Origin of the sequence: Oceanobacillus sp. FSL W7-1293, assembly GCF_037969815.1 — a bacterium.
GTDB classification, from domain to species: Bacteria; Bacillota; Bacilli; order Bacillales; family Amphibacillaceae; genus Oceanobacillus; species Oceanobacillus oncorhynchi.
In genome coordinates this window covers 4,660,098-4,775,440 of the sequence record NZ_CP150212.1, presented here as the reverse complement: position 1 = coordinate 4,775,440, position 115,343 = coordinate 4,660,098, and the positions used below count along the sequence as shown (strand labels likewise).

Sequence of the window (115,343 nt, the reverse complement as noted above, 5' to 3'; positions counted from 1 at the left end):
TATCCTCATATAATGGATATTTTAAGCGAGTTAAGAAATCAGATTTACTCTCGGTTTTCTTTCTAGGATTGATTGGTGTTTTTATAAACCAATGGTCTTTTTTTGTTGGATTACAAACAGCTGATCCAACAACATCTGCATTAATTTTGGCAACTACCCCTATTCTAACTGGCGTATTAGCTGCGATTTTTTTAAAAGAAAAATTAACAATTCGGATGTTGATGGGGTCTATTGTGGCAATCGTCGGTATTTATTTTGTGGTAACAAAAGGGGATTTATCTTCCGTACATATCGATAGTGGTCTATTATGGATTGTTTTAACGATGATAACATTCGCCATTATGATTATTATGACGAGGCATCTTTCAGATAGGATAGACCCTTTTACTCTTACCTTACATTCAACTATTGTTGGGTTGATTGTGTCGATTCCTTTTGCATTATTTCTAGATACACCTATACAAATAAGCTCTAAGATGTCAGATTGGTCTTTACTGATTGTAACGGCCGTTGTTATACACGGTCTAGCTAATTTGATATGGAATAAAAACATTAGTCATGTTGATGCTTCAAAGGCTTCCATATTATCCAATTTAGAACCTTTTGTAGCGATGATCATGGGATTGATCGTATTATCCAAACCAATAACTAACATAGAAGTTTTCGGGGCTCTATTTATAGTGGGGGGAGTCATACTCTCTACATATCAACGAAAAAAGCTAAATAACCGATTGAATTAACAAGACCTATATCATAAAAAACATTCATCCTGAATTATTCATAGTAATTTAGGAATTAACCCAAATCCCAGTACTCTAAGCTCCCTTGGCCGATTTCATCTACACTAAATAAATGAAAAAGGAATCCATTTCTGATAATGTTAAAATGCTAGTAATAACCACCAGAAAGGATTCTTTATATCGCTACTTTAACGCAAAAACGCTAAAGGTATGATAATTTTTTTCATTTTGTATTTCTTTCTAAAAGTATCCTATACCTTTATTCGGCACCAATTCCATTAACTAGTTTCCTTCAATCCATTCCGAAGTCAGTACAAATTCGTACCTTTATATGCACGTTCTCTTTCAAGCACTCGCGCCAACCTATAAAAAATAGGACAAAGGAGCTTCTCTCCCTCGTCCTATAAGTTTTCCTGCCAACACTTATTTCGTATAATTATCAAAATACCCCTGAATAAAAACAATCGGCGTCCCTTTATCCCCACTGCCTGAAGTTAAATCAGACAGCGACCCGATAAGGTCTGTCAGTCTCCGGGGAGTAGTTCCCTGCGCTTCCATTGCTCCGACTAAATCATCTTGTTTCTCATTAATGTGTTTAGAGATAGCCTCTTTTAGCTCTTCCCCTTTTAAGTCAGCGAACTGGTTGTCAGCCAGGTACTTTAATTTAATCTCATTTGGTGTTCCTTCTAATCCAGTTGTGTAAGCAGGGGAAACAACCGGGTCTGCCAGTTCCCATATCTTTCCTACAGGATCTTTGAATGCGCCATCCCCATAAATCATAACCTCAACCGTTTTACCTGTCTTTTCTTTCAGGATTTCTTGAATGTTGTCAACAACAGGCTGGCAATTGTGAGGGAATAACTTTACGCTATCCTCTGTTGCTTTATTTGAGCCCAGTAAGCCGTAAGCTTCGTTAAAGCCGCTTCCGTCAATGGATTCAGAAAGAATATTATCAAGGCTATAAATTTTTTCCCCGCCGTTCGCCTTTAAAATTCGCTTCGTTCTTTCCCGTGAATGAATATCACAGCAAAGTACACTCTTTGTGTATTCCAAAATTGTCTTTGGATCATTTGAAAAGATGACTTCGCACTCGATTCCATATTCTTCAACCAGGGATTTGTAATAATCGATATAATCTACGCCTGTGAAGGTATGTTTATTGTAGCCAAAATGCTCCCGAAATTGCTTTTCAGTTAGAACATCTGTCCAAGGGTTTATCCCTTTTTCATCCAGTGTATCTAAATCCACTAAATGGTTGCCTACTTCATCGGAAGGATAGCTCAGCATTAACACGATTTTCTTCGCGCCTTTTGCGATTCCGGTGAGACAAGTAGAAAATCGGTTACGGCTAAGGATCGGGAAAATCACACCGATGGTATCCTCTCCAAATTTAGTTTGAACATCGTTGGCAATATGGTCAATCGTAGCGTAGTTGCCTTGTGCACGTGCCACAACGGATTCCGTAACGGTGACAACATCTTTATCCTGAATGGTAAAGCCTTCCACTTCTGCTGCTTTTAATACGCTATCCGCAACAATCTCCTCAATGTTATCTCCCGTATTGATGATGGGGCAACGCAGTCCTCTGGCGATAGTTCCTACAACTCTTTTCACAATCATTCGCTCCTTCTTGGTAATGTTGCTATATTCTATAAAATATTCATTTGTTAAAAAGTATTTTACTAATACACTAACAATCTAAACAGTCTCCTCTTGTAATATACGGCTTTTCGTGATATAAGTAAAGTCAATATATCTAATATGGGGTATAAGGATGGGTTATATGACAGGTAAATTGGATTTATATTATCTTTTTTATACGGTTGGTAAAAATAAAAGCTTTTCGAAAGCGGCTAAAGAGCTGTATATGTCCCAGCCGGCAATAAGCCAATCAATGGCACAATTAGAAAAGGAATTAGATACAAGGCTGTTTAATCGGCTGTCTAAAGGTGTAACGCTAACGGATGAAGGAAATTTATTGTTTGAATATGTCAGTTCAGCACTTCAATTTATACAAGCTGGGGAAGAAAAGCTTTTAGAATTTAAAAATTTAATCATTGGGGAGTTTAAAATAGGGGTCAGCGATACCATTTCACGATTTTTTCTGCTTCCCTATTTAGAGACATTTCATAATCGGTATCCAAATCTCAAATTCAAAATAGTCAATGGAACCACGTGGGAAATCATAGCTGCCTTAAAAGCAGGAGAAGTGAACATCGCTATCTGTAATCTCCCCATTGACGACAAATCCTTAGAAGTAAAGCCTTTATTAGAAATTCAGGATACCTTTGTATATGGTGAAAAATATCGTGAAGTATTATCTAAGCCAATAAAACCAGAAGAATTGGTTCATTTTCCGCTTATTTTATTGGACAATTCCAATTCCCGGAGATATGTCGAAGAATTTTTTCTTACAAAAGGAATTAAAATTCAGCCGGAATTTGAGTTAGGCTCCCATGAACTGCTGTTAGAATTTGCTAAGATTAATCTTGGTGTTGCCTGTGTCACAAAAGAATTCTCTGAACAGTTTTTGAGAGAAGGCCTGCTTGATGAAGTGGTTTTAACGGAACCTATACCTAAAAGAAGTATAGGCATATGTTATTTAAAAAATGTTCCTTTAAATCGAGCTGCGGAAAGGTTTGTGGACATTATGGAAGAAAATAAGAGGAATTTCTAATAGCAATAAGTGTACCATTCGTTTAGTTCATATGAGAAAATGTATGCAGCACAAAATAAGGTGATTTTTAATATTTGATAGCATATGAAACAACCGTAACCATAGGAGGTAAGTAAATGAGTGATCATTTTATTGTAATGGCAAAAAGGGGCAGGATGGTCATGCTGACTATTTTTTCGCTCGTGTTTGTTGCGCTGGGCATAATCATTTTATTAGTCCCGTTTAATGAACCAATGTTACCCATGGTGATAGGGATTCTTACCATTTTAGTATTCGGGCTTTGTTTCCTGTATTATGTTAAAGCACTTGTCAAAAGGGAACCAGCCGTCATGATTACAAATGAAGGAATCATCGATAATTCCAGTTACATTCGAGCGGGGCTCGTCAAATGGGAGGAAATTGAAGCAATTGATTTTTTAAACTTTTCAGGTCAGGTATTTCTTGGTATTTTTACATATGATTCTGAATTGATTATCAACCGGTCAAGCGGAATAAAGAGAGTATTTAATCGATTAAACAAAGGGCTGTTGCCATCTCAAGTGAACATTCCTTTTAAGAATTTGGATTGCTCTGCGGAGGAGCTAATGAATGCTATTGGCGAACGTTGGGATACAGCGTTGAAGGAAGAAAGCAAAAAAGAATGAAGCCAAAAAGCTGTCAGCAGAAATGATTAGAAAATACATGAAAAGAAGAGGAATGGCACATCAAAACTCAATGTGCCATTCCTCTTCTTTCTTTTAGGCTGATTAAGTCCCGGCTCTCTACATATGTTACGATTTCCGAGCTTTTAATTTTACATTCCGTTTCTCCTCCGATTTATCAATCAGGACTGCTGCGGCGGCATCGCCGGTAATGTTCATGGTCGTATAAGCCATATCCAGTAATCGATAGATAGCTGCGATAGGGCCCATCAATTCAATCGGCAGATTAAGAAGCGTCAGGAAGGATGCCCCGAGCACAATTCCACCGCCTGGGATACCGGGCGCCGCCATATTTAAAATTGTTGCAATCATGACGAGATAAATAATTTGGCCGACACCGAGCGGGATATCGTAAAAGTCAGATACAAAGACAGCAAGAAGGCTAAACGAGACTGCTCCGCCGGCCATATTAATGGTCGTCCCCAATGGTACAACAAAGTTCGTAATGGATTCAGAAACTTTAAAATCATTTCTGGTTACCCGCATGGTTGTCGGCATCGTTACAGCAGAGCTTGTGGTGGATAGCGATACCAGCCACACTTTATAAATGCCCTTAATAAAATCAATCGGATTGAATTTACTATATAACCAGACCGGAATCAACATCACCAGGATAAATACGATAATACATGCGAAATATGCTGTGAAAATATATAATCCAAGTGCAGAGAAAATGCCGGCACCATATTCAGCAATTGCGTAGGCCATCAGAAAAATAATTCCAATCGGTGTGAGTTCCATGATGAAATCAAGAATTTTAAAGATGACTTTGGACAAGCTGTTGATAAACGTTTTGACTGGATCCGCCTCTTTCCCAACGATAACAATGGCTACCGAGAAAATAACGGTGAATAAAATGGTTGCGAAAATATCACCTTCCGAAATCGCCTGGAATAGATTGCTTGGTACGATATTCATAAAGAAATCTGCCACACTTGGTTCGGTAATTTCCCCATCATATCCTCCGCCGGCATCTATATTAATTCGCTGACCAGGACGAATCAGGTAGGAAATGACTAAGCTGATGGCTGCGGTGGTGATAAACATGCCAACAAAGACAACAATACTTTTAAAGCCAATTCGGCCGAGATCACTGGAGCTGCCAATATTAATAATCCCAGTGGAGACTGCTACAAAAATAATGGGAATAATCATCATCTGGATTAAATTTAAGTAAATATCGCCGACAAATTTTGCTTGAATAGAGAATTCGGGTAAAAGGATACCGAATAGGATTCCGAGCCCGAACCCAATCGCAATTCGGGTGAATAAGTGTTTTTTAGCGGTTAACAAGTTTTTCATGCTGTAAGGCTCCTTTGTATGCTGGGATTTTACCTTTACGGTAATTGCCTAAAATATTTATATAGGTGCAGCTATCTTCTAACTCCTTTAATGCCATATGGAGTGCCTTATGATCAGCACCGTTATCGATATCGATAAAGAATCCATATGCGAACGGTTCAGATTGAACGGGACGGGGCATCAAGTAGAGTACATGAATCGCATGCTTTTTAAAAATGTGTAACATATCGCTTAGTGAGCCGGTGCTGTGATTGGCTTCGACATACATTGATGTTTTATCCTGTATTTGATTCACTAGCTCCTTTTTCTTTTTAAAAAATAAGAAACGCGTCGTATTGAATGGATTGTCATTAATATTTTCTTGAATCACGTTCATGCCGTACAATGCTGCAGCATGGCTGCCTGCGATGCTGGCGATGGTATGATCCGCTGCATGTTTCATCATTTCCACTGCACCAGCTGTATCCATATAGTCGAGGACCTCGATATGCGGGTACTGACTTAAATAGGTATCGCATTGTTTGAGTGCTTCCGGATGTGAATACACTTTTGTGATTTCCGACAGCTCTATGGGATGCTTTGTAATAAGTGCATGATCAATTTTTACATAGATTTCATCCGTAGCGGTGACATCTACATACTTCAATAAATCAATCGTTCTAGTAATTGGACCGCTTGTTGCGTTTTCTACTGGCAGCGCAATATAGTCAACCTCCTCATAGAGCAATGCATCCACTAATAATGGAAAAGTAAGATACCCCTTCGTCTGATAATTATTTCCTTCACTAAACTTTTGGCATGCAATCGTACTGTAGCTTCCTTCCACGCCTTGATAACCAATTAACAATCTATTCACTCCTCTATTGATGATAAAAAAAGACCATTTATGCTTCTGCCGCTGGAATAGGAGAAACGTAAATGGTCTACAAAATATAAAAAACCAGCCACTTCGATTTCTCCTGTGACTGGTTAAACATGTTTACATGCTAATCAGCCATCTTAGATATAGGTCGTCTATATCCGTGATGGCATATAGACGCTATCTAAAATAGCTAAAAAAGAAACGATTTAATTGTTGGGATGGATGCTTTAACATAGGAATCACTCGAATCTTTTAATTGTTAAATAGATTCTAACGATTTGTTGGTGTGTTGTCAATACGAACAGTCAGGAATTTTGGCTGAAGGATAGGGAGTCATTGCATAGGCGTTCTGCAAAGAGCAAAAAACCAATGATATTTCTCTGCAGCTAGGGTTATAATCTAATTATAGTGACTTAATCTAAAGCGTGCATGAGAATGTAAGTAAATTGTATATCGAAAACAAGGAATGGGATATGCTGCTCCTCGATCTGATGCTCCCGGGAATGGCAGGGGAATAAATCCTTACAAAGGAAGGTCAAGCCGTTGAACGAAGCAAGGCTTGTTTGCTCTTGTTATAAAAACTTGATAAACTATTAATGGCATGATTGCCAGTTTTTATTCAGAGGAGAGCCTTTCCATGATTATTCAATTCATTCGTTATCGATAGTAAAAGGTATAGACTGCATGCAAACCCAGTTCATTTTTTTTAAAATAAAACGAGGGTTTATTTGTCTATGCCTTTTTCATTTATCTATAAAACGAATGAATGAGGTGTCTGCTTTGTCTAAAATGACAAAAAAAGTAAAAAGCGCAACATATGTAAGCAAATTTGAATCCATTTTCAAATGTCCTATTTGTGAAGCATCTATGAAAGTATTTGAATTAAAAAGTTTCATTTGCTCCAACAATCATACGTTTGATTTCACGAAACAAGGATATATTAACTTAACGACACACCCAATGAAAACGAAGTACAGCAAAGAGCTTTTTGAGGCACGAAGGAAGCTTATTGCAGAGGATAAGTTCTTTGAACCGCTTATTCAAGCAATTGCGGAAATGATAGGAAGGCAAGCTGATAAAGAGAAAGAACCATTATTCATACTTGATACAGGATGCGGTGAAGGCTCCCATCTAGCTAATGTATGCGATAAAGTGAGTTCGGCCTTTGGGAAAACCGTAACAGCAGTAGGGATTGATATTTCTAAAGAAGGTGTATTAGCAGCTTCGAAGAACTACACTAATCAGATTTGGACGGTAGCAGATCTTGCCAATATGCCGTTTAAGGATAAACAGTTTGATGTGCTTCTTAATATCTTATCACCCTCCAATTATGCAGAATTTAATAGACTATTGAGAGCGAATGGGTTAGTGATTAAAGTTGTTCCACGAAGCGGCTATCTAAAAGAAATAAGAGAGGTTTTATTTGATAAAACCGTAAAGCAGGATTACTCTAATTCAGAGACGGTTGACCGTTTTAACGAAAACTTCCGCATCATGGATAGTTTCAGGGTGCATTATACCAGGAAACTGAATCAGCCGTCCATTCAATCGTTGATGCAAATGTCTCCTTTAACGTGGTCAGCCAAGGAGGAACGAATAAAAGCATTTACAGAAAGAGAAATAGCTGAAATAACCGTGGATTTAGAAATATTAATCGGCAGGAAAACAAATTAAATCACATAATATATTGGCTGCGTCAGCTAAATAGACGAGGGATTTTTGGTCTCTCGTCTAATTTTTATATTTTAGTTTGAGCATTTCTAATCTCTGTACAAAAAGGGAAAACCAGAGCCAGGTAACAGATCCGATATACCTCGCAAAATAGGTTATTTTAAATGACGAAACGCCATTTGAATAAAAAAATGTTATATTAGATATATAAACTTTCCAGAAAAAATAATAAATCGAACCTTACATATGTGTTTAAACTCGTTTATGAAAGAGGACTTTTTTGAAAGTAAAGGCCGCGTTTATTCGTTGATTAGATGGAAGAGGTGATGAACGTTGAAAAAACCTAAAAAGAATGTGCGTGTTACGTTACAAGAGGTTGCAGATCATGCTGGCGTATCGACGACGACCGCTTCTTTAGTCGTTAGAAATAACCCGAGAATATCAGAAGCTACCCGAAATAAAGTATTAGCATCTATGGAAGAATTGGGATACGTTTATGACAGAGTAGCTGCCAATATGCGATCTCAGAATTCCAATATCATTGGGGTCATCGTTACGGATATCGCAAATAAATTTATTTCAGAATTTTTGATAGGTGTACAAAATACGCTGGAGGGCTTCGGTTATACGGTATTGCTTGGTACAACCTTTGATTCCGTTGAAAAACAACAAAAATTAATATCGACGATGGTAGAGCACAGAGTAGATGGGCTGATTCTTAACCCTGCCTCGAGAAGTGTTGGTAAAACAGCAAAACAGTTAAATAATTTGAAAATACCTTTGGTGCTTGCTAATCGGGAATTAACCAATGTGCATGCAGATTATGTAGGTATTGATTATCCAGAAGGAACGTATAAAGCAATAAGCCATTTAATCAGCAAAGGACATGAAAAAATAGCTTTTTTAGGCGGGGTAAAAAATTCTTCCACATGGACAGAAAGAATGGAAGGCTACCGGATGGCGCATGAAAATGCTAACCTGACGCTTGATGAATCACTTGTCATTGACAGTGAACCAACCGATAAAGGTGGCGAAGAAGCAGCTTTAAAGATGCTGGATTTACCGGAGATTCCTACTGCTATTTTTTGTTTTAGTGATTTAATCGCTTTTGGCGTGATGAAGGTGTTAACTCAAAAAGGGATCGTGATTGGACGTGACATCGATATTGTAGGATTTGATAATATTCCTGAAGCAGAAATATATCATCCGCCATTAACGACAGTTTCTTCCTATCCTAAATCTATTGGCAATCAAGCGGCAAAGCTTCTACATAGTAAAGTAAAACGTGAGAGTGAGGAAATGCATCGCGTGATACTTAAGCCGCAGCTCGTTATCAGAGAAACATCTAAATAATCGATAAATAAAGAGAGGACTTTCCTGTTCGTATAGGAAGGTCCTCTCTCTTTTTGAGAAGGAAAATAGAGAGTATTTGAAGTGAAGCAAGTGAAAGACGTCACAATGTTGACACAAAAAAATTGCAGGAGTATAGTGGATTTCGTTGTTTCAGTATATCGTTATACCAAAAAACACCTAAATTTATTATTATATTAGGTTTATTTTATTTTACTTATTAGTATATCGATATACTAACGAGTTTAAAAATTATCGTACCAACTATATAGGAGGGTGAGAGGAACTTTCTATAAGAGAGCACATTGCAAAGGAGAAACGTCATGAAACATCCATACTTAAATATGGGAGTAGGGATTTATCTAAGTTATTTGCTTTTGGGAATGGTCAATATCGTATTGGCATCAAATATGAGCTTTTTATCGGAACGTTTGGATGTTTTCCGGACAGACATCAGCTTGCTGATCTCTGTTGTCGGGATTGGCCACTTGCTTAGTATCAATATTGCAGGTAAGCTGTCGGATCGCTACGGAAGAAAGCCATTACTCATATCGGCTGCCATACTTTATGCTGTATTCCTTATAGGGGTGCCGACAACCACTCATTTCGCATTGGCTATGTTTTTCGCTTTGTTTGCAGGTATAAGTAACTCATTACTAGACGCTGCTTCCTATCCAGCGCTTAATGAAGGGTTTAAAGAGGCAGCGGGCACAGCAACGGTTTTGATCAAAGCATTTATGTCCATAGGAGCTGCACTTCTTCCTGTATTCATCGCATTTTTGATATCCCAAGACATGTTTTTCGGATATGCATTCTTCCTGCCGGCGATAGTATTTATTGGCCTGGGATTTTACTTCATCCCCGTCCGGTTTCCGGCTGTTAATGGGGAGAAGCGTAAGGAAGAGATGGCCAAGGAGAACGTCGAAAAGCAAGCTTCCAATCCGCATAGCTGGAAGGAAGGCACAGCTATCGTATTGATTGGATTTTTTTCCGTTTCCATGACCATTGTCATTCAGACCTGGCTGCCTACGTTTGGCCAAGAAATGATTCAGTTGAATGAAAATAATGCAGTAAGGTTGCTCAGCTTTTACAGTGTTGGCGGGCTTATTTCTGTTTTACTGCTTGCCTGGTTATTGAAAAGAATCATCAAGCCGATCACAGCAATGATGTTCGCACCGAGTGTTGCTGCCATCTTTGTTTTTGCGCTGCTGTTTGCTCATGACTCCTCACTCGTACCGTTCATTGCGTTCTTTCTGGGGTTATCTACCTCCGGGATTTACCAGTTGGCAATGACGGTGATGATTCAAATGTTTCCAAATAACAAAGGAGTCAGTGTTTCCTATGTTAGTGCTGCTGCGAGTGTTGCCTTCATGGTTATCCCTTATATCACGGGATTGCTGACAAAGCATATCGGGATATCCTCGGTATTCTATCTAGAATTAGTCATAACCATTGTGAGTACAGCTTTAGCAGTCTATCTATCCAGAAAGATCAAGCTGTTCTCGAAAAGTTACCAAAGAGATATAAATAATAAATTTAAATATCTGCAAAAATTTTAGAGGTGAGAAAAAATGAAAAATCCATACATTAAAACGTCGTTTGGAATGTACTTGAATTACTTCATGTTAGGAATGATCAATATTATCATCGCTTCCAACATGGGTAACTTATCAGAAAGCTATAATCAGCCAGTCGAACGTATCAGTTTGCTGGTATCTGCCATTGGTATTGGGAAGCTGGTTGCCTTATTCTTTGCCGGCCGGCTCTCCGATAAGTTAGGGCGAAAGCCGATTATTATTACCGGGAGCTTTTTATACCTGCTATTCTTAATCGGAATACCATTGCTGTCAAGCTACCCAGTGGCTTTCGCCTTAGCAATAACCGCAGGGATTGCGAATTCCTTATTAGACTCAGGAACTTATCCGGCTCTAATCGAATCATTTCCAAAGCAATCAAGTTCAGCAACGGTCCTGGTTAAAGCAATGGTATCCATTGGCGCAACCCTATTACCAGTTATCCTGGCGTTTCTAGCGTCTCATGACCTTTCATGGGGCTGGTCATTCTACTTATTAGCAGCCTTATTCTTAATAAGTGGTATGTATTTAATTTTTATGCCATTCCCGGCATTCAATACAAATGAAAAGAATGAAAAAGCAAGCGAAGTCCAAGATAATCGTTTTAAAGAGAAACCAAAGTTTTGGGGAGAAGGACTGGCAATCATCCTTATCGGGTTTACGTCTACGGCCTTGTTTGTCGTTTGGCAGACATGGCTTCCGGAGCTGGGTACAGGTTTCATGGACTTAAGTGAAAATGTCGCTGTACAGCTGTTAAGTTATTTCAGTATAGGTGCATTGGTATCTGTTCTCCTGTTAGCTGTCGTATTGGACAAATTTATTAAGCCGATAACGATCATGATCATCTATCCGGCAGTTGCTTTTGTATCCATGCTAATGCTTTTCTTTGTTCATTCTTATCCGGTTGTTATCATATCTACATTTATCCTTGGACTATCAACTTCTGGTATTTTCCAATTGGCAATCAGTGTGATGACAGACTTCTTTGTAGAGAACAAAGGAACAACCACATCTTACGTAAATATAGCAGGAAGCGTCGCTTTCATACTCGTCCCAATCATCACAAGCTCTTTGGTTGGAGGAATTGGTATTTCCATGACATTAGTATTTGACATGGTCATCGCGGTATTAAGTATTTTACTTGCTGTATTTGTACTTTATCGAGGTAAGAAAGTACTCAATTAAGGGAATTAAATTAAATTTAAAGGAGATAGAAACATGATGAATAATGATAAAAACCTTGCAAAAATTAACGGTAAAACAAAACTTGTAGGATTGCTGGCTACCCCAATCGGGCACAGCATTTCGCCTGAAATGCATAATTTGGGATACACCATTGGCGGTTTGAATTATGCATACTTAGGTTTTGAAGTTGGTACAGAAAACCTTAAAACAGCAGTAGAAGGCATGAAAGCAATAGAAGCAGCAGGATTCAATGTATCCATGCCAAATAAAATGGAGGTCATCCAGTATCTAGATGAAGTGGATGACAGTGCGAAATATGCACATGCCAGCAATACCGTCGTAAACAGAGACGGCAAACTGATTGGGTATAATACAGATGGGTTAGGATATGTGAAAAACCTGGAAGAACATGGTGTGAAATTGGAAGGTCAAAAAGTCACCCTGGTCGGTTCCGGAGGTGTTGCAACACCAATAGCTATTCAATTAGTACAATCCGGTATCAAAGAAATTAGTATCTTTGCCAGAGACGACAAGTTCTTCCCGCAAGCAGAAGAAAATGTATCCTATATCAACAACGAGATGGCTCATTTCGGAGTTAAAGCAAACATTTTTCCTTTAGAGGATAAAGAAACTTTCCGTAAAGAAATAGCCGAAAGTGCTGTTCTGGCAAATGCTACAAGCTTAGGGATGAAACCACTGGATGAAATGAGTATTCTGGATGACCTTACAGATGTACTGCGTGAGGATTTAGTTGTAACGGATGTGGTCTATAACCCGCAAAAAACAAAATTGTTAGCACAAGCGGAAGAGGCTGGAGCTACAGCAATTAATGGTCTTGGAATGGTTCTATGGCAAGGCGCTTTGGCATATAAACTATTTACTGGGGAAGATATGGCGATTGAGGAAGTTAAAAAAGAATTGTTTGATGAAATTTTATAGTTGTAAGAGGGTTACTGGAAATAAAGAAAAAGCTGTCGAGGGGATCGGCAGCTTTTTGTTTGTTTTGGTGTTTTGATTTGAACCTGTATTCGAATACTTTTCTTGTTAGGAGGGTATTGTATGTTATAGTCGACAACCTTATCAATTTATTGCTTTCCGTTTTGGATTTGAGCCAGTATATATCAACGAAAGGGGAATCATACATTGAATAAAGAAGAACGTATTAAAGTGCTACAAGATATCATAAAAATAAAATCGGTAAACGACAATGAATCTGAAGTAGCGGATTATTTCGCAGAACTATTCCAAAAACATGGGATAGAATCTGAGAAAGTAAAATATAGTGAAGGACGCGAAAGCCTGGTAGCCACTTACAAAAAAGGTGATGGTAAAGTATTAGGGATTAGCGGCCATGAAGATGTGGTAGCGGCTGGTGATGAAAGTGAATGGAAATACCCGCCGTTTTCAGCTGAAATCGATGGGGATAAATTATACGGACGGGGTTCAACGGATATGAAATCTGGTTTGGCGGCTTTAGCAATCGCTATGATCGAAATCAAAGAAGAAAACACAGATATCAACGGTACATTGAAATTCATGGCAACGGTTGGCGAAGAAGTCGGTGAATTGGGAGCGGAACAATTAACGAAGGAAGGTTATGCAGATGATCTGGATGGGTTGATTATTAGCGAACCAACCGGCCCAGCATTGATTTACACGCATAAAGGCTCCATGAACTATACCATTGTTTCACGTGGGAAATCGGCACATAGTTCCATGCCTAAAGAAGGTATTAACTCTATCGCAAATATGAATGAATTTGTGACGCGTGCTAATGCAGAGATGCAAGAAGTTACTGACAAGTTTTTTTGAAGTTTGTTCTAATTATTTAAATAGATGTTATATTATTTACGATTTTCAGCTCCATAATCAGTGATTCAAAAATACTATAAGCAGTCAGATCACCCACAATATTCAAGATATTTTGGTTGTCTTTTAGTTTGTCTTTTAGTGTTGTAAGTTACTAGCTTTCTTTTATATCGAAAAGGTTTTTGAATATTTCTGTAATCATATTAACATCACTTGCGTTTTCCGCGTGTCTATATTTATCAGTTTCACTAAGTTCTTCCCAATAAGGAATTTCAGATGCATCAAGCCCCTTAAACTTTAGCAATTCTTCCGGTGTTAACTCCTGGATATTAATATCAATGTTTCTAATTTTAGCATCAAGATTAATTTCAAAAGGATTTGTAAAATTATTACTTACTAACCTTAAAATTAAATTAAATTTTGGAAATCATCTCATAAAACTTTATACAGGTTTCATTCTCTGTTAATGGATATAGAATTTCTTTATTTTCTTCAATAAAGATTAAATTGTACTTTGATAGGTTGGCGTGTGCTAAGAGATTTCGAAGTTTTCTAATACTATTGTTACGATCATTAAGAAAGCTATATTCTATTTGAGTAATGAACTCTTGATTTTTAAGTTCGTTCATTACAACTTTATTTCATATCTTCACAATAACTAAGTAAATTTCCATGATATCGTGAATGTTGCCATACGTAACCGATAACTTCTTGTTTTGAAAAATAAACTTGCTTCATCCCAGGTATTCTCTTTCCATAAAGTTCTTTTTTAACAATATTTTCTAATTTCGACTATGACTGTATAGCCTTTATGTTATTCCTTCATGATCTTCGGTAAGATTATCAGTTATATGAATACCTTCGTGCAATAAATATTTTCCATTATTATCAATTATAGACTATAGGAATTATTCTTTAAATTTATTCTATCTTTTTTCCAATTTGTTTTGAATAGAAAATATATTTTTAGTACAATTGAATTATATATTTTAAAAATTAATGCAATATTATTTTAAAAATCTTATATTATACATAAATTTGTTTCTTAGGGAAGAATCAATGTTGAGGATCAAGGGTTTAAAAGTATAGCTAAGTTTACGAGATTAAAATAACAAATTCAAATAAGAGGTGTATTTAATGGAAATAGCAGAATTAAAAAAAACGAGAATCATAGCTCAATTAGAAATGCTTTTTAATAAAGAAGTTGCTAAAGGGAAAGTTGATTGGAGCAATATTAAATATTTAAATACCACCACAAAAGAAGAATTACAAAATCGTCTGGATTTGCTTGTTGATATAGGAACACTTGAAGAGGGTACAACTGCAGATGAATATCTTGACGTTTACGAAGATTATAAATTACAAAATGAACAAAGAGCTGCGGCATGGGAGTCTAAAGAAATCAATGGAATTACAAATGATGACTTATCAATAAATGACTTAACAATACAAAGAAACAAAGGTTCTAATTGGTATAAATATAGGTTGCACTTAAAAAAAGATAAAGGATGGTCGGAAAAATCTGTTTTGAATTTGGAAAAATCGACAGATTGGATTTTGAAAAGACTTAATACGAAGAGGAATTCCTATGAAGATATAAGAAAAGGACTAGTAGTAGGTAACGTCCAATCTGGTAAAACAGCAAGCATGGCAGGACTTATGGCCGCAGCAAGTGATCATGGTTTTAATTTTTTTATTATCATAAGTGGAATGATAACTAACTTGAAAGCACAGACTGAAGAAAGGCTTCTTAGTGATTTAAATAGTAATAAAAATGTGGATGGGTCTCCGTGGGAAAGGGTTTCCAATATTTATAATATAAATAGAAGTCATGAACTGGCAACATTAAAATTAAATGACCATCTCAGACAAAACAAGTATTTTACAGTACTTCTGAAAAATAAAAATCATTTAGAAGGTCTTATAAAATGGCTTAAAAAAGATAAAGAAAAATTAAAAAAGATGAGTGTATTAATTATTGATGATGAATCTGACCAGGCTGGAATTAATACTAAATCAATGGACTTTTCATCAAATGAAGAATATGACAGGTCAGCTATAAACAAAAAGTTAATAGATATTGTTAATTTTGAACATGAAGGTAAAAGTTTTAAAGCTATGAATTATATAGCATATACAGCTACGCCATATGCAAATATTTTAAACGAAAATGAGAATAAAAGTTTATTTCCACATCATTTTATTCACAGTTTAAAACCTGCTGCAATTTATATTGGTCCGAAACATATATATGGTAATCCTGTAAATACTGAGGAGTATAAGAGTTTAGACGTACTTAATCTTATAGAACGTGACGAAATAGAACAAATTAAAGAAATAAATGATTTGGTCTCTTTGCCTGCTTCTTTAGAAAGTTCTTTATTATGGTTTATGTTAGGTTTATCAATGATAAGGAGAAATAGCTTAAAAAAACCAGTTTCTATGTTGATTCATACTTCTCAGAAGACGTCAGATCATGCTGAAATTAAAAGGCTTATAGAAGGATGGTTCAATAACGTTTCGAAAGAACATTTTATAAAAAAATGTGAATCTGTATTTCAGAAGGAAAAACATAAGGTATCTAAAGCTAATTTTTTCGAGATACTTCCGGAGTATGAAATCGGTATAAAAATTGATGTACCTAACATAAACTTTAAAGATTTAGAAGAAGAGTTGGAATATATTTACGAGAATGCTTTAGACAGCATCAAACTTTTTGACGAAGATAAAGAGTTTTCTAAAGGTATTCATTTATGCGTGGATAACAGTAAAAACAATCAAGTGATAGATAATGAAAGCTTACGTCTTTCATATCCCAATCAAAGGCAGCTGCAGGAAATGGATAAAGCTCCTGGATTTATAGTTATCGGAGGGGCTACTTTATCACGGGGGTTGACCTTAGAAGGGTTAATCTCAACTTATTTTATACGGACAACTAAAATTGCAGATACCTTAATGCAAATGGGAAGATGGTTCGGTTATAGAATTGGATACGAGCTGATACCAAGAATATGGATGTCTAGTGATAGTTTAGAAAGATTCAGGTTCTTAGTCGAAGTAGATGAAGAATTAAGAAAAGTTATTGACAATTACAATAGTTTGAATAAAACACCAAAAGAATACGGAATGGAGGTTACAAATTCTCCTGATTATAATTTTATGTCGATCACGGGAAGGAACAGAGCTCAAGCGGCGCAAGAAATCGAAATTGATTTTACTGGGTATAAACCGCAGGATATTAATTTTACGAATGATCGGGAAATGTTGAGAAGTAATCAAGAATTGACTGAATCTTTCTTTGTCGACCTAGGGTCGTCCCAAGATAATTATGCAAATAATAGTGTTTTTTGGGAGAACATCTCTATAGATAATATATTTAAGTATTTAAGAGAATTTCAATTTAATTCAAGGACTGCTGCGTTTAACAATATTGCAGCAATAGAAAAGTGGTGTAAAGAAATAGGTCTTAAATCTTGGAATGTAGCTGCAGCAGGCACACAAAAAAATGAAAGCAGCGACAAAACCTGGACAGTTGACGGTAAGTATTTATTAAAAGCAAACCGTTCTGTGAAAGGGGATACTATTAAGACAGAAGATGGTAAAGAAATTATATCAATTGGAGTATTAAGAAACCCCAATGATTTTATAGCTGATTTTGATACTAAACCAGAATTCAGTAACCTATCCATGGAAGAAATAAGAAAGGTTTCAAAAAACAAGAACAAGCCATTATTGATAGTATATAGGCTAAATAAAAATTATGAACCTGAAACAACCAGTAATAATAGACAAGCACTTAATTTCTCAGAAGATATAACGGCCCTTTCTATTATTATTCCAGGATCTGGGGGCAATAAACCGAGAGGAAAAAAACTATCTATTACGCCGCAGAATTTTGATGAAGATTTAGAAGGAGAAGAAGATTAGAATGGAGATAGAAATCTTACAAAATGACAGGATGGCTCAAGATGGACACTCTATCTTGAGGTCTTTACAAAATGATGAAATACATCCTTTAGATTTGCTTGTCCGTGAATTTACTCAAAATAGTTTAGACGCTGCTTTAAGCAAGGAAGATGGTATAAAGTTGCTGATTGATACTGGAACATTTAGCAAAAGAAGCTTTTTGGAAGAAATTAATGGATTTAATTCTATCTTTTCGGATGTTTTTAATGGTGATGATTACAAATATTTATCTTTGACTGATATGAAAACGGAAGGGCTTACTGGAGAATTAATTTTTGAAAATATAGATACAGACAAGTTGGGGAACTTGACCAAACTGGTTTATTTATTAGGAGCTAATCAAGAAAAACAAGGAGCAGGTGGATCCTGGGGGTTGGGAAAAACTGTATACTTTCGAATAGGTGTAGGCTTGGTTATCTATTATACACGAATAAAAATTGCTGAAGGACGATATGAAGAACGATTGGTAGCAAATATGGTGGAAGACCAAAAAAAAAATAAAAACTTTTTGTTAGCTAAAGGCAGAGGTATAGCTTTTTGGGGAGAAAAATATCATGAAAATAAAACAAAACCCGTAACTGATGCTAATTACATTAAAAACTTTTTAAATATATTTGAATTAGAACCATTCCATGGTGAAGAAACAGGAACAAGGGTTATTATACCTTTTATTGATAAAGAGAAACTTATGAAAAATTTAGAAGGTAAAACAAACCTAATCTTTGATGATGGAGAGTTTAGTATCGAATATTATCTGGAGAACGCGTTTAAACGTTGGTATTTCGCTAAGCTCGATAACCATTATTCTAATGTTGAAAATCCAATTCAGCTGTTTATAAATTCTAAAGGAATTGAAATTGAGTCATTTGAGAACATATATAAAGTATTGCAGGATTTATACAACGCTGGTCGAAAAAGTTTTGCACTTAAAGATGACAAAACGAAGGGACAGCTTACTAAACTGGATATAAACATTAGAAGAATTGATATTAAGCCTAGAAACAAAAGACTGAGGGCAGGTAATCTTGCGTATACTATAATCTCTAAACATTTCATTGACAAACAATTTTCTAAACCTTTTAGAGAACTGTTGGGTTTTTACAATGATAATGAAACAGAAGAACAAAATATAGAGTCTAAGAATCTATTATTTACTTTTTTAAGGAATCCGGGGATGGTAATAAGATATGAAGACTTTGGAGAGTGGACAAAGAATATAGAACTCCCCAATTCAAATGAAAGGTTAATTGCTATCTTTATTCCTAATAGTAATGTTGCTTTGGAAGATGCGAGAAACGAGTTGGGGGTAGAAACAATAGAAGACTATTTAAGAAAATGTGAACGAGCTGATCATAGTGAATGGATGGATATTACTTTGGCAAGTACTCAATTAAATATTATAAAAAGAATAAAAAATCAAGTGAACTCATATTTGAAGAAAGAAATAAATAGTCAGACATTTAAAGGTTCAATTGCTAATTCAACAATAGGAAGAGTTATAGGAAGCAGAATTTTGCCGCCAATGGTACCGGGAAAAGCACCTCAAAGAAAAGACTCAAGGGGAAATAGCAACTCTCGAATATCTAAAACTTCCGCAAAATTGACATTTAAGGTAACACAACTAATTCAAGATGGCAATGATTTAATAGCGATGTTTAAATTGATTCCGAATACTGACAAAGAAACAATCTATAAAATAGATTTTTCTCTTACTATAGAATCTGAAGAAGGATCAGTTGGCTACCAAGTATGGGAGAATGAATTTGAGACTGTATTTCCTTTTGAAATGATTGATATTAACATTAATGGAAACTTTGGAGGAGAAAATTTATTTTCAGAGAAGTTTCGGACCGTATACGGATATCGAATAAACAAAGCAGCTATTACTGGCGAAATAACAGGTGAAATAAAAATAAGATACAGGGACAGAAATTTCATACCTGCTATTGAATTTAAAGGAAACAAGGTGAGCTAGTCTATGAGTGGTATGCTTGTTAAATGGTTAGATGATGATCTCTTTAAACAAATAGGATATTCTTTTGGAGAAAAAGAATTTTATTATTATTCTGAGTCAGAAAAGATATATTTAGAAAATAGTCAAGAAGAATTTAATGATGAAATAAATAGACAAGAATTCTTATTTAATGGTGACCCGCAATGGAATCCTGAGTACCATAATTTTATGCTAAACTACACTTTTGTCTTGAATAATCCGGATTTTTTGTTTGGAGTAGAAGGATTAACAGATGAACAAAACATATTAGGAGTGGCAATTGTTTGGAAAAGTCGAGATTCCAGCTATACTGACGTAAAAAAAATAGGACGCTTTAAAAAAAATGCTGTACAGCAGCAATTTGATATCAATCTTAATTTTGAACCTTCTTCACTTCGAGGAACTATAGAATTTAATATTGTTATTTATCTGGATGCAGCAGTTAATCGAACAAATTTAGTTCAAATAAATGAAGAGGGAGCAATTTTAGGTAAACTAGAGAATTTTCTGGTTCATCTCGATGGAAATGGAGCAGATTTTCCAATGCAGGAATTTGAGGATAGACAAGGGCCACTTTGGAAGACTGATATTTATATTGAAGATCCTTTTCTGGATTTATTTAATGTTGATCATTTTTGTTTATATATTAATAAGGCTCATAAAAGATATAAAGAGCTTAGTATAGGAAACAAAGTGAACTTTAACAGGTTGTTGATTGAAATAATCAGTAGTTCATTTGAACAGCTGGTTTATGTTTTAAAGTTTGAATTGGATACTTTAGATGCAATTTTAAATAGAGAAAGTGATGTTGGAACAATAGCAAGCGTGATTCAGTATTATTTTGAAACATACGAATGGGACTCTTCTAATATTACTAATCTATCAGAGAGTATCAGAGAATCATTTGAAAGTAGGTTATAATTATGGTTGCTCCTCTAAAAAATATAACTAAAATTAATGCAAAACGATTATTTGAGAATTTAGATGGAAACAAATTAATTCATTATAAGACACAGTCAGATAAATCTGAAATTGCTGAGGATCTTACTGTGATTTATGAGAAGATACTTGAGGAAATAGGAAGTATAAAAAACAATTATTATAAGTTTGATTTGCTCCTTGCCCTTGATTTATATGAATTATTAATAGAAAAATACAATGTTAGAATTAGACAGGCTTCAAATATGCAAATGTGGTACGCACTTCAATTGATTGAAGTACCGCATATTGTTTATGCAAGATGGGGGTTAAATGAAAGTAGGTTTGTAAAAACACCACGCAGGGTATATTTCTGGACGTTGTGGTGGTACATTCATATTTCGTGGCAGGGGAGCAAAGAAAAGACATATAAAATACTTAAACAAAATAACACTGATACTTTAGTGCAGATGGTAGAACGTATCGGGAGAAATGGATATAGGATAGAATTATATAGGAAAATAATGTATTACCATGATCAATTCCGTCAAAGATCAGAAGGTAGGGACTTGATAAGGAGAGTAATGAAATTAAATACAATTAAGTGTAAAGTAATTGAGCCAGAACTATATCATGGAGGAATAGACCAGTATGCAGCAGATTTATTCAAATATTTCAAGTGAAATAAAACTTCCTGAAGTAATTGATTTATTTTCAGGATGTGGGGGATTGGCTCTTGGCTTCCAAATGGCTGGTTTTCAAATAAGCAAAGGATTAGAATTGGATAGAGATGCTGCTGAAGTTGCTTCTTTTAATTTGCACTGGAGGAAAGGGAATAGAGAAAGTCATATAAACGACGATATAACTTTACTAAATGCAAATAATTTTTATAAAGGCGTGGATAAAAGCAAGGGGTTAATGGTAGTCGGAGGACCTCCCTGTCAAGCATACTCTAAGATTGGAAGAGCAAAACTTAGGTCTTTAGGTGAGGACCGGTGGCAAGAGAACGATGTAAGGGGAAAACTGTATGAGAATTTTCTTGATTATGCTTTATATGCGGATGCAAACATAATAATAATGGAAAATGTCCCTGAAGCTGTGAATTATGATGGTGTTAATATTCCTGACAAAGTATGTGAAATACTTATTGAAAAAGGATATGATGCGATATGGACCATATTGAATTCAGCTGATTTTGGTGTACCGCAAACAAGAAAACGTTTATTTGTCATGGCCATAAAAAAAGATATTGGACATATTAAAAATATACCTGTACCAACCCACAGACCGATTAATGATGAGTGTGTAAAAAAAAATCTGCGTGATCGTCAGTTAAGGTCTAGACTAAGTAGCTCTAAATATTTTAAAAAACCGCTCATTCCGGAAAGCGGACTCCCTAAATGGGTAAATGTGAGCGACGCTTTAACAGACTTGCCAGATCTATTTTTGGATTACAAGCAAAAATATAAAAATTATAAGCCTATGATGCTGAAAGAGTATAAAACTTCCCCTCAAAATGAGTTTCAGAGATTGATGAGAATAGACAATAAAGTAGATAAAGTGACTGGCAATATGTTTAGAAATACAAAACGGGACTTTCCTATTTTCGCTAAGATGCTAGAAGGTGATAACTATCTTGATGCTCATAATATAGCAATATCAATTTTAACAAAAGAAATGAGAAAGTTAGGGATTACTAAAGAAAATACAGATGAGTACCATTTGCTAAAAGAAAAAATTGTTCCGCCTTATTCGACTGAAAAATTTATTGGAAAGTGGAAAAAATTATCTTTGAATAAACCGTCACATACATTAGTGGCTCATTTAAGTACTGATACATATAGTCACCTACATCCAATAGAGCCCCGGGGAATATCTGTAAGAGAAGCTGCCAGATTACAAAGCTTTCCCGATGATTTTTTGTTTAACTGCAGTATGGGGTCAGCTTTTAGACAAATAGGAAATGCTGTTCCTCCTTTATTGGCAAAAGCAATTGCTGAAGCAATGAAAAAAAACATACAGGAGGCTTGTTTGTGAATTATGTCAAATTGTTAAGAGACCAATACAATTTATCCAATCTTCATGCAGGACCATATTTTAATTTAGAAGCTATTAATAATTCCAGTTTTCTTATAAAAAGGAAATGAATTTATTAAATCTTACTACACGTTCACAAGACTATCTTAATCAGTTTATAATGGTTGCTTCTGACTTTGTAGACTTAAATAAACGTAAACTTTTAAATAAGGAACGATTGGAGAGACCGTTAGGTAATACAATTGTAGAAAAACCTTTTACAGTGTGTTGGCAGAATTGTTAGTTTTAAATTATCTACAAAAATCAAATATTGTGAGTAACCTAAAATGGGTTGGTTACAAAGGAAGTACCTACGATATAAGTACGCAAAATAAAGAGATTGAAGTAAAAGCATCTCTTAATAAATTTGATAATTCAATTACTATTTCTAATCAATATCAGCTGTATGCAGGCTTAACTCATGAGATATATGTTTTAAGATTTGAAACTTCTCATAATGAGATTGGTATAGCTATAGATGATATTGTGAAAGAACTGAAAATGAACGGGTACCCGGAAAAAGAAATAGAGAATAGGTTGGATACGATAAATCTTTCAAAGAATTCAGCTATCCGCAGGCAAAAATTTATTTTATTGAACTGTAAAAAATATGACCTTAAAGATGTAACACCATTAACTGTCGAAAAGGCAATGAATAATTTTCTTGAACTGGACTTAGTTAAAAAAATTACCGTTGAGATTGATTTGGCTAATATTAAGAATGAAGAAATAGAACTTTGTTAAATTTAGTTTTAAATTATTCATAAAAACGAATAAAAGAGTGTACCAAAATGATATAAATTTCGTTTAATATGTATAAAAAGATTAAAAGACTGATCTACTTGTGAAAAGTCACCATTATATATAACTTGCGAACATACATTTGTAGTGGTAAATTTAATATAAATGTATAATTTTTATTCTTACGTAGTAAGATTTTATAATATAATGGAGAGAAAATTAATTATGGATAATTTAAATACTGTAAGTCTTTTTTCGGGAGTAGGCGGATTGGATTTAGGTTTTATAAAACATGGTTTTGAAATTATATGGGCTAATGATAATGATAAAGATGCTGTGAAATCATATCAGGCTAATATTAGTAATGATATAATCTATGGTGATATTAATGATTATTTAGAAGAAATTCCTAACCATAATGTTTTGATAGCCGGATTTCCTTGTCAACCATTTAGTATGATGGGGAACAAACAAGGGTTTGTAGATGAACGAGGCACATTATTTTTTACAATTGAACGTATTTTGGCTAAACATCGTCCTAAAATTATTGTTCTGGAGAACGTTCGAAACCTGCAAACCCATGATAATGGAAAAACCATAAAGAGAATGTTAAATATTCTTGAGGAAAAATTAAATTATAAAGTTCACTATAAGGTTTTAAATACTGCAGATTTTGGGGTTCCCCAAACACGCCGTCGGGTTTTTATAATTGGGTTTTTAAAAGACGAATTTGGAGATAAAGCAAATAAATTTGATTTTCCTCAACCCTGCGAATTAAATAAAAACGTTTTTGACTTATTAGATGAAGAAGTTGATAAAAAGTATTTTCTTTCTGAGAAAATATTGCCAACAATAATGTCTCATGGTACAAAAGGTTATTATTCTAAGTCTGAAATTAATTTATCAATTGCTAAACCCTTAACTGCAACAATGCATAAAATGCACCGTGCTAATCAAGACAATTATTATGAAGACTATAAGAACCGTATTAAATTCAAAGATTCTATAGAACGGCCGATATCATCTATACGAAGATTAACTCCAAATGAATGCCGTAAACTCCAAGGATTTCCGGACAATTGGAGTTTTGTGGTTTCTGATACTCAGTTGTATAGACAATTTGGCAATGCTGTCTCAGTGAATGTTTCTGAGAGTATTGCTAAAAGTATAAAAGATTTTTTAGGAGATTATTATGAACCAGGAAACAGCAACTTTTAAAAGATTTTCAAATAATGTGTTTGACAGAAACCTTTTGTCAAATAAAGAATATAAAGAAATGATCGATAATTTTATTACAACAGTTTCTTTATTAACAAAAGAAGAGAACCGTATCACTTGTAATGAACCTCAAATTATAAACTGTATGATAGAATTTGGTATTATAGATTCTGAAGAGGGTTTCTTAGAGATAAAAAAGCAATTAAGCAAGGAAATGTTTGAGAAACTCCAGGATTCAATTAGTATTGTTATTAACGATAATCTGTTAGAATATGATGAAATTGCTAAGTATAACAAAGCTTATCGTGTAAAGATAATTGAACAGGAAGATCAAAATAAACCAACGTTAGTGGATTTATTTTGTGGAGCCGGCGGATTGAGTTTAGGGTTGACCCAGATTGGGTTTCGGGTCATATTTGCTAATGATATAGAAAAATCAGCTCTAAGGACATACTCTTTTAACCACCCTGAAATTGATGGTAAGCGAATTACTATGGGCGGGATAGAAGATATTGCTTATAATGTAAATGATTATATAAATGAATCAGTGGACCTTATAGCTGGCGGACCGCCGTGCCAAGGGTTCTCTAGCGCTAATCGCCAACGAATTATTGATGATCCGAGAAATATACTGTATAAGTACTATGTTGAATGTGTAAAAAGATTAAACCCTAAATTTTTTATAATGGAAAATGTTAAAGGGATGAAGAATGTAGCGGATCAAGTCGTTGAAGATTTTAATACTAACTTACAGATTGGTTATGAGATTGATTATGAAATTTTAAATGCTAAGTACCTTGGTATTCCACAAAACCGTGAACGGCTAATTTATATAGGAGTACGGGAAGACGTTAAAAGAAAGCATAATATATGTGCAAATAAAATATTTCAATTACTGAAAAGGAGTTATAAAGAAAAGTTAAATATAATGGATGCAATTAATTCTTTAAAACCTTTAGAAGCTTCAAGAGCAAAAAACTCTACTGAACTGGGTGACGAAATCTCAGGAAATAAAATATCAAGTGTGAATACAAAATTTGAAAATGAATACGTGTCAAAAATTAATATGGATAAAAAAATGAATTTAACTTTTAATCATAAGGCAAGATATAATAATGATAGAGACATAGAGATATACAGTAGAATGTTACCGGGTGATAAGTCAGACAGCCCAAGGATTGCAGATATTATGCCGTATAAAAGCCGCAGTCATATGTTTAAAGATAAATACTATAAATTGATTCCAAATATACCATGTAAAACGATTACAGCACATATGAAATTCGACTGTAATATGTATATTCACCCGTATCAGGCTCGAGGATTGACTCCAAGAGAAGCGGCACGTATTCAATCTTATCCGGATGACTATTTTTTTCTTGGAGTTTATACTAAAACCTACCAGCAAATTGGTAATAGTGTACCTCCTCTTATGGCACGAGCATTAGGAGAAGAAATAATAAAATATCTACAAACTGAGACAAAATAAAGAGCTTTGTGATTTAGGGCTCTTCTTAGTTTTAAGCAGGCATAACAGGAATATAATTATTTAGATATAGAAGTAATTATATAGAGGGAGGAAAAAATGTTTGAACAAGAATTACAAAAGATTAAAGCGGCGCTGAAAGATACTTCAGATATCGAATTAAATAATGAATATGATGCTCTGCTGGTAAAGCCGCTTGCATCCAGTAATTTATTGCATGAAAACCGAAACTTTTCAAAAACAAAGCAGTCTCATATAGCTTTAAGCGGTAAAGCTAGTCAAGATTTCTTTCCTTACGTGGACATATATCATTATACAGATACGGAATTGAATGACCAATCAATGAAATCTTTTTATGTATTGCAAGTACCGGTAAGCTTAAATAAAAAAAATATTGATTACGCTAATGATGGAAATATGGACTTTAATTTTAACTTGGACGGTTTTGAAGAGGCGAAGGGTTCTGTTAAATTAAGTCGTCCGGGAGCTTCTCCGCAAATAGAGCTTGGTAATACTTCAACATCAGATGATATATTCCGCCGATTTCGTAAACTATTTTATGAGAATGATGTGTTACTGATTTTAAAAGAAAAGAAAAAGGTTAATTATGAAGCATATATAATTAAGTCAGAAGACGCTGCAGAATTTGAATTAAGTGACACAACAGAATTTGCACCAAACAGAAGCCAGTCCACAATAGTAGACTTAAATGCTATTACTCCTGAGAGTGATGGAAACAATGAAAAAAGCAGTATAATAGGAAGTAATATAATTTATTATGGCGCGCCAGGTACAGGAAAATCTTACGGTGTAACAAAAGAAATAAAAAAATACTATCCAAGTTTTGAAAATGAATCTAATTTAGAATCACGTTTTATTTTTCGTACCACTTTACATCCAGAGTACACATATAGTGATTTTGTTGGGCAAGTTATGCCAAAGGTACAAGGAGATTCAATAAAATATGTTTTTACGCCTGGAGTTTTTACAAGAGCACTCTCTAGAGCTATAGAGATGGAAGGAACTGATCAGCCTGTTTTTCTTGTACTGGAAGAGTTATCTCGTGCTAATGTTGCTGCAGTATTTGGAGATTTGTTTCAGTTATTGGACAGGAAAAAAGGTGAGTCGGAGTATTCAATTTCTAATTCTTTAATAGCTAAAGAAGTTTACAATCTTAGCCAAGAAGAAGCTGATAGTGATGATGGCAATAAGAAAATCTATTTGCCTAATAATTTGTTTATTTACGGTACTGTTAATACAAATGATCAGAATGTATTTGCTATGGATACAGCATTTAAACGTCGTTTTGATTGGAAATACATTTCAACAAAACCTGTAAAATCAGAAGATGGGATCGAATTGAATAATCCGGTTATTTCAATAGGCGGTCAAAAAGAAATTAGATGGTGGGACTTCTATCAACGATTAAATGAGCATATTACAAGCGTAATGCAGTTGGGTGAAGATAAACAAATAGGGCAGTTTTTTATTAAATTTAATGAGAATAAGAAAGAAAATAATTCAAAAGTTCAAAACAAACTTCTTCAATACTTATGGGATGATATTGAACAAGCTTCTTTTACGGAAGAGAAGCTTTTTGAAAATATTTTAAACTTCTCTGATTTATATGAAAAGTATGAGAATGATGAAGAGATTTTTCATTCAAAGTTCTTAAGTTCATTAAATTTGTATAGTAAAAGGGATATTGATGATGAATCGGATGATTTATCAAAATCTGTTCAAGATGTTGTTCCTAAGGAAGATTAAAATGAAGAGAATAGATAATCTTGTTTTTCAAATAGATGGAGAAGTAATTGACCCTAAAATAATAGAAAAGTTTAATTTAAGGGGCTTTTCCAGGAATTTACGTTTTTCTTATAAGCTAAATGCTGAAGTAATCAATTTTGTAGGATTTATTATTAAAAATAAAGAGATGTTAGTAGTGTTACCTAAACATTATGCTGGAAAAGGAGATTTATTGGATTATTCTGATGTAAAATTACTTTTTCAAATTTTATTAAAAGAGCAATCAAAAAATGTAAATAAATATATAGGATCTATTAAAGAATTTGAATCAAGTTTTCCTTTTAAGGCTTTCTACTCAATTTATAATTACTACCAGATGTATGGGCTTTATAAAGAAGATGAAAAGGTAATAAAACCCGGATATAATGGGAAAATTTCCTGGAAAGATACAATTAGACACTCAAATAATGTTATAAGTAATGGTAACTTGATTTATATTCCATTTTTTGTGCAAGAAACAAAAAATAGACAGGTATATCTTAGTGAATGTATGGCCTTTGCTATTAACTATACCCTTAGAACATATCCATATTTCGTAAAAGGAACTATTTTGAAAGGGCAATTTAGTAACTTTGATTTTTTGGGTAATCGTAAACATGTAATTGATAACCTAAAAAAAATATATTCTGATATGTTTAGTGACAAGAATAAACGATTAGTAAAAGATTTAATTGATTTTTACTCGAATCTTCCGCAAGGCGGCAATATCAAGATTGTGCATTATAACTTTGAGCTGGTTTGGGAATCAATGGTTGAAAAATATTTAAATGATTATTTTAATGATCTTGGAGAAAGTGGATTGCAATTTGAATATAAAAGATATGAAAACCAAACAAATCATTTTACCAAGAAAAAATTCAGAGTTGATGAGGCGCATCCAAATCATAGATTGGAACCCGATCATTATTTGTATACTAATAATATCCAATACATTTTTGATGCAAAATACTATTCCCATATTAATGAATTAAATTATAAACAAGTAGCTTATCATGCACTTCTTAAGAAAAAAGCAAAAAGAACATATAGTGCCTTATTATTACCCACGAGCGGGGAAAACCGATCAAGAATACATTTTGAATTAGCTAAAGAGTTTTATACAACCCCTGAAGGATCAATAGAAATCTTTGAGCATTATTTAAATATAAAAGAAGTTATGGAAAATTATTTGGATTGAAATAAAATTGTCAAATATAGTTTTAAAAACTTTATTTGACAATTTTATTTTGAATTAAGAATTCTTCTGCGCATAATTTATGAATGTTACTAAATCTCGTATAACTTTTTCTAAGTCATTTTTTATTTCATGTTCCCAAACTCTTTTTACGTGCCATTCTCTCTTTTCATAATGCTCGTTTACTTCTTTATCTCGTTCTTTGTTTCGTCGAAGTTTTTTCTCCCAAAATTCTGTGTTACTTTTTGGAATGTTGCCGTGTAAAGGACATTGATGCCAAAAACATGAGTCAATAAAGATTACTACTTTATATTTCTTTATTGAAATATCTGGTGAGCCAAATAAATCTTTAGAATTCTTTCTAAAGCGAAATCCTTTTTGCCACAACTCTTTTGAAACAATGGATTCTAATTTTGAAACAGATTTAATTGCTTTCATATTTTTTCTTCTTTGCTCTTTGGTCATCACATCGGTCATAATATTGTAACTCCTTTCATAATTTTTAATCATTGTGCCCCAACAAATTCAAGACACGGAAAACGAAATAATTCCCCCAATCTTATATAATGTTAGTTGACTACAAATCCACTATTGAAGGAAAGGATCAAAGGCTTCCTCTTACTTCTGATTTTTTCCAAACATTGGATGCTGGTTACGATTTCGAGCACAGATTCACCGCATGGGGGGAACAGTCTATCATTGCCTGTAATAAGCGAAATGAAGGTTAAGTTATCGGAGACGATAAACATTTTTCCCCAACCGGTTTACTAGAACATTCTTATCAATATGATAGCCTTGGTTCGAAATATGAAACATTAAAATATATTAGACCCTAAAGAATGCAGTGATTGTCTATCTGCGAACGAGGGTATCTGTAAAAAAGTGTATAAAGCTAAGGTATCATCGATTTAAGAAGGTATACTTTATCGGCACGAAGGTCAAAAGTATAGAAAAATATTTTAAACAACGGACAGTAGTAGAACGTGTCAATATTTATCTGAAAGAGTTTTATCAGCTAAACAATGTTCATTATCATACTGAGAAGCCTGCGAAAGTTCATTTAGGCGTGGTTGCTTTGGTTTATAATTGTTTCCAATTAATTGCGGATTACATTCAAGCTAAGCTTATTCAACAAAAAGCTTTATAATTTTTGTCTTCTTAGAAAATTAGGTTCATTTTGGTATTAAAATAGGAGATGTATTGATGAGAATTTTTGTATGTGAAGAACTAATTCATAATATTAAAGTAAATTTAAATGAAATAAAAAGTATTCAGGCCAATTTAGATCAAGTAAACTATAAGGCATATTATATTTATGCGTTTGCACTATTTGAAAGTTCAATATGTGAAGCTATAAGGCATATATTAGCATCATTCCCTGAAAAGATCCGTAAGAATCAGCAATTAAATAATTTTACAGAATTGGTTTATAATAATTTATACTCTCCTATTTCTATCTTAGCGGAAGTAATTAAAAAAGAGATAGAAAAAATTAATAAAGGTTCTGCTCAATCAATAGTTAATGAAGCAGAGAGAATATGTGATGTTAAATTAACATATGATAAAAATTATTTAAAAGAAATTTCTGATATTAGAAATAAAATAACTGATGAAAATACAACTTCCAAACAAGAGTATTTGTTTGGAAGTTCAAATTTTGTTGCAAAACAAAGATATAGTATGAAAAAACTTAAAGAACTGATCTCTTATTTAATAGTCATTTTAAAGCTTTTCTAATGCTATTAAAAAAAGTATGAAAAATATAGCAGGTATAGATTACTTAAAGAACTTTGGAACACTCTTTTGGAAACACCATTACTAAAATTTGAAGATTGTATTTTAATTAGAGAGAGTGCTGTATTCGAGAAAAAAACGTCAGTAGTTGGATTTAATTTTGAACATATTAAAAAAGTTTCAGCTTCTATTTCATCTAGTGAAAAGTTATATTTATCAATGCTGTTGCAACAGTATAATACAAGTATTAATAGCGATCTTTTTAATTCTAACGATATACCTATGTTGGTTTCAATTGCAAGTAATGAAAAAATACACTTATTTTTGCATGTAATGAGTATATGTGAGCGTCAAGTAGAAATGAACACTTTTTGCTAATTAAATTTGGACACTTTCTTCCATAAAAATGGAAGAACGGTGTTTCATTCGATAACTATCATCATCATGAAAATGAATAACTTCAGCCCGATGTAAAATTCTATCTAGGATAGCCGTTGTAATCCCTGGATCACCTAGTAATTCTCCCCATTCATTTGGTCCTTTATTAGAAGTTAATATAATTGAAGCCTTATCATAAAGGTCATTAATAAGATGGAAAAATAAATTCGCTTCACGTGTATCCATTGCCATAAACATTAAATCATCAATAATCACTAAATGAGAGGAACGAATTCGTTTCATTCTCGTTTGTGATTTTCTAGTAACTTCTTCTGTTTTTAATGTTTGAATCAGTTGCCCCATGGAAATAAAAGAGACTTTATATCCTTTTTGTATGGCTTCTATGCCCAGCCCTGTAGCTAAATGTGTTTTACCTACACCTGGCGGTCCTAAAACGATTAAATTATAGAGTTGATCTAGCCAGGTAAACTCCTTTAATTGATATACTTGTCTTTTGCTGAGTGATTGCTGCTCATCTAAATGAAACTCGTCCAACGTCTTATAGGAAGGGAATGCAGCCCATTTTAATCGTTTTTCGATTAATTTTTCATCCCTACGTTTTAATTCATATCCAGTCAATTGTTTCAAAAGTACTTGATATGTCCAATCTTCTGACTCTGCTTGTTGAATCAGAGATGGCAAATAATTTGCCGTCTCTGTGAGTCTCAACGATCGAAACTGTTGTTGTATTTCTTCGATTGAATGACTCATACCGTTGCTCCTTTCAATAACTCTATATAAGAATCCAATTCTCTTGTTTTTGGCTTGATTTGAAGCAGCGTATCATCCATACCATGCAATGTTTTGATAGCTTCTATTTGCGGAGGCCTTTGATGAGAATCCGTTTGTCTTTGGATAAACTCTACGACATCTCTAAACTCTGTTGCACTATATATTTTGCGTGTGACACATTCTTCTAAAGCTTGGTTCCTTCGTTCTCTTGTTACTGTTTTAGATACCTTTAAAATAAGAGATAATTGATCTCGTATATAACGAGGATATCTTTGGTGAATTTCCTGAAGGAAATCAGAAGCCATTTCCTTATCATCAAAGTACGTTGATACCGTTTCTATATAGGCAGCTATTCCTTTAGAACGGTCTCTGGTATGTTGAGAATCTTGAATCAATTTCCCTTTCTCTATACTTAATGTGTGTTTGGCAATGATTGCTCCATTCGATTCTTCACGTATTATTAATTCGTTTTGATCGCTTATTTCAATAAAAACTTCTTTATCTTTTTTATATGTACCAAGTGGTACCGAATACCGATTCGATTGATAGATAATAGTATTGTCCTTACGAACATTTCTTGTTATACTATTATCGATATTTGAAATTGAAATTTTTTTGTTGACTGGTCTTAAGTGTTGTTTTTCTAGGGCAAACACTTCGACTGGTCTTTTTTTTGTTGTATTATGCACTTTTCCGTTTCCCGTTCGAATCAGCCATGCTAAACAGGATTCATTCCATTTATCTATATGGTGAAATACGCGGTTCTTCGCAAAATTCTTCTTCACAAATCCTACGACATTTTCAATCTTCCCTTTACTTTCTGGATCAGCTTTTCTACATACAAAGAGCTTTAATTTTCTTTCTTCCCTGTATGCTTGAAATTCACTGGTAAGGATGAGATCACCTTCATTTTCACTTACTACGATAAGGGAATCTTGATCATAAGCTAACTCATATGGAATTCCTCCAAAATACTGAAAAGCATCTTCGTGAGCTTGAATCATATCTTTTGTTGTAAAAGGACGGGAGAGCCACGCAACGTATTTATAACGAGAGTGCGAAAGCACGAAACTAATAAAATATAATTTCCTCTCCTTTCCCTGGGATGTTTTCTGTATCGTCTGACCAAAATCTACTTGGGCTTGCTGCCCCATTGGTGGATCTGGAATAGCTTGATAGACACGCTTCATTTCTGTCTTTGGAATATGATATTTTTCCCGGAGTGCTTTGACATAACTACGAACGGTACTTTCTCCAACACATAGAGTTGGAAACCTTTCTTTTAACCAATCATGAACTTGAGCACTAGAAAGATCTGGATGTTCTGTTAGCCAAGTATGAATAAGTAATTCGTAGGCATCTAATTTCTTCTTTCTTGTCTGTGTGGAAGCTACCCACTCCGCCATTTCCTGAGGAGACTTTTCAAGGTATTTATATACTGTTGTTCTTGATATACCTAGTTTTCTAGCTATTCTCCGTATTTTAAATCCTTCTTGTTTTAGTTGATAGATTTCCATATACACTTTCCATGTTTCCACCTTTCTTACTCCTCCCATTTCTGTATCGTACAAACATGTATTATACAGTAAATGAAAGATTGCAATAGTTAGTTGGTACCTGACGGAACGGCGAGCATGTAACAGGCTGCCGCCCCTACGGGGCAACAGCCTGTTACATGCCTATCCCCCAAGAAAAGTGTTCATTCTTATCAAGCAATAATGGTCTACTTTAGTTTAGCAGTTACAGTATATATCCGCATCTATTTAACGGTATGAATATCGAGTGAGATTTCCAAATATGTAAATCGCTGCTAATACAAAGAGGTGAACCCCATGGAACTAAAACAACTACTCTATTTCAAAGAAATAGCAAACCAAAAAAGTATCACAAAAGCCGCCGAACAAATCCATATCTCTCAGCCGGCCCTAAGCAAGTCCATTAAATCCCTAGAAGAAGAGCTAGGAACCCCGCTAATCATCCGGACAAACAAAACAATGGACTTAACCGATGCAGGTAAAACGGTATTGGAATACACACAAAAAATAACCAATCTAGTGGATGAAATGAAATTAACAGTAAGTGATTTAACAAATTTATCGGTAGGAGAGCTGAATATCGGTCTTCCACCATTTATCGGGAGTCTATTTTTCCCGGAAGTAATGAAAAATTTTCATCGCAGTTATCCGAATATCAAATTAGATATCACGGAATATGGCGGTGCCAGGGTTGTAAAAAGTGTGGAGGAGGGAGAGTTTGAGCTTGGTGTGGCGGTGCTTCCTTTAGATGAGCGTATTTTTAATGTTTATCCGATTGTGAAAGAGAAAATGAAGCTGATTGTTCAAAAGGAGCATCCGCTGGCTTCTTATTCTAAAGTGAATGTAAAGGATTTAAGGGATGAAGAATTTATTTTTTATCATGAGGATTTTGCTTTAAATCAAATTATCCGGAATCATTTCTTTACGATAGCGGGCTTTGAACCAAAAATTTTATTTAAGAGCATGCAATGGGATTTGATGTCGGAGCTGGTGGCCGCTGATTTAGGAGTAACGATCTTACCCGAGTCTATCTGCAATCGTCTGTTTACGAAGGATATTCAGATTATTGACCTCGAACCGACGATTATGTGGAAGCTTGCGGTTATCACGAAGAAAGGGAAATATATTTCCAACGCAGGAAGGAAGTTTATTGATTTTATTCTAACGGATTCATTATAACTTTGATTCATGAAAATGATAATTAATATGTATTTTACGAATGGATAAGAGGGGCGTAATATAGATAGCAGATGTTTTATATTACGTATAGAAGAAGGGAAAGCCTGTGAAAGTCTTAAAGGTTATTTTACAAATTTGTTTTTTACATGTCTTTCTGCTCCTGGGAGCAGTGTTAAAATATTTCATTCCATTGCCCATTCCAGCCTCTATGTTTGGACTGTTCCTCTTGTTCGTGGCATTGTGCTGTGGTGTTATCAAGCTAGAGTGGGTCGATCAAGGCGCGAAATGGTTAATGGCAGAGCTGCTGCTGTTCTTTATTCCTTCTGCTGTGGGAATCATCAATTATGAAGAGATTTTCAGCATACAAGGGTTAGAGATTATTGGCTTGATTGTCATTAGTACAATGATTGTTATGGGTCTGACTGCTTGGACGGCAGAAAAAGTATCTGCTGCGAAAAAGGGGGAATCGCATTGATTATTGTGCTGTTTACGGTGATAACGTATTTGGCTTATATCTTTTCTAAAAGAATTTATAAAAAAATGAACTTTGCTCTTTTTCATCCGCTATTGTTAGCGCCGATCCTATTAATCGTGATTATTTCTATCATGCATGTGTCTGCCAATGATTATATGCAGGGGTCCAAATTCTTATCACATATGCTTGCACCGGCGACGGTGGCTTTTGCGGTGCCGATTTATAAGAACCTGCCGATTATAAAGAAATATATGAAAACCATTGTTATCAGTATTACCACCGGAACACTGATGGCCATGATTTCCACATTTTTGTTATCTAAACTAATTCATCTCAGTGATGATTTTATTGTGTCGATTCTTCCCCGGTCGATTACTACTCCGATTGCCATGGAGGTATCGAAAGAGATTGGCGGCTTGCCGACATTGACGACAGTTTTTGTGATCATCACAGGGATCGTGGGAGGAATCGTAGGTCCCAATGTACTGAAATGGCTGTCTATCAAAACACCAATCGCTAAAGGGTTAGCCTTAGGGATGGGAGCGCATGGTGTCGGTACGAATAAAGCCTTGGAATATGGAAAACAGGAATCTGTCTTTTCCTCCTTAGCAATGATTTTTGCAGCTCTCTTTACACTCGTTTGGGGTTCTTTGTTAACGTCCTTTATTTAAACCTTGAAAGACGGCTCGTCATCCAAACTATTTTTACTTCCCCCTCCAAACCATGTATAATAATTCGTATAAAGAGATGAGGGGGAAGATGAAATGGTCCAATCAATCAATACCAAAGTAGATTTAGTTATTGATGGAACCTCACATGTATTAGTTTCAGAATATGGCAAGATTATGATTGGCGATAAAGGGTTTGAATTCTACAATAAACGGGATGCCCGTAAGTATATTCAAATTCCTTGGGAGGAAATAGATTACGTGATTGCTTCCGTCATGTTCAAAGGGAAATGGATCCCGCGTTATGCTATTCAAACGAAGAAGAATGGAACATTTTCATTCTCATCGAAAGAGCCTAAAAGGGTGTTTCGGGCAATTCGTGAATATGTTGACCCTGATCGTATGGTTCGATCCCTAGGTGCTTTTGAAGTCATTAAACGCAATTTCAAGCGTAAGAAATCAAAAAGTTAATCGTTTTGAGTCCAGCGTGGATAGAGGTCTCTCGTTTTCCGGGGGGATATCGGGACAGGTTAACGAAGAAACAGTTACAGAAATGGCACAAGAAAAAATCCCTCTTGAAAGGGGAAAAACAGGGTGCTATAATAAGTGAAGAAGCTCAATAAAGTAATTGGAAAGCTTTTTATTTAGATAGATGGTTAAAACGCTTTCGAACATAATATAAATTAAATAAACACTGCAATTATATTTTACGTGTTACTGATTCGATCAGGCATGAGTGAAAGGTAGTTATTAAAACGAAGAGGAAGGGCATCCCTGTCTTTTTATCTTCATTTAACCTGCTTTTTTCTCATGTCTTTTTTTATTGGTGTTGAAAGCGTTTTACAAAGCTTGCAAATATACTGCTTTAAGAGCTTGCCATATCTATTGAATCCTTAACAATCATAAAAAGGAGGTTAAAAAGATGGTAGGAATTATCATTGCCAGCCATGGTGAATTTGCGACAGGTATCTTGCAGTCTGGAGCGATGATCTTTGGAGAGCAAGAGAACGTCAAGGCTGTTACGTTGATGCCGAGTGAAGGACCGGATGACGTAAGAGCAAAAATGGAAGAGGCCATTGCTTCTTTCGACAATCAGGATGAAGTATTATTCTTAGTCGATCTTTGGGGTGGAACTCCCTTTAATCAGGCAAGCAGCTTGATGGAAGGACATGAAGATACATGGGCTATCGTTGCTGGATTAAACTTAGCAATGGTGATTGAATCGTATGCATCGCGCTTTTCTATGAACACAGCGCATGAAATAGCGGCTCATATTATTGATACGGCGAAGGATGCAGTGAAGGTAAAGCCGGAGGAATTAGAGCCGGAAGAAGCTGCTGAATCTGCTTCTGCAGCTTCTGGAGCCAGTGCAGGAGCTCCCGGGTCATTTGACTACGTGTTAGCGCGAATTGACTCCCGTCTATTGCACGGACAGGTGGCAACGTCGTGGACAAGAAGTACATCGCCTACGCGTATCATCGTTGTATCGGACACGGTAGCAAAGGATGAATTGCGTAAAAAATTAATTCAACAGGCTGCTCCATCAGGTATCAAGGCACATACGGTTCCTATTCAGAAAATGGTGGAGCTCGCAAAGGATGATCAGCATTTTGGCGGACAGCGCGCACTGCTTCTTTTCGAAAATCCTCAGGATGTACTGAGAGCTATTGAAGGCGGTGTTCCGCTGGATACGATTAATGTCGGATCGATGTCCCATTCCACTGGGAAAGTGCAGCCCAATAAGGTACTTGCCTTTGACCAGAATGATATTGATACGTTCAAAAAGTTAAAGGAATTAGGCGTAGATTTTGATGTGCGAAAGGTTCCAGCTGATTCATATGGGAATATGGATGAGATTTTGAGAAGAGCGCAAGCAGAATTAGACAGACAGAAATAATCCTAAATTATTAAAGGAAAAGGAGGATTAATCATCATGGATTTAACTATGATTCAAATAATATTAATTATTATTATAGCATTTATAGCTGGTGTTGAAGGAATCCTGGATCAATTCCAGTTTCACCAGCCCATTGTTGCTTGTACGTTAATTGGCCTGGTTAGCGGAGAATTGACCGCTTGTCTTATCTTAGGCGGCTCCCTGCAGTTTATTGCTTTAGGCTGGGCAAATATTGGAGCGGCCGTAGCGCCGGATACAGCTTTGGCCTCTGTTGCCTCAGCCATTATTCTCGTTTTAGGCGGGCAGGGAGTCTCGGGCGTAGATTCTGCGATGGCGATTGCTATTCCATTAGCTGTTGCTGGTCTGTTATTAACAATCATCGTTCGGACGCTTGCCACAGGAATTGTCCATTTAATGGATGCGGCGGCCAAGGAAGGAAATATACGAAAAATAGAGATGTGGCATGTGATTGCTATCTGCATGCAGGGTTTACGTATTGCCATTCCGGCTGCGTTGGTAGTAGCTATTGGTGCAGGACCGGTTAGAGAGATGCTTCAAGCGATGCCTGACTGGTTAACTGAAGGCCTGGCAGTCGGCGGCGGTATGGTCGTAGCGGTTGGTTATGCCATGGTTATCAACATGATGGCAACCAAAGAAGTATGGCCATTTTTTGCCATTGGTTTCGTACTGGCTACGATTCCGGATATTACGCTTGTAGGTTTTGGCGGTATTGGTGTAGCACTTGCACTTATTTATATAGCACTTACGAAACAAGGGGGCTCCGGTGGCGGAGGTGGAAACACTGGTGATCCTTTAGGCGAAATTATTGATGACTATTAAAAAAAGGAGGACATGAAGATGGCACAAGAAGAACTCAAATTATCAAAAAGAAATCGTCTTTCTATTTGGTGGCGCTCCACTTTCCTTCAAGGTTCCTGGAACTATGAACGGATGCAGAATGGCGGCTGGGCATTTTCCATGATTCCCGCAATCAAAAGGTTATATCAGACAAAAGAAGACCGTGCTGCTGCACTGCAGCGTCATTTAGAATTCTTTAATACACACCCATATGTTGCTTCTCCAATTATTGGTGTAACGTTAGCGCTTGAAGAAGAACGCGCAAATGGTGCTCCGGTTGACAATAAAGCGATTCAAGGGGTTAAGGTCGGAATGATGGGGCCTTTAGCAGGTATCGGGGATCCAATTTTTTGGTTCACCCTCAGACCGATTCTCGGCTCATTGGCGGCTTCTCTTGCCGTGACTGGGAACATCCTTGGACCAATCATTTTCTTCGTAGCATGGAACTTGATCCGGATGGGATTCCTATGGTATACACAGGAGCTTGGTTACAAAGCAGGGGAAAAAATTACGGATGACCTATCCGGCGGATTGCTCCAGGATATTACGAAAGGCGCCTCTATTCTGGGTATGTTCATCCTCGGTGCACTGGTAAACCGTTGGGTAGATATAAGCTTTACCCCGACCGTTGCAGAAGTTCAGCTTGATGAAGGTGCCTATATTGAATGGGATAACTTGCCTGGAGGAGCGGAAGGAATTCAGTCCGCATTGATACAAAGGGAAGAGGGCAGGTCATTGACCCAAACAGATGTCACGACCCTGCAGGATAACTTAGACAGTTTGATTCCTGGTCTTGCCGGGCTGCTGCTGACTCTCCTTTGTATGTGGCTGCTCCGGAAGAAAGTTTCACCAATCACAATGATTCTTGGGTTGTTCGTAGTCGGTGTGGTATTCCATGCAATTAACCTGATGTAATAAATCTTTTTTAGATGATTTTTGGCGATTAGATGTGTTAATAAAAAGGTGCCTCCTGGTATGATAAAACTATCAATTGAAGGAGGTACTTTTTTATTTACATGCGCAACCAGAAGAAGACGTTAACGACGTATATATAAAGACAAATCTATTTTAGGAGGCCGCTATGCTTACTATTGGCTATATTGGAAACGGGAAAAGCACGAACAGGTATCATCTGCCGTTCGTAATGCAAAGAGAACATATCAAGGTGAAAACCATTTACCGGAGAACCCCTGCGAACGACAGCTGGGATAAACATGCAGGAGTGCATTATACTTCGGATTTAGAGGGATTATTACGTGATGAGGACATTCAGCTCATTGTGATTTGTACAAAACATGACAGCCATTACGAATACGCAAAACAAGTATTGAAGCATAATAAGCACTGTTTAGTCGAAAAGCCTTTCATGGAAACCTCGGAGCAGGCAAAAGAAATCTTTGCATTGGCAAAGGAAAAAGGATTGATTGTCCAGGCCTATCAAAACAGACGATTTGATAGTGATTTTTTAACTGTTCAAAAAGTGATCGAAGAAGGAAAGCTTGGGGACTTGCTGGAAGTGGAGATGCATTATGACTATTATCGTCCCGAGGTACCGGAGTCTGCCGAGACATTTGACCCTAATGCGTCATTTCTATATGGACATGGCTGCCATACCCTGGATCAGGTCATCAGCTATTTTGGAAAACCGGATAATATCTATTACGATGTGAAGCAATTATTAGGACAGGGAAGAATGAATGACTACTTTGATTTAGATTTATATTATGGCGGGTTAAAAGTATCGGTGAAATCCAGCTATTTCAGAGTGAAAGAAAGACCCAGCTTTGTGGTGCATGGTAAAAAAGGATGCTTTATCAAAGAAACAAAAGATCGTCAGGAAGAGCATTTAAAGTTATTTTATATGCCGGATAACGAGGACTTTGGCATCGATACACTGCGTCATTATGGCGTACTGACCTATGTGGATGAAGAAGGAACCGTCCATGAGGAAACAGTGAAATCGGTAGATGGCGATTATGGACGTGTATATGACGATTTATATGAAGCGGTTATCAATGGGCAAGATAAAACGATTACGGATGAGCAGACGGTGCTGCAGATGGAAATGTTGGAGACGGGGATTCAACATTTAAGGTAGCTGATGCTTTTGCATAAGTGCATAGAACTTGGATGAACAAGCTGTCTTGTTTATCCAAGTTTTTTTGGTGTGGAGAGCAAATAGCAGTATTTTGTCTATACTAACCCCCAATAGTAATTGTTCCTCCTTTTGATTTACTCCATTAGTATTACCCTCTCTTCTGAATCATGTCTAAAAGATACCTTTGCTTTGTGAATAATTTGTATCAAATTTCACTACATCACTTATATACTACACTATTTTTATAAAATAATAATGATGCTTCTCTTATCTGTATTAGTACGACAAACATGACTATCAAGGAAGTGAATATTCTCTCAGAACGGGTTGGCCAGCAGCAAAGATTAACTGAAGATAGATGGCGGCCATTAAAAGAAGAAAGATTGGAGGTAAGTATTTGAACGAAGGATAGGAAAAAATGTCGAAGCTTTTGAGTTAATAGGTTTTGTATAGTTATAATTTTTTGCACTGCTACAGGGAACCAAGTTTGTCTGTATGGCATAGATTTATAAATCTATAATGAAAGCAGGGATGGAAAAGGGTGATAAGCATGTTAACAAATAGACAAAAAGAAATTGCATCTATGTTGTTGAATTGTGAAAAGCCGTTACTTTATCGAGAATTAGCTGATAAGTGTTCTGTATCACTTAGAACCATTAAATCAGATATGAAGGAAGTAAAGTATTGGTTTAAAAAGCACCAAGTAGATTTACAGTCACAACCGGTTAAAGGCCTTTGGATTACCAATTTAAATGAAAAAGAGAAAATGAAAATCTATCACAAACTCTTATTAGAGACAGTAGATGAAGAAATTTGGGGAGAAGAGGGACGCATACGCCGTATTGTCCTATTGCTAAGTTTACATCCCAGCAAGTATATTACGGCGGAATTCTTAGCTGATCAGTTACTTGTAAGCAAGCAAACGATTTATAAGGATATGAAAAAAGTTGAAAAACACTTGGCTGAGAATAATATAACGTTAAAGGTATTTCCAAGAAAAGGATATACTATTGCAGGAGAAGAAGTAGATATACGGCAGCACGCGGAATATTTACTAACATACAAAATTGTCATTGAGGAATCGTATAGACCAGAAATATATTTGAAATTTAAAGAAGAACTCACTTCCTTTTCACCAGATATGAAAAAGGTGGTTCTACTAATAGATGAAATACTGATGAAATCTATTAAACAATCATTGGTTGAATACCATCCTGCCTCTGTTAAGATTTTCACCCTATTTACAAGGTTAGTGATTTCGGTTTGCCGAGTAACGAAAGAAAATGCTATTCAATTAGGAAGAAATAATGATGAGATAGATATGTCCATGTCAACATTCGCAATGTTCGTCTATGCTGTTGCAAATGATGTTTTTGAACATTTCAGTCTAGAGATAACAAATGATGAATTCATTTATATTTACAGAAATGCCTTATTAAATAATCACAACGAAGACCTGATCGAAATGACGAATAATATTATTCATTATGTGAGCAGAAGACTTTCCATTCCTTTTTATAACGATAGTACGTTACAAACAAACTTATTGTCTCATTTCTCTAATAAATTCACTGAAGAAAATGCCATTTTATTAGAGAATAATCCATTTATGGAAGATCTTAAAACAAAGCATGATTATCTTTATCATCCTGTTAAAAAAGCATGTGAAAAGTATATTGAATCACATAATTTTACGTCTGAAATGATTAGTTCATTTGTTACATTGCATTTTCTTGTATCGATGGAAACGACTTTTGAAAACAAGAAACCTTTAAAAGCACTCTATGTTTGTGCGAGCGGCAGAGGAGTGGCACGTGTTATAAAAAATCGTGTGGAAAAAGAAGTGCCGCGGATTAGAATCATTCAATATTGTGGCTTAGATGATTTAGACGAGATTATGGAAAAGGATACGTTTGACATCATCATTAGTGTATTTCCAATTGAAACCGCTATACCAACGATATGGGTAGACCCGGTACCGAGCGAAAGTAATATTAAAGAGTTAAAGAGCAAAGTAAGTGAATTAACTGGTGATAACCAAGTAATTGCACAGCAGATAATCAACAAAGACGAAAGCAATATCGATGATCCAGAAGAATACTCCAGAGCAGTTATATTAGAAGCGATGGAATTATATTTGGGAATTAAACAAGCTTTTAAAGGCAGAATCAAGCATAAAATGGAGGACGCTTTTCTAATGCATGTTTTTCTCATGGTTCATCGTATTAAATTCAGAATGGAATATGATCACCTTGTAAATACATCTTTTATAGAGACAGAAGATTATCGGAAAGTAGATGAAGTTTTTAAAAAACAAGGGCTGCAGGCCAATGCAGATGAGAAAAAAGCGATCTTATTCTATATTGAAAAGGAGGAAGCAAGCTGTGGGAAAGGTTACCATTATTAAAAATGGAATTGTATTTAACGCTGTTAATAAAGCGTTTACTAAAAAAGATATCTATGTGAAAGATGATGAAATAATAGCTGAAGAAGATATTGAGGAAACGGATTTGCTGACAGAATGGGATGCAAAGGGAAGCTATGTTGCCCCGGGGTTTATAGATATGCATGTACACGTATTTAAAAATTTTGCTCAAATTGGGATAAATGCTGACAAAATCGGTATTAATCAGGGTGTTACAACAGTTGTTGATGCAGGAAGTACAGGGTATAAAGATTATGCTCAATTTAAGGATAAAATTATCAATCAACATACGACAGAAATATTGTCGTTATTAAATGTATCCGCCACAGGCTTAGTAGAGGGATTGGATGAATTGTCTGCTCCTGAAAAATTAATGAGTGAACGTGTATGGGAAACGATAAAAGCTTCAGAACCGGCTATTGTTGGCTTAAAAGCCAGAATGAGTCAATCTGTTGTTGGAAATCAGGGTATTCGCCCTTTGGAACATGCCCGCAAATTAGCTGATCAGACGGATACGCCCATCATGGTGCATATTGGCTCACCTCCTCCGCCATTAAATGAAATTCTTCCTTTATTAAAAGATGGCGATATTGTAACGCATGCTTTTCATGGCAAAAAAGGCGGGATTCTTGATGAAGATGGAGCTTTAATACCTGAAGCACATGAGGCGCTAGAGCGGGGAGTTAAATTTGACGTTGGTCATGGAACATCAAGCTTTTCATATCAAACAATTAAACGATTTAAAGAGAATTATAGTTATCCATTTACGATCAGTACAGATGTTTATGAAAAAAATTTTGAACAGCCAGTTGGCAGTTTAATGGATACCATATCGAAATTATTAGCAGTAGGATATGACTTAGAAGATTTAATCGAATCCGTTACAATTCTTCCGGCTAAAACGCTGTCTTTAATGAATTATGGATCATTGGAACCTGGAAAGAAAGCAGATATTACGATGTTTCATATTGAGAAAAAGAATAGAGAATTAATCGATTCTCATGGTGAAGTGATGAAAGTAAATCAACGTTTAATTCCACAAACAACATGGAAAAACGGAAAGATTGTATATCAAAGGGGTTAAGAATGTGGAAAAAAAAGATTTAACTAACTATTTCATGAATAGTCAAGATCCAGATGTTTGTGAAAGTATTTACAATGATGCAGTGAACTATATAGATAGTAATGGATATGAAATAAAGGATGACCAAAGAGAAGCCTTGTTAAATCACATATCTGAAATGGTAAAAAGAAATCAAAGAAAAGAAGTAATGCAAGTGGAAGATAAAAAATTATTTGAGGAAGTTTCGCAAGAGTCCATCAAACAAGCCAGAGAATTAGTAAAACAATTAGAACATATTTCAGATGATGAAACGTATTTATTATCGATTCATTTTGAAGTAGTTAAATATAATTAATCAAAATAAGGAGTGAGTTAAATGGTAAAAGTAGTTATTGCAGATAGACTTGGAAAAGGACAAAACGTGGGAAAAGGTGTAGAGATTGCTGGAGGAGAAGCTATTGTAGTCCCGGGTATTGGAGCGGACATGAAGCTCGGCGATGAAATGAATAAAGTAGATGCGGACTTGGGAATTTCATTTTGCGGCAGTGGTGGAGCAGGAGCAATTACAGCACAAACGAAATATGGATATAAAGCAAGACACGGCATGCGTTCTATTGAAGAAGGAGTAACTGCCATTCGTGAAGGCTATAAAGTATTAGGGTTTGGGTTCATGGATGTAGAAGACTTAGGAAAACGTATCGTGGAAGAATACAAGAAAATACAAGGGGAATGAATCACATGATTGAAAACCAACATGTAACAATAACCGTTTCTGGCAAGGGAAGTACACAAGATGAGGCAGTTAGTCGTGCTTTAAGTAAAATTCAGAAACAGATATTTTCTGAGATCAATCAGCTTGTTATACGTGCGGAACCAGAAAACATAGAAGAAGTGGAGGCAACCATGGAAGAATATACAGAACGTTTTTTCTTCTTCTTTATGCCGCGTAAAAAATTGAATTGTCATGTGACGTTAAAAGTAGATGTAAACTTAAAAACAATCGATTCTGCCAAATTCAATTGGCAGAAAAAAGGTAGTCACCATCCATTAAGGAGGGGTATACGTGGGCGGAATCGTAGTTATTCTAATTAAATCATTAATTATTGGAGCAATCGTCGGTTTTGGCGTAGGGGCTGGAGCAGCAAGGATGTTCCATGCACCGAAGTCTCAATCAATGGGAGCATTCAGAACGATTGGCGAGATGAATGCCTGTGCAGGTGACCGTGCATCCCATTTCTCATTTGGATTGGGATTCTTCTTTAACGCTTGGGCATCAGCTGTTGGAGCTGGCGCACTTACGCAGGACGTGGATCACAGAATTATTCCCAATTGGTCTGTCGCTGTGCTTTTAAGAAAAGGAAAAACAATAGAAGAGACCATGCATAACCCTTTCAAAATGAGTATAGCAGGTGCGATTGTGGGTGCAATAGTTGTTGCTTTTTTAAGTACGACAACAGCATCTATTCCGGAGGGACTTAGAAATGTTGCGCTGGAAGTATTAGCTCCAGCTGCGGATTGGCTTATTAATATGGCTATGCCGGTTATATTTTGGTTAGCTGCATTAGATGCCGGTAAACGTTCTGGGTTTTGGGGAACGATATTTGGCGGACTAGCTCATATTATTATGGGTAATGCTGTTCCAGGTGTTGTACTAGGTATATTGGTAGGTAAGGGTGTGGATGATTCTGGATGGAATAACATCACGAAAATATTAATGACGGCTATTATTGTGCTGTTCATCTTAAGCGCCTTCTTTAGGGGAATTGATATAGAGCTGATAGAAAGTCTCAACCTTACTGTGCCAAATTGGTTACAAGGACTTCATAATTTAATAAACCCTTAGTGAGGAGGAAATAAAATGACTGATGGTCAACTAAGTGATGCGATGTATAAAAAGAGTTTTTGGTTTGCAGATTGGTCGTTCCCAATTTTTGTAGCACTTCTGTCATCTGGTATTTTTGCAGGTACGCATATGTATTATGTTTATAAAGTAGGTGCCTTTAATGAAGTAGCCATTGTAGCTTTATTAGAAGCAGGTATACAAGGCTCTGGCTATGGTGCAGCTGCGGCATTTGGAGCCAGCTTCTTATTTGCACGGATACTTGAAGGCGGTTTAGTAGGAGTACTTGATATAGGTGGTTCGATACTTACTGGGGTAGGTATCGGAATACCAGCATTGCTGTTAGGTGCAGGAATTGTTTTGCCATTAGAAAACTTTTTTGTTTCTTTAATAACGGGCTTATTAATAGGTGTGGTAATCGGCTATGTTGTTATTGGCATTAAAAAATTTACGGTCGGAAAGGCTAATTCTACATTTGGCAGTGATGTGATGATGGGTGCAGGTAACTCGTCTGGTAGATTTTTAGGACCGCTAATTATTATTTCTGCTGCAACAGCATCCATCCCTGTAGGTTTAGGTTCTTTACTTGGAGGAGCATTCTTTTATTTGTGGAATAAACCTGTTGCGGGCGGAGCAATCTTAGGTGCTATGGCGATAGGAGCATTTTTCCCAATTTAAAATGAATAGCAGCAAAGTATTCCGGTAAATGTTCTATTTTATCGAAACCCCAATCAGTGGGGGATGAAAAGAAAATCCCCACTGATTGAAGTTTCACTTTATAGAAACCATATTAGATATGTAATCATAACTGAAAGGTTGATTAATTATGGATAATTCACTACATGACAGATATGGGTTAAAGCGTGTCATAAATGCAAGTGGCAGAATGAGTATTCTTGGCGTCTCTGCACCATCTGATACAGTGATGGATGCAATGAAAACAGGCGGGCAAAATTATGTAGAAATTGCTGATTTAGTGGATAAGTCAGGTAAATATATTGCGGATATGCTAGATACGGAAGCTGCTCTTATTGTAAATTCAGCATCAAGTGGAATTGTTTTATCTGTCGCTGGATTGGTTACAAAAGGTAATAGAAGGTTGAGTGAAAAGATACATCAAGAAAAAATCACGAAAAATGAGATTATTATGTTGAAAGGGCATAATGTTCATTACGGTGCTCCAATTGAATCAATGATCTATCTTGGCGGCGGCCAGCTAGTGGAAGCAGGATATGCAAATGAAGGAAAACAAGAACATATCTCTGATGCCGTCTGCGAAAATACAGCGGCTATTTTGTATGTGAAATCTCATCATGCCGTACAAAAGAATATGATTTCTGTTGAAGAAGCTGCAGAGGTTGCTAAAGAAAAGAATATCCCGTTTATTGTTGACGCAGCAGCGGAAGAAGATTTGAAAAAATATGTGAAAATTACTGACCTGGCAATTTACAGCGGATCTAAAGCTATTGAAGGGCCAACAACGGGTATTGTGGCAGGGAAAAAAGATTATGTAGAGTGGGTCAAAACACAGCTTCATTATATTGGAAGAAGTATGAAGGTAGGAAAGGAATCTACATTTGGCTTACTGCAGGCGTTGGATGAGTATTTTGTGAAAACAGATAATAGTGAAGCTGAAAAGGCGAGTTTAGAAGTACTGCAATCATTAAATACAATGGAAGGTGTCACCGCAACGATCGTTCAGGACGAAGCAGGACGCTCTATCTTCAGAGCACGAATCACCATTGATGAAGCTGTTACAGCTATATCAGCCAAGGAAGTAACGAATCAACTAAAACATGGCGAAATTGCTATTTATACTCGTGATTATGGTGTGAGACAAGGATTCTTTGATATTGATCCACGACCGTTACAAGAAAATGATAGTCAAGTTATATATAGTAGAATCGTTGACATTCTAGGAGGAAAAGAAGTATGAAGAAGATAGATAAATTTTTTTATAAGGACCGTGTTACTTTGAACGTTCTGGCGAACAGTATTGAAAATGCAAAGGAAGTATATAAAGCTGGAGAGGGAAAGGTACTAATCGGCGTACTATCGAAGAATTATGATACGGTGGAAGAAGCAGTAACCGCAATGGAAAAATATGATGAAGCAATCCATGGGGCTGTATCCATTGGTTTAGGTGCAGGTGATAACAGACAGGCTGCAGTGGTTGAAAATATTGTGAAATCATATGAAGGAAGTCATATTAACCAAGTGTTCCCATCTGTCGGTGCAACCAGAGCTAATCTAGGAGAGAAAGAGAGCTGGATCAATGCTTTGGTATCTCCATCAGGAAAAGTTGGTTATGTAACTATTTCAACTGGCCCGTTAAGTTCCAATGTCGGAGAACAAGCTGTTGTTCCAATAGAATCAGCTATAGCGTTAGTGAAAGATATGGGAGGAAATGCACTAAAATTTTTCCCGATGAAGGGTCTTGCTCACCAAGAAGAGTTCCGTGCTGTTACTAAAGCTTGTGCAGAAGCCGACTTTGCTTTAGAACCAACTGGCGGCATTGACTTAAATAACTTTGAAGAGATTTTGACCATTGCTCTTGAAGCCGGAGTACCAAAAGTTATCCCTCATGTTTATTCTTCTATTATTGATAAAGAAACGGGTAAAACCAATATAGAAGATGTAAAAAAACTATTGGATGTTACGAAACAGCTAGTGAGTAAATATGCATAATGAATTGGCTCGTATCTCAATTAACTACGGATAGAGCTAAAATATTCACCAATTTGTTTGTTACTAAGTAAACATAATAATTGAAAAAATATATACTATAGCCTGGTGTCCTTTAATGGGTCCAGGCTATTTCATTCCTCTTAGTAACATTTCTTATTTAAAAATTAGAAGTCTAATCAGTTTCTTTTTTTATTCTCGAGAATTCCTTATGCAAGTATTTATAAGAGATTCATAAATATAATACGTGAGAAAGAAAGGTGGCATATCAAGGGTTATTGAATCGCAGCAACCAAAAAACAAAAAAGCCGCCTATAAAAATAGACGGCTAAATAACAAAAATCAACAGTAAAAACAGCACATGCTCCAGTGTACATATTTTTAGTTTTAAGAAACACGGGTATTCCCTCTTCGAAACCAAGCAATAATTGCTGCAATAATCAAAGCAAAACCTAAATAACCCATCGTAGAATATACCTTGCCGACAAGCGTTGTAAATCCGGCAAAGCTGGCTGCAAAACCAAGTAACCCAATCATCACAACAGCAGGCTTATAGGCTCTGCTATCAGGATCGATAAATCGCACCGTAAAGGAGTAGAACATACCAACTGCTGTGTTATACATCATGCCAAGCAAGGCAATTGCCATCAGAATACCGATAAATGGATGGATTTGTTCTGCTAAGGCAAGTGTTGGCATGTCCATTCCTGCCACAACATCTATTTTCATGAACATCCCGATATGAATAAGGATAATCAACCCGCCAAGCATGATCCCTCCTAAAATACCTCCCCAGCCTGCAACTTTTCGGTCTTTCACGCCTCCGCTCATGACGATTAGCAAAGCTGCTCCTGCTGCCAGATTATAAGATACATAGAGGAAGGCGCTTAACAGCCAGTTCGATGCTGCAGAAGCTTGTTCCTTGGCGATTGCATCGGCTTCGGCCAGAGATAAATCCGTAGTGAAAATGGAATAGATTAATATGATAAAGATAATCGTAATCAAGTAAGGTGTAATCGATGCGATAATCCCAATAATTTTTTGTGTATTTAATAGTAATGTCAGGATAGTTAAAGTTACCATAATGATGCTGCCTGTCATTGTATTGATGCCAAACATTTGCTCAAAGGTAGAGCCGGAGCCTGCAAACATAACGACGGCTACTCCGAAAAGGAAGAAGGTAATTAAAATATCCAATATCGCCCCGATATAACGTCCGCCGATATGATAGATTACCCCTTTATGGGAAGCTGCCTGCAAGTCTGTTCCCAGCTGGGCAAAGGTGAATCCTAGAAAGATAAAGAGGACGGTGGCGACAATCCCGCCAACTGTACCCCAAATACCAAAGCTAGTGAAGTATTGCATGACTTCTTGTCCTGAAGCGAACCCGGCTCCAACAATAAGACCAACAAAAGCACTTCCTATTTGAAAACTCTTTTTCATCTGATTATCTCCCTTATTTATAATCTTTCTTAACCACGGTATAAGCTTCTACAGCTTCCCGATCTACTTCATAACCGATTCCAGCTTTTGTTGGGACGGTGATATACCCATTTTCTGCAACAACCTCCGGGGCAATAATATCTTTTTCCCAATAGCGGCTGGATCCAGCGGTATCCCCCGGTAAAATAAAGTTTGGCAGTGTTGTTAAAGCAATATTGTGAGAACGGCCGATTCCTGATTCCAGCATACCGCCGCACCAGACTGGAATGTCATTTGCTGCGCAATAGTCATGGATTTTCTTCGCTTCGGTTAATCCGCCGACGCGGCCGATTTTGATATTAATAATTTTTGTACTTCCCAGCTCCACTGCTTTTCGTGCGTCCTCCAGTGAGTGGATGCTTTCGTCTAAGCAAATCGGTGTTTGGAGTTCCTTTTGCAATTTTGCATGATCGATAATATCGTCAGATGCCAAGGGCTGTTCAATCATGGTCAGGTCAAAGGCATCTAACTGTTTTAATAGTTCGGTATCCTCTAAACGGTAGGCGGAGTTAGCATCTGCCATAATTGCTGTGTCAGGGAATTTCTCGCGTAACGTATGCATCACATCAATGTCCCAGCCAGGCTTGATTTTTACTTTCATGCGTTTATAGCCTTCTTTGATATAGCCGTCTACTAAAGCGGTGAGGTCATCAATGGATTTTTGGATGCCGATACTGATGCCGACTTCAATCTTTTCTTTTCTGCCACCCAGCGCTTCAGCGAGGGATTGGTTGGTTTGTTGTGAATAGATATCCCAAATAGCTCCTTCGAGGGTAGACTTGGCCATGTTGTTTTTTCGGATAGCAGCAAAAATTTCATTAACTTCATCTGGATGCTTTAATTCTTTATTTAGGATAAGCGGGATTAAAAAATCCTCCAGCATATGCCAGTTGGTTTGCAGGGTTTCTTCGTTATACCATGGGGCATGGAATGCGACGGATTCTCCCCAGCCGACGGTTCCATCCGCATCCTTTGCTTCCAGTAATAAAAAATCTCGATTTGTAAATGTGCCAAAGCTGGTGGTGAAAGGAGCTTTTAGTTTCATTTGTAAATGACGAATAGTAATTTCTGTGATTTTCATAATTATTTTCCTCCAAGATCTAAAATATCTTTTTTTATAAAAATGTATTCCCCATAATTTTCATAGGGTTTTAGCCGCACAGCTGCGTAACCTGCTTCAAAGAGATTTTGGAACAGCTCTCGTGTCTGAAGCCTCCAGTCCATGGCGAGTTCTTGACTAGCTGCTTTCAGTCCTTGAAAATCCTTTGGTACACGAACGGAATAGGAATATTCAGTCAATTCAAGCGGTTCTTTCTCTTTCGTGAAAACGGGCAAACCTTCCTGATTAAAGGTTAGCGTGTTCAGAGCCGTTGCATTTTCTGTGTTTACGGATTGCTGCTCCACCACGTATGGACTTTTCAGGTACCAATGGATTTCAAAGCGGTCTGAAGGGAGCCCTTTATTAAAACCATCCTGCATATTGCCGTAACAATTCTCAATATAGGTGTTACACATGCCGTTTAGTTTTGTTAGATTAAGATAGGCGTTACGTGTCTCCAAAGGATCATATGTCCATTTCATCATGTCATAGCCTTTGCGCATGGCAATTTCCCGCTGTTTTTGTTTCAGCATTTTTCCAATGCCTTGAGAACGGTATGCTTGATCCATCCCAAGCATATGAGAGCATAAATAGCTTTTGCCGTTATCGAAGCCTGCAAACCCGTAGCTGAAGCCGACTAATTGATCGTCAGCATAAGCACCGACCATGATGCCGCCATTTTTGACTGCTGTAAGCGTCTGATGGGTGGGAATGGTAGCCATTCCCCAAATCCTCCCCTCCAGCTCCTGCATTTGTTCCATCTCGGCCATTGTTTTTAGTTCTTTACATTGAATCATTTTGTATCGCTTCTTTCTGTTTGTTGTAGTGCTAGGACAAGCGCCTGTGTGATAATTTCTGCTCCGGTTGGCAGGTGCTTTTGATTGAATGTCATTTCTGGATGGTGGAGCCCCGGTGTGACGCCGCATCCGAGACCAAGCATCGTTGTCTGCAGCTCAGGCTTGGAATACGTATAAAAATGAAAATCCTCTCCGCCTGGTGTGATCACGTCCGGCGCGCAATTTTCTTCTCCAGCTACATGGATAATAGCTTGCTCCAAAATGGATTTTGCTGTATCACTTACTTGAGCTGCGACGATATGGGCATCCACATTGTAATCAATGGAAACATTGTATAGTGTACTTACCGCGTCTACTGATTTTTCAAATCCTGCTGTCAGAGACTCCATGGTTTCATTGGTTTGAGCACGGGCATCGATGCTAAAGGAAGCATTGCCTGGAATAATATTTGTTGAAGCACCGCCTCCCTGTATTTGGGTCATTTTAATGGAAGCTGATTCAGCAGGGCTGATCCAAATACGTTTGAGTCCATCAATCAGCGCAGCTGCTGCTTCAATCGCATTCGCTCCCTGTTCTGGTCTTGCACCGTGCGCTTCAACGCCATGAATTTCTCCTGTGAAAAGCTTCGCTGCTCCATGATATAGTGCTGGTGCGTAGGTGCCGTCCTCTAATTCGATTAGTGGCCGGACATGTGCTCCAAATAGAAATTGGAGCGGATTCACAACACCTTGATCCACAAAAGCTTTTGCACCCTGTGCTTTTTCTTCTGCCGGCTGAAAAAGGATACGAACCGCTCCGGATAATGTTGGCTCCAGCTCTTTTAATAAAAGAACGACGCCGAGCGCTACAGTCATATGCCCATCATGGCCGCAGGAATGGTTTGCCTGGAATGCTCCATTAACCTTTTGCCATAGTGCATCTATATCCGTTCTGAATCCAACTGTGGGAGTTCCTTTTCCAATGTCTACATATAACCCAGTCATGTTAGGAAACGTTTGCGGATTCAATCCCTCGCTGCGCAGAAAATCCACAAGATATGCTGTGGTTTCTGTTTCATTCCAGCTTATTTCAGGATTCCTGTGCAAATGTTCAAAAATTGGCTGTAAACGTTCTGCTAATTGTTGATTTATCAATTTTCTCAACTCCATTTATCAGAAATAAAAGTATGATTAAAGTCATCATAATTGACGCGCTGCTTATCATAATAATCCGGGTCAAATGTCATCATTCCAGTTACTACTAAGTTAAGGAAGGAAATAAGTGATGGCATCAGATCAATGGTAGATTTCTCCGTTTGCTCCAATACAAAAGCATAGGAGCAATGTTTTTGAATCGGCGCCAGCTTAGAATCGGTTATGGCAAGCACTGTTATTCCACGCTGATGAAGCGCCTCCGCAATATGAATGGGTTCTTTAAAGTAACGGTGTAAAGAGATTGTGATGACGACATCATCTTCATCTATTTCCTGCATTGTCCGGATAAGCTCTGGCGTTTCCGTATGAATAATGGATACATTTGGTCGTAAAATATTTAAGGTGAAATGGAGCCACTGAGCAGGGAATTGCGATGCGCCAGCCCCGATAATATAGATGTTTTTTGTTTCATGTAATTGATGTGTTGCTTTATAAAATAATTCCTTATCTATTTGTTCAGCAATTCTGTCAATTTGAGCGATATCTTTTTGCATCGCCTTCTCAATGAGATGCTGATCATTAAACAGCTTCTTTTTTGCTGAGAAATAATTCCCAAGTGTGCTGACTGTATTTTGATTAAAAACAAATAAGGTAATCTTTTTTTGCAGTTCGGCATAGCCTTCGAGTCCAAGCGCATAGCAGAAGCGGATGACGGTTGTTTCACTTGTTTCAGCTTTCTTTCCAACTTCAGCTGCAGAATGTGTCCCGACAAAGGTTGGATTATTTAACACGAAGTTTGCTACCTTCTGTTGTTTCTTTGATAGAGCATTAAAATGAGCCTCGATTAACTCTTTAATTGGCTGGATATCTTCCAAAAAGAAGTCCCTCCTTCATTTTTAATGAAAAAGAAGTTTAAACTTTTTAAAACCATATCATAAATAAGAAAGGATAACAAGTAATTTTCAGAAAAAATAATATAAAGACATTATTATGACAGTATAGTTGCTTGGCATTGAAGATGAAGAAAAAAGTGCAATACTTATCTAATAGGGAGAGAAACTGGTCTTTTCATGATTTTTAATACATCGTTCATACTTTTAAAAAGATGCATTTACTAAGAAATAATTCATACGTATTAACATCGTAGATAAAATCATAGAAGCATCCTGATCATCTTTATTGATAAGTGGAGGGTTTAAACATTTCATTTTTCGGCTAAAAGTACATAGATATACAAAAGCGACAAAAAATAAATCGAGGTGAATCCAACTTGAGCCAAACGACAAGATATATCGGTCTAATAACTGCACCAGGTTATCCAAATGAGATAGGGGCAAGGTTGCAAGAAGAATTGCCATCGTTGCTGGGTTATTATGTAAAGGAAGAAATTGATTGGAAAATTGATTATATAGAAGACCCTTTAATTGGCGGTGGCGCGAAGTCAAAGGAAATATTAGAAGCTACCAAGAAAAAGAAAGAAGAAAAGGAATGGGATTATGCTGTTTGTTTAACTGACATTCCTTTATTTATAGAGAAGCGCATGATTGTTGCGGAGGCAAATGAAGATGAAAATATCGCACTGATCAGCATGCCCAGCTTCGGTTCTACTTTAATGATCAGACGTTTGCGGGAATCCATCATGCAGCTGGTCAACGAAATGTATTATGGGAGCTCAGATGAGGCAAGAGAGCGTTCTGCAGAGCGGATTGAATCAAAGCGCAGCAAGCACAAGGATGTGGATGTAGATGATTCCAAAAATCTGATGACGAACAGATTTCTTGGCTGGCTGACGCCGATTAAGCGTGAGGCACCAGATGATAATGAAGAGAAATATATGGATGTTCGTTTTACAGTGGGGCGCAGAGGGAGTATTACTATCCGCTTATTGGGAGGAATGGTGCGGGCAAACCGTCCATGGAATATGTTTCCCGCATTTTTGAAAATCCTGACTATTGCTTTTGCCACGGGTTCTTATGCGCTGGTTTTTCCGACATTATGGCTGTTAAGCGAGCATTATACGATTTTCAGGATGTGTTTGCTTACCGTATTTTCTGTCATAGCGATGACGCTCTGGATTATTTTGATTCACCGATTATGGGAGAGGAAGCGGGATCAGAGTAATGATTACACACGGAGGCTTTATAACGCAATAACTTTTTTAACGCTATTTATTACCGTTTGTATTTATTACGTCATGCTGTTCTGTTTATTCCTCGTCGGCGTATTTGTTTTTATACCAATGGGAATGCTGGAGGAACAGCTTACGAGTGACCCTGGCTTAATTAATTACTTCTATATTGCTTGGATTGCTGCCAGTGTATCCACCGTAATTGGTGCGCTTGGTACAGCGTTAGAGGATGAGGAGGTTGTGCTGAATGCGACGTATGGCTATCGTCAGCGGCAGCGCCATGAACAGCTGAAGAAGAAAAAAGAGAACGAAGAGGATGAGAATAAAGAGAAGGAATCCCTGTCGAAATGATATAAAAAAGAGACCGTTTTTTTCAAGCTGGTCTTTTATTTGATATGCCCTATTCATAACAGGAAAGAATTATTATTTTTCTCCTGTGTATGGATAGGTCTTTTGTTTTATCATCAAGCATTTTATGTGCATGCCTGTCTTTAAGAAAAACAGGCAGCTGTTGTAATTGCTTTCATATTTTGAAATAATAGTTTCGAACTGAGCTGGTTCATTACACTAGCTGGAAGAGAAAATCTTTAGAAGCTTATTATTAAAACCTGTATGTTCCACATTAAAAAATACGATGAGAATTAGAATCAAAAGGAGCGTGTATGTATGAAAGCTTTATTGTTGAAAGAAAAAGAGGATATGGCTATTCAAGAAATTGAAAAACCAGTGCTTCAGCCTGAAGAAGTATTGATTGAAGTGAAATATTGCGGAATCTGCGGGACAGATGTACATATTTTTCATGGGGAACCAGGTTCCGCTGAAGTCACACCTCCGATTGTTTTAGGGCATGAATTTTCCGGAGAAGTTGTTGAGATAGGTGCATCTGTCTCCGGCTTAAAAGTGGGAGACCATGTTGCTGTGGATCCAAATATTTATTGTGGTAAATGTACGTATTGCCGCCAAGGGAGGGTACAGCTATGCGAAGACCTCTCAGCGGTTGGAGTAACGCGAAATGGCGGGATGGAACAATTTTGTGCTGTTCCTGAGGCTGCTTGCCATCTTTTAGATAAAGAGCTGCCATTTGAAGTTGGTGCTTTGGCAGAGCCATTAAGCTGTGTACTTCATGGGTTTCATCAAATCAGCGAGATTCAGGCACATACGAAGGTATTGATTATTGGCGGAGGGTTCATTGGATCTTTATTTTTACAGACTGTTCAGCTAAAGAATCCTGCTAAAGTCGATGTCTGTGAAATTGATGTAACTAAACATGCACAGCTAAGCAATTTGGGAGCAGCCCATCTGTTTCAATCGACAGATCAGATAGAGGCAGAGTATGATCTCGTGATTGAATGTATTGGTAAAAAACAGACCATAGAGGCAGGTATCCGTAAAACTGGAAAAGGCGGAGAGGTGCTTCTTTTTGGAGTGCCGTCCCCAGAAACACTTGTGGAATTCCCTGCTTTTGATGTGTTCAGCAAAGAGTTAAAAATGGCCGGATCCTTTATCAATCCTTTTACAGTAGAAGAAGCTGTTTCCTTGTTAAATCAACAAAAAGTGCAGGTTACACCGCTGATTTCACATACGCTGCGTTTAGAGGAAGTACCAGATGTTTTGGAGAATTATGGGGATTATGGGATTACAAAGGCTATTGTAAAGCTGTAATCTATTTATTACTCAACTTTCGCATATTAAAAAGTAACTTCATTTCTATAGAAACAGGAGTTGATTGTTCCTTTAATAACCCCCTTGACAAAGATATAGAAGGCGAAGTGTAAAGCGCCGCTGTGGCGGAAAGCGGAGTGGGTGGCCGGAGCGGAGCTATGTACCATCACCAATTCCCAAAAGGCCGGATATTTCACCAAAATGCAAGCATGGTAATGAAGAACATGTTCATTTTGGAATAGCAAGATATATATGTTTATTCTTAGGTGTTAAAGTTGAATTACTTTAAAAAACGGATCTCTATTTATGACAAAGCCTTTCATTTACCTCTGAATTATTGAGGCAGATGAGAGGCTTTTCTTTGCGCTTTTTTAAATAAACGATTAGTCCTCTTGCTGCTCCATCTTCCACTCGCTAAATTTCCGGACAATAATATCAAAAACAATATGAAAGGGCAGGAAACTGGAGTTGTCTACCTTGTTATATAAATAAAACGGTGTGCTGTTTACATAGATATTAAACATGGCATTTTGTGCCAGGAAATTATTTCGCAATGTCGTTACGCTGATATATTTAATATTTCTTGTTTTGAACATATGGATGATTTCGTCCAGATTTTTCGATTCTCCAGATAAAGAAATAATAAATATAAGGTCCTCTTCCCCAAATTCATCAATGCCATCTGTTAAGTCTCGTTCACTTCGCAATATGAGAGACTTCTTATGGAGAGACCATAACTGTCTTTGTACGTTATTGGCTATATCCTGTTGAGCCGTCCCCGTACCATAAATATAGATAAAACTTGCTTCGTCAATCAACTCATTTAACTTGTGGAAATTTAACTGTTCCATATATTTCATGGTCTGTTGTATATCCTGGTTCAGCAATTCCATTAAATCCTGGGAAGTATCTTCAGTGTAAATATTTAATTTAATATAGGATTTCAAATCACTGTAACCATCTAGCCCAATCTTTCTAGCCAGCCGATGAATGGAAGAGATTGAGGTATGGGCATAATCTGCCAAGTCCTGAATTTTCATCGCTTTCATTTCATCAAGATGGTTGTGAATGGTATTAACGATATGTAGATCATTCTCATTCAAGTCTTCGTAGTATTCATTCACCAATTTATCCAGAATCATTTGATTCATCTCCCTGTAATGAAAATGTTTTCACTCTATGAAAATATAATCTAATGTTACTACGTTATTTCTGAATGCGTCAAACCTATTGGAATTTGAAAGCGCTCCCTATATATTGGAATTAGAGATTAAAACAAAGGAGTTTTTGTTTATGAATGCAATCAAGCGGTTTGGCAGTGCAATGATTGTTCCCGTTCTTTTATTTGCGTTCTTCGGTATTGTTGTTGGACTGGCAACGTTATTTAAAAATCCCGCTATTATGGGAGGCATCGCTGAAGAAGGAACAATGTGGTATAACATTTGGACTATTATTGAAAGTGGCGGGTGGACGATTTTTGATCACATGGAATTGGCTTTTGTGATTGGTTTGCCGATTTCACTTGCAAAGAAAGCGCAAGCACGTGCAACACTTGCGGCATTGATGGTTTATCTTGTTTTTAATAATTATATCAATGCGATTCTGACACTTTGGCCATCGACGTTTGGTGTTGATTTATCCCAGGGTGTTGAAAATTTAACAGGTGTGAAAGAGATTGCCGGCATTCCGACATTAGATACAAATATCATTGGAGCCATTGCCATATCTGGTATCGTGATTTGGATTCATAATCGTTTTTATGATAAGAAATTACCTGACATGCTGGGTATCTTCCAGGGGCTTGTATTCGTTACCATTATTGGATTTTTCGTTATGATTCCGTTTGCTTTCCTTATTGCATTGGTATGGCCATATGTTCAGCAGGGGATTGGTTCCTTACAGGGATTCATTACACAGGCAGGCTATATCGGTGTTTGGCTGTTTCATTTCCTGGAACGCGTTTTAATTCCAACAGGGCTGCATCACTTTATCTATACACCGTTTGAATATGGGCCGGCAGCTGTCAACGAAGGCTTAAAACCATATTGGATTTCTCACTTAAATGAGTTTTCTAATTCAACCGCAGCATTAAAGGATCTTTATCCATATGGATTCTTAATGCAAGGGAATATTAAGATGTTTGGCTGTCTGGGTATTGCGCTGGCAATGTACTATTCTACACCGAAAGAGAATCGTAAGAAGGTTCTTGCGCTCGTATTGCCAGCAACGTTAACAGCCGTATTTGCAGGAATTACTGAACCGCTTGAATTTACATTCCTGTTTATCGCACCATACCTATTTGTGATTCATGCGCTTCTTGGAGCGACCATGGTTACGATTATGAACATGTTTGGTGTGGTTGGAATGATGGGTTCCGGATTTATTGAGATAGCTGCGTTGAACTGGATTCCGCTCTCTTCTAATCATGGAGGGATTTATATAGTCCAAGCGATTATCGGGTTTATCTTTGTAGCACTGTACTTTGTCCTGTTCAGGTGGATTATTGTGAAGTTCGATATTGCCTTGCCAGGTCGGAAAACGGATGAGGAGGCTAAATTGTACACAAAACAGGATTATCAAAATGCTAAAAAAGATGAAGGTGGTGCAGATCAAGAAATTGCAGCTGCAACATATGATTCCGAATATGAAGAGAAGGCGGTCTATTATTTAGAAGGACTTGGCGGCAAAGAAAATATTAAGGATGTTACCAACTGTGCAACACGTCTGCGTGTCACAGTGAAGGACCCTGACTTGGTCAAAGGAAATGATTACTTTACCAAAAATCAGATGGCTCATGGAATAGCTCAAAGCGGCCAAAGTATACAGGTCATTGTAGGCCTGAGTGTACCGCAAGTGAGAGATTCCTTTGAAACAAAACTTTAAAAATATATCAGGAGGCGTTTTACAATGAAAAAATTTAACATTACGATTGCTGGAGGCGGAAGTACATTTACACCGGGGATTATTTTGATGCTGCTGGACTATCTGGAAGAATTCCCGATTGATACAATCAAACTTTATGATAATGATGGAGACAGACAAAAAACAATTGCAGATGCATGTGAGATTTTATTAAAAGAACGTGCACCGGAAGTGAGTTTGCTGGCTAGTACCAATCCAGAAGAAGCATTTACTAATGTTGATTTTGTAATGGCACATATCCGGGTCGGCAAATATGCGATGCGTGAACAGGATGAGAAGATTCCATTGAAGCATGGAGTGGTAGGACAGGAAACGTGTGGTCCTGGCGGAATTGCTTATGGGATGCGTTCGATTTCGGGAGTATTGGAACTGGTCGATTATATGGAAAAGTACTCCCCAGATGCCTGGATGCTGAACTACTCTAATCCGGCCGCCATTGTTGCTGAAGCGACACGCAAATTAAGACCGAATTCTAAGATTTTAAATATTTGCGATATGCCGATTGGGATTGAAGAATTAATTGCTAAAAGCTTAGGGTTATCCTCTCGTAAAGAGATGGAAGTAAACTATTATGGCCTGAATCACTTTGGCTGGTGGACAGATATTCGTGATAAAGAAGGAAACAGCTTGATGCCTCAGGTGACAGAGCATGTCAGCAAGTATGGATATACTATGGGCGGACAGGATATCCCTGGAGAAGAAGCAAGCTGGAACAGTACATTTAAAAAGGCGAAAGATGTACAAGCATTAGATGCAGCAACAGTACCTAACACGTATTTAAAATATTATTTATACCCTGATTATGAAGTAGCACATTCCGATAAAAACCATACACGCGCAAATGAAGTAATGGAAGGCCGGGAGAAATTTGTATTCGGTGAATGTCAGGCAATTATTGATAAAGGAAGTGCAAAGGATACGAAGCTTGAAACGGATGACCATGCTTCTTACATCGTTGATCTGGCAAAAGCAATTGCGTTTAATACAAAAGAGCGTATGCTGATGATTGTAGAAAATAATGGAGCCATCGTTAACTTTGATCCGACTGCAATGGTAGAGGTTCCTTGTATCGTTGGCAGCAATGGTCCAGAAAAACTGGTTGTCGGTGAAATTCCGAGATTCCAAAAAAGCCTGATGGAGCAGCAGGTAGGCGTAGAAAAATTAGTAGTAGAAGCGTTTGAAGAGGGCTCTTACCAAAAATTATGGCAGGCGATCACCTTATCTAAAACGGTACCAAGTGCCAAAGTAGCGAAAGATATTTTAGATGACTTGATTGAGGCGAATAAAGCGTTCTGGCCAGAGTTGAAATAGTTTCTATTAGATAAGCAATAGGAGTGGAGACGCTCCTATTGCTTATTTTATGTGGTATGCTCGGACTTTTAAATCTTTTCTCCTGTACGCATTTTCATCATTGAAAAGTTACGATACACCAAGAAGTTGCTGTCCGAACACATGTCTAGTTATGGTAAAATAAAAGGTATTATTAAATAAGGCAGAATATTCAATTCAAGCACAGTCAATATATCATATGGGGAGAGAAAAAGTAATGCAGAAAAAATGTATTATTCTAGGGCTTGCTATACTTATTTTGGGGCTGGTGGGATGCAGCAGCAATAATAATCCTACCAGCAAGGAGACGCAGGAAGCTGCAGCGGATGATTCACGTGAAACAGTGACGGAAAAAGAAGAAATATCAGATGACGCAGATCAAAAAGCAGAAGAACCAGAGAGAAATAAAGCTGATGTTAAAAGTCAAGAAGCTGACGAAGAATTAAAGGAAGACAGGCCAGATGAGAATGAGCAAGAAACCGACATAGAGACGGGAACGGATGAAGCTGAAATAACTGGTGAAGAGCAGGATGATGCAGCATTTCTGTCACCAGCATCGTCAGAATATGAAATCGAAAAGATAGAAAAAGCTGGAGAGTGGACTGAGATTTCTGCAGAATATCCAGTGTTTGGCATAAAAGAAGCAGATAAAGCGATTGAGATGGAAGCCATGAAGTATTTTGAAGAATTTGAGACGGAGTTTGAGGAAAATGAAAAAGAGCTTGCAGAAATTTCGTATGAAGGAGGAGAAAGTCTTTCTTTTGAAGAACCGACAGTAACAGACGAATATGTATCCCTTATGTTTATGCAGGTCATGGATTTTGGCGGACCGCATCCGTTCTTTTATCAGCATCCTTTTAACTATGACTTAAAGAATCATAAGGAATTAACTATTCAAGATTTCGTGAAGGATGAATCACAGCTGAGCAATCTTGGTGATTTAATATATAGTAAGCTGGAAAATGAGGGTCCGGAATTAGATATGCTGGAAGAAGCAACACAGCCGGAATGGGATAATTTTCAGCGTTTTGTACTAACGGAGGATTCAATTATCTTTCATTACGAGCACTATGAGCTTGGACCATATGCTTACGGGGTATTTGATGTAGAGGTAACGTTTGATGAGCTGAATGAACTTTGATGAAAAACTGGCATTCTATTTGTTGGGGAATGGAATGCCATATCGTTTTGGGGGAGAGCTGAATTTGTTTGGCTCTCTTTTTGTATATCTTTTAGGATAGCTCATTTTCAAAACAGACATACCTGTTATAACCCCAAGGCTTGTTGCATATATTCCACATTATAGAAGTCTTGACATACTAATCCATCATGCTATGATTCTCTTTAAAGAGGGATATTTAACCATGTGCTGCAAAGGGGGATTTATTAATTGGCAAAGAGAAAGAAAGCCTACGAAACATTATCTAAGAAAAAAAGATTCCGTAAAAAGAAAATATCAATTGGTATATTAGGATTTATTATTGTCCTGGGTCTTGCTGTTGCTTTGTTTGTAAACGGATACATAAACAAATCGCTGCCAACCACAGAGGGGACGATGGAGCTTTCCATCCTTGAGAATGAAGTCACGGTGATAACCGATGAAGACGGGGTTCCGCATATTCGAGCAGATAACGCCCGTGATTTGTATATTGCACAGGGCTATATTCAGGCAGATCGGCGAATGTTTCAAATGGAGCTCTCTCGAAGACAGGCATCCGGGACGTTGAGTGAAGTCGTTGGCGAGGATGCGGTCAATCAGGATAAGTATTTCCGAACGCTGGGATTAAGGAGAGCAGCGGAGGAATCGTATGAAGTGTATTCAGATGAGTCAATAGAAGTTCTGGAAGCCTTTGCCGAGGGGGTAAATGCGTATATGAAAGAAGCGAAGGCAAATAACAGTTTGCCGATTGAATTCACATTAATGGACTTTGAACCGGAAGAATGGACGCCGGTGGATTCGTTAACGATTGGAAAATTTATGGCGTTTGATCTTGGCGGACACTGGGAGCAGCAGGCTTTTAATTATTATTTGTTGAATAAATATGATGAAGAAAAGGCATATGAGTTATTTCCTGCTTATCCGGAAAACAGACCGACAATCATCCAAGAGGATGAGCTGGATATTGCGGCGAGCTTTGAGGATGCAGTTATTCCGCATCCGTTTAATGGCAGTAATAATTGGGTGGTCAGCGGAGATAAAACAGCATCTGGTATGCCGCTATTGGCAGATGACCCGCACCTTGGGCTTGCTACGCCGTCGATTTGGCTGCAGATGCATTTAGAATCTCATGACGGGTTGAATGTGGGCGGTGTTATTTTTGCCGGGGTGCCAGGGATTATTCTTGGTCATAATGACCAGATAGCCTGGGGCGTGACCAATACAGGACCAGATGTACAGCAGTTATATATTGAAAAGCGTAACCCTGATAACCCAAATGAATTTTTATACGAGGATGAATGGGAAGAAGCAGTAATGATTGAAGAACCAATTAAAGTAAAAGACGCAGAAACCATTGATTATGAAGTCACCAAAACACGTCATGGTCCAATTGTTTCGGAATTTGCGGAAGATACCGGAGCGGATACAGTGCTTTCTTTAAGATGGACGGCGTTGGATCCTAGTACCGAATTGGAAGCAATCATGGAAATGAATCGTGCTGCCGATTGGAAGGAATTTGAAGAGGGGCTGGAGAAGTTCCTTGTTCCCGCACAGAATTTTGTGTTTGCATCGAATGATGGCACAATCGCCTTTAAAGCAAATGGTAAAATTCCTATTTATGAAGACGGGAAAGATGCTTTACTGCCGCTGAATGGCTGGGAAGCGGAGAATGAGTGGCAGGACTTTATTCCATTCGATGAATTGCCTTCGGTTGTTAATCCGGAAAAAGGTTTTATTGCAACGGCTAATAATAAGGTTGCTCCAGATGATTATCCTTATCATATCAGTAATGTGTGGGCACAGCCTTATCGCTATGAGCGGATTGCGGAGGTGCTGGAATCAGGGAATGATTTTACCGTAGAAGAAATGCAGAATTTGCAAATGGACCAGACCGATTTAAGAGCCCGGGAATTTGTTCCTTTATTTCAAGACGTGCTAGCTGGTGAAGCATTAACAGAGCAAGAGCAGGATGCGTTACAATTATTGGTTAATTGGGATTTTGTTATGGATAAGGACGCACCGCAGCCACTTATCTTTGAACGTTGGATGCGGGAAATTCAAAATCGTATCTACCGTCAAGAAATACCAAGCACCATGCGAGGTTTATTTTCCATACAATCCCAAGCAACGGAAAATCTATTGCGCACAGCTTTTCATAGAGAGGATTCCATTTGGATAGAAGAAAATGGCGGATTGGAAGAGGTGTTGGCAAATTCTCTGAAAACAACTGTAGAAAAACTGACAGAAGAACATGGAGAAGATATGTCTGCCTGGGCATGGGGCGATTATCATCAAGTGCAATTTAACCATCCATTATCAGGCATCAGCCCATTTTTAGCGTTTTTCTTTAATCGTGAGGATGCTTTACCTGTTGGAGGAAGCGGCATGACGCCTATGGCTGCCAGCTATCATTCCGAAACAGGCGAGGTCGACCACGGTGCTTCCTGGCGGTTTGTAATAGATACGAACGATATGCATGCCGGATATCATATTGTCGGTCCAGGTCAGGATGGTCATTTTAAGAGTGAATGGTATCAGGATCAAATGAGTGACTGGGTGGAAGGAAATTATCATGAGACGAGGCTGGATGAAACTTCGGGACTGGAGCTGAGGTTGACTCCAGAGGAATGAAATAGGATGAGCGATTAGGATGAAAAATAATGACTCTCTCTGCTTGCTGTTTTTACGCGGAGGAGTCATTATTTTTTAGTTGATGGAAATCATCAAAAATAGATACATTTTTGGGTTTATCCTCCTTGTTCTGTGTATTTTTTGTGATTACAAAGGCTTTATTTATGAAAATAATGAAATAATTAACCTGTAATATAGTATAATTGTATTAGGTTAATCGATGCGAATTATAAAAGTACTCCCCTCATGCTTCTGCGAGGAGAAAGGAGAGAGGAATGGATATTTGGCCAATCCTTTTGCTTACAGCAGGATTAATGGCATTCATCATCTATTTATCAGTTGTAGTCAGCAGGTTATTTTTTATAAAAAAAGAGGCAATTACATCTGGCACAGCAAGTTTATTATTCATTAGCTTTGTTTTAGTAGCGAGCAGTTTTTATATGGTTTTGACAGAGAAAAACGGTATCCTTCCACTTAAGAATATGACGTCGTCTATAGCAGAGCAGCGGAATGATGAGGGGGAGAATATGCAGCCGCTGAATCAGAATAATAAAATGAAAACGGATTTATTAAATGCATGTCTACAGAGGGACGGTATAGATATGCTTTTTGAAGCATTTCCTTTTCAAGATCTGGATGTTTCTCTGCTGGAGGAGGAATGGGGACAACAGGAGGAAACGCTATTTACAGAAACGAATATCGTCGCCAGATTTTCTATAGGGGATGATGATGTTATGTTAATAGAGGATGCTGTTAAGGGAAGTTCTGAAAAAACGCTGATGGAGCAATTTGATTGGGAGAGTCTGGATAGGGATGTGCTGGATTCTTGTTTAGCTGAGATTGGAGAATTAGAATAGTAGTCAGGGGAAAAGCACCTATCAAATTGCATTTGGACGTTTCATGCTGATAGGTGCTTTCAGTTATTCCTTAGAAATAATCAACTCTGTCTTAACCTCGTCAAATCCCCTTATCACCTCTTCTCTCGCTTTCTGATCCGTCACAACATAATCAATCTCATCCAGTCCGGCAATATTTACGGTTACATTCCTTCCAAATTTTGAACTGTCCGCGGCAACATAGACTTCATGAGAAATATCAATAATCTTTTTACGGGCAAGTGCTTCTTCCACGTTGTAATCTGAAATTCCTTTTTCCATGGTAATGCCGCTTGCACAGATGAATGCCTTCTGTATGTTCAATTGGTGAAAGTTAAATAAATAATCATAGGTGACAACAGAGCGTTCATTCTTTCTGACCTTTCCCCCAATAACGATGAGCTCGACATTGCTGTTCATTAATTCAAGTATGACAGGGACAGAGTTTGTAATTACAGTCAGGTTTCGTTTCTCTTTAATATACCTTGCAATTTGATACGTCGTCGAACCGCTGTCCAAATAAATACAGTCTCCATCCTCGATATGTTCATCGCATGTTTTTGCAATTGCTGTCTTTTCCTCTAGATGGCTGATCATGCGTTCTTCCATAGAAACTTCACCAAACTTTGGTTCTGCCAATTTGACGCCGCCGTATATTTTTTTGATTTTTCCCTGTTCGGCAAGCGCACTGATATCTCTTCGCAATGTATCAATAGAAATTCCCATTTCTTCCCGAAGCTCAGGCATTTTCAGTACTTTTTTAACTGTTAACAAATCAATTATTTTCTTTTGTCTCTCAACTGGAAGCATTTTATCCTCCTCATGTAACGTTGTTATTAGTCTATTCTTTAAAGCTAGTTTACGGATAATTTGCAGGATAATCAATCGGTTTTTACAAAAAATTGAATGAAACATGCATAAGTATAAAAATATATAGTTATTATTTATGCACAAATTATGCTTAATTTATATATAATTTACATATTCTTAATAAAATAACAGATTTATCTTAATACTTATTTTATATGATGGGGGTAACTCAGAGGAGGTGGTCATGTTGTTAGAATTACAAAATATCAGCAAACAATTCGACCAGAAAGTTGTATTAGAAAATATCGACCTTACAATTAATAGCGGTGAAATTGTATCGCTGCTTGGACCGAGTGGAAGCGGAAAGACAACTTTATTAAATATTATCTTGGGGTTAACCAAGATTGATCAGGGAAAAGTTGTTTTTAATAACGAGGATCTAAGTCATGTAGCTATGAAAAATCGCGGTTTTAATATTGTCTTTCAAGATTATGCGTTATTTCCACATTTAAATGCTTATGAAAATATTGTATATGGATTACGCAATAAAAAAGAGGGTGCGTCAGCAGAGGAGGTCAGGGAATATATTGATTTCTTAGAGCTGAAGCCACATTTGAAAAAGAGAATTGGCGAGCTGTCAGGAGGACAGAAGCAGCGGGTTGCCTTGGCAAGAACGCTTGTAACGAAGCCGAAGCTGCTGCTTTTGGATGAGCCGTTAAGTGCGTTAGATGGTGTGATTAAGGAATCGATTAAAGAAAGGATTAAGTCGATTGCCAAGGAATTTAATCTGACAACAATTATTGTGACGCATGACCCGGAGGAAGCTTTAACAATCTCCGATAAGATTTTGATTATAAATCAGGGAAATATCTCACAGTTTGGAACACCATTTGAAATTATTAACCAGCCGAAAAATGATTTTGTAAAGGAGTTTATCCTGAGACAGCTTCAAATCAAACGGCAAAATATCTTTCATCTGTTTGGTGAAAAGTATGCGTAATGCAAAACCAGAAATACGGATTATCTTTATCATCATCCTATTACTCTTTTTTGCTTTTCTGTTCATTCCATTGATTGTTTTATTTCTTCGTTCATTTATGACGGAAGATGGAGGGATAGGGCTTTCAAATTATATAGCATCTTTGTCCAATGATGCCTTAATCCATGCAATCGGAAATAGTTTCAAGGTTTCCGGTGTTACAGCGATTATCACAACGACGCTGGCATTTGCTTTAGCATATGCAGTGAATTGTACAAAAATCTATCAGCCTTTAAAGGGTGCTGTCAAAATCGGTATTCTTATTCCCATGCTGATTCCTACGATTACTTACGGGTTTGCTATTATGTACACCTTTGGGAATCAGGGGTTACTGACAAAGCTTTTTGGTAGAAATCTATTTGAAATCTATGGCTTCAATGGATTGCTGATTGGATATGTCATCTATACATTGCCAGCGGCTTTTCTATTGATTCATAACTCGTTTAAGTATATCGATAAAAAGTTTATCATTGTGTCGAAGCTAATGGGCGACAGAACCTTAAGAAGTTTTTGGAACACCGTTACTCGTCCATTGCTAGGAGCCCTGGGAGGAGCGTTTGTTTTATCGTTTATTCTCAGTTTCACAGACTTTGGCATCCCGGCATCGTTAGGCGGTACCTACGATGTTGTTGCCACACAGCTTTATCAAGCGATGCTTGGATCGATTCCCGACTTTAGTGAAGGTGCTGTGATTGCTGTCCTGATGTTATTTCCGGCTGTGATTGGAATTTTTCTGTTGAACTATCTGGAGAGATTTAATTTTCATTATGATAAGTTCAGTGAAACAGAATTAACGCCAAGCAAATTTAGAGACAGCTTTTATGGCGTTATTTCTGTAATTATTTTGCTGGGGATGCTTTCTATATTTGCAGTCATGTTTATTGCACCGTTTGTGACGGCTTTCCCTTACGATTTAAGCTTTACATGGGATCATATCACTGGTGTTTTCCAGTCCAATGACCTTATATCAGTTTATAGAAATTCACTGATTGTTGCAGTTTTAACAGCAGTGTTGGGAACGGTTATCGCCTATGGGTCAGCGCTTCTTAATGCGCGTACCAAATTAAAAGGGAGGCAAACCGTCGATGTCTTTTCGATGATTACCAATACAGTGCCTGGTATGGTTCTTGGTTTATCCTATTTGCTGCTCTTTAATGGGAGCAGTTTAAAAGGAACCTTTCTGATTATTGTTTTATGTAATATCATGCATTACTTTACAACGCCCTATCTAATGGCGAAAAATGCCTTAACAAAAATGAATCCTGGCTGGGAGACCTCCGGAGAATTGCTGGGGGACAGCTGGGTCAAAACGGTATATCGCGTTATTCTGCCAAACTCCATATCTACCGTTTTAGAGATGTTCAGCTACTATTTTATGAATGCAATGGTTACAATCAGCGGTGTTATCTTTCTGGTATCCGCTCAGACAACGGTTGTCGCAAGTAAAATTAATGAACTGCAGCATTTTGCCCAGTTCAATGAAATATTCGTTTTATCGGTGCTTATTTTCTTAACCAATTTATTAGTTAGATCGGTATGTGAAGTTCTTCAAAAAAGAGCAGAAATTTATAAGAAGTGAGGGGAAAACATGTTGAACACCATGAAAAAATCGATCATCGGAACAGGAATGGCTTTAGCGTTTACCTTAGCGGGATGCGGTGCACAAGGAAGTGATGATGTTGTGATTTATACCAATGCAGATGAGGAAGCAACCGCAGCAATGGAAACAGCATTGGACGCTGCAGGCTATGAAGGAGAATATATTTTGCAATCGCAAGGTACATCTGAACTGGGAGGTAAGCTGCTGGCAGAAGGAGATCAAATAGAAGCAGATGTGGTTACCATGAGCTCTTATTTCCTGGACAGTGCCCAGGAACAGAATGAGATGTTTGCGGATTTAACCTTTGAAACAGAGGCATTAGAAGAGCACCCATCTTATTATACGCCGGTTTTAGGAAATACAGGTGCTATTTTTGTAAATACGGAAGTACTCAAACAGCATGGTTTGGAAGCTCCAGAGAGTATTGCCGATTTAGCAAAGCCTGAATATGAAGGTCTTGTATCGATTCCGAACATTGAGGACTCTTCTACAGCGTGGCTGATGGTACAGGCGGTAATCAGTGAATATGGAGAAGAGGAAGGAAAAGTAATTCTTCAGGATTTAATTGCGAATGTCGGGCCCCATCTGGAAAGCTCTGGTTCAGGTCCAATCAGCAAAGTACAGGCAGGGGAAGTTGCTGCCGGGTTCGGATTGAGGCATCAGGCAGTTGCAGCGAAGGAATCTGGAGCACCAATTGATTTTGTTGATCCGACAGAAGGGAATTTTTCACTGACTGAAGCAGCAGCAGTTGTAAATAAGGAAGATGATGAAAAATCACAAAAAGCAATGGAAATGGCAGAGGTCATCTCAACAGATGCAAGAGAAGAGCTGTTAACTTATTATCCGGTAGCACTTTATGAAGGAGAAACGGTTGATGAAACACATGAACCGGCGCAACCTAAAACATTTGACCAGCCATTAAATGTAGAACTATTGGAACAGCATCAAGCATTCTTTAACTCTGCCAAGTAGGCAATGAAATGAAGTTATTTAGGAAATCACAAGGGGTTACAGAATTAAAAACCTCCCTAATCTGTAAACAAGGAGCGATGTTTTTTTGGAACAATATAAATTATTAACGCCGGGTCCATTAACAACCACGAATACGGTGAAAGAGGAAATGCTCTTTGACCGTTGTACATGGGATCAGGATTACAAGGATATCACCCAGAAAATCCGGATGCAGCTGCTTCAGCTTGCGAAGGCTTCCCCAGAGGATTATACAACAGTACTGATGCAGGGAAGCGGAACGTTTACAGTGGAATCGGTAATGACAACAGCGATAAACAAGAAGGATAAAGCATTGATTATCACGAATGGTACGTATGGAGAAAGAATCGTGAAAATGGCGGATTATATCGGTTTACATTATAAGCATTACGATGTTGCTTACAATGCCTACCCCGATGAATTGGAGTTAAAGTACATTTTAGAGAATGATGCTGCGATTACGCACGTGGTGATGGTGCATTGTGAAACAACGACCGGCATATTGAATCCATTGGAAAGGGTCTCCAGACTTGCTAACGCTTATCAGAAAACACTGATTGTTGATGCGATGAGCAGCTTCGGAGGTATCGAGATGGATATTCCGGCGTTAGGAATAGATTTCTTGATCAGCAGCGCAAATAAATGTATTCAGGGAGTGCCTGGATTTGGATTTGTTATTGCGAAATTGGATAAATTACAGGCCTGTGAAGGGAATGCAGGCAGTCTGTCCTTAGATTTATATGATCAGTGGAAGGAAATGAATAAGGACGGAAAATGGCGTTATACCTCGCCAACCCATGTAGTAGCAGCATTTTCTAAAGCTATCGATGAATTAATGGCGGAGGGAGGAACACCGGCCAGGTTCCAGCGCTATCAGCGTAATAATCAGCTGCTGCGGGAGGGGTTAGAACAGCTTGGATTTAAAGCGTACATCCCAGATGAAAGACAGTCACCAATTATTACAACATTCCTATTTCCAAACGAAACATTTGAATTTGAAGATTTTTATCATTATGTGAAGGAAAGAGGCTTTGTACTTTATCCAGGCAAATTGACAGAAATAAATACATTCCGGGTAGGCAATATCGGAGAAGTCTATGAAGAGGATATAAAAAGATTATGCAATGTCATCCAACAATATATGGGAGCAGTGGTAAAATGAAAAAAGTAGAAGGCATTATATTTGATTGGGCAGGTACAACGATTGATTTTGGCTGCTTTGCACCGGTACATGCATTTGTAACAGTTTTTGAAAATGCGGGCATTGAAGTTACCGTAGAAGAAGCAAGAGAACCAATGGGATTAACAAAGATTGATCATATTCGGACGATGCTATCTATGCCGAGAATTACAGCATTATGGAACGAAAAGTACGGTCAGGAGTTCACAGAACAAGATGTAGAGAACTTATATCTTGGCTTTGAAGCTGCTCTCCTAGAAACATTAGCTACGTACACAGATCCAAAACCAGAGGTGCTGGAAACGATAGAACAATTAAGAAACCAAGGCCTGAAAATTGGCTCTACCTCCGGCTATACGCAAAAAATGATGGATATTGTTGCTCCAGAAGCAGAGAAAAAGGGATATCATCCAGATTTTTATATGACAGTAGACGGGACAAGCGGAATGGGAAGACCATATCCATATATGATTTTTCGGAATATGGAAGCTTTGAAATTAACAGCCGCTCGTCATGTCGTCAAAGTGGGGGACACGATTCCAGATATCGATGAGGCGTTAAATGCTGGTGTTTGGGTTGTTGCTGTTGTTATCGGAAGCTCGGAGATGGGGTTAAGTGAGGAAGAATTTGATGCGTTATCTGAAGCGGAGCAGGAGGAACGGATTGCTCAGGTAGAGAAGACTTTTGTAGAATGCGGGGCTGATTTTACGATACGGACTATGGGTGAGCTGCCTGAGGTTATTAGGGAGATTGATCGTCGGCTTGGGGAGTGAAAATGTTTTAGGTTTGTGATGAAAATAGGATTGTTAAGATAAAAAATAGCTGTGTCATCACTGTTTTGTGAAAATAGTGAGCACAGCTATTTTTAACTCTGCTGTGATTTATGCGCTCTATTTCTATTAAATATCAAATGTACGTGATTTCACGAAGCGCATTACATTTAAGATTGAAATTAGACTGGGTGGGACGATCAAACAGTTAAATCCCTTGTAGAGTTTAGTAAAATCACAAGCAAGATACATTTTAGAATCGTACTTATATGAAGAACTGCCAAACTTTACCCTTTCTAAGCTAAGTTATTCCTCATTCATCCCCGAATTAATATATCGATACCTAGATAAATTGAAGAAAGAAATTACACTTTTGTTTTCTTATAAAATTGATGAAATGATGATTGAAAACAGTAACTAGCTACAGAAAAACAAGGAAAGTGTAGCGTTTTTCTGAAGTGGCAGCTATTAATATTAACTCAACTTTCGCACCTAAGAATAAGCATATATATCTTGCTATTCCAGGGTGAACATGTTCTCCATTACCATGCTTGTATTTTGATGAAATATCCGGCCTTTTTGGAATGGGTGATGGTGCATAGCTCCGCTCCGGCCAACCACTCCGCTTTCCATGGGGACGGCTTCAGCTAACTTGAAAAGAAGACCGCTTTTCAAGTGGATCTTCAGCTCGCCCTGTTCCCATAGGAGTCTGCGTGGTTGGCCTGCGCTCTGATAGGATTCTACAGCGAATGAAAGAAATAAGATTTTAATGAGCTGGACGAAATAGCAGCTTTCGCCTGAACAACCAATCATGACAGCATGAATATGAACTACAGGGAATAGCTTTTATGCACAGAAAGTAATCTTGACGGAACATTTTACCACGCAGCCTGAAAAATATGTTCTATCGGATCAAACATCTATTTGATGAGTTGTTTTTTCACGTATAGAATATCTTACTAGCGGAGGCGGACCGTTTTGACTCCTGAGGGATCAGCACCATCTGAAGATCCACTTTTGCCAAGTGCTCTTCTTGGCAAAAGTTAGCTGAAGAGCGTGCCCCTAGGAAAGCAAAACGGTCCGCCGCAGCGGCGCTTTACACTTCACCTTCTATTCTCTGTTAAGGGAGTTATCAAAGGAACGATTAACTCCTGAATTGAAGTGACTTTTTAATGTGCAAAAGTTAAAATATTAATTTCAATTTATATAGATAAAATAAATTATTGTGAAAATAGTTTTGATGTATAGATGAGGCCATATTGCTACCAAAGTATAGCTCTGATGCTATAATTGAATAGATATATATGTTATTGAGAGAACTTAAAATCAACGTGTAGATATATTAATAAATGATCTAACAAAGTACTTTATACTCTATTAAAAAAGACTGTTTTATACATCTAAGGTTATCTTGGAATTTTGTATCACTGTATAGGAATAATAAATTCTCCTACTCTCGAAGCGAAAGGAGCAGAAACAATGAATAATGATGAATCCAATATTTTAATCTACCAAACCGAAGAAGGAAATACAAAAATAGATGTCAGATTAGAGAATGAAACGGTTTGGATGACGCAAAAGGCAATTGCTGAGCTGTATCAATCAACAAAACAAAATATAAGTCTCCACATAAAAAATATTTGAAGAAGGGGAATTAGATGAAAATGCAGTTGTCAAGTAAAACTTGACAACTGCAAATGACGGTAAAAATTATAAAGCAAAGCATTACAATCTCGAAATGATTATCGCCATCGGCTATCGTGTTCGCTCCCATCGGGGCACCCAGTTCCGTCAGTGGGCTACAGAACGTTTGAATGAATACCTTGTTAAAGGATTTACAATGGATGATAACCATTTGAAGAAGTAAATAACTCCAGTTTACATTTAAAAACAACTAAGAAACATTTTTATTATATATAGAGAATACGGCATGAAGTTAGTACAGCGGATGTTAACGCTGTTTGTGAAAGCAAAATACTTATTTAAATTGAATTATAGAAGAAGGTATAAGGCAATCATTAAATGACCCGCATAAACCCACAACAAAACACAGAAAGGACCTCTAACATGATAGAATGTATCGTTCAAAATGCAGCAGATGCAAAAGAAGCTGAAGAGCTTGGTGCCACAAGATTAGAGCTGGTTTCCGCGATTGAATTAGGCGGCTTGACCCCTTCTTATGGAACGGTCCACCACGTAATGAATAGCGTAGAAATACCTGTTCAAGTAATGATTAGACCGCATCCTTATGGATTTATGTATCGTGCAGAAGATAAATTGGCAATGAAAAAGGATATTTCTTTACTCTATGAGATGGGGTATAAGCGGATTGTAATTGGTGCGCTGACAGAACATAAAACAATAGATACTGTCTTTTTAGATGATTTATTCAGCGATTTCTCTGAATTGGATGTGACGTTTCATCGTGCTTTTGATGAAACTCGCAATCAAATAGAAGCTTACCGGACACTGGTACCTTATCGAAAAAATATTAAGCGAATCCTAACTTCTGGCGGTGCAGCGGATTGTACTGACGGAAAGGATATGCTGCTTGAACTGGTTCAATTGCAGAGCAAATTGCAAGGACCAAATATTTTGCCGGGAAGCGGTCTGAATGCAGAGAATATAGCTACTCTGCATGAAGTGATTCAAGCGAAGGAATATCATTTTGGCAGTGGTGTCAGGTATAATCAGTCATTTGAAGAAGGGATGGATCAAGGAAAGATAGCGAGGATCCGGAAAGCGTTAAGCAAGTAATCATCATCAAGCTTGGTTGAAGCTGCATGCATCATGAAATAAAAACGGTTAAGGCAGTTCATATCCTGTCTTAACCGTTTTTAAAATATCCAATAGAAGGCGATTAGATATCCATCTCCAAACCTAACTCATCTCTTTTATTTCTCACGCTTTCCAAACTCGGAATGGAGAGTTGTCCGCCAAGGGTTTCAACAGAAATCGATGCTGCCAGCGAAGCAATCCGTACCGTATCTTTTAGCGAAAAATGATTCTCTAAGCAATAAGCAAAAGCACCGTGGAATATATCCCCTGCTCCAGTAGTATCCACCGTGTCTGCACGAAATGCAGGAATGTAATAGATTGTATCTTCCTTTTTATACATAGCTCCGTCACTCCCCAGCGTTACCACGATAGTATTTGGGTTGATTTTCTCCAGTTTTGAAAAAGTGTCCCGCCAGGTCTCTTTATGATTCATATCAATCGCTATCCCAGAATATTGATAGGCGAAATCCTTCGAACAGACAAGATAATCAACAGCTTCAATAATATCTAAAAGCTCCGGTTTAAACGTTCCGGCATCCATTAACGTAATAGCTGTTGGGTATTTTTGAAATGCTTGAAGAGCGCATTCTTTTTCATATCCGTCCATAAGAACCACATTGGGTGAATGGTCTGGCCAATCAGGCTCGTAATTTTCTGGAGGCAAAGGCGTATTAAGGATGGTCCGATGTCCATTTTCTTGATTAACTATAATGGAGCTGATGCTGGTAGCCAGCTGATCATCTACTTTTAAAGAGGAGGCATCGACCCCAGCGCTTTCTAATTGTTCTAGAATTTTCTTTCCAAATAAGTCATTTCCAATACGACTGATAAGTGACGTTCTGCTTCCCCATAGGGCGCACAAATAAGCCGCGTTTGCAGCTGGTCCTCCCATACATTCTATTCGTTGCGGAATACGGTATTTTTGATTTTCAACAATTGGTGTGTCGACAGGAAAAGTTATATCATAAACAGCTTGGCCGATACATAGAATACTCATTTTTATTCCCTCCATTATATAAGACGGTATCTGATTGCAATTCATTTGGTATTTCATCTTACAACAAATAAAAAAACTAAAATCCTATTTATCTATATATTCTATCATCGTTCAGAAAATGTGTGATCAGAGAAACAAGGATTATCTTACTTTATTATGTAAACGTATTCTCAAGTGGTATAATAACTACATATCTTGCTCTGATAGATAGCATCTCTTTTTTGAGCGGCAAAGGAATGGAAACAGATTTTTACCTTGGAAAAGGCTAGGTTAAGGTAAAATGAATAGATTAACGATAGGGTGGAGGGTTTTTAATGAAAGAATGGAAAATAGCGCTTGTTCCGGGAGACGGAATAGGACCGGAAGTTGTAGCAGAGGGTGTAAAAGTGCTGCAGGCCATCGAGAAGCTGGATGATACACTTTCTTTTGAATTTGAACGTTTTCCTTGGGGTTGTGAGTATTACTTAGAACATCAGAAAATGATGGCGGATGATGGGATAGAGCAATTAGAAAATTTTGATGCGATTTATCTCGGAGCTGTAGGCTATCCTGGGGTTCCTGACCACATTTCACTTTGGGATCTATTATTGAAAATTCGCAAGGGCTTTGATCAATATGTGAATCTGCGTCCGGTGCGGTTATTAAATGAAGAGCTGACGCCGATTAAAAGTAAATCGGAGAAAGATATTGATTTCCTTGTTATCCGGGAAAATAGTGAAGGGGAATATGCCGGCGCCGGGGATTGGTTATTTAAAGGAAAAAAAGAAGAGGTTGTTTTGCAAACCGGTGTTTTTTCCCGGAAAGGGACAGAACGGATTATCCGATATGCCTTCGAGGAAGCGCGTAAGCAACAAAAATCACTGACAAGTATCAGTAAAGCGAATGCGCTGAATTATTCAATGGTTTTCTGGGATGAGGTATTTGAAGAAGTAGGGAAAGAATATCCAGATGTTAAAACAGAATCCTATTTAGTCGACGCGGCAAGTATGTTTTTTGTTATGCAGCCGGAACGTTTTGAAATTGTAGTAACCTCTAATCTGTTTGGAGATATTTTGACAGATATCGGCGCTGCAATTACTGGCGGAATGGGGCTAGCGACAGGGGCGAATGTGAACCCGGAAAGAGATTATCCTTCCATGTTTGAGCCGGTTCATGGCTCTGCACCTGATATCGCCGGGCGAGGGATTGCTAATCCAATTGCAGCCATTTGGTCGGTTGCGCAAATGCTAGAGCATTTTGGTGAGGAAGAATGGGGAAGTATCGTTGTTGATACGATAAAAGAAATAATTGATGAAAAGAAAGTACTCACACCGGATTTAGGAGGAAAGCATAGTACTTCAGAAGTTGGAGATTATTTTGTGGAGAAAATAGCGGGGAAGCTGCACCATAAGTAACTGGTTTAATAAAGGTAAATCGCTATCTGATTACGTATGAAGAAGTTGCTTAAGATGAGGTCTGCCTAGCTTCACATGAATGGACGATGGTGTGTTTATTTTGCAATAGAGTTAAAGAAATGGTTAAGCATAAATAAAAAGAAGCTCACGGAAAATTATTATTTCAGCTGTGAGCTTCTTTTTATTTATTTTAAACAGCACATGGAGCAGGCAGTTCGATTGGGACTATAAAGTCACAGAGAAGCTTTCTTTATCAATTAATTCATCCAGCGACCATACCCGCTGATATTCATCCTTATATTGAATATGTGATGCACGAATGTCCGTCGGAGTAGTGACGCCTGCCGCTGCGGAAATACGGAACAGGCTTTCACGAAGGGTGACCAGATAATTCAAAGCCCGATAAGCTTTTTCATCCACGACGAGAGCTTTCTGCAGCTTGGGATCAGTTGTTGCTACACCCACAGGACAACGATTTGTATGACAAATTTGTGCCATAATGCAGCCGACTGTAATCATAAATGCCCGAGCAATTTGGACAAGGTCTGCACCCATACCAAGAATGACAGCGATTCGATCTGCAGTAAAAAGTTTTCCTGAAGCAATCAGTGTAACATGGTCGCGAACCCCATATTTTTTTAACGTCTGATTAGCGATGGTGATTGCTGATTTTATAGGGAGCCCGACGCTGTCTGCAAGCTCTTGAAAGGTTGCTCCTGTTCCGCCTTCGGATCCATCTACAGTAATGAAATCCGGTCCAGCACCGGTTTCCTTCATATAACTGGCCATCTCTTCTAAATCGTGCGGGCTGCCAATGACTAGTTTAACGCCGACTGGAAGACCGGTATGATTCCGAATCTGCTCGATAAAAGAGAACATCGATGGGACGTCATCGAACTCGTTAAAACGGTTGGGACTATCGATTTCTTGATAAGGAGTGACATTTCGAATAGCAGCGATTTCTTCCGTTACTTTTTCTGCATCCACATGCCCGCCGCGTGTTTTTGCGCCTTGTGCAAGTTTTAATTCGAAGGCTTTAACCTGTGGGATTTCGCTTTTTTCTTTCAATAAATCCCAGTTAAAAGCACCTGATTTTGTACGAACGCCAAAAAGACCAGGTCCAATTTGGGCTATGATGTCAGTATCTCCCGCTAAATGGTAATCGGAGAGTCCTCCTTCTCCCGTGTTCATCCAGGAACCGCCAGCCATGCCAATCCCCTTGGACAGAGCGGTAATCGCATTCTCTCCCAACGCTCCGTAGCTCATTGCAGACATCCCGACCAGTCCTTTTACGCAGAAGGGCTGCCTGCAGGAAGGACCAATAACAACTGCATGTTTATCACTTAAGAGCCATGGCTGCATTTTTTGGTCCTTTAATTTTTCTTTCCGGCTTAGCAAATTATCTTCTTTCACTTCATAAACTTTGGAATCAATGAGCTTTGTATTATCTGCTTCCAGCTCTTCTTGCTGTTTGGGAAACATCGCATTTTTTACATAGAAGTCTGCTTTCTCAAAATCACGTCGAGAACCGAAACCAATCATATTTTTCTGATATTTAGCAGGAATCACCACATCCCGGTAATCATCACGGGAAAAAGGTTTCCCGGCAGTATCAGCATCAAATAAGTATTGTCTCAGCTCCGGACCAGCTTTTTCTGCGGTATATCTTATTTTACCAAGCAGCGGATAGTTACGTAGAATGGCATGTTGTGACTGCCGCCTGTCCTTCCAATATATGTAGCTGAACAATCCCAGCGGAATAACAATAATAGCTATCACCAGAATACTCAATGCTATCAAAATAAAAGTTAGTGCAGAAAATTCCATTTTCAGATATCTCCTTTCACATCGAAGTAGCAAACGGTGTATGTAAAACTTGATATGTGCCTATAAGATATACATACCCGTTTTGAGAAGGGTTACACTTTTGAAAAATCTTTTGTCTGATGAGGCTCGGAAGGGGGCGGAGGAAGATAAAGAAGGGATAAACAAAAAAGAGATGCTGGATTTTAAATCTAACATCTCTTCCGTTTAAATAAAAGGAAGTCTGCTAAAACAGCCTCCTATCCTATTTATTCAAGCTATCACACCGGTCCCCAATTAATCAAAACAGTAATCACAATAAAGATCGTACCAATAACATACCAAATCCCCACAAGCGGCAGGGCAAATTTTTAGCCACTTCGTCCAAGGAATACCGGCGATGGCTAAATTGGCCATTAAAACACCGGATAACGGTGTAATAATATTAGTAAAGCCATCTCCAAGCGTGTAGGCTTGAACAGCAACCTGACGCGGGATATCCATTAAATCGGCAAGTGGTGTCATGATTGGCATGACAATGGCAGCTTGTCCACTACCAGAAGTAACAACAAGGTTGAACAGCCCATTTCCGATAAACATAGCTATGGCACCCATGACACTGGAAAACGGTTCTAAAACAACAGCCATACTATGTACGACTGTATCCAGTACTTGTCCATTTTCCAAAACAACTACAATCGAACGAGCCATTCCGATAATTAAAGCACCGTATAATACTCTTTTCGCACCGTTTAAAAACTCTTCTACCATTTGGTTAGCGCCCATTTTTGAAATAAGAGCGGTAAGAATTGCTAAAGCAACGAAAATCCCTGCCATTTCATTGATGTCCCAATCTAATTGGAAAACACCATAAACATAAATAGCAATACCGGCTACCAGAACAAGTAATACAGTGAGCTGTGTAGATGTTAATTTTTCATCTACATCGTCCATGGATTTTTCTTCCAGCTTCGGGAAGGGATTATCACTCAGAATACTTTTTTGCGGGTCATTTTTAACGCGGTTGGCATACCAAATGATGTAAGCAATGGTTGCACCAACAATAATGACATAGAGAACTAATCTTAAAGATAGACCAGAAAATAATGGAATCTGTGCTATCTGCTGTGCAAACCCTGTTGTTTGCGGATCCAGGAATCCAACTGCAAATCCGGAGTAAGCTCCTAAGTAAATAATTGATACACCGACAATGGCGTCCATTCTCATAGCTCTAGCCAGGATAATTCCAATTGGAATAAAAGCAATGGAGGAGTTAGCGATAATTCCCAATCCTCCAAAAACAGAAAAGAGTGCAGCGACCATTAAAATTAAGAGCCATTCGCGGTTTTGTGTCCGTTTAATGGTTTTCATGATCATGCTGTCAATCGCACCTGTTTTTTCAATAACAGCGAAAGTTCCGCCAATTGTCAATACAAGAAAAATTAGTCCGGCACCGCCAATCAATCCTTCTTGAATCGAGCTAAATAAATCAATCAAGCTAACAGGCTGCTGGTCGATTTGACTATAGCTGTCTGGAACAATGACATCCATTCCATCTTCCGTTGTTTCTCGTTCGTAACTCCCGGCTGGAATGATATATGTAAGGATTGCGGCAAGCAATAGAATGACAAACAATATAACATATGCATCTGGAAGCTGAAATTTCTTTTTTTGCTTTGTTTTTACTTGCTGTGACATAGAAGAAGCCTTCTTTCTTTGAAAATCTTAAACTTGAAATTGATTATATAAGAGTTTATACTTCAAAGCAATATAAAATAATTAAGAATACTTTTAATAGAAGGCTGCTGCTTGCTTATCTTGTCAAAAATAGGGCCTGTCGGAAAGCAGTTGTATATGAATGGATGACCTTCGTGCGTAGAAAAAGAGCTTACTAGATGAAGGATGGAGAAGACAAATGGGAAAAAATATAGAAAAAAGTGTGTCAGAAGTTTTTCAACATTTACACACACATGCTGAAATCAGCTGGGAAGAAGTAGAGACTACGAAATATATTAAAGAAAAATTAGAAGAAGCCGGGTGTGAAACAATCACATTTCCAGACCATACGGGTGTCATCGGAAAGTTTGGCAGCTTTGACAAAGGTCTGCCGGTAATTGGTGTCCGTGCAGATATGGATGCGTTATGGCAGGAAGTGAACGGTGAATTCCAGCCAAACCATTCCTGCGGTCATGATGCGCATATGTCGATGGTATTGGGCGTCCTATGGACATTGCAGCAGATGCCTGACATTAAAGGTAAGGTTGCGATTAAATTTATTTATCAGCCCGCAGAAGAAGAAGGCAGCGGTGCACTGAAAATGGTGGAAGAAAAAGTGGTAGAAGACGTCGATTATTTATTCGGTGTTCACCTCAGACCAAAACAAGAAGTTGATGCAGGGCAGGCTGCTCCTGTGATTGTGCACGGTGCAACGAAAACATATGAAGCGGTCATTAAAGGGGAGGATGCGCATGGGGCACGTCCGCATCTGAACGATAATGCGATTGAAATTGGCATGCAAATCGTCAATATGCTGGGTCAAATCCATATGGATCCAAGAGTTCCGCACTCGGCGAAAATGACGAAATTCCAGGCGGGGGCGAAAAGCTCGAATATTATCCCGGGGAACGCCTCATTCAGCTTGGATTTACGTGCGCAATCCAATGAAGTGATGGATCTGCTTGCGAAGAAAGTCGACGGTATTTTAGAGTCTGTACGGAATCTGTATGATATAGATATTGATGTGACTAACTATCATGGTGTACCTGCAGCTGAAACAAGTGAAGAAGCAACGAGCTTTATGCGCACAGCAATTACAGACGTATTGGGTGAAGAAAATGTGGTAGAGCCGCTCCTGACGCCAGGCGGAGATGATTTTCATTTTTATACGGTGAAGAAGCCGGAATTGAAAGCCACGATGCTGGGCTTGGGCTGTAATTTAGGGCCTGGTTTACACCACCCTAACATGACCTTTGATAAAGATGCGCTTCAAACAGGAGTGGATATTTTAACGAAGGCTATTTTGAATGTGTATGGAGATAAGTGATAGATTGTTAGATTAAGGAATAGCCAGTCCTTGCTTTGTTTGGCGAGAACTGGCTTTTAACGATGTATTAAGGTCTGGGTTAACTTGGTTACTTATAAATAAAAGTTCTTCTTTTCGTTTAAACATTATAACCTTATGTTTACTAATGCAAAAATCAATGCTAATCTATTTTATATAGAGTTAAATAATCAGGTTGCGTTAGGATTTATTCAAGATTATGATGAGATGGACGCTGACCAAAGGGATGATGGAAATGGCAGACAATGTCGTTCTGCGGAATATAAAAATGCTGGATGGGACCTCGGCAGATATTGTAATAGAGAATAGAAAAATTGTGGATATTGCGTTACCAGGAATGGGAGCTGGCGAAAAAGTAATTGATTATCAAGAGGAAACTTATGCTTCCAGCGGCTGGATTGATATGCACGTACATGCCTTTCCAGAATTTGAGCCCTATGGAGATGATATTGACGAAATAGGCTATAAAACAGGAGTCACGACCATTGTTGATGCGGGAAGTACTGGAGCTGACCGAGTGCATGAATTAGTTAAGCGTGCTCAACAGGCGAAAACAAATGTATTCGCTTTCCTGAATATTTCTCGAATTGGTTTAGAGAGAGTAGATGAATTATCGGACTTATCTTTATTAAATAAAGAAGAATTAAAACAAGCTGTGAAGGAAAATAAAGATTTTATCGTCGGACTAAAAGCGAGAATCAGCAGCAGCGTAGTAGGTCAAAACGATATAGAACCGTTAAAAGTTGCACGTGAATTTTCTAAAGAAACGAAGCTGCCATTGATGGTTCATATCGGCTCCGGCCCTCCAGATATTAACGATGTATTAGGTTTACTGAAGAAAAAAGATGTCATGACACATTTCTTAAACGGGAAGGCGAATAATTTATTTGATGAAACGGGCAAACCGCTGCCTGCTTTTTTAAAAGCAATAAAACGCGGGATTCATTTAGATGTCGGTCATGGAAATGCAAGCTTTTCTTTTAAAACAGCGGAACAGGCAAAGGAATATGGGATTCATTTCCACACCATCAGTACAGATATATATCGGAAAAACCGGCTGCACGGGCCAGTGTATAGTATGGCAAATGTTTTAAATAAGTTCTTATGCTTAGGCTACTCTCTGAAAGAAGTTATAAATGGAGTAACAGTGGATGCGGCAGCATGGTTAAATAAACCTGAGCTTGGCCGTATCACAAAAGGGGATATTGCAAATATTACCCTTTTTTCCGTAGAAGATGAGACAATCGATTTGATGGACTCAGACGGTGAAAAGCGGGAAGCGAAGCAGAAAATCGAGGTAAAAGGAGTGGTGGTCAATGGTGAATACCATGCATGCAAGGTATGGGCTGAAGCGGGTTATTAATGCAAGCGGAAGAATGAGTATTTTAGGTGTTTCTGCTCCCTCGGATACCGTAATGGAGGCAATGAAAGCAGGGGGACAGCACTATGTGGAAATCTCAGATTTAGTGGATAAAGCAGGAAAACATATTGCGGGACTGCTTCAATCAGAAGCTGCTGTTGTTGTTAATTCCGCTTCAAGTGGTATCGCGCTTTCTGTCGCCGCGATGATAACGGAAGGAAATCATAGAAAGAGTGCTAAGCTGCACCAGGAAGCAATCCAAAAAAATGAGATCGTGATGCTGAAGGGACATAACGTGCAGTATGGCGCGCCAGTGGAAACCATGGTTGCTCTTGGCGGAGGAAAGCTTGTGGAAACCGGTTACGCCAATGAAGGAAAAAAAGAGCATATAGCGGATGCAATCAATGAAAATACAGCTGCTGTTTTATTTATAAAATCACATCATGCTGTTCAGAAAAATATGATTTCTGTGGAGGAAGCCTGGGATGTTGCCCAGGAAAACCATGTACCATTAATCATTGACGCAGCTGCAGAAGAGGATTTGAAAAAATATGTACTGCTTTCAGATTTAGCGATTTACAGCGGCTCGAAAGCCATCGAAGGACCGACATCTGGAATCGTGGCCGGAAAGAAAAAATATGTGGAGTGGGTTAAAACACAGCTGCATTTTATAGGAAGAAGTATGAAGGTAGGAAAGGAAACAACCTTTGGCCTGCTGCAGGCATTGGATGAATATGCTGTGAAAACAAATCATAGTGAAGCTGAAAAAAAGTGCTTAGATGAATTGCAGTCATTAAATACAATCGATGGTGTAACGGTAAGTACCGTACAGGATGAAGCAGGCCGTGCTATTTTCAGAGCACGGATCCACATTGATGCTGCTTTAACTGGGTGCACCGCTAAAGAGGTAAATGACAAACTCCGTCATGGCGATATAGCTATTTACACACGGGATTATGGAATTCGCCAGGGGTTCTTTGATATCGATCCCCGCCCGCTTCAGGGGGATGACATTCACGTGATTGCAGCGGAATTAAAATCCATTTTAGGAGGAAATAAATAATGAATATGGATTCTCGCTTTTATAAAAATCGAGTAGCATTAAATGTATTAGCAAGTGGTTTGGAAAATGCGAAGGAAGTCTTTGATGCAGCAGAGGGATATGTGCTGGTTGGCGTGCTTTCCAAAGACTACCCGACAGTGGATGCAGCTGTTGCAGCTATGAAGGAATATGGAGAAGCAATTGAGGATGCTGTTTCCATTGGCTTAGGTGCAGGTGATAATCGACAAGCGGCAGTTGTGGCGGAGATTGCCAACTATTATTCGGGTTCTCATATTAATCAGGTTTTCCCTGCGGTAGGAGCAACACGTGCTAATTTGCGAGAAAAAGACAGCTGGATCAATGCACTTGTATCGCCAACGGGAAAAGCAGGCTATGTCAATATTTCTACGGGTCCGATTAGTGCAGAAGCCAGTGAGACCGCTATTGTCCCAGTGAAAGCTGCCATCGCACTTGTTCGTGATATGGGCGGCAATGCATTGAAGTATTTTCCTATGAAAGGGTTACAATCAGAAGAAGAATACCGTGCAGTTGCCAAGGCCTGCGGGGAAGAAAGCTTTGCGTTAGAACCAACAGGCGGCATTGATTTGGCTAATTTCGCTGCCATTTTAGAAATTGCCTTAGAAGCAAACGTACCTAAAGTCATTCCTCATGTCTATTCATCTATTGTTAATAAGGAGACCGGAAAAACGAATGAGGAAGATGTTAGAAAGCTCCTGGCTATCACCAAAGAATTGGTTGATAAAGATGCGTAGGAATATAGTTGCTTTTGGCGAAGTCATGATGCGTTTGCAGGTGCCAGGATACGAATTACTCTCGCAGGCCAGCCATTTACAGTATTCCTTTTCAGGTACCGGTGTAAATGTTGCTTCGGCGATGACAAAGCTGGGACATAAGGGATACCTGATTACCAAATTACCGGATAACCCGCTGGGGGATGCAGCAATTTCCTTCCTGCAGCGCTTAGGAATAGAACAGGATTTCATTGCAAGGGGTGGTAAATATATTGGAATGTATTTTTTAGAAAATGGCTTTGGGCAGCGTGCAAGTCGTGTCACGTATACCAACCGCTTAGAAAGCACATTTAATACAGAAGATATTTCCGATTATAATCTGGATGTGATTGCAGCCAATACAGACATTATTCATTTTTGCGGAATCAGCCTCGCGATGACAGATACAGTCCGTTCCAGTATGAAAAAGCTGGCTGCAAAGGTTAAAGAAAAAGGCGGAAAAATTTGCTTTGACTGTAATTATCGTCCTTCTTTATGGGAAGGCGGTTATGAAGCAGCCAAGCCGCATTATGAGGAGATGCTTTCGCTGGCAGATATCGTGATGATGAATGAAAAAGATGTGATGTATATCTTAGGAATAGAAACAAAGAAGTCGGAAAGGAAAGAACAGCTTCAGGATGTTATTCCCAAAGCAGCGGAGCAGTTTCGTATTCCGGTAATTGCAGGTACTCACCGGGAGATCAATGCGGATAATACGCATTCTTTAGAAGGCTATCTGTTTAAGCAAGGGAAATTTGTGTTTTCGAAAAAGCTGACCTTTTCTGTGTATGACCGTATTGGTGCTGGAGATGCATATACGAGCGGTATTTTACACGGAGAACTGTCCGGTTTTACACCGGAAAAAACAGTGGCATTTGCAGCGGCTGCTGGTATGCTGGCGTGTACGATTGTTGGGGATACCCCGATGTCAACGGAAGCGGAGATTGTAGCGGCGATGGCTGGGGGCGTGGGGGATGTCGAGCGTTAGAGGCGGAGTTATGTTAGAGTGAAGAGTAGCAACTTCCGGAATCATCAAAATATAACTCTAATTAGGTGATAACCATGTACAAAAACCTCCCCCCTCTTTTTAACGAACTCCAGACAATGCGCGATAACTATTTCTATACAGAAATTTTCAACTCATCGATTCACACGAGAGCAGTTCCTGATAAATGGAGTGTTGCAGAAGCGGTTTACCATTGCTATTTATTGCTGAAGCTGACGCGGATAACATCTGTCTATTACTTGCCTATCGCCCGTGCTTATATGAAGGTCCGCCGGCCCAAGGTGAAGCGGTATATGGATGATATGTCTAATATATATAGTGGAAAAACAATGAAGGTGCCCTTTATTTTGAAGCCGAAAATGAAGCGGGAATACACGCTTACAGAGCTGCGAGGTTTATTAGAAGAAGAGACGGAAAAGCTGAAGACATGTGTAGCATCTCTAACCAAAGAACAATGCTACTGGATAAGGTATCCGGATCCTGTACCTGACTACCCGAATGTGATGCAAGTGGTGAAGCTTTTACGGATTCATGAGGAGCATCATTATAGGGTAGTGATGGAACGAGAGGCGAAGTTTAGGAAATAAGCATCAAGTCATTGGATGAGACGTGTACGGAATACCATAAATACATCTTGCCAATATTTCCAAGGTGACAACCCGGCGATTTTATGCCATAATATACTTTGATAAATATACTGGTACCTTTAAATCAGTCCAGAGAGGCTGACAAGGACAGCGCGAATAGAATAGCTACCATGTGGAGTACCTTTGGGAAAGGTATATTCAAGTGTATGCTATTTAGGAAAAGCTTCTTGTCAGGGATTGGACAGGGAGCTTTTTTCTTGTCTATAATCTCGAAAGAATCAAGTTTTTCGGTGCCAGTTTCTTATATTTTAAGATATTGGAGGAATTGGTATGTCACAAACAGATAAAGAATTTTCATTGCAGCCGGTGCCGCAGACGCATCGAAATGGATTTTGGAAGATTTTAGCGGTTATGCTGTCGCTCAGCTTTTTCTCAGCGAGTATGATGTCTGGAGGAACATTAGGAACAGGGCTTTCTTTTTCTACGTTTATCTGGATCGTACTGGCTGGTAACCTGATTCTTGGGCTTTATACAGGTTCCTTAGCTTATATTGCTTCTAAAACAGGATTATCTACGCATTTATTAGCGCGTTATGCGTTTGGAGAAAAAGGTTCTTATTTAACCTCCTTTTTACTTGCCTCTACACAAGTGTGCTGGTTTGGAGTGGGGCTGGCGATGTTTGCTATTCCGGCTGCCAAAGCAACAGGGGCAAATGTCTATCTGTTAATTGGTGTTTTTGGCTTATTGATGACTGTTTCGGCTATCTTTGGAATGAAAACTTTAACCCTGCTGGGATTTATTGCAGTTCCGGCAATTGCTATTTTTGGAAGCTACTCCATGGTTAACTCGGCAAATACAATGGGCGGAATTCATGAACTATTTGCTTATGAACCCGCACAGGTAATCAGTGTAGGACTGGCATTAACGATTTGTGTAGGGTCATTTATCAGCGCTGGAACGCTTACGCCTGATTTTGCCCGGTTTGCAAAATCAGCGAAATCGGCAGTAACCGCAAATATTATTGCTTTCTTCCTTGGAAATTCATTGATGTTTTTATTCGGAGCAGTGGGCGCGATGGCTTTCGGTATGGCAGATATTTCGGATGTGATGTTTTTACAAGGACTGATGATTCCTGCTATTATTGTGTTAGGCTTAAATATTTGGACAACCAATGATAGTGCACTGTATGCGTCTGGTTTAGGATTTGCGAACATCACCAAGTTTTCCAAGAAGAAAATCGTTGTGTTCAACGGAATTGTCGGGACAATTGCTGCCATGTGGTTATACAATAATTTTGTCGGATTCTTAAATGTTCTGGGATCTGCACTGCCATCGATTGGAGCAATCATATTAGCAGATTATTATCTGGTCCGCCGCAGAAAATATGAACCCTTTGAAACAATGACATTTAAATCTGTAAACTGGGTAGCAATTATTGCCTGGGCAGGCGGGGTCGCTGTTGCTAATTTTGCGCCGGGAATTCCGCCAATCAATGCATTGTTAGGAACATCAATCATTTATGTGGCCGGAATGAAAATAATGTCTCAAAAGGAAACGGTCACCGTACCATTAAAAGAGAAGGATGAGGTAGTCAGTGATTATTAAAAATGCAAAACTTAGAGGAAAAGATGGCCTTTGGCACATCGTTATAGAAAATGGTAAATTTAACGCGGTAACGCAGGAGCTGCCGCAATCTGAAGATAAAGAAGTAATGGATGTACATGGTGCGCTGGTTCTCCCGCCTTTTATTGAACCGCATATTCATTTAGATACCACATTAACAGCAGGGGAGCCTGCATGGAATCAGAGCGGAACGTTATTTGAAGGAATCCAGCGCTGGTCGGAACGTAAAGAAACATTAACCATAGAAGATGTGAAAAAAAGATCCAAAACAGCATTGAAATGGCAGATTGCTCAAGGCATCCAGCATGTCCGTACGCATGTGGATGTGACCGATCCGGAACTGACTGCCTTAAAAGCAATGCTGGAAGTGAAACAGGAAATGGCTCCTTATGTAGATATCCAGCTGGTTGCTTTCCCGCAGGAGGGAATTCTATCCTACCCGAATGGAAAGGAGCTTTTGGAGGAAGCGCTGAAAATGGGAGCCGATGTTGTCGGCGGCATCCCGCATTTTGAATTCACAAGAGAATACGGCGTCGATTCGATGAGAGTCGCATTCGATCTTGCTGAGAAATACGATAAATTAGTAGATATTCATTGTGATGAAATCGACGACGAGCAATCCCGTTTTGTAGAAGTAGTCGCAAAAGAAGCTTATGAGCGCGGCTGGGGCGAACGTACAACAGCGAGCCACACGACAGCAATGGGTTCTTATAACGATGCCTATACATCAAAGCTATTCCGTCTGCTGAAGATGTCTCATATCAATTTTGTATCGAATCCGCTTGTAAATATTCATCTTCAGGGCCGATTCGACACGTATCCAAAACGCCGCGGCTTAACTCGGGTCAAAGAATTGCAGGAAGCAGGAATGAATATCTGCTTTGGCCATGATGATATTTTTGATCCATGGTATCCGCTGGGAACGGGAAACATGCTTCAGGTCTTGCATATGGGTATCCATGCATCCCAGTTAATGGGCTATGAGCAAATTGTTAATTCCATTGATCTGGTTACTCAAAACAGTGCAAAAACACTTCATATTGAAGACAAATATGGTATTGAAGCAGGCAAGCCGGCGAATTTCATCGTCTTGTCCGCTGATAATGAGTATGATGCTGTTCGCAAGCAGGCAACAGTGACATATTCCTTCAGAGATGGAAAAGTGATTGCTCATACAAAACCAAGTGAGTCATCTATTGTTTTAAATGATACGGAAGAAAAAGTGACGTTTGATAGATAAAGTGAAAGAAGAAGCGTACCCTTGGCTGGTGCGCTTTTTTTCCTGTGGGTGGACGAAATGTTTAAGGGTGCGGTGTGTTTAAAAATTTTTAAAGTAAAGTTTTTATATATTATGTCGAAAAAACATGTTGCAATAGTCAGAAACATGTGATAAATTATAAGAAATCAAATTTAATGAATCCGCTTTCAATAAATTGAATCCGCATTCAAGAGAGGTGAAATGATATTTTGAAGGGAAGAGTGAGTGCTTATGATGTAGCAAAATTAGCAAAAGTTTCACAAACTACCGTTTCAAGAGTTCTAAATAATTACCCGCACGTAAGAAAAGAAACGAGAAAAAGAGTGCATGATGCTATCAATACGTTAGGTTTTTCCCCAGATGAGATTGCCAGAAGCCTTGCAAGCAAGAAAACAAATACGATTGGGCTTATTGTGGAGGATATTTCAAACTCTTTTTATGCGGAAACAGCTCATATTATATTACGGGAAGCTCAGAAATATGATTATGAAGTCATTATCATCGATGCAGAAACAGATGAAAATAGTTTTGAAAGAGCAATTAACACGCTTAATGGAAAAAGAGTAGATGGAATTATTGTTGCCTCAGCCCGGATGGATAATCAAAAGGTAAAAGAATTCTACGATAAAGGATTTCCAATCATTTTTTATAACCGGCGCATTTACGGTATTGAAGAAAGTCATTATGTAGAAGTGGATAATAAATTAGGTGCGAAGATAGCTGTCAACCATCTGGTGGAAAACAAGCATAGAAAAATAGCGTTTATTTCTGGACCTACAATATATTCTACTTTCTATCAACGCTTCGAAGGGTATAAAGAAGCACTTCAAGAAAATGGTTTAGAATATGATGAATCGCTGATTTATAAGGGAGAAGTAATCTATGAACAAGTTTTTCAGTTTGCATTGAATCTAATGAGGGACAAAGAAATGCCGACTGCGTTTTTTGCTTCAACGGACCAAATGGCATTAGCAATCATGGATGCAGCTGCTAGAAGCGGAAGACATATTCCATATGATATCTCTATCATCGGCTTTGATGATATTGAGATTGCGAGTAATCCTTATATTGGCTTAAGTACTATTTCTCAAAGAAAAGAAGAGATGGCTATACTAACACTTCAAAAATTATTATCACTTATTAATAATGACGATTCAAATAGCGAGCCAAATAAAATTACGTTAGAACCAGAACTAATTATTCGTAAAACAACAGGTGTTAACAATCAGTAGAATATCGCACATTTCAGGAGGTAGAGAAATGGCTAGTTATAAAGCAAACGAGCTTTTTGATTTATCTGGTAAAACAGCCATTGTTACTGGAGCAAGCAAGGGAATTGGAAGAAGTATTGCTTTGTTGTTAGCTCAAAATGGAGCTGATGTTGCTTTAATGGCAAGGAATGAAGAAGGGTTGAAAGAGGTTGCCAAAGAGATTGAAAGCACAGGTCAGAAAGCTCTGCCAGTTTCCGTTGACTTAACAGATATTGATAGTATTCCCAATGTGGTAGAGAAGGTGTATGATCATTTTGGAAAGATAGATATATTGGTGAATAATGCTGGAACAAATATACCGAAGAAGGCGGAAGAAGTTACCGAAAAAGACTGGGATCAGATTATTGATATAAATGTAAAAAGTGTATTTTTTATAAGTAAAGCTGTAGGAAAATACATGAAAGCTGCGGAGCAAGGAAAAATAATCAATGTTTCTTCGCAAATGGCTTTTGTAGGTTATTATAAACGGGCTGCATATGCTTCCAGCAAAGGGGCTATTACACAATTGACAAAATCTTTATCGATTGAATGGGCTCCATATCATATAAATGTCAATGCTGTAGCGCCAACCTTTATTGAAACACCAATGACAAGAAAGATGCTGGATGATGCAGATTTTAAAAAAGATGTGTTAAGCCGTATCCCTCTAGGAAGATTAGCAAAAGAGGAGGATTTATTTGGCGCATTTGTATTTCTGGCATCCGAGGCAGCGGATATGGTAACGGGCCAAACGCTGATTGTGGATGGCGGGTGGACTGTTTGGTGATTTTTGAATGCGGATTCAATAAAAAGAGAAAACAGGTTAAAAGTAGTGATGAGTAAGGATAAAGGAGAGGAAAATATGATGCAGTTTAATGATTTTCAAGTACCAGGTGTTATTCGCTTCGGGGAAGGAGCTTTAGCAACAATAAAAGATGAGGTGCTATCCAAAAACCCTTCCAAGCTATTTATTATCAGCGATAAAGGTGTGGAGAAAGCTGGATTAGTAGACGAATTGAAGAAAGTATTGGAGGCGTGTGAAACTCCAATAGAAACAATGACGGATATTGCAGGAGAACCAACCTTTTCACTTGTTGAAGCAACAATTAAAACACTAAATCAATCTAAAGCTGATTTTGTAATTGGAATTGGCGGAGGAAGTGCGCTGGATGTCGCAAAAGCGAGTGCTGCCTTGCAGGATAAGCATGATCTGGAAAATTACTTTAGTGGAAAGAAAACAATAGAAAATCGAACTGTACCTTGTATACTACTGCCAACAACATCTGGAACAGGTGCAGAGGTGACCAAAAATGCCATTTTTGGGGATGAAGCGGAAGGAGTAAAAAGAGGAATCGTCAGCCCTGCGTTATTACCTGATGCAGCTATCGTAGATCCTGAGCTGACCCTTTCCTGTCCATCAAGAGTGACGGCAGCTTCTGGAGTAGATGCTTTTACACATGCAATTGAATCGTATATCTCGACGAATGCTACAGAGCAGACACGAATCTATTCCGAAAAATCAATGAAATTATTTGCAGAACATATCACAAATGCTGTACATAACGGCAGTAGCATAGAAGCGCGAACAGGCATGAGCTGGGCAAGTTTATTGGGAGGTGTCTCCTTAGCTAACGCAGGTGTAGGAGCGGTTCATGCAATGGCTTATCCATTGGGAGGTACGTATCATATTGAACACGGTGTAGCCAATGCGCTATTAATGCCTTTCGTCTTTAAAGTGATTGGGAAAACATGTACAGACGATATGGTTAGAGTTGCTTCCTTTGTAGAGATTGGCGATTTTACAAGCTCTAAACACCAGGCACTGGAAGCTGTGGTCCATTATTTATTACAGCTGTTGAAGGATTTGAACCTACCGACTTCTTTAAAAGAATTGGGAGTGGAGAAAGCGGATTTACCTAAATTAGCTGAGCAGGCATTGCAGGTTAAAAGATTGTTGTCTAATACGCCTTACCGGTTAAATGCGGACCAGATTCTTGGTATTTATGAGGATGCTTATGAAGGAGGAAAGGGTGGAAGTAATGGAAGTTAAACAATATCGATTTCTTATAGATGGTGAGTGGAAAGAAGCAACAGAACATTATGATTTGGTAGCTCCATACAGTAAACGTGTAATTGCCAAAATACCGTTGGCCGATGAAGAAATCGCTGAAAAAGCTGTCAAGAGCGCTAAAGCAGCTGCTGGCAGTATGAGAAAGCTTTCACTTTTAGAGAGATCCAATATTTTAGAAAGAGTGTCTATTATCTTTACTGAAAAGCTGGAGGAATGTGCTGAGATATTAGCTTGGGAAAATGCAAAACCAATTCAGGCAGCAAGAGGAGAGATTCAACGAACAATTGAAACTTATAAATTTGCAGCAGATGAAGCTAAAAAAATTGCTGGAGAAATTATTCCGATGGATGCAGCTAAAAATGGATATGGCAGATTTGGATTCACTAAAAAAGAACCACTGGGAGTAATTGCTGCAATTACACCATTTAATTTCCCGTTTAATCTTGTAGCTCATAAATTAGGTCCTGCATTTGCTATGGGAAACACGGTTGTTTTAAAACCAGCTTCTCAAACACCATTAAGTGCTATTATGACTGCAAAGATTTTTGAAGAAGCAGGGCTGCCCAAAGGAGCGCTAAATCTAATTTTTGGATCAGGGAAGACAGTGGGTGATTTTCTAGTAACGCACGAAGATATTAAAATGGTTACTTTTACCGGTAGTGTGCCAGTAGGGAAGGGGATTCGGGAAAAAGCAGGGTTGAAGAAAGTGACGTTGGAATTGGGTTCAAATTCAGCAGTAGTTATTGATAAGACAAAGGATATTCGTTCTGCTGCTTTGAAATGTGCTCAGGGAGCATTTTCTTACTCCGGTCAAACTTGTATTTCTGTACAGAGAATCTATGTTCAGACTGATTTATATGATTCTTTTTTGGAAGCGTTTGCTGAAGAGGTGGAGAATATCAAAGTAGGCGATCCATTAGAAGAAGATACAGTTGTATCTGCACTCATTCATGATAAAGAAGCAGAGAGAGTAGAACATTGGATAAAAGAAGTCAGAGTTGAAAATGTATATCGTGGTGGAGAAAGAACAGGTTCTGTAATCAAACCTACTATCCTAACAAATATAGATTCAGATGCATCTGTTCTAAAAGAAGAGGCTTTTGCCCCTGTAGTAGTAATTAATAAATACGAGAGGTGGGAAGAAGCGATTCAATTGGTAAATGATTCACAGTATGGACTGCAAGCAGGCGTGTTTACAGATTCACTGGAAAAAGCTTATCAGGCGGTAGATGAATTAGAAGTTGGGGGGGTGATTATTAACGATATTCCATCTTATAGAGTAGATCATATGCCCTATGGCGGTGTCAAAAACAGTGGGACTGGTCGTGAAGGAATCAAGTATTCCATGGATGAAATGTCTGAATTGAAGCTGGGTGTATTTAACTTACTATAGAGTCACGTATGTGACATTAGTGTAGGGATAAAGTGAAGAACCTACTATCCAATTTATTTATAGAAAGGAAGATTTCACATGAAGGAAACAAAAAATAATAATTTTACTGAAAAGGAAGAATCGACAAAACATTTGGGGTATTCCGATAACAATATAAGTAAAGCTGAAAAAGAAAATCATCAAAATGAACTTTCGAAGCTTGTATACTATGCAGATAGTTCAGAAGTAAATATGGTGGACTCCAAAGATGATGATGACTATTTAAATATAGATGTAAAAAATATTAAAAAACAAAGTATGCAGGGATTTGGAGACTATCATAATATTATCGATTATATTATTCGGATAACACGACAAATTTGGAAGGAAAAAGATATCGGTCTAATTTACGATACGTATAGCCATGGTGTCCAAATCCATCGAGGGCTTATCAATAGCCATGGTGTAAATGAAGTTATTGCAGGAACACTGCAAACTTTGCAATCTTTTCCGGATCGTACAGGATTAGGGTGGAGTGTTGTATGGTCAGGAAATGATAAAGAAGGTTTTTTTACTTCGCATAGAGGAAGATCAATTGGAACAAATTTAGGTAATACTTTATACGGTCCTGCAACAGGAAAAAAAGTAGTCTTTCGAACGACAGCTGATTGTTTAATACATGAAAATAAAATCTATGAAGAATGGCTGGTAATGGACACTTATCATCTGGTACAACAGCTTGGATTTGATCCAGTAGAAATTGCAAAACGCACTGCAAAACAAACGAGCAAATTAGCTCCAACCCTTCAATTTAATATAGCGCAATCGGCAGAAGAAGGGTTACAGCCACAAGCTTATAAACCCAAATACGAGGGCTTTGAAATTGGAGATTTTATGTTAATGCTCTTTAATCAAGTGTGGGACAGACGCTCTATTAATAAAGTCAAGGATTTTTATGATGAAAATGCTGTTATTCATTATGTATGTAATAGAGATATGATTGGTCATAGTGAGATACAGGGAATGTTTATTAATCTGTTTGCTTCCGTTCCGAACTCAAAAGTTATTTTAGAACGCGTAACTTGTAATAAAAGAGATAATGAAAAGGACTGGGATGTTGCAGTTCGTTGGAGAATACAAGGTCTGCATAGTGGTATTGGGTATTTTGGCAATCCAAGTGGAAAACCTATTGAAATCCATGGAATGAACCATTTTAAAGTAAGAAATGAAAAAATCCAAGAAGAGTGGATGCTCTTTGACGGAATGGAAGTACTTCGTCAAATTTATACAGAAAGCGAAAATGATCCTGAAAATGATAGTGAAGACAATGGATATGACGATGGGAACTTCACAGGTGTATCTTAAGTAATTAACGTTTCATATATGATTTAAAGCTAGTAGGGCTCACAATTAAACATATGAGGTGATTCGTTTGAAAAAGAATATTTTATTCATCATGCTGCTAGTATTCGTTGTTCTATTGACTGCCTGTAATAATAATAGCAGTGAAGATTTAGAAGACCAGACTGTAACAGTTGCTGTTACAGAAGGTAATATTGGTCAGTTTAATGCTTGGGAGGCACGCAGCGAACAGTTTACAGAAGAAACAGGTATTGAAGTCGAGTTTATAGGGATTCCATATGATAATTTGTTAGATAGAATAACAGCTGAAGGAATCTCTGGAGACGCATCTTTTGATTTAGTTACTCATTTGGACGTGATGGGACCTTCTATTTCACAATTTTTAGAGCCGTTAAGTGGATATGCGGATGAAGATTTTTTTGAGCGTTTCCCAGAATCAATTGTAGAATTATCAACTTATGATGGTGAAATCTATAGTTTGCCTCTACGTGCTAATGCACAAGTATTGTTCTATAGAGAAGATGTTTTCGAGGATTTGGGTATTGAACCCCCAACTACATGGGAAGAACTTGAAAACGTTAGCGAAACAATCACTTCAGAAACAGATAAATCTGCTATAACACCGTACTATCAAGCGGGAAATAATGGGCAGAACCTTGCGATATGGGCAAGTTATCTATGGGGAAATGGAGCTGAAATCCTAGACGAAAATAATACTCCTGTTTTTAATAGCTCTGAAGGTGTTGAAGCAACAGAAAAATATATAGATTTGCTAAGAGAAGGCTTTGCTCCAGAGGGATCTGTTTCCTTTGCGGAACAAGAGTCTAGAACTCATTTTAAGCAAGGAAGATCAGCAATGTGGATAGGATGGTGGTGGGTCTATTCTGACTTTAATGCGAGTGACTCGTCGGCAGAGGAAGTACGAGGAAACGTGAACTTTACCACTATTCCAACATGGGAAGATGGTGAACAAGTTGCAAGTGTATCTACTTTTCCGCTTGGGATGATGGAAAGTTCAAAAAATAAAGAAGCTGCATGGGAATTCATGGAATGGCTCAGTAATCCTGAAAATGAAAAAAGTATTGTTATGGATTCGTTAAATGAAGAAGTACCAATGGATCAATTCTCTACAGATATTGTTCAGTTGGAAAATCTTAGAGACGAAGAATTAAATGAACTTGGAGACGATTTGTTTAATATTGGTGGAGACAGTTTTGAAAATGCGAAAACGTTTCCTACTATACCAGAATGGCCACAAATATCAGATATTCTAAGCAGAGCAATATCCAATATGGCGACTGGAGAGGATGTACAGAGCCAGTTAGACGCAGCAGCAGAAGAAGTGGAGCTGCTATTACAAGAATAATATCGAAAAATTAAAAAGGTATTTAATACAAAATGTGTATTAGTGGGAGGGTAAGAATGGAAAGTAAATTTTTCAAATACATTTTATTAGCTCCTGCATTACTGATTATGGCTACAATCACTATTTTTCCATTAGCTAGGTCACTTTGGATAAGTCTTCATGAGTGGAACCTGACAGAAAGTCTTGAAATTGGTTCTTTTATCGGTTTTGATAATTATGTAAGAGCGTTCAATGACCCAAATTTTTGGAATAGTGCATGGGTAACATTAATATTTACAGTTGCTACTGTAATAGTGACAATTGTTTGCGCTATTTTAGTTGCGCTTCTATTAAGTAAAGAAAAAACCTACATTTCTTATTTGAGAGCAGTACTGATTATTCCATTTGCATTAAGCCCTGCTCTCGTAGGTTATTCCTGGAGGTTTATGTTAAATCCTGATTATGGTGTGTTCGCAGCGATAATTGGTTTCTTTATCCCTCCGTTATCCGATGTTGTTTGGTTGGGAAATGCTGTAACAGCAATGATTGCGCTTATTTCTATAGCAGTATGGATCTGGCTTCCGTTTATGTCCTTAATGTTTATAAGCGGAATAATGGGGTTACCAAAAGAAGTATATGAAGCGGCAAAAATGGACGGTGCTAATGGTTTTCAAACTTTTTTTCGCATCACCTTGCCGATGATTCAACCAATTGTTCTTATTGCAACAATATTAATGACGATGTTTGCATTAAAACAATTTGATCCGATAGTTACGTTGACTAGCGGAGGGCCAGGAAATTCAACGGAAGTTTTAAACTTCTTGGTATATAACACGTCCTTTAGATATTTTGATATGGGATACGGGGCAGCTCTAGGGTATATCTTGGCTATTATAACAGTAGCATTTGTGCTGATCTACATGAGGAAATTGGTAAAAGGAGATGATTGGAACTAATGAATACAATAAAACGCAAAAAAACTATTTATTCTGTTCTAGAATTAATTGGTGTATTATTAGTTGTTATTTTTCTCTTTTTCCCAATTTTATGGATTTTATTAACTGCCTTTAAATCCGGGGAAGACGTTTATTCCATTAGTATTATTTTTGAGCCGACACTAGATAATTTCCGTAGATTATTCAGTTCAGCATATAATTTTGAAAACTATTATATGAATAGTTTAATCGTCGTATTTTTCACGCTTATTATAACCGTACCAGTGAGTATTTTAGCAGCATACAGTATATCAAGATACAGAATACCAGGTAAAACGCTGCTTATGTTTGCTATCTTAGCAACCCAATTTATTCCGTTGATTGTTAATGTTATTCCATTCTTTTCTGCGTTTAGAAATTGGGGATTATTGGATACTACAGTGGCGCTTATCATTGTAAACTTAGGACATACCATCCCATATGCGATATGGCTGATTAAAGGTTTTATGGATAGTATTCCAAAAGATATGGAAGAAGCAGGAGCAATCGATGGTGCAAGCAGATTAAGGATTATATGGAATATTGTTTTGCCAATGGCTAAGCCAGGAATTATAACAGCAACTGTATTCTGTTTTGTTGTTGTATGGAATGAGTTTATGTTTGCTCTAATTCTTACAAGCCAAGAAGCAGTTACACTTCCTGTAGCTCTATCCTATTTTGTTGGAGAAAATGGAGTTATTTGGAATGAGATGGCTGCAGCTGGGGTAATTTACGTTATCCCTACTATTATCTTTATGCTTATTGTGCGTAAACAATTTGTAAAAGGAATGAGTGCAGGAGCAATTAAATAAACTGCTAGGTGACTAACATATATTGCCTTAAAAAGATTGAAAGGGGAATTGTTTTGGAATTCATTAAAAAGTCGTCTTATGAAAAAGCAGCAACATCAGAGGAAACCGAACAAACTGTAAAAGATATATTAAAGAACATCCGATCACATGGTGACGAAGCAGTAAAGGAATATGAGAAAAAGTTTGGTAAGTCGGAAAGGACTTCGATTCGTCTGAGTGAAGAAGAAATAGAAATTGCAATTAGAGAATTAACAGATGAAGAAAAACATTTAATAGACAATGTCGTAAAGCGCGTTTCTGAATTTGCTCAAGCACAGTTGGATTGCCTACTACCATTGGACAAGGAATTTGGAGATGGAATTCGTTTGGGGCACAAAGTAATCCCAGTGGAAACAGTAGGAACCTACGTGCCAGGAGGGCGCTACCCACTACTTTCAAGCGGGCCAATGGTTGCTGCTCCTGCTAAAGTTGCCGGAGTAAAGAAGATAATTGCTTGTAGCCCAGCTAACTATAATGGCAGTATTCATCCAGCTGTTATATACGGATTGAAAAAATCTGGAGTTAGTGAAATCTATGCGATTGGTGGTGCCCAAGCTATAGGAGCGATGGCATATGGAACGGAAACTCTTCCACAGGTTGATGTGATATCTGGGCCAGGAAACCGGTTTGTAGCTGAAGCAAAGAGACAGGTGTTTGGAGAAGTGGGAATAGACTTGGTTGCAGGTCCTAGTGAAGTAGTAGTTTTTGCTGATGAGTCCACCAACCCGGAACTAGTGGCTGCTGATTTATTAGCGCAAGCTGAGCATGATCCTAATGCGAGGGCTATTTTAATCAGCACCTCAAAAAAAATGGCTGACAAAACGCTGGAAGAGGTAAACCTGCTTTTAGAGACATTTAACGAAAATTCTCCCGCACACGACTCATGGGAGCGATTGGGAGAAATTATTGTGGTGGAATCGGTTGAGGAAGGAATCAGTGTGTGTAATAAAATTGCAGGGGAACACCTCCATTTACATTTGAAAAATAGTAAAGATATTATAGATCAAATATATAATTATGGTTCTTTGTTTATCGGTGCGAATAGTTCTGTTGTATTCTCTGATAAAGTTTCGGGGACAAACCATACATTACCCACTAATAGAGGGGGGCGATACACAGGTGGTTTATGGGTAGGCAGTTATGTGAAAGTGGCTACTTTTCAAGAAATAACCGGAGCAGGAGTTGATTATTTAGCGACACATTCAAGTAGACAGTCTGAAATAGAAGGACTAGAAGGGCATCATTTATCCGCATTTAAAAGAAAATCAAATTAAATTTGCATGGAAGAGAAATAATTCATTTCATTATACAGATACCAAGGAGGAAAAATAAATGAATTCAGAAAAAACAAATTTCACAAAAGAAATTATCGAAAGGGATTGGGTTGTACGTTTTGATGAAATAAAGGATAAAGCCATTCCGCTAATGTTTATTGATAGTATTATTCCAGGGCATAACCGGCTTAATTATGCTTTGATTGGTGACACCGCAAGTGAAAATGAGAATTATAATCCAGTCATTACTGAGCCGCACGGCTTTCAAATTGGTATGGTAAAGGCGCCTAAAGGAAATGGACCAGCTTATCATACGCACGAATATATCGAAACATTTTTTGTATTAACAGGAGAATGGCGCTTTTATTGGGGGAACAGCGCAGATGAGATTGAAGGAGAAACGATTTTAAAACCATGGGATATGATTTCTTTACCTCCTTACATGTATAGAGGTTTTGAGAATATTGCAGAGGAAGATTCGTGGTTATTTTCTATATTGGAACAACATGAAGTTTTCGACCGTCCCGATCCAATCTGGGATCCAAAGGTAGTGAAAAAAGGGGAAGAATATAATTTCCGTGTAGACGATAAGGGTAAAATGATACCACCAGAAAACTTTAGCCAGCTTGAAAAAGAAATGGCAAAAAAGTTGAAAATGGGCCAGAAGTAAACGAAAGCACAACTTCTAGTTTTGGATGGATGACTGCCTGACCTGCCAGCCGTAGCTTTTATCTGTGCCGGTCAGGCAGATACAATCAAAAAATTTTTATAGAGGGGGACATATCCTTGAAACAAGAGGATTATTTAGAACGAAACAATAAAATTCCGCTTCTATTACTTCCCGGAACACTTTGTAATGAAAAATTATGGGAGCATCAGATATCGTATTTAGCAGATATAGCATCTATTACAGTTGGAGATTTAACACAAAATAATACAATTGAAGGTATGGCATCTAATGTGTTGGATAAAGCACCTGAACGCTTTGCACTTGCAGGCTTATCACTGGGCGGAATGGTTGCAATTGAAATTATGAGACAAGCACCAGAGCGTGTCATGCGGCTGGCTTTACTTGATACCAATCCCAGGTCTCCAACAGATGTTCAAATTGAAACTTGGCTTAAATTTATACAAATTAGTAAAGAAGGTAATTTTACAAGTATAACAAAGGACTACTTAATGCCGGGTTTAATACGGCGAGCTAACCAGGATACATCGCTTGTTCAGAAGGTAATTGATATGGCTGAAGAAGTTGGAGCAGAGGCAATGGAAAGACAAATGACCGCATTGATGTATCGACCTGATGCATTTGAAGTATTGCCAACAATCTCATGCTTCGTAAGCGTAATGGTTGGAGAAGAGGACAGTGTCTGCCCCGTTGCAATGAGTAATGAGATAGTCCAGCAAATTCCAAACTCTGATTTGATGGTGATTAAAAATGCGGGACACCTCAGCAGCTTAGATAATCCGTTGGAAGTTTCTCGTAAATTAAAAGTTTGGTTACTGAAAAATTAGCTTAAAGGGAGTATTTGAACTGTATGACAAAAAACGTGAAAGAAAAAATTTTTAATAATGAAAAAGCATTAGGTGGATTTGTAAATTCATATAATCCTTCACTTGTTGAAATGCTTGGATTTAATGGATATGACTTTGTTGTTATTGATAATGAACATGGAGCATTCAGTCAATCCGAAATTACAGAGATGATACGAACTGCAAAACAAGCCAATATGTCACCGGTTGTACGTACCTCCTATGACCCATCATCTATACAAAAAGCTTTGGATAATGGTGCAGAAGGTATCCAAGTGCCGATGATTAGTAATTTGGACCAGGCGAAAGAAGTTGTTTCTAAAGCGAAATACCCGCCAATTGGAATGCGTGGCGTTGCCTATTCAATTCCAGCAGCGCAATATGGAGTACTGAATGGAAGGGATTATTTAGATCAGGCAAACAAGAATAATCTTATTTCTGTACACATTGAAACAAAAGAAGCTGTAGAAAACTTTGAAGAAATCATCACTATAAATGAAATTGATGTAGCTTTTATAGGTTCAACAGATTTAGCTGTAAATTTAGGCTATGACAATCCTAATCATCCAGAGGTACAGAACGTCATATCGAGTATGTTTGAAAAAGCAAAACGACATGATATAAAAATGGGATTGGTAGCATCTGACTCGACTTCAGCAGCAAAAGCTTTTGATCAAGGCGCCAGCTATGTTGCTGTTGTGATAAATAAGGTAATAATGGAAGCTTTGAAAGAAGTAGCATCCAATTCTAAAAACTAAGTGAATATATTAAATGGGAAGTACATCTCCACTTAAAGCGAATGTTTCTAACTTCATTTACAAAAGTAATTAATAATTAGGAGATGTGCTTTTTCTTGTTTTATGGGAGATACAAATGAACGATTAATAATGTAAAATATTTGTGTTTCGGAAAAGAGGGATTTTCTATGGGATTTACGATAAACGACCTGTTAGATGGATATCAAAAGCGTAAATATACTCCTGTTGAAGTTATCAAGGAATACATACAAAAAATTAAAGAAAAGGATTCAAACCTTCATTCTTATATTACTCTAATGGAAGAAAGAGCGCTTGAACAGGCTAATAAAATAGAAGCTCTTCAGGCAAATAAGGAAAAAATGCGTTTGTACGGTATTCCTATTTCATTTAAAGACGCAATCGATATTTTGGAGTTTCCTACAACAAATGGCTCAAAAATTGACGCTACAAATATTGCTAAAAGCAATGCTGAGATAGTAGATACATTGGAAGCGACGGGTTGTATTACATTAGGGAAAAATAACATGTCTGAATATGCAGCAGATGTCACTTCTAAAAATAAACACTTTGGGGATGTGCTTAATCCTTTAAATAAAAAAAGAATTGCAGGGGGATCCAGCAGCGGGTCTGCTGTATCGGTAGCTGCAGGTTTATGTGTTGGATCTATTGGGACAGATACCTCTGGTTCAGTACGGATACCAGCAGCATGTTGTGGAGTTGTAGGAATCAAACCTACCTCTGGTTTAATAGCAATGAAGGGTGTTACAGCTCTTTCTTGGACATTAGATCATATTGGAGCCATTGCGAACAATATAGAAGATGCAAAATACCTAATAGAAAATACGATTGATACAAAATATCGCCCATTTGATTATGAAAACGGACTAAAAAATATAAAAATTGGGCTTCCTAACGTTTATTTTAATGAATATAATGATAGATTTACGGATTCGATGATAGAATTGGTCATAAAGAATTTGAAACAGTTGGGGGCACAGATTAAAAAGGTTGATGTATCCTTTCTGAATGATGATATGGTAAGGTTGTCCAGAACAATAGGAACCTCGGAAATGACGGTTATACATAATGATAAATATAAAATTTATAAAGATCAGTACAGTGAAGAGCTGATACAAACTTTTAAAAGAGGAAATGAGATTCTTGCAATCGACTATCTAAATGCCCTAAAGACAAGGAAAGAATGGAAGAGAAAAATGGAGAGCGTTCTAAAGGAAGTTGATATTATGATAACCCCGACAATGCCAATTTTACCTCCGTATATTGATGAAGAAATAGTGTTTAAAGGGGGGGAAGATGAAAACATTGGAGATTTTATGGTTCGGTATACTTCGCCGTTTAATTTTACGGGACATCCTGCATTGACGCTGCCGTCTGGAATGAAAGAAGATGGTTTGTCAGTGGGATTTCAGATGATTGCGGGCTATTATAGAGAGGATATTCTTTTTCAAGCAGGAAAAGTTTATGAACAGTTTGTCAAATAGATTTTTATTACATTGCTATATAAGTTGAAATAGAGGTTTTGTCATCTAGCATTCGCTCCAGAAAAACAATATGCTTTTCATAAGCTTGAGCTCAGTCTCCTCGAAAAAGTTCCCTTTTTCTACGAGCGCCTTCTTACTAAGACAGCGATTGATTGTCTCCACGAAGACAATTACATTTTTCCATAGGAGTCTGCGTATTATTTTTCCGATAGCGATAGTGTTTAATCATAAAATAAATGATTTATTATGTTACGCACAAAAGATAGATTTATTAATTCAACTTATATAGTTATGTGCTCTAAATAAAATTAAAAATAACTCATTGACAAACAAATGAAAACGTTCTATTATAATAACATGCTATAACGTTTTAGCAAACATTAAGTAATTTAGGGAGACAAGAATGGCTACAATTCGAGAAATCGCGGAAAAAGCAGGAGTTTCATCAGGAACTGTCTCTTTTATCTTAAATGGAAAAGCAGATAAAATGAGAATCTCAGCTTCCACGCAAAAAAGAGTATTAGAGGTAGCAAGAGAGATGGGGTATCTTCCAAGTATATCAGCAAGAAGACTTAGGAACGAGGGTGAGAAAAACATACCAATAATTACTCTCTTGTGGACCTTAGATGCCAGAGCTTCTTTAGTCAGTCGTTTTTTACAAGGGATACAGAACTTATCTTTATACAGAGATGGATTATTTGAACTTTTAATTCAACCTTATGAAAATGGAAAACTGCATGAAGTAGACAGCTTATATACAGGTACAAGGTTTAATGGAGCTATTATAACAAATGCTTCGAATGAGGATATGGATTTTCTAGAAAATAATAAACTGAAGGTTCCTCTGGTGGTATATTTACGTGAAACTAAAAAGTATAGTTCTGTTACAGTTGACGGAAAGCTGACAGGAAATATGGTAGCAAGCTATCTAGCTGATAAAGGCCATAAAGAAGTAGGTATTGTTATTCCTAATATTTCTTCACAAGCTATTGAGTTGCGCCAAGAAGGTTTTTTAAACGGTATAACAGAATATAACTTAAAGAACACGCATACGTTGTCAGGAGATTTTTCCGAAGATGGCGGCTATAAAACGATGCGAGAATTAATAAAACAATCAGGTGAATTGCCGACTGCTCTTTTCTTCTTAAGTGACCCTATGGCAATAGGCGCTTTGTCTGCTTGTAACGAGTTTGGGTTACGTGTTCCAGAGGATATAGAAATTATTGGACATGATAATAATGAACAAGCACCTTATACATATCCTTCATTAACGACAGTTCATCTACCTGTAGAAGAAATGGCGATAGCTTGTGTTCATCAGCTCATGGATACCATAAATCATCAAATTGAATCTCCTGTTTCTTTGCAATTTAAAACAGAGATTATTGAACGGCAAAGCTGTTAATCTATAAGTCAGTTAATAACTGACTACCTTTTTACTAGCTATAACGTTTTAGCAATTATTTTTTTACCTTTTGCTAAAACGTTTTAGCAAAAATGCTAAATAATTTAAGGAGGTGATTTTACTACAAGATAAATAGAAAGCGCTTTAAGAATAATGGGAATAGAAGGAGATTGTAAATGAAAAAATTATATGGTGTAACAACAGCAATGGTAACTCCATTTGATGAAAATGGGAGAGTTAATCTAGAGAAAGTAGCTCAATTAACAGAATATCTAATTGAAAAAGGTGTACATTGTTTATACCCGTTAGGGACAACTGGGGAAATGATTAAATTAACCGTTGAAGAGAGAAAAGCAATCGCTGAAACGGTCGTTAAAACAGCTAATAATAGAGTAACTGTGTATATTCATGTAGGTGATGTTCATGTTGAAAACATTTTGGAACTAGCATGGCATGCACACGAGATTGGTGCTGATGGTATTGGGGTTGTTACACCTATTTATTTCGGTGTGAATGATAGAGAAATGGAGAATTTTTATGTGCGTATTGCTAATAGTTTGCCAGAAAATTTCCCTATTTATCTATACAGTATTCCGCAATGTGCATCCAATGAACTGGGAATCGAAGTAACAAGAAGGATTGTTGCTCAGTGTAAAAATATTATTGGTATTAAGTTTAGTTATCCTGATTTTACTTTAACAAGTCAATATTTAAACGTTAATAATGATAATTTTGATGTTGTATTCGGACCAGATCATCTATTTTTACCTGCTTTAGCATTAGGCTGTACTGGTACAGTATCAGGAGTTTCTGGAGTTTATCCTGAACCCTTTGTAGCCATTTATAATGCATATCAAGAAGGGGATATGGAAAAAGCTAGAAAATATCAGAAGATAGCTACTAAATATTGTAATATACTAAAAAATGGAAGTAATATGTCTTACTTTAAAGAAGCATTAAAAATACGAGGTTTGGATGTTGGAGTAATGAAAAAGCCACATCTAGATATAGAGTTAGATGAAATTGAGAAATTAAAAGCAGCTTTACAGGATTTAGATAAAGAACTAAGTGTCAATAGTTAAAAAATAAAAGAAAAGAGGTTTTAATTGTGAAAAAACTATTATTAGGAGTGACATTAATCTTATTATTATCAATTATTGCTGCGTGTGGAAATAATGATTCATCAAATGCAAATAGTGAATCAGCAAATAGTGAAGACGATCCAATAACATTTAGAATTGCCGGTGGCTCAGTTGGCCCTGACCATTCACTCACAAAAACATATAATTTTTTAAAAGAGGAACTTGAAGAAAAGTCTGATGGCAGATTACAAGTTGAATTGAATATTGCAGGAGAATTAGGAGAAGACAGGGAAATTATCGAGGCAATGCAAATGGGACAAGTTCATTTAGCTGGACCTTCACCGGCAGCATTAGGCGGTTTTGATAGTTCAGTTGTTATTCTGGATATGCCATATTTGTTTACTGACCGCGAGACAGCATATGAAGCTTTAGATGGAGAACCTGGACAAATGATTTTGGATAACTTAGAAGAACATGGTTTTAAGGGATTGGGTTATTTTGAAAACGGATTCAGAAACCTGACAAACAATGTACAACCTGTTGAATCAATTGAAGATATACAAGGTTTATCTTTAAGAACAATGGAAAATCAAACACACATCGAAGCATGGAAATTACTGGGTGCCAACCCAACACCAATGGCATTAGGTGAATTATATACGGCTTTACAGCAAGGAACAATAGATGGGCAGGAAAATCCATATGGTTTAATTTATGCTAATAAATTCTTTGAAGTTCAAAACTACCTAACAGAAACAAAACACGTTTATGCTCCCAATGTAATGATTACAAATAAAGATTTCTATGACGAATTACCAAGTGATCTGCAAGAAGTTATTTCTAATGCAATTGTTGCAGCTACTGAATATAACCGTGAATTGGCACAAGAAGAAGAAATCGAGGCAAAAGAAGCATTAATTGATGAAGGAATGGAGATATATGAATTTTCTGATGAACAACTGCAAGAAATGCAGGAGCTGACGGAGCCTGTTTATGAAATGTTTAAAGATGAAATTGGCGAAGATGTTGTAGAAACGTTCCTTAATACTCGTAAGTAAAAGATTAATACAGAAACGTTATTTAAACTGTGAAATAATTATCCCAACTAGCTCAGGAAGAAAAACCGGCTTTAGAAGTTATTAATATAAGAAAAACACCAGCTTATTTTTAAACATGCACTTGTTTTCAATAGCAGAATTTGTTTAGAAAATTATTCTGAGCAAGTGGGATATTATAAACGATTATAATTTTAAGGACCTCTAGGAGGTATTAATATGAACATCATACGAAAATTGAATGAACATATAGAAGAGTGGATTGTAGTTATGCTTCTAGTTATATCTCTATCCGCAATTAGTTTACAAATGTTTATGCGATATTTTTTGAACAATTCGCTAGCATGGTCGGAAGAACTTGCAAGGTATTGTTTTATATGGCTTATTTATATTGGAATTGCCTATGCTGTAAAAAAATCTAGACATATTACTTTGGATATTGTATATGATTTAGTTCCAGATTTAGTTAAGAAGATATTCTTATTAATTTCCAATATTTTAGTTGGTATCTTTGCATTATTTGTGATTTACTATAGTTATTTTTTAATCGAACAATTAATGACTTATGGGCAAACTAGTGCTGCGATGCGCATTGACATGGTATATGTGTATCTATCCGTACCTATAGGAATGGTTTTAACTTTAATAAGGTTATTACAAAATACTTTTTATATTGTAAAAAATTGGGGGACACTCAAACTAAAAGAAGAGGACATAGAAGGGGGGAGCAGCTTGTGATGACATTAATTTTGTTTGGCTCATTTATATTATTTATGATTGTGAGAGTTCCAATCGGTTTTGCTCTAGGCTTGGCTTGTCTGGTAACTATTTTTTACAGTGGAGCAGTTTCACCAGAATATTTAGTGCAAGGATTAGTCACATCTGCCGATTCCTTTCCCTTAATGGCTATTCCGTTTTACATTCTTGCTGGAGAAGTCATGGGACGAGGCGGTATTTCAAAACGCTTATTTGGTTTCGCGAAAATTTTTGTCGGAAACATCACAGGTGGGCTGGCTATAGCAACTGTTATAACCTGTATATTTTTTGCAGCTATTTCTGGTTCTGGTCCTGCAACCGTAGCGGCAATTGGCGGTATGGTTATTCCGTTAATGGTTCAACAAGGTTATGATAAAAAATTTGCAACTGCATTGATTGTTTGTGCAGGTACAATAGGCGTTATCATACCGCCAAGTATACCCATGGTTATTTATGGGATTTCGGCATCTGCTTCTATTGGAAGTTTATTCTTATCTGGTATTATTCCAGGTTTGTTAGTAGGAGCTTTACTTATATTTTATAGTTATTTTTACGCGAAAATACACGGATATCAGAAAGATAACCAAAAGTTTTCTTGGAAATATGTCGGTAAGGAATTCATTGGTGCTTCTTGGTCATTAGCAATGCCGGTTATTATTCTTGGTGGTATCTATGGCGGGATTTTTACACCGACTGAGGCTGCAGTTGTAGCAACCGTTTATGGTTTAATTGTTGGCGTTTTCGTATATAAAGAGTTGAAACTTAAAGACTTATTTAGTGTATTCAGCAATTCAGCGTTAACAACAGCGATTATTTTAATCATTACGGGAACAGCGACATTTTTCGGAAGGATATTATCGATAGAAAGTATTCCAACTATGGTGGCAAATGCGATTACTAGTATTTCTGATAATCCTATTATCCTTTTAATAATCATTAATTTATTTCTATTATTTATAGGCACATTCATGGATGTTATTGCTTCCATCATTATATTGACGCCTATCCTTTTACCAGTTGCTGTAGAGATTGGAGTAGATCCAGTTCATTTTGGCATTATCATGGTTGTGAATTTAGCTATCGCTTTGATAACCCCTCCAATTGGCGGAACATTATTTGTAGGAGTAGGTATCTCTAGGCTTTCAATATGGGAGGTGAGTAAAGCTGCCGCTCCAATGTTCGTATTAATGGTGTTAGCTTTAATGGTTGTTACATTCTTGCCTCAGATTAACGTATTTCTACCCTGAAAATGAATTTGGAGGAAATTAAGATGAGTCAGCAAAAAAAAGTTTTAGTTACTGCTACCAATTATTCTCAATTGTGTGCAGAAGCCAAACAATTATTAGAAAAAAATAATTTTGAAATTATTGAAAACCCGCATGACAGACCGATGAAATTTGGTGAGTTAAAAGAAATTATTGGTGATATCGATGCAGTTGTGGCAGGAGTTGATACATGGGACGAGTCTATATTTAAGTTTGCGCCTAACTTGAAAGTTATTTCAAGGTTTGGAGTAGGTGTTGATAATATCAATTTGGACCAGGCAAAAGAGTATGGAATTCAGGTTACGAATGCACCGAGACTTAACTCGAATGCGGTTGCGGAATTAACGGTAAATCTTATTTTAAATAGTTTACGTAATACTGTAAATTTACACGCCTCGACCAGACAAGGGCATTGGGAGCGTTTTGTAGGTACAGAATTAAAAGGTAAAAAAGTTGGTTTACTAGGGTTTGGAAACATTGCGCAAAGTGTAGCAAAAAAATTATATGGCTTTGATGCGGAATTATTGGCCTATGATAAGTTCCCTAATAAAGAGATTGCTGCTAGATATGATGTTCACTTTACTTCATATGAGGAAATATTACAAGCCAGTGATATTGTTAGTATGCATCTTCCGAACTTGCCAGAGACACAACATTTTATGAATAAGGAAAGATTCAATCAAATGAAGCAAGGCTCCTATTTTGTTAATACATCTCGGGGTGCCCTTGTAGATGAAAAAGCGTTGTATGAAGCACTGGAAACAGGAAAATTAGGGGCTGCAGCAATTGATGTTTATGAAAAAGAACCAATCACTCGTGATAATCCACTGTTTCATTTCGATAATATTATCACTACGCCACACACAGCTGCAGAATCTTATGAAGTATATCATTCCGTAGGCTTAATGACGGCTCAAGCTATTATAAGTGTTTTTCAAGAGACAACACCTGATAATCTATTAAATTAATATACTTATTGAGGCTCATTAAAGAATAGATATGAGGAGTGAGTAGCGTGAGACGAGAACCAATTATTACTGTAATTGGAAGTATTAATATGGATTTAGTTGTTTCGGTTGACAGAAAACCGAATCGTGGTGAAACGGTTAAAGGGGAATCATTTGATACCTTGCCTGGAGGTAAAGGGGCGAATCAAGCGATAGCCTTAGCCAGATTAGGAGCAACTGTAAATATGATTGGCATGGTAGGCGATGATGCTTTTGGGCATGAATTGAAAAGCAATCTGGAGAAAGAAAATGTTCAGGTGGAAGCAGTAGGAGTAACAGCGGGAATTTCTACTGGTGTAGCAGTGATTACGATAGCTGAAAATGACAATAGTATTGCAGTTGTCTCTGGAGCCAATGAAAAGGTTACGCCAGCTTATATTCGTGAATATGAGAAAATTATTAAACAAAGCGATATTGTATTAACACAATTTGAGGTTCCGATAAGTACCGTTGAAGAAGCGGCTATGATTTGTGAGAAGCATGGTATTCCAATCGTGTTAAATCCAGCTCCATTTGAAAAACTGTCAGATTCTCTTTTAGATAAAGTAACATATTTAACTCCAAATCAACATGAATATGAGCTCATTAAAGGATATAAAAGATCTTTTGAAAATGACTATCAATCTAAATTAATTATAACTAAAGGAGAAGTTGGAGCTGTTTTTTTTGAGAATGAAAAGCCGCAAATAGTATCTGCATTTACAGTTAAGCCAATCGATACAACAGGTGCAGGTGACACCTTTAATAGTGCATTCACTTATATGATGACTAAGACTAATAATATTGAAGAGGCATGTCGATTTAGTAATGCTGCTGCTGCGCTATCTGTATTAAAGAGAGGAGCTCAGTTAGGAATGCCAACAAAAGAAGAAGTCAACAGTTTTCTTTCTGAGCAACAATCTGAGTAAAAAAAATTTATTTAGCAAATCATTCAGACGAAGCTTCGGTAATAGTGGGAAACGGGAATTTAATGAAATAATAAGACTGGAGCAGTGCTACACATAATTAGAAGTGCTTACGGTCTTTTCATTTTTAAATATAGCGCTTAAGAAAATATGCTATTTTGGAGGACTCAAATGTTTAATAATTTGGAAACTCAACTTAATGTAAAAAAGGTAGCATTGTCTGAAATGTATCCAGTTACTCAATTATTTAAAAGCTATAAGTTAAAGAATATAGAGGAAAGGATTCAAACTCAATTTGAAGAAGAGTTGATTCAATCAAAAGTAAAATTAGGTTCTTCTGTGGCTATTGCTGTTGGAAGCAGAGGTATTGCTCAACTAAAAAAGATTGTATCGGTTGTGATTGAAGAAATAATAAAAGTTGGTGGAAAACCATTCATTGTTCCAGCAATGGGGAGCCATGGTGGTGCAACAGCTGAAGGGCAGGCACGTGTTCTTGAAAGCTTCGGAATATGTGAACGAACAATGGGTGTGCCAGTTGTTTCTTCAATGGAAACAGTAGGAGTTTGTAAATATAAAAAAGATGTTACTTTGCATTTTGATAAACATGCTTATAGAGCTGATGCGATCGTTGTGATAAACAGGATTAAAGCACATACTGATTTTAATGGTCCAGTTGAAAGCGGCTTGTCGAAAATGGTTACTATAGGTCTCGGAAAACATAAAGGAGCTTCGTTATTGCATCAACTGGGCTTCGATAATTTCCATGAAGTGATTCCTGAAGCAGCACAGTTATTGATTGAAAACACTCCAATAGCCTTAGGAGCAGCTATATTAGAAAATGCCTATCATGATGTAGTAGATGTTGAGATATTACCGGCAGAAGAGATTTCTGAAAGGGAGCCCTTATTGTGTAAAAAAGCAAAAGAGTTTATGCCTTCTCTTCCGTTTGCTGATTTGGATGTTCTATATATTGATGAAATAGGTAAAAACATTAGTGGATCAGGTTTAGATACAAATATTGTAGGGAGAAAAGTAGGGATTGTAGAGCCTAAAATAAATAAAATTATTGTAGGTGATATTACTGCTGAATCGTATGGGAATGCAACGGGAATTGGTTTGGCAGATATTACAACGCAAAAATGCTTACAGAAAATCGATTTTACCAGCATGTACTTAAATTGTATTACCTCAACGGATTTAAGAGGTGTAAAAATCCCTTTGGTTGCTGAGTCGGATCAACAAGCCTTAGAAATAGCTTGTCAAACTAGTAATCAACCTAATTTAGAAAAATTAAAAGTAGTTCGAATTAAAAATACATTATCGTTAGAAACGTTTTTTGTTTCAAGAGCATTATTACCAGAAATAGAACAATTAGAAGGAATTCAAGTTGTTGGAGATCCTGTTAAATTCGAATTTAATCAAAATGGGTATTTATCTTGATGTAGTTAAAAATCAAAACAAATAATAAAACGGGAGGAATGAACATGTTAACAAACAAAGACAATCTTTCTAAAAACACCGGAAAAAGGTGGGTTGGAGAATTTCCTAAAATCGGGATTCGTCCTGTCATTGATGGTCGGCAAGGAGGAATTCGAGAATCCTTAGAAGAGGTTACGATGAAAATGGCAACAAGTGTGGCAAGTCTGCTAAAGGAGCAGTTACGCTATCCAGATGGCTCTCCACTAGAATGTGTCATTGCAGATACGACCATTGGCGGTGTTGTGGAAGCAGCCCAAGCACAAGAAAAGTTTAAGAAAGAGGGAGTTGCTGTAACGATTACTGTCTCTCCCTCCTGGTGTTATCCAACAGAGACAATGGATCAAGACCCTCATACGATTAAAGCAATATGGGGATTTAATGGTACGGAAAGACCGGGAGCTGTCTATTTAGCGGCTGCGTCTTCTGCGCATAATCAAAAGGGCTTGCCAGTATTCAACATTTATGGCCGAGATGTACAAGAGATGAGTGATTCTTCCGTTCCTGAAGATGTACAAACGAAATTATTACAGTTTTCCAAAGCTGCACTTGCAGTCACAACGATTCGGGATAAATCATATCTTTCCATCGGTTCGGTATCAATGGGGATAGCAAGCAGTGTCGTCATCGAAGACTTTTTCCAGAAATATCTAGGAATGCGAAATGAATACGTAGATATGAGTGAAATCATAAGAAGACTACAAAATGAAATCTATGATGAAGAAGAATTTGAGTTAGCTTATACGTGGGTACGGGAAAATTGTCAAGAAGGAGAAAATACGAATTTACCAGAGGCGCAGCGAACGGAAGAACAAAAAGAGAAGGATTGGAAAACCGTTGTCAAAATGGCACTTATTGCAAGAGACCTTATGATTGGCAATCCAAAACTAGCCGAAAAGGGCTATGGAGAAGCAGCGTTAGGGCATAATGCGATCGCTGCCGGTTTCCAAGGACAGCGGGCATGGACAGATTTTATGCCAACTGGTGACTTTATGGAGGCAATTTTAAATTCGTCCTTCGATTGGAATGGAATAAGAGAGCCATTTATGGTGGCAACGGAAAATGATACATTAAATGGAATTACGATGCTGTTTGGGCATATGCTGACAAACGCAGCACAAATATTTGCGGATGTTCGCACCTATTGGAGTCCCGAAGCTGTTAAACGTGTAACGGGTAAAGAATTAACAGGAGCAGCATCAAATGGAATTATTCATTTGCTGAACTCTGGACCAGCAGCTTTGGACGGAACAGGACAGCAAGAAAAAGATGGTACACCTGCCATGAAACCATTTTGGGAAATCTCAGAAGAAGAGGTGAATAAATGTCTGGATGCAACAAAATGGTGCCAAGCCGTTGATTTCTTCCCAGGAGGGGGCTTTTCGACGGATTACACAACTAAAGGCGGCATGCCTGTAACAATTGCACGAATCAATATCATTGATGGGCTTGGACCTGTTCTGCAAGTTGCGGAAGGATATAGTGTAGAGCTGGAACAAGATGTGCATGATACATTGGATAAAAGAACAGATTCTACCTGGCCGACGACTTGGTTTGTTCCGAAGCTGACAGGAGAAGGCGCATTTAAGGATGTTTATTCCGTGATGTACAATTGGGGCTCCAATCACTGTGCGGTAAGTTATGGGCATATTGGTGATGATTTCATTACGTTAGCTTCGATGCTTCGGATTCCGGTTTCGATGCATAATGTAGATGAAAGTCGTATTTTCCGCCCTAGTGTTTGGGGTGCGTTTGGGAGTGGAGACTTTACGGGAGCCGATTATCGCGCTTGTCAAACTTATGGACCTTTATATAAGTAATGATAAACCATTTTGAGCTTACGAATGCAGTGATGAAGGAGGGGAAAGGCTTGTCACGAAAATATACCATCGGTGTTGATTTTGGGACAGAATCAGGC

101 protein-coding genes (2 of these 101 cut by a window edge) are annotated in these 115,343 nt (G+C 37.7%); 85 read left to right on the top strand and 16 right to left on the bottom strand.

Annotation, left to right across the window (positions count from 1 at the left end; all coding sequences use genetic code 11):
* On the top strand, positions 1-740 hold the 3' portion of the coding sequence (locus MKY65_RS22810) for a DMT family transporter (protein ID WP_339181095.1). The gene continues 145 nt to the left of window position 1, outside the view; the window shows 740 of its 885 coding nt (coding positions 146-885); its start codon lies off the left edge, out of view; its stop codon occupies positions 738-740.
* 423 nt (positions 741-1,163) lie between these two features.
* On the opposite strand, the gene MKY65_RS22805 is transcribed toward MKY65_RS22810, so the two are convergent.
* Positions 1,164-2,354 carry a coenzyme F420-0:L-glutamate ligase gene (locus tag MKY65_RS22805; protein WP_339181092.1) on the bottom strand — a complete coding sequence of 397 codons (1,191 nt, stop codon included), beginning with the start codon at positions 2,352-2,354 and terminating at the stop codon, positions 1,164-1,166.
* Between the two features lie 169 nt (positions 2,355-2,523).
* On the opposite strand from MKY65_RS22805, the gene MKY65_RS22800 reads away from it, so the two are divergent.
* On the top strand, positions 2,524-3,417 hold the full coding sequence (locus tag MKY65_RS22800; protein ID WP_339181089.1) for a LysR family transcriptional regulator: 894 nt from the start codon (positions 2,524-2,526) through the stop codon (positions 3,415-3,417).
* A gap of 116 nt (positions 3,418-3,533) precedes the next feature.
* Entirely contained in the window at positions 3,534-4,061 is a 528-nt protein-coding gene (locus MKY65_RS22795; RefSeq protein WP_339181086.1) for an STM3941 family protein, read from the top strand.
* A gap of 126 nt (positions 4,062-4,187) precedes the next feature.
* On the opposite strand, the gene MKY65_RS22790 is transcribed toward MKY65_RS22795, so the two are convergent.
* Both MKY65_RS22790 and MKY65_RS22785 read right to left on the bottom strand, forming a co-directional pair.
* Positions 4,188-5,420, bottom strand: coding sequence for a dicarboxylate/amino acid:cation symporter (locus MKY65_RS22790; protein ID WP_339181084.1), 1,233 nt, complete (start codon positions 5,418-5,420; stop codon positions 4,188-4,190).
* Positions 5,398-6,267, bottom strand: coding sequence for a prephenate dehydratase domain-containing protein (locus MKY65_RS22785; RefSeq protein ID WP_339181081.1), 870 nt, complete (start codon positions 6,265-6,267; stop codon positions 5,398-5,400). Before MKY65_RS22785 ends, MKY65_RS22790 begins: the two co-directional genes overlap by 23 nt.
* A gap of 804 nt (positions 6,268-7,071) precedes the next feature.
* On the opposite strand from MKY65_RS22785, the gene MKY65_RS22780 reads away from it, so the two are divergent.
* From MKY65_RS22780 to MKY65_RS22705, 16 genes are all read left to right on the top strand, one after another.
* On the top strand, positions 7,072-7,956 hold the full coding sequence (locus MKY65_RS22780; protein WP_339185354.1) for a putative RNA methyltransferase: 885 nt from the start codon (positions 7,072-7,074) through the stop codon (positions 7,954-7,956).
* A 330-nt stretch (positions 7,957-8,286) separates the two neighbouring features.
* On the top strand, positions 8,287-9,306 hold the full coding sequence (locus tag MKY65_RS22775) for a LacI family DNA-binding transcriptional regulator (RefSeq protein WP_339181079.1): 1,020 nt from the start codon (positions 8,287-8,289) through the stop codon (positions 9,304-9,306).
* Between the two features lie 320 nt (positions 9,307-9,626).
* Complete coding sequence (locus MKY65_RS22770; RefSeq protein ID WP_339181078.1) at positions 9,627-10,862, top strand: MFS transporter; 1,236 nt, start codon at positions 9,627-9,629, stop codon at positions 10,860-10,862.
* Positions 10,863-10,874: 12 nt separating this feature from the next.
* The gene (locus MKY65_RS22765; protein WP_339181077.1) at positions 10,875-12,062 is read left to right on the top strand and encodes an MFS transporter; all 1,188 of its coding nucleotides are present in this window, start codon (positions 10,875-10,877) and stop codon (positions 12,060-12,062) included.
* Positions 12,063-12,095: 33 nt separating this feature from the next.
* The gene (locus MKY65_RS22760; protein ID WP_339181076.1) at positions 12,096-13,001 is read left to right on the top strand and encodes a quinate/shikimate dehydrogenase; all 906 of its coding nucleotides are present in this window, start codon (positions 12,096-12,098) and stop codon (positions 12,999-13,001) included.
* Between the two features lie 204 nt (positions 13,002-13,205).
* A complete protein-coding gene (locus MKY65_RS22755) occupies positions 13,206-13,874 on the top strand; it encodes an ArgE/DapE family deacylase (protein WP_339181073.1) in 669 nt (222 codons plus the stop codon).
* Positions 13,875-15,008: 1,134 nt separating this feature from the next.
* Positions 15,009-17,798, top strand: a complete 2,790-nt coding sequence (locus tag MKY65_RS22750; protein ID WP_339181070.1) for a Z1 domain-containing protein — start codon at positions 15,009-15,011, stop codon at positions 17,796-17,798.
* A gap of 1 nt (position 17,799) precedes the next feature.
* Positions 17,800-19,812 (top strand): hypothetical protein, encoded by a 2,013-nt coding sequence (locus MKY65_RS22745; RefSeq protein WP_339181069.1) that lies wholly within the window; start codon positions 17,800-17,802, stop codon positions 19,810-19,812.
* 3 nt (positions 19,813-19,815) lie between these two features.
* Positions 19,816-20,751 (top strand): hypothetical protein, encoded by a 936-nt coding sequence (locus tag MKY65_RS22740; RefSeq protein WP_339181066.1) that lies wholly within the window; start codon positions 19,816-19,818, stop codon positions 20,749-20,751.
* A 2-nt stretch (positions 20,752-20,753) separates the two neighbouring features.
* A complete protein-coding gene (locus tag MKY65_RS22735; protein WP_339181064.1) occupies positions 20,754-21,431 on the top strand; it encodes a hypothetical protein in 678 nt (225 codons plus the stop codon).
* Entirely contained in the window at positions 21,400-22,785 is a 1,386-nt protein-coding gene (locus MKY65_RS22730) for a DNA cytosine methyltransferase (RefSeq protein ID WP_339181061.1), read from the top strand. Before MKY65_RS22735 ends, MKY65_RS22730 begins: the two co-directional genes overlap by 32 nt.
* A gap of 264 nt (positions 22,786-23,049) precedes the next feature.
* Complete coding sequence (locus MKY65_RS22725; protein ID WP_339181059.1) at positions 23,050-23,568, top strand: PD-(D/E)XK motif protein; 519 nt, start codon at positions 23,050-23,052, stop codon at positions 23,566-23,568.
* A gap of 222 nt (positions 23,569-23,790) precedes the next feature.
* The gene (locus MKY65_RS22720) at positions 23,791-24,783 is read left to right on the top strand and encodes a DNA cytosine methyltransferase (RefSeq protein WP_339181056.1); all 993 of its coding nucleotides are present in this window, start codon (positions 23,791-23,793) and stop codon (positions 24,781-24,783) included.
* A complete protein-coding gene (locus tag MKY65_RS22715) occupies positions 24,758-26,272 on the top strand; it encodes a DNA cytosine methyltransferase (protein WP_339181054.1) in 1,515 nt (504 codons plus the stop codon). The genes MKY65_RS22720 and MKY65_RS22715 overlap by 26 nt, the downstream gene beginning before the upstream one ends.
* Positions 26,273-26,368: 96 nt before the next feature.
* Positions 26,369-28,036, top strand: coding sequence for an AAA family ATPase (locus MKY65_RS22710; protein WP_339181052.1), 1,668 nt, complete (start codon positions 26,369-26,371; stop codon positions 28,034-28,036).
* A 1-nt stretch (position 28,037) separates the two neighbouring features.
* Complete coding sequence (locus tag MKY65_RS22705) at positions 28,038-29,252, top strand: hypothetical protein (RefSeq protein WP_339181051.1); 1,215 nt, start codon at positions 28,038-28,040, stop codon at positions 29,250-29,252.
* Positions 29,253-29,306: 54 nt separating this feature from the next.
* Here the strand turns inward: MKY65_RS22705 and MKY65_RS22700 are convergent, their stop codons facing one another.
* Positions 29,307-29,726: a very short patch repair endonuclease gene (locus MKY65_RS22700; RefSeq protein ID WP_339181049.1), complete on the bottom strand. Its 420-nt coding sequence runs from the start codon at positions 29,724-29,726 to the stop codon at positions 29,307-29,309.
* Positions 29,727-30,452: 726 nt separating this feature from the next.
* On the opposite strand from MKY65_RS22700, the gene MKY65_RS22695 reads away from it, so the two are divergent.
* Positions 30,453-30,986 (top strand): hypothetical protein, encoded by a 534-nt coding sequence (locus tag MKY65_RS22695; protein WP_339181047.1) that lies wholly within the window; start codon positions 30,453-30,455, stop codon positions 30,984-30,986.
* A gap of 66 nt (positions 30,987-31,052) precedes the next feature.
* Positions 31,053-31,361, top strand: coding sequence for a hypothetical protein (locus MKY65_RS22690; RefSeq protein ID WP_339181046.1), 309 nt, complete (start codon positions 31,053-31,055; stop codon positions 31,359-31,361).
* Here the strand turns inward: MKY65_RS22690 and istB are convergent, their stop codons facing one another.
* Both istB and istA read right to left on the bottom strand, forming a co-directional pair.
* On the bottom strand, positions 31,362-32,132 hold the full coding sequence (gene istB, locus MKY65_RS22685) for an IS21-like element helper ATPase IstB (protein ID WP_193065035.1): 771 nt from the start codon (positions 32,130-32,132) through the stop codon (positions 31,362-31,364).
* A complete protein-coding gene (istA, locus tag MKY65_RS22680; RefSeq protein ID WP_339180036.1) occupies positions 32,129-33,709 on the bottom strand; it encodes an IS21 family transposase in 1,581 nt (526 codons plus the stop codon). The genes istB and istA overlap by 4 nt, the downstream gene beginning before the upstream one ends.
* Positions 33,710-33,985: 276 nt before the next feature.
* Here istA and MKY65_RS22675 point away from each other — a divergent pair, with 276 nt between their 5' ends.
* From MKY65_RS22675 to MKY65_RS22595, 17 genes are all read left to right on the top strand, one after another.
* Positions 33,986-34,867, top strand: a complete 882-nt coding sequence (locus tag MKY65_RS22675) for a LysR family transcriptional regulator (protein WP_339181044.1) — start codon at positions 33,986-33,988, stop codon at positions 34,865-34,867.
* 106 nt (positions 34,868-34,973) lie between these two features.
* Positions 34,974-35,342 (top strand): CidA/LrgA family protein, encoded by a 369-nt coding sequence (locus MKY65_RS22670; protein ID WP_339181042.1) that lies wholly within the window; start codon positions 34,974-34,976, stop codon positions 35,340-35,342.
* A gap of 5 nt (positions 35,343-35,347) precedes the next feature.
* Entirely contained in the window at positions 35,348-36,013 is a 666-nt protein-coding gene (locus MKY65_RS22665) for an LrgB family protein (protein ID WP_339185352.1), read from the top strand.
* 93 nt (positions 36,014-36,106) lie between these two features.
* A complete protein-coding gene (locus MKY65_RS22660) occupies positions 36,107-36,481 on the top strand; it encodes a DUF956 family protein (RefSeq protein WP_193063704.1) in 375 nt (124 codons plus the stop codon).
* 451 nt (positions 36,482-36,932) lie between these two features.
* Positions 36,933-37,907: a mannose/fructose/sorbose PTS transporter subunit IIA gene (locus tag MKY65_RS22655; RefSeq protein WP_339181040.1), complete on the top strand. Its 975-nt coding sequence runs from the start codon at positions 36,933-36,935 to the stop codon at positions 37,905-37,907.
* A 36-nt stretch (positions 37,908-37,943) separates the two neighbouring features.
* Positions 37,944-38,747: a PTS mannose/fructose/sorbose transporter subunit IIC gene (locus MKY65_RS22650; RefSeq protein ID WP_289584533.1), complete on the top strand. Its 804-nt coding sequence runs from the start codon at positions 37,944-37,946 to the stop codon at positions 38,745-38,747.
* Positions 38,748-38,765: 18 nt separating this feature from the next.
* Complete coding sequence (locus tag MKY65_RS22645; protein ID WP_339181038.1) at positions 38,766-39,680, top strand: PTS system mannose/fructose/sorbose family transporter subunit IID; 915 nt, start codon at positions 38,766-38,768, stop codon at positions 39,678-39,680.
* Positions 39,681-39,846: 166 nt separating this feature from the next.
* Positions 39,847-40,863 carry an oxidoreductase gene (locus tag MKY65_RS22640; protein ID WP_339181035.1) on the top strand — a complete coding sequence of 339 codons (1,017 nt, stop codon included), beginning with the start codon at positions 39,847-39,849 and terminating at the stop codon, positions 40,861-40,863.
* A 550-nt stretch (positions 40,864-41,413) separates the two neighbouring features.
* On the top strand, positions 41,414-43,270 hold the full coding sequence (locus MKY65_RS22635; RefSeq protein WP_289584530.1) for an HTH domain-containing protein: 1,857 nt from the start codon (positions 41,414-41,416) through the stop codon (positions 43,268-43,270).
* Positions 43,248-44,372, top strand: coding sequence for an amidohydrolase/deacetylase family metallohydrolase (locus tag MKY65_RS22630; protein ID WP_339181033.1), 1,125 nt, complete (start codon positions 43,248-43,250; stop codon positions 44,370-44,372). Before MKY65_RS22635 ends, MKY65_RS22630 begins: the two co-directional genes overlap by 23 nt.
* Before the next feature lie 4 nt (positions 44,373-44,376).
* Positions 44,377-44,706 (top strand): PRD domain-containing protein, encoded by a 330-nt coding sequence (locus MKY65_RS22625; protein WP_289584528.1) that lies wholly within the window; start codon positions 44,377-44,379, stop codon positions 44,704-44,706.
* 21 nt (positions 44,707-44,727) lie between these two features.
* Entirely contained in the window at positions 44,728-45,084 is a 357-nt protein-coding gene (locus MKY65_RS22620) for an SFCGS family glycine-rich protein (protein ID WP_042528842.1), read from the top strand.
* A gap of 5 nt (positions 45,085-45,089) precedes the next feature.
* Positions 45,090-45,443, top strand: a complete 354-nt coding sequence (locus MKY65_RS22615; protein WP_289584527.1) for a DUF4312 family protein — start codon at positions 45,090-45,092, stop codon at positions 45,441-45,443.
* Positions 45,415-46,194 (top strand): DUF4311 domain-containing protein, encoded by a 780-nt coding sequence (locus MKY65_RS22610; RefSeq protein ID WP_212929293.1) that lies wholly within the window; start codon positions 45,415-45,417, stop codon positions 46,192-46,194. The genes MKY65_RS22615 and MKY65_RS22610 overlap by 29 nt, the downstream gene beginning before the upstream one ends.
* A 15-nt stretch (positions 46,195-46,209) precedes the next feature.
* On the top strand, positions 46,210-46,869 hold the full coding sequence (locus MKY65_RS22605; protein WP_289584526.1) for a DUF4310 family protein: 660 nt from the start codon (positions 46,210-46,212) through the stop codon (positions 46,867-46,869).
* Between the two features lie 148 nt (positions 46,870-47,017).
* Entirely contained in the window at positions 47,018-48,127 is a 1,110-nt protein-coding gene (locus tag MKY65_RS22600; RefSeq protein WP_339181026.1) for a DgaE family pyridoxal phosphate-dependent ammonia lyase, read from the top strand.
* Entirely contained in the window at positions 48,124-48,879 is a 756-nt protein-coding gene (locus MKY65_RS22595) for a KDGP aldolase family protein (RefSeq protein WP_339181023.1), read from the top strand. Before MKY65_RS22600 ends, MKY65_RS22595 begins: the two co-directional genes overlap by 4 nt.
* A 384-nt stretch (positions 48,880-49,263) precedes the next feature.
* Here MKY65_RS22595 and MKY65_RS22590 read toward each other — a convergent pair whose 3' ends face one another.
* Genes MKY65_RS22590 through MKY65_RS22570 form a run of 5 tightly spaced genes read right to left on the bottom strand, consistent with a single transcriptional unit; the run spans position 49,264 to position 54,262 of the window.
* Positions 49,264-50,319 (bottom strand): hypothetical protein, encoded by a 1,056-nt coding sequence (locus MKY65_RS22590; protein WP_339181020.1) that lies wholly within the window; start codon positions 50,317-50,319, stop codon positions 49,264-49,266.
* Between the two features lie 13 nt (positions 50,320-50,332).
* Positions 50,333-51,439 (bottom strand): o-succinylbenzoate synthase, encoded by a 1,107-nt coding sequence (gene menC / locus MKY65_RS22585; protein ID WP_339181018.1) that lies wholly within the window; start codon positions 51,437-51,439, stop codon positions 50,333-50,335.
* Positions 51,440-51,441: 2 nt separating this feature from the next.
* Entirely contained in the window at positions 51,442-52,254 is an 813-nt protein-coding gene (locus MKY65_RS22580; protein WP_339181017.1) for a GNAT family N-acetyltransferase, read from the bottom strand.
* Positions 52,251-53,402, bottom strand: coding sequence for an amidohydrolase (locus MKY65_RS22575; protein ID WP_339181014.1), 1,152 nt, complete (start codon positions 53,400-53,402; stop codon positions 52,251-52,253). Before MKY65_RS22575 ends, MKY65_RS22580 begins: the two co-directional genes overlap by 4 nt.
* Positions 53,393-54,262: a MurR/RpiR family transcriptional regulator gene (locus MKY65_RS22570; RefSeq protein ID WP_339181012.1), complete on the bottom strand. Its 870-nt coding sequence runs from the start codon at positions 54,260-54,262 to the stop codon at positions 53,393-53,395. Before MKY65_RS22570 ends, MKY65_RS22575 begins: the two co-directional genes overlap by 10 nt.
* Before the next feature lie 395 nt (positions 54,263-54,657).
* On the opposite strand from MKY65_RS22570, the gene MKY65_RS22565 reads away from it, so the two are divergent.
* Both MKY65_RS22565 and MKY65_RS22560 read left to right on the top strand, forming a co-directional pair.
* Entirely contained in the window at positions 54,658-55,866 is a 1,209-nt protein-coding gene (locus MKY65_RS22565; RefSeq protein ID WP_339181011.1) for a hypothetical protein, read from the top strand.
* 315 nt (positions 55,867-56,181) lie between these two features.
* Positions 56,182-57,177 carry a zinc-dependent alcohol dehydrogenase family protein gene (locus MKY65_RS22560; RefSeq protein ID WP_339181008.1) on the top strand — a complete coding sequence of 332 codons (996 nt, stop codon included), beginning with the start codon at positions 56,182-56,184 and terminating at the stop codon, positions 57,175-57,177.
* A 383-nt stretch (positions 57,178-57,560) separates the two neighbouring features.
* On the opposite strand, the gene MKY65_RS22555 is transcribed toward MKY65_RS22560, so the two are convergent.
* Entirely contained in the window at positions 57,561-58,319 is a 759-nt protein-coding gene (locus tag MKY65_RS22555) for a MurR/RpiR family transcriptional regulator (protein WP_339181007.1), read from the bottom strand.
* Between the two features lie 151 nt (positions 58,320-58,470).
* On the opposite strand from MKY65_RS22555, the gene MKY65_RS22550 reads away from it, so the two are divergent.
* The 5 genes from MKY65_RS22550 (at position 58,471) to MKY65_RS22530 (ending at position 66,075) form a co-directional block, all read left to right on the top strand.
* Positions 58,471-60,060 carry an alpha-glucoside-specific PTS transporter subunit IIBC gene (locus MKY65_RS22550; protein WP_339181005.1) on the top strand — a complete coding sequence of 530 codons (1,590 nt, stop codon included), beginning with the start codon at positions 58,471-58,473 and terminating at the stop codon, positions 60,058-60,060.
* Positions 60,061-60,084: 24 nt separating this feature from the next.
* Positions 60,085-61,410, top strand: coding sequence for a 6-phospho-alpha-glucosidase (locus MKY65_RS22545; RefSeq protein WP_339181003.1), 1,326 nt, complete (start codon positions 60,085-60,087; stop codon positions 61,408-61,410).
* Positions 61,411-61,645: 235 nt separating this feature from the next.
* Positions 61,646-62,569, top strand: a complete 924-nt coding sequence (locus MKY65_RS22540) for an RsiV family protein (protein ID WP_339181001.1) — start codon at positions 61,646-61,648, stop codon at positions 62,567-62,569.
* Between the two features lie 249 nt (positions 62,570-62,818).
* Positions 62,819-65,218, top strand: a complete 2,400-nt coding sequence (locus MKY65_RS22535; protein WP_339181000.1) for a penicillin acylase family protein — start codon at positions 62,819-62,821, stop codon at positions 65,216-65,218.
* Positions 65,219-65,493: 275 nt separating this feature from the next.
* Positions 65,494-66,075 (top strand): hypothetical protein, encoded by a 582-nt coding sequence (locus MKY65_RS22530; protein ID WP_339180998.1) that lies wholly within the window; start codon positions 65,494-65,496, stop codon positions 66,073-66,075.
* Between the two features lie 63 nt (positions 66,076-66,138).
* Here the strand turns inward: MKY65_RS22530 and MKY65_RS22525 are convergent, their stop codons facing one another.
* Positions 66,139-66,903 (bottom strand): DeoR/GlpR family DNA-binding transcription regulator, encoded by a 765-nt coding sequence (locus MKY65_RS22525; protein ID WP_339180997.1) that lies wholly within the window; start codon positions 66,901-66,903, stop codon positions 66,139-66,141.
* Between the two features lie 247 nt (positions 66,904-67,150).
* Between MKY65_RS22525 and MKY65_RS22520 the strand changes: the two genes are divergently transcribed.
* The 8 genes from MKY65_RS22520 to MKY65_RS22485 all read left to right on the top strand — a co-directional run bounded on the left by MKY65_RS22520 (position 67,151) and on the right by MKY65_RS22485 (position 75,239).
* Positions 67,151-67,903, top strand: a complete 753-nt coding sequence (locus MKY65_RS22520) for an ABC transporter ATP-binding protein (RefSeq protein ID WP_339185351.1) — start codon at positions 67,151-67,153, stop codon at positions 67,901-67,903.
* Positions 67,896-69,521 (top strand): ABC transporter permease subunit, encoded by a 1,626-nt coding sequence (locus MKY65_RS22515; RefSeq protein WP_339180994.1) that lies wholly within the window; start codon positions 67,896-67,898, stop codon positions 69,519-69,521. The genes MKY65_RS22520 and MKY65_RS22515 overlap by 8 nt, the downstream gene beginning before the upstream one ends.
* Before the next feature lie 9 nt (positions 69,522-69,530).
* Positions 69,531-70,514, top strand: a complete 984-nt coding sequence (locus MKY65_RS22510; RefSeq protein ID WP_339180992.1) for an extracellular solute-binding protein — start codon at positions 69,531-69,533, stop codon at positions 70,512-70,514.
* Between the two features lie 85 nt (positions 70,515-70,599).
* Positions 70,600-71,694, top strand: a complete 1,095-nt coding sequence (gene phnW / locus MKY65_RS22505; RefSeq protein ID WP_339180989.1) for a 2-aminoethylphosphonate--pyruvate transaminase — start codon at positions 70,600-70,602, stop codon at positions 71,692-71,694.
* Positions 71,691-72,485, top strand: coding sequence for a phosphonoacetaldehyde hydrolase (gene phnX, locus MKY65_RS22500; RefSeq protein ID WP_339180988.1), 795 nt, complete (start codon positions 71,691-71,693; stop codon positions 72,483-72,485). Before phnW ends, phnX begins: the two co-directional genes overlap by 4 nt.
* A 1,476-nt stretch (positions 72,486-73,961) precedes the next feature.
* Positions 73,962-74,126: a hypothetical protein gene (locus MKY65_RS22495; RefSeq protein ID WP_339180985.1), complete on the top strand. Its 165-nt coding sequence runs from the start codon at positions 73,962-73,964 to the stop codon at positions 74,124-74,126.
* Between the two features lie 40 nt (positions 74,127-74,166).
* Complete coding sequence (gene rhuM / locus MKY65_RS22490) at positions 74,167-74,349, top strand: RhuM family protein (protein WP_339180983.1); 183 nt, start codon at positions 74,167-74,169, stop codon at positions 74,347-74,349.
* Positions 74,350-74,549: 200 nt separating this feature from the next.
* Positions 74,550-75,239 carry a copper homeostasis protein CutC gene (locus tag MKY65_RS22485; protein WP_339180981.1) on the top strand — a complete coding sequence of 230 codons (690 nt, stop codon included), beginning with the start codon at positions 74,550-74,552 and terminating at the stop codon, positions 75,237-75,239.
* A gap of 103 nt (positions 75,240-75,342) precedes the next feature.
* On the opposite strand, the gene MKY65_RS22480 is transcribed toward MKY65_RS22485, so the two are convergent.
* The gene (locus MKY65_RS22480; RefSeq protein ID WP_339180980.1) at positions 75,343-76,257 is read right to left on the bottom strand and encodes a PfkB family carbohydrate kinase; all 915 of its coding nucleotides are present in this window, start codon (positions 76,255-76,257) and stop codon (positions 75,343-75,345) included.
* A gap of 314 nt (positions 76,258-76,571) precedes the next feature.
* Between MKY65_RS22480 and MKY65_RS22475 the strand changes: the two genes are divergently transcribed.
* Positions 76,572-77,651 (top strand): tartrate dehydrogenase, encoded by a 1,080-nt coding sequence (locus MKY65_RS22475; RefSeq protein WP_339180978.1) that lies wholly within the window; start codon positions 76,572-76,574, stop codon positions 77,649-77,651.
* A gap of 225 nt (positions 77,652-77,876) precedes the next feature.
* Here MKY65_RS22475 and MKY65_RS22470 read toward each other — a convergent pair whose 3' ends face one another.
* The gene (locus tag MKY65_RS22470; protein WP_339180977.1) at positions 77,877-79,478 is read right to left on the bottom strand and encodes an FMN-binding glutamate synthase family protein; all 1,602 of its coding nucleotides are present in this window, start codon (positions 79,476-79,478) and stop codon (positions 77,877-77,879) included.
* A 273-nt stretch (positions 79,479-79,751) separates the two neighbouring features.
* Positions 79,752-81,152, bottom strand: a complete 1,401-nt coding sequence (locus tag MKY65_RS22465; RefSeq protein WP_339180976.1) for an AbgT family transporter — start codon at positions 81,150-81,152, stop codon at positions 79,752-79,754.
* 217 nt (positions 81,153-81,369) lie between these two features.
* On the opposite strand from MKY65_RS22465, the gene MKY65_RS22460 reads away from it, so the two are divergent.
* The 31 genes from MKY65_RS22460 to MKY65_RS22310 form a co-directional block, all read left to right on the top strand.
* The gene (locus MKY65_RS22460) at positions 81,370-82,497 is read left to right on the top strand and encodes a M20 peptidase aminoacylase family protein (RefSeq protein WP_339180975.1); all 1,128 of its coding nucleotides are present in this window, start codon (positions 81,370-81,372) and stop codon (positions 82,495-82,497) included.
* A gap of 253 nt (positions 82,498-82,750) precedes the next feature.
* Entirely contained in the window at positions 82,751-83,878 is a 1,128-nt protein-coding gene (locus MKY65_RS22455; protein ID WP_339185349.1) for an amidohydrolase/deacetylase family metallohydrolase, read from the top strand.
* Positions 83,832-84,938: a DgaE family pyridoxal phosphate-dependent ammonia lyase gene (locus MKY65_RS22450; protein WP_339180973.1), complete on the top strand. Its 1,107-nt coding sequence runs from the start codon at positions 83,832-83,834 to the stop codon at positions 84,936-84,938. Before MKY65_RS22455 ends, MKY65_RS22450 begins: the two co-directional genes overlap by 47 nt.
* The gene (locus tag MKY65_RS22445; RefSeq protein WP_339185348.1) at positions 84,935-85,690 is read left to right on the top strand and encodes a KDGP aldolase family protein; all 756 of its coding nucleotides are present in this window, start codon (positions 84,935-84,937) and stop codon (positions 85,688-85,690) included. The genes MKY65_RS22450 and MKY65_RS22445 overlap by 4 nt, the downstream gene beginning before the upstream one ends.
* Positions 85,683-86,696 carry a sugar kinase gene (locus MKY65_RS22440; RefSeq protein WP_339180972.1) on the top strand — a complete coding sequence of 338 codons (1,014 nt, stop codon included), beginning with the start codon at positions 85,683-85,685 and terminating at the stop codon, positions 86,694-86,696. The genes MKY65_RS22445 and MKY65_RS22440 overlap by 8 nt, the downstream gene beginning before the upstream one ends.
* Positions 86,697-86,812: 116 nt before the next feature.
* A complete protein-coding gene (locus tag MKY65_RS22435) occupies positions 86,813-87,301 on the top strand; it encodes a DinB family protein (protein WP_339180971.1) in 489 nt (162 codons plus the stop codon).
* Between the two features lie 330 nt (positions 87,302-87,631).
* Positions 87,632-88,906, top strand: a complete 1,275-nt coding sequence (gene codB, locus MKY65_RS22430; RefSeq protein ID WP_339180969.1) for a cytosine permease — start codon at positions 87,632-87,634, stop codon at positions 88,904-88,906.
* Positions 88,896-90,164, top strand: coding sequence for a cytosine deaminase (locus MKY65_RS22425; RefSeq protein ID WP_339180966.1), 1,269 nt, complete (start codon positions 88,896-88,898; stop codon positions 90,162-90,164). Before codB ends, MKY65_RS22425 begins: the two co-directional genes overlap by 11 nt.
* A gap of 227 nt (positions 90,165-90,391) precedes the next feature.
* Positions 90,392-91,414, top strand: a complete 1,023-nt coding sequence (locus tag MKY65_RS22420; RefSeq protein WP_339180965.1) for a LacI family DNA-binding transcriptional regulator — start codon at positions 90,392-90,394, stop codon at positions 91,412-91,414.
* A gap of 28 nt (positions 91,415-91,442) precedes the next feature.
* Positions 91,443-92,219 carry a glucose 1-dehydrogenase gene (locus MKY65_RS22415; RefSeq protein ID WP_339180962.1) on the top strand — a complete coding sequence of 259 codons (777 nt, stop codon included), beginning with the start codon at positions 91,443-91,445 and terminating at the stop codon, positions 92,217-92,219.
* 75 nt (positions 92,220-92,294) lie between these two features.
* Positions 92,295-93,482, top strand: a complete 1,188-nt coding sequence (locus tag MKY65_RS22410; RefSeq protein WP_339180959.1) for an iron-containing alcohol dehydrogenase — start codon at positions 92,295-92,297, stop codon at positions 93,480-93,482.
* Positions 93,448-94,896, top strand: coding sequence for an aldehyde dehydrogenase family protein (locus MKY65_RS22405; protein WP_256705350.1), 1,449 nt, complete (start codon positions 93,448-93,450; stop codon positions 94,894-94,896). The genes MKY65_RS22410 and MKY65_RS22405 overlap by 35 nt, the downstream gene beginning before the upstream one ends.
* 78 nt (positions 94,897-94,974) lie before the next feature.
* Entirely contained in the window at positions 94,975-96,240 is a 1,266-nt protein-coding gene (locus MKY65_RS22400) for an ester cyclase (protein ID WP_339180957.1), read from the top strand.
* A gap of 67 nt (positions 96,241-96,307) precedes the next feature.
* A complete protein-coding gene (locus tag MKY65_RS22395; protein ID WP_339180956.1) occupies positions 96,308-97,603 on the top strand; it encodes a sugar ABC transporter substrate-binding protein in 1,296 nt (431 codons plus the stop codon).
* A 56-nt stretch (positions 97,604-97,659) separates the two neighbouring features.
* Positions 97,660-98,538 (top strand): sugar ABC transporter permease, encoded by an 879-nt coding sequence (locus tag MKY65_RS22390; RefSeq protein WP_256705346.1) that lies wholly within the window; start codon positions 97,660-97,662, stop codon positions 98,536-98,538.
* Complete coding sequence (locus MKY65_RS22385) at positions 98,538-99,368, top strand: carbohydrate ABC transporter permease (protein ID WP_256705345.1); 831 nt, start codon at positions 98,538-98,540, stop codon at positions 99,366-99,368. Before MKY65_RS22390 ends, MKY65_RS22385 begins: the two co-directional genes overlap by 1 nt.
* A gap of 53 nt (positions 99,369-99,421) precedes the next feature.
* On the top strand, positions 99,422-100,681 hold the full coding sequence (gene hisD, locus MKY65_RS22380; RefSeq protein ID WP_339180950.1) for a histidinol dehydrogenase: 1,260 nt from the start codon (positions 99,422-99,424) through the stop codon (positions 100,679-100,681).
* A 58-nt stretch (positions 100,682-100,739) separates the two neighbouring features.
* Complete coding sequence (locus MKY65_RS22375; protein WP_256705342.1) at positions 100,740-101,351, top strand: cupin domain-containing protein; 612 nt, start codon at positions 100,740-100,742, stop codon at positions 101,349-101,351.
* 116 nt (positions 101,352-101,467) lie between these two features.
* The gene (locus MKY65_RS22370) at positions 101,468-102,196 is read left to right on the top strand and encodes an alpha/beta hydrolase (protein ID WP_339180946.1); all 729 of its coding nucleotides are present in this window, start codon (positions 101,468-101,470) and stop codon (positions 102,194-102,196) included.
* A 23-nt stretch (positions 102,197-102,219) separates the two neighbouring features.
* The gene (locus MKY65_RS22365) at positions 102,220-102,972 is read left to right on the top strand and encodes an aldolase/citrate lyase family protein (RefSeq protein ID WP_339180944.1); all 753 of its coding nucleotides are present in this window, start codon (positions 102,220-102,222) and stop codon (positions 102,970-102,972) included.
* A 167-nt stretch (positions 102,973-103,139) separates the two neighbouring features.
* The gene (locus tag MKY65_RS22360; protein WP_339180942.1) at positions 103,140-104,474 is read left to right on the top strand and encodes an amidase; all 1,335 of its coding nucleotides are present in this window, start codon (positions 103,140-103,142) and stop codon (positions 104,472-104,474) included.
* Positions 104,475-104,877: 403 nt separating this feature from the next.
* Positions 104,878-105,879 carry a LacI family DNA-binding transcriptional regulator gene (locus tag MKY65_RS22355; RefSeq protein ID WP_339180939.1) on the top strand — a complete coding sequence of 334 codons (1,002 nt, stop codon included), beginning with the start codon at positions 104,878-104,880 and terminating at the stop codon, positions 105,877-105,879.
* 176 nt (positions 105,880-106,055) lie between these two features.
* A complete protein-coding gene (locus MKY65_RS22350) occupies positions 106,056-106,961 on the top strand; it encodes a dihydrodipicolinate synthase family protein (protein WP_339180936.1) in 906 nt (301 codons plus the stop codon).
* A 26-nt stretch (positions 106,962-106,987) separates the two neighbouring features.
* A complete protein-coding gene (locus MKY65_RS22345) occupies positions 106,988-108,019 on the top strand; it encodes a TRAP transporter substrate-binding protein (protein ID WP_339180933.1) in 1,032 nt (343 codons plus the stop codon).
* A gap of 216 nt (positions 108,020-108,235) precedes the next feature.
* On the top strand, positions 108,236-108,754 hold the full coding sequence (locus MKY65_RS22340; protein WP_339180931.1) for a TRAP transporter small permease: 519 nt from the start codon (positions 108,236-108,238) through the stop codon (positions 108,752-108,754).
* Positions 108,751-110,019 (top strand): TRAP transporter large permease, encoded by a 1,269-nt coding sequence (locus MKY65_RS22335; protein ID WP_339180929.1) that lies wholly within the window; start codon positions 108,751-108,753, stop codon positions 110,017-110,019. Before MKY65_RS22340 ends, MKY65_RS22335 begins: the two co-directional genes overlap by 4 nt.
* 23 nt (positions 110,020-110,042) lie before the next feature.
* Positions 110,043-111,005 (top strand): phosphoglycerate dehydrogenase, encoded by a 963-nt coding sequence (locus MKY65_RS22330; protein ID WP_339180927.1) that lies wholly within the window; start codon positions 110,043-110,045, stop codon positions 111,003-111,005.
* Between the two features lie 47 nt (positions 111,006-111,052).
* Positions 111,053-111,952: a ribokinase gene (rbsK, locus tag MKY65_RS22325; RefSeq protein WP_339180924.1), complete on the top strand. Its 900-nt coding sequence runs from the start codon at positions 111,053-111,055 to the stop codon at positions 111,950-111,952.
* A 168-nt stretch (positions 111,953-112,120) separates the two neighbouring features.
* A complete protein-coding gene (locus MKY65_RS22320; protein WP_339180922.1) occupies positions 112,121-113,389 on the top strand; it encodes a lactate racemase domain-containing protein in 1,269 nt (422 codons plus the stop codon).
* 44 nt (positions 113,390-113,433) lie between these two features.
* Positions 113,434-115,245, top strand: a complete 1,812-nt coding sequence (locus MKY65_RS22315; RefSeq protein WP_339180919.1) for an L-fucose isomerase — start codon at positions 113,434-113,436, stop codon at positions 115,243-115,245.
* Between the two features lie 50 nt (positions 115,246-115,295).
* Positions 115,296-115,343, top strand: partial view of a ribulokinase gene (locus tag MKY65_RS22310; protein ID WP_339180918.1) — the start only. It continues 1,614 nt past the right edge of the window; only the first 48 of its 1,662 coding nucleotides appear in the window; the start codon lies at positions 115,296-115,298; the stop codon falls past the right edge of the window.

Excerpts from the sequence above, each read along its gene's own strand:
- MKY65_RS22790 (WP_339181084.1), bottom strand. The coding sequence starts at position 5,420 with ATGAAAAACTTGTTAACCGCTAAAAAACACTTATTCACCCGAATTGCG.
- MKY65_RS22470 (WP_339180977.1), bottom strand. The coding sequence starts at position 79,478 with ATGGAATTTTCTGCACTAACTTTTATTTTGATAGCATTGAGTATTCTG.
- MKY65_RS22720 (WP_339181056.1), top strand. The coding sequence starts at position 23,791 with ATGGATAATTTAAATACTGTAAGTCTTTTTTCGGGAGTAGGCGGATTG.
- MKY65_RS22595 (WP_339181023.1), top strand. The coding sequence starts at position 48,124 with ATGAAGAAGATAGATAAATTTTTTTATAAGGACCGTGTTACTTTGAAC.
- MKY65_RS22460 (WP_339180975.1), top strand. The coding sequence starts at position 81,370 with ATGGGAAAAAATATAGAAAAAAGTGTGTCAGAAGTTTTTCAACATTTA.
- MKY65_RS22475 (WP_339180978.1), top strand. The coding sequence starts at position 76,572 with ATGAAAGAATGGAAAATAGCGCTTGTTCCGGGAGACGGAATAGGACCG.
- MKY65_RS22715 (WP_339181054.1), top strand. The coding sequence starts at position 24,758 with ATGAACCAGGAAACAGCAACTTTTAAAAGATTTTCAAATAATGTGTTT.
- istB (WP_193065035.1), bottom strand. The coding sequence starts at position 32,132 with ATGAGTCATTCAATCGAAGAAATACAACAACAGTTTCGATCGTTGAGA.
- MKY65_RS22340 (WP_339180931.1), top strand. The coding sequence starts at position 108,236 with ATGAACATCATACGAAAATTGAATGAACATATAGAAGAGTGGATTGTA.
- MKY65_RS22440 (WP_339180972.1), top strand. The coding sequence starts at position 85,683 with ATGCGTAGGAATATAGTTGCTTTTGGCGAAGTCATGATGCGTTTGCAG.
- MKY65_RS22730 (WP_339181061.1), top strand. The coding sequence starts at position 21,400 with ATGCAGCAGATTTATTCAAATATTTCAAGTGAAATAAAACTTCCTGAA.
- MKY65_RS22480 (WP_339180980.1), bottom strand. The coding sequence starts at position 76,257 with ATGAGTATTCTATGTATCGGCCAAGCTGTTTATGATATAACTTTTCCT.
- MKY65_RS22675 (WP_339181044.1), top strand. The coding sequence starts at position 33,986 with ATGGAACTAAAACAACTACTCTATTTCAAAGAAATAGCAAACCAAAAA.
- MKY65_RS22795 (WP_339181086.1), top strand. The coding sequence starts at position 3,534 with ATGAGTGATCATTTTATTGTAATGGCAAAAAGGGGCAGGATGGTCATG.
- MKY65_RS22620 (WP_042528842.1), top strand. The coding sequence starts at position 44,728 with ATGGTAAAAGTAGTTATTGCAGATAGACTTGGAAAAGGACAAAACGTG.
- MKY65_RS22705 (WP_339181051.1), top strand. The coding sequence starts at position 28,038 with ATGAAGAGAATAGATAATCTTGTTTTTCAAATAGATGGAGAAGTAATT.
- MKY65_RS22355 (WP_339180939.1), top strand. The coding sequence starts at position 104,878 with ATGGCTACAATTCGAGAAATCGCGGAAAAAGCAGGAGTTTCATCAGGA.
- MKY65_RS22695 (WP_339181047.1), top strand. The coding sequence starts at position 30,453 with ATGAGAATTTTTGTATGTGAAGAACTAATTCATAATATTAAAGTAAAT.
- MKY65_RS22780 (WP_339185354.1), top strand. The coding sequence starts at position 7,072 with ATGACAAAAAAAGTAAAAAGCGCAACATATGTAAGCAAATTTGAATCC.
- phnX (WP_339180988.1), top strand. The coding sequence starts at position 71,691 with ATGAAAAAAGTAGAAGGCATTATATTTGATTGGGCAGGTACAACGATT.
- MKY65_RS22765 (WP_339181077.1), top strand. The coding sequence starts at position 10,875 with ATGAAAAATCCATACATTAAAACGTCGTTTGGAATGTACTTGAATTAC.
- MKY65_RS22640 (WP_339181035.1), top strand. The coding sequence starts at position 39,847 with ATGCTTACTATTGGCTATATTGGAAACGGGAAAAGCACGAACAGGTAT.
- MKY65_RS22560 (WP_339181008.1), top strand. The coding sequence starts at position 56,182 with ATGAAAGCTTTATTGTTGAAAGAAAAAGAGGATATGGCTATTCAAGAA.
- MKY65_RS22330 (WP_339180927.1), top strand. The coding sequence starts at position 110,043 with ATGAGTCAGCAAAAAAAAGTTTTAGTTACTGCTACCAATTATTCTCAA.
- MKY65_RS22750 (WP_339181070.1), top strand. The coding sequence starts at position 15,009 with ATGGAAATAGCAGAATTAAAAAAAACGAGAATCATAGCTCAATTAGAA.
- MKY65_RS22510 (WP_339180992.1), top strand. The coding sequence starts at position 69,531 with ATGTTGAACACCATGAAAAAATCGATCATCGGAACAGGAATGGCTTTA.
- MKY65_RS22600 (WP_339181026.1), top strand. The coding sequence starts at position 47,018 with ATGGATAATTCACTACATGACAGATATGGGTTAAAGCGTGTCATAAAT.
- MKY65_RS22615 (WP_289584527.1), top strand. The coding sequence starts at position 45,090 with ATGATTGAAAACCAACATGTAACAATAACCGTTTCTGGCAAGGGAAGT.
- menC (WP_339181018.1), bottom strand. The coding sequence starts at position 51,439 with ATGAAAATCACAGAAATTACTATTCGTCATTTACAAATGAAACTAAAA.
- MKY65_RS22545 (WP_339181003.1), top strand. The coding sequence starts at position 60,085 with ATGAAAAAATTTAACATTACGATTGCTGGAGGCGGAAGTACATTTACA.
- MKY65_RS22740 (WP_339181066.1), top strand. The coding sequence starts at position 19,816 with ATGAGTGGTATGCTTGTTAAATGGTTAGATGATGATCTCTTTAAACAA.
- MKY65_RS22660 (WP_193063704.1), top strand. The coding sequence starts at position 36,107 with ATGGTCCAATCAATCAATACCAAAGTAGATTTAGTTATTGATGGAACC.
- codB (WP_339180969.1), top strand. The coding sequence starts at position 87,632 with ATGTCACAAACAGATAAAGAATTTTCATTGCAGCCGGTGCCGCAGACG.
- MKY65_RS22495 (WP_339180985.1), top strand. The coding sequence starts at position 73,962 with ATGAATAATGATGAATCCAATATTTTAATCTACCAAACCGAAGAAGGA.
- MKY65_RS22350 (WP_339180936.1), top strand. The coding sequence starts at position 106,056 with ATGAAAAAATTATATGGTGTAACAACAGCAATGGTAACTCCATTTGAT.
- MKY65_RS22400 (WP_339180957.1), top strand. The coding sequence starts at position 94,975 with ATGAAGGAAACAAAAAATAATAATTTTACTGAAAAGGAAGAATCGACA.
- MKY65_RS22550 (WP_339181005.1), top strand. The coding sequence starts at position 58,471 with ATGAATGCAATCAAGCGGTTTGGCAGTGCAATGATTGTTCCCGTTCTT.
- MKY65_RS22540 (WP_339181001.1), top strand. The coding sequence starts at position 61,646 with ATGCAGAAAAAATGTATTATTCTAGGGCTTGCTATACTTATTTTGGGG.
- MKY65_RS22385 (WP_256705345.1), top strand. The coding sequence starts at position 98,538 with ATGAATACAATAAAACGCAAAAAAACTATTTATTCTGTTCTAGAATTA.
- MKY65_RS22710 (WP_339181052.1), top strand. The coding sequence starts at position 26,369 with ATGTTTGAACAAGAATTACAAAAGATTAAAGCGGCGCTGAAAGATACT.
- MKY65_RS22555 (WP_339181007.1), bottom strand. The coding sequence starts at position 58,319 with ATGATTCTGGATAAATTGGTGAATGAATACTACGAAGACTTGAATGAG.
- MKY65_RS22700 (WP_339181049.1), bottom strand. The coding sequence starts at position 29,726 with ATGACCGATGTGATGACCAAAGAGCAAAGAAGAAAAAATATGAAAGCA.
- MKY65_RS22435 (WP_339180971.1), top strand. The coding sequence starts at position 86,813 with ATGCGCGATAACTATTTCTATACAGAAATTTTCAACTCATCGATTCAC.
- MKY65_RS22360 (WP_339180942.1), top strand. The coding sequence starts at position 103,140 with ATGGGATTTACGATAAACGACCTGTTAGATGGATATCAAAAGCGTAAA.
- MKY65_RS22320 (WP_339180922.1), top strand. The coding sequence starts at position 112,121 with ATGTTTAATAATTTGGAAACTCAACTTAATGTAAAAAAGGTAGCATTG.
- MKY65_RS22735 (WP_339181064.1), top strand. The coding sequence starts at position 20,754 with ATGGTTGCTCCTCTAAAAAATATAACTAAAATTAATGCAAAACGATTA.
- MKY65_RS22455 (WP_339185349.1), top strand. The coding sequence starts at position 82,751 with ATGGCAGACAATGTCGTTCTGCGGAATATAAAAATGCTGGATGGGACC.
- MKY65_RS22605 (WP_289584526.1), top strand. The coding sequence starts at position 46,210 with ATGACTGATGGTCAACTAAGTGATGCGATGTATAAAAAGAGTTTTTGG.
- MKY65_RS22800 (WP_339181089.1), top strand. The coding sequence starts at position 2,524 with ATGACAGGTAAATTGGATTTATATTATCTTTTTTATACGGTTGGTAAA.
- MKY65_RS22375 (WP_256705342.1), top strand. The coding sequence starts at position 100,740 with ATGAATTCAGAAAAAACAAATTTCACAAAAGAAATTATCGAAAGGGAT.
- istA (WP_339180036.1), bottom strand. The coding sequence starts at position 33,709 with ATGGGAGGAGTAAGAAAGGTGGAAACATGGAAAGTGTATATGGAAATC.
- MKY65_RS22645 (WP_339181038.1), top strand. The coding sequence starts at position 38,766 with ATGGCACAAGAAGAACTCAAATTATCAAAAAGAAATCGTCTTTCTATT.
- MKY65_RS22465 (WP_339180976.1), bottom strand. The coding sequence starts at position 81,152 with ATGTCACAGCAAGTAAAAACAAAGCAAAAAAAGAAATTTCAGCTTCCA.
- MKY65_RS22745 (WP_339181069.1), top strand. The coding sequence starts at position 17,800 with ATGGAGATAGAAATCTTACAAAATGACAGGATGGCTCAAGATGGACAC.
- MKY65_RS22315 (WP_339180919.1), top strand. The coding sequence starts at position 113,434 with ATGTTAACAAACAAAGACAATCTTTCTAAAAACACCGGAAAAAGGTGG.
- MKY65_RS22525 (WP_339180997.1), bottom strand. The coding sequence starts at position 66,903 with ATGCTTCCAGTTGAGAGACAAAAGAAAATAATTGATTTGTTAACAGTT.
- MKY65_RS22590 (WP_339181020.1), bottom strand. The coding sequence starts at position 50,319 with ATGAAAAAGAGTTTTCAAATAGGAAGTGCTTTTGTTGGTCTTATTGTT.
- MKY65_RS22450 (WP_339180973.1), top strand. The coding sequence starts at position 83,832 with ATGGTGAATACCATGCATGCAAGGTATGGGCTGAAGCGGGTTATTAAT.
- MKY65_RS22365 (WP_339180944.1), top strand. The coding sequence starts at position 102,220 with ATGACAAAAAACGTGAAAGAAAAAATTTTTAATAATGAAAAAGCATTA.
- MKY65_RS22575 (WP_339181014.1), bottom strand. The coding sequence starts at position 53,402 with ATGGAGTTGAGAAAATTGATAAATCAACAATTAGCAGAACGTTTACAG.
- MKY65_RS22515 (WP_339180994.1), top strand. The coding sequence starts at position 67,896 with ATGCGTAATGCAAAACCAGAAATACGGATTATCTTTATCATCATCCTA.
- MKY65_RS22635 (WP_289584530.1), top strand. The coding sequence starts at position 41,414 with ATGTTAACAAATAGACAAAAAGAAATTGCATCTATGTTGTTGAATTGT.
- MKY65_RS22415 (WP_339180962.1), top strand. The coding sequence starts at position 91,443 with ATGGCTAGTTATAAAGCAAACGAGCTTTTTGATTTATCTGGTAAAACA.
- MKY65_RS22390 (WP_256705346.1), top strand. The coding sequence starts at position 97,660 with ATGGAAAGTAAATTTTTCAAATACATTTTATTAGCTCCTGCATTACTG.
- MKY65_RS22650 (WP_289584533.1), top strand. The coding sequence starts at position 37,944 with ATGGATTTAACTATGATTCAAATAATATTAATTATTATTATAGCATTT.
- MKY65_RS22405 (WP_256705350.1), top strand. The coding sequence starts at position 93,448 with ATGAAGGAGGAAAGGGTGGAAGTAATGGAAGTTAAACAATATCGATTT.
- MKY65_RS22530 (WP_339180998.1), top strand. The coding sequence starts at position 65,494 with ATGGATATTTGGCCAATCCTTTTGCTTACAGCAGGATTAATGGCATTC.
- MKY65_RS22485 (WP_339180981.1), top strand. The coding sequence starts at position 74,550 with ATGATAGAATGTATCGTTCAAAATGCAGCAGATGCAAAAGAAGCTGAA.
- MKY65_RS22410 (WP_339180959.1), top strand. The coding sequence starts at position 92,295 with ATGATGCAGTTTAATGATTTTCAAGTACCAGGTGTTATTCGCTTCGGG.
- MKY65_RS22580 (WP_339181017.1), bottom strand. The coding sequence starts at position 52,254 with ATGATTCAATGTAAAGAACTAAAAACAATGGCCGAGATGGAACAAATG.
- MKY65_RS22770 (WP_339181078.1), top strand. The coding sequence starts at position 9,627 with ATGAAACATCCATACTTAAATATGGGAGTAGGGATTTATCTAAGTTAT.
- MKY65_RS22655 (WP_339181040.1), top strand. The coding sequence starts at position 36,933 with ATGGTAGGAATTATCATTGCCAGCCATGGTGAATTTGCGACAGGTATC.
- MKY65_RS22760 (WP_339181076.1), top strand. The coding sequence starts at position 12,096 with ATGATGAATAATGATAAAAACCTTGCAAAAATTAACGGTAAAACAAAA.